The organism is Streptomyces yaizuensis (assembly GCF_034961445.1).
GTDB lineage: Bacteria > Actinomycetota > Actinomycetes > Streptomycetales > Streptomycetaceae > Streptomyces > Streptomyces yaizuensis.
On record NZ_BSBI01000010.1, the window covers coordinates 221594 to 335009 of the forward strand.

The window sequence follows — 113416 nt, forward strand, 5'->3', positions numbered from 1 at the left end:
CGACCCTGCACCCCCGCCCACACAGCAAGCGAAGCCGGACCGTACCCCCGGCGGGGGGAAAAGGTGTGCGGGACCCCGTACCGACACGGGTCCGGCAGCGCGAGGCCAGCCTCGTACCGACACGGCCCCGGACGAGCGCGTCGTACCCGCATCGACGCTGGCGGACAGCGCCAGGCCGACCTCGCGCAGACGCAGGCCACCCGTACCCCAGCCGGCAGAGGCGTTTCAGCGGCCCCCGAATCTTGGCTTCCGTCGTTCCACGAAGCTCGCCACCCCCTCCTTGGCGTCCCCCGTCCCCATGTTCAGTTCCTGCGCCGCCGCCTCCGCCGCGAAAGCCGTCCCCCGGTCGCTCTCCAGCGAGGCGTTGACCAGTTGCTTGGTGAGGGCCAGGGCCCGGGTGGGCCCCTGGGCCAGGCGGTGGGCCCACCGGCGGGCCGTCGGTGCCAGCTCGGGGCCCGGGACGACCCGGTTGACCAGGCCGAGCCGTTCGGCGTCGGTGGCGGTGAGCGCGTCGCCGAAGAACATCAGTTCCTTGGCCCGCTGGGGGCCGATCAGCCGGGGGAGCAGATAGGCCCCGCCGCCGTCGGGGACCAGGCCCCGGCGGGCGAAGACCTGGATGAAACGGGCCTCTTCCGCCGCGAGGACGAGATCGCAGGCGAGGGCGAGCTGGGCTCCGAGCCCGGCGGCTGTGCCGTTGACGGCCGCGATCACGGGTTTCTCGCAGTCGAGGACGGCGGCGACGAGCCGCTGGGCGCCTCGCCGCAGGGTGCGGGAGACATCGCCCACGGCCCGTTCCGCCGGGGCCGCCCCGGCCGGCGCCCGCAGGTCGGCGCCCGCGCAGAAGCCCCGGCCGGTGGCGGTGAGGACCACCGCGCGCACGGCGGGGTCGGCGCCGGCGGACTCCAGGAGGGTGATGAGCCGGTCGCGCTGGGCGGGGGTGATGGCGTTCAGCGCCTCGGGCCGGTCGAGGGTGAGCCACAGCACCGCGTCCTCGATCCGGTGCAGGACCCGGTCGGCGGTGTCGTCTGACGCGGTCATGCGCCGTCCTCCTGTTCCGCGGGGGCCTCGGCGTCGGGGGCCGGCTCCCGTTCCGGGTGGCAGACCGCCAGCGCGTCCAGCGCCACGGCGCCCTGCCCCCGTTCCAGGACGACCAGCGGGTTGATGTCCAGTTCCGCGAGGTCGTCGCCGAGTTCCAGGGCCATGCGCTGGACCCGCAGCACCACCTCCACCAGGGCGTCCACATCGAGCGGCGGTCCTCCGCGCACCCCGTCGAAGAGCGCCCGCCCGCGCAGCTCGTCGAGCATCGCGCGCGCCTCGCCCTCGCCGAAGGGCGGTACGCGTACGGCCGTGTCCTGGAGCACTTCCACCAGCACGCCGCCGAGCCCGATCGTCACCGTGGGCCCGAACAGGGGGTCGCCCGTGATCCCGGCCATGGTCTCCAGGCCGTGTCCGACCATCTGGCAGACGAGTACGCCATCGAGCGCGGCGTTCTCGTACCGGGCGATGTCGATCAGCTCCCGGTAGGTGTCCCGCACCTGGCTGGCGGAGGTCAGTCCGACCTTGACCAGGCCCAGTTCGGTCTTGTGCGCGAGCTGTGCCCCGGACGCCTTCATGACGACGGGGTAGCCGACCTGCGCGGCCGCCCGGACCGCCGCCGCCGCGCTCGTCACCAGTTGCTCGCGCGGCACCCGGATCCCGTACGCGCGCAGCAGCTGCTTGGCCGCGTGTTCGCTGAGCTGCTGTCCGGGCCGCATCAGGGCCTGTGCCTTGCGGAAGGAGGGGGAGGGGGTGCGGGGGGCGTCGTCGAAGGGGGAGCGGTACTCCCGTACGAAACGGTGGTGGCCGAGGTAGGCCCGTACCGCCCCCACGCAGTTCGCGAACGTGCGGAAGGTCGCCACCCGGGAGGAGCCGAGGAGGGTGTCGCGGTAGGCGGCCTCCGTTCCCACGGGGGAGCCCCACACCACGCACACCAGCTTCTCCGTGGTCTCCGCCGCCGCCACCAGGTCGTGTGCCAGCCGGTCGCTCATCGGCGGGAAGGGGCCGGTGATGGGGCAGACGAGCACGCCGACGGCGGGGTCGGCGAGCAGCGCGTCGATGATCTTCCGGCCGCGCCAGTCGCCCACGGGGTGGCCGCCGTTGTCGATGGGGTTGGCGACGTTCAGGTACTCCGGGATCCACTGGTGCAGCTCGCGCTGTTTCGCGGCGGACAGGCGCGGCAGCCGCAGGCCGGCGGTGGTGGCGAGGTCGGCGAAGTGGGCGCCCGTGCCGCCGGAGATCGAGTACACGGCGACGCCGTCGGCGACCGGCGGCCGGGCCCGTGCCAGCAGGGCGGCGGTGTCCTGGAGTTCGTCGAGGCCGTCGACGCGGATCACCCCGTACTGGCGCATCGCCGCGTCCACCACCCGGTCGGCGCCGGTCAGCTTGCCGGTGTGGGAGGCCGCCGTGCGGGCGCCCGTCTCCGTACGCCCCACTTTGACGGCGACCACCGGGACTCCGCGCCGGGCCGCCCGGTCGGCGGCGAGCAGGAAGGAGCGGCCGTCCTTCAGCCCTTCGACGTAACAGGCGATCGCGCCGACTTCCGGCCGCTGCGCGAAGTAGGAGAGGAAGTCGGCGGTCTCCAGGTCGGCCTCGTTGCCGGTGGGCGCCCAGTGGGAGAGCCGGATGCCCAGCTCCTGGAGGGCGAAGAGGGGCCGGCCCTGGTGGCCGGATTGGGTGATGAGCGCGATGGCGGGGCCTTCGAGGTCGTCCCGGAACTCCTCGAAGGCGTTGAGATTGGTGTTCGGGCCGAGCAGCCGCACGCCGGCGCGGCGGGCGGCGTCGCCCAGCCGTTCCTGCGCCAGTGCGCCGTCGGTGCCGGTCTCCGCGTACCCGGAGGCGAAGGCGACCGCGAACGGGACCTTGGCGTCCGCGAGTTCGCCGATGAGGGGGAGCGGATCGGCGACGAGCAGCACGGCGAGATCGACGGGCCCGGGGAGCGCGGCGACGGTGGGCACGCAGCGCAGGCCGAAGACGGCCGGGCGGGCCGGGTGGACGGGGTGGAGGCGGGCGCCGACCCGCTGTGACCAGGCGATGAGTTGGCGGGTGATCCCGGTGTTGGGGCGGCCCTCGCCGTCGGAAGCGCCGACGATGGCGACGGAGCGTGGCCGGAAGAAGCGGTCGAGGTCGGGGACGGGCGCGTACAGGGGGCGGCCGCTGACATCCGTGTCCCCGGGGGTGACGGAGGCCGGCGCGGTGTCGTGGACGACGGCGTCCCGGGGGGTCTCCCCGCAGGCGACGACGCGTGCGCGGAGGTCGGAGGTGAGGGTGCCGCGTGTGGATCCAAGCATCGGTGGGCCCCGTTCCCGCTCTCGCTGCCAAGTGACTGACGCGTAACTGACGCAGCATCAGGTTACTCAGCTGACTGGTTGTCAGGAAGATGGGGAACGGGGAGTGGGGTGCGGCGCTGGGTTGCGCGTGGGTGGCCGGGGGGTCAGCCGGACCGCCTCCGGGCCCGGGCCACCTCCCGGGCGATACGGTCCGCGTCGAGCGCGATCTCGCGGAGCATGCCGCTGATCGGGTTGGTGTAGCCGGTGAAGTGGAGCCCCGGCGCGCCCTTCGGGGAGCGGCCGCCCCGGGCCAGCGGCCGGCCGCCCGGGTCCAGTACTTCCAGGTGGCCGAGCATGCCCTCCAGGCCGCGCCGGTAGCCGGTCGCCGCGATCACCACGTCCGGCGCGACGCTGCCGCCGTCGGCGAGGACCACGCTCTCCCCGTCGAAGGCGGTCACCGCGGCCACCGGGCGTACCGCGCCGGACCGTACCGCCGCGATCAGCCCCATGTCCTGCACCGGGCTCGCGCCCTGGCGGACCCGCGTGTACAGGCCGGTCTCCGGGCGCGGCAGGCCGTACGGCGCGAGATCGGGGACGGCGACCCGGGTCAGCAGCGCGGCGGCCCGGTCCACCAGGGGTACGGGCAGCCGCCGGACCAGGATGCCGGTGCGCTGGGAGGGCCAGCCGAGGGTGGAGCGGCGGAGGATGTGCGGCGGCGTCCGCACGGCGAGCCGGACCCGGGCGGCGCCGCCCCGCGCGAGGTCCACGGCGATCTCGGCGCCGGTGTTGCCGACGCCGACGACCAGGACGTCGAGGTCGCGGTAGGGGGAGGGCTCGCGGTACTCGCGGGCGTGCAGCAGCTTGCCGGTGTAGCCGTCGAGACCGGGCCAGTCGGGGATCCGGGGGGTGTGGCTGTAGCCGGTCGCGACGACGACGGTACGGGCGGCCAGGCGGCGGCCGCCGGTGGCGTGCAGGAGCCAGCCGTCGCCCGCTGCCTCCGCGTTTTCGGCTTTCTCGGCTTTCTCGGCTTTCTCGATTCGGGTGACCTCGACGCCGGTGACGATGTCCAGATCGTGGTACGCGGCGTACTTCTCCAGGTAGCGGACCATGTTGTCGCGCGAGACCCAGCGGCCGAAGCGGCGGGGGATGGCGAGCCCCGGCAGCCCGGAGAGCGCGCGGGGGGTGTGCAGATGGAGCCGGTCGTAGTGGCCGCGCCAGGAGGAGCCGACGGCACCGGACCGCTCCAGCACCACGGCCCGGACGCCTCGGGCGCGAAGCGCTGCCGCGGTGGCGAGTCCGGCGGGGCCGGCGCCGATGACATAGACGGGCGTGTCGTCCGTTCGGTCCATGGGCGGTGAGCGTAGCGGCGGAGGGGGTTGATTGGTCCCGGTCAAGTCGGCAATTCCCGCGGAATCGATCACATGTGGACGGGGGGTGGCGCGATCCGTCCGTCTTCGGCGCCCTGTGCGCCCTTCGCGCCCCGATGGCCTCCGCTTCTCACGCACACCTCTTGCGTACGGGTGGGCCGGTCAGGTCAACTGACATTCCGTCAGGAGTGTGGGTGGTGGGTGTCCGCCGGGAGAACCCTTCCGGATCGCCCTTCCGGATCACTTGTCCGGATCGCTCATCCGGAAGGCCGGTCCGGAACGGGTTTCCGGGACGGGTTTTCGGGACGGACTCTCGGAACGAGTTTCGGAACGGGTTTCGGAAGGCCGGTCCGAGCAGCTTTCCGGAAACGGTTTTCCGGGTACGCCACCGGGCTCTCCGGAGCCCGACCGCCCGCCGCGCCGGAGCCCCCGGCCCGACCCCGCGATCGGAGTCCCAGCGATGGCCGCCGCCCCGACCCCGCCACCGCACGCACTGCCCGAGATCGACGACTTCACCCGCCCGTACTGGGAAGCGGCGGCAGAGGGCCGACTGCTGGTACGCCGCTGCCGGGGCTGCGCGCGGGCGCACCACTACCCGCGCGAGTTCTGCCCGTACTGCTGGAGCGCGGACGTCGTCTGGGAGACGGCGAGCGGCCGCGCGACCCTCTACACCTGGTCGGTGGTGCACCGCAACGACCTGCCGCCGTTCCGGCTGCGGCTGCCGTACGTGGCGGCGGTGGTGGACCTCGCGGAAGGGCCGCGGATGTCGACGGAGATCGTGGAATGCCCGCCGGAGGCGCTCCGCGTCTCGATGCCCTTGGAGGCGACCTTCCGGCGGGCGGCACCGGAGCTGTGCTTGCCGGTGTTCCGGCCGTCGCGGGGGGTGGGTGCGGGGAGGGGGGACGCGGCGGCCTGAGCCTGTGCGGGTCCGTCGTCGGGGACCAGTCCCCGAACCCCTGCGCCTCAAACTCCCCCAGACTCCGTCCGGGGGGACCCCCAAGGGGCTGGAATTTGTGCGGCCTGTCCCGGGCCCGGGTGGTGGTGCGGGTTGGCGGGGCCTCCGGGCTCACCTCCTCGGGGTCGGCGAGCGTACTCACGAGGTCCGGTGCGGGCGAGCCTCCGCCAATCCCCTGCGGGGGCGACCCTGCACCCCCGCCCACGCAGCAAGCGAAGGCGGACCGTACCCCCGGCGGGGGAAAGAAGGGTGCGGGACCCCGTACCGACACGGGCAAGGCAGCCGAGGCCCCGAACGGGAGGCCGAGGTACCCGTACCGACGCGGGTCGGGCAGCCGGGGCCCCGGACGAGCGCGACGTCCTCGTATCGACGCGGGCGGGCAGCGCGAGGCCGACCTCGTACAGGTGTGCCGTCCAAAGCGTTTAAGGGATTTAAGCGGCGGGTGGCGTGAGGGTCTTGACAAGGTGGTCGCTGATGGGTTCCGAGCCCGTCAGGGCACGCGCCATCGCCGACCTCCTCCAGAAAGGCCCCACCCGCCGATGACCACCGACCCCACCGACCCCACCGACCCGGCCGCCGCCGAGGCCCGACGCGCCCTCGCCCAGGCCCTCATGGACTCCGGCGACCTCACCGACTCCCGGTGGCTCCTCGCGTTCGAGGAGGTCCCCCGTCACATCTTCGTCCCGTACTTCTACGGGCCCTCCGGGGAACGCGTCTCCGGCGACGACCCGGCGACGCGCGAGCGGTGGTTGACCGCCGTCCACGAGGACCGCGGCCTGGTCACCCACCGCACCGGCGGGGCGGCGACCTCGTCCAGCTCGCAGCCGTGCCTCATGGCCACCATGCTCGAAGCGCTCGCCGTCGGGGACGGGATGAGAGTGCTGGAGATCGGCGCCGGCACCGGCTACAACGCCGCCCTGCTCGCCCACCGCCTGGGCGACGACCGTGTCACCACCGTCGACATCACTCCGGACATCACCGGGTCCGCGCGCGAACGCCTGGCCGCCGCCGGATACCGGCCGGCCGTGATAACCGGCGACGGCTCCCTCGGTGTCCCCGACCACGCCCCCTACGACCGGATCATCGTCACCTGCGGCCTGACCACCGTCCCCCCGGCCCTGCTCCGGCAGCTCACTGCCGACGGCTTCCTCCTCGCCCCCCTCGGCAACGCCCTCGCCCGCGTCCACCCCACCGGCCCCTCCACCGCCACCGGCCGCTTCCTCCCCCACGGCGCCTTCTTCACGCCCCTGCGCCACACCCCGGCCGGCGGCGTCCCGACCCGCCGCCCGCCTGTGCCCACCGGCCCCGGTCGCCCCTCCACCCTCCCCGCCGGAGCCATCGCCGACAGCCGCTTCCGCTTTCTCGCCGGCCTCGCCGTCCCCGGACTCACCTGGCAGTACGACCGGGGCGAGGACGGTGGGATCACGGGAGCCCGCGTCTGGCACCCCGACGGCTCCATCGCTGAGGCCCGCCCCGACGCCACCGTCACCGAGGCGGGACCGCGCTCCCTCTGGACCGCCCTCGAAGAGGCGCACCGGACCTACCGGAACGCGGGTCGCCCTGCCCCGGACCGTTACGGCATCACCGTCACCACCGACGAACAACGCGTCTGGCTCGACAACCCCGAGGGCCCGGGCTGGACCCTGGGCGGGCGATGACGTGAGGCGGCCGGCGGCCGGCAGCCGGGTCACTGGACACCGTCCCCGTTCGGCGGAGCCGTCCAGGTCATCGCCAGGGCGAAGCCGAGGTCGTCGAACCGGGCCCCGGGGAAGACACTCCCGTAGAGCTCGCGGAACCGGGCGCGCGACAGATAGCGGTCGCTGAGCAGGTGGGCCAGCCAGGGCCGGCTGTGCCAGAAACGCAGCTGGAACCACGCGTCGCGAAGTCCCACGCGTCGGATCTCGCCGGGGAAGCCCCACACCGCGGGCCAGGTGTACGCGCGGCGCGGCGGCGTCGGATACGGGTCGCAGACGTTGTCGATCAGTGCGACGGTGCCGCCGGGCCGCACCAGGCTCTTCAGGTGTTCCAGGCCCGCGCGGCAGTCCTCCAGGTGGTGCAGCATCGTATGGCTGTAGACCAGGTCAAAGCCGTCCTCGTCGTTCTGCTCGAACAGATCCTCGACCACATAGCGCACGTTGGGCCGTGCCCTCCTGGCCCGGGCGATCTCGATCAGGGGAGCGCTCAGGTCCAGACCGACGACTTCCTCGAAGCTGTCCGCCAGGGCCTCGGCCGCGTGCCCCGAACCGCAGCCGGCATCCAGGGCGCGCTCGCCCTTCAGGCCGAGACCGAGCAGCCAGGCGGTGTTCTGCCCCGGAAGGAGACTCACGAAGCGGTCGTAGTCGAGGGCGAAGGGGTCAAAGGACTGTGGATCGGCTGTCTGCGTCATGCCTCCTCCGTACCTGGCCCGGCCCCCGGGCGCAGCGGAACGGCCGAACCTGCGGAGCCATCGCTACGGCCACAGCAGCTCCCGCTTCCAGGAGCGGCCCTCCCGCCGGTAGCGGAGCCGGACGTGCCGGCGCCAGGCGTCGCCCTGGAAGAACTCCGCCTCGCGCGGGGCGAGGACGTACCGGGTCCAGGTCGGGACCGGGGCGTCCGGTTCCGCCTGGGCGCGGGCCCAGGCCTCCGCCGAGGCGTGGGCCAGGGTCTTGGGGTCCGGCAGGATCTCGCTCTGCCGGCCGGTGAGCGCGGCCGCCAGCGCGCCCGTGGAGCGGGCCGCGAGATCGGCGCGGCTCTCGGCGGCGGGTGCGGCGGTCACCGGGCCGCGCAGCCGGATCTGGCGGGCCTGGGCGGGCCAGTAGAAGCCGATCGCGGCCTCCGGGCGGGCCGTGAGCTGGCGGCCCTTCGCGCTGGTGGAGTGGGAGGCGAAGTGCCAGCCGGCGGCGTCCGCGTCGTGGAGCATCAGCGTCCGCACATCGGGCCGGCCCTCCTCGTCCACGGTGGCCAGGGTCATCGTGTGCGGCTCGGGCTGCCCGGCCGCGACCGCCTCCGCGAACCACCGGTGGAAGAGCGGCAGCGGATCGCCGGGCGCGTCGGCCGGGTCGAAGGAGGGCAGGTCGATGTCCCAGACCCGCTGTTCGCGCAGGAGCGCGGCGAAGGCGTCGTGGGCGTGGAACGGATCGTGCCGCGCGGGCGGGGTGTCATGGCTCATGCCGCCAGTGAACACCACTCGAACCGTAGTACTCCGCTTATAGTGGTCGGCGTGGCCGGACATCAGTCGCCGGCCGCGTGATGGCAGCAGGAGGAAGCGGAACGATGCGGCAGAACCTGGCCCGGCGGGCGGCCCTTGTCGACGCGGCGATCGAAGTGCTCGCCCGCGACGGCGCCCGGGGGCTCACCTTCCGGGCGGTGGACGCGGAGGCGGACGTCCCGAAGGGCACCGCGTCCAACTACTTCGCCAACCGCGACGACCTCCTCAACCAGGCCGGCGCCCGCGTCTACGAGCGGCTGCGCCCCGACGAGGCGGCGGCGGAGGAACTGCTGCGGGGCCGGGTCACCCGGGCGGACCTGGCGGAGCTGGTCCGGCTGGCGGTCGAGCGGGTCGCGGCCTTCCGTACGGGCTATCTCGCCCTGCTGGAACTCCGCCTGGAGGCCACCCGCCGCCCGCAGCTGCGCGCCCTGCTGACCGAACAGGTCCGCGACGACATGGCGCTCAACGTGACGAACCACCTGGCGGCGGGCCTGCCCGGGGACGCGGACGCCGTCCGGCTGATCCATCTCGCCGCGAGCTGGCTGACGGTGGAGCAGCTCACCCTGCCCGACGTCCTCCCGCCGGACGAGGCCGCCGCGCTGCTGACCACGCTGGTGGAGCGGCTGATCCCGCAGGACTGACAGGGCGGCGGCCCGAAGGACGGCTGGACACCGCCCCTCGTCCTCGGCGAACAGCACGTGGTCCGCACGGGCCCGATCCGGCGACGGCACCGACATCCTTCTCCTGGACGAGCCGACCGTCGGCATGGACCCCACCCAGCGGCCCATCACCAGCGGGGCACAGTCGCCTTCACGGGCGCCACCGGGGACTTCCTCGCCCGCACGTCGGCCGGTACGCACCCGGCCGCCTGGCCGAGGAGGCGTACGCCCGGCGCGCCCCGGCCGGCCGCGCGTATTTTTCCGGTCCGGCTCATTCCGTCCGCCGCTCTGGTGCGTGGTGTGACGGCCACAGTCTTCCCGAGGGTGCCGCGACCCGCCGCGACGCAGGCCTAGTCCGCGCCCAGGACCACCGTCCCCGACGAGCAGAACCACCCCCCCGTCCCCGACGCCACCCCCAGCCTCGGGAGGGAGCCGTCAGCGCGGTGGATCTGGTGGGCGCCCGCCTGGCCGCGGAGTTGGCGGACCGCCTCGACCAGGAGGAAGAGCCCCCGCATGCCCGGGTGGCAGGCGGAGAGGCCGCCGCCGTCGGTGTTCACCGGCAGGGGGCCGCCGGGGCCGATGCGGCCGTCCGCGACGAACGGGCCGCCCTCGCCCTTGGCGCAGAAGCCCAGGTCCTCCAGGGTCACCAGGGTCATATAGGTGAAGGCGTCGTAGATCTGCGCGAAGTCCATGTCCGCCGGGGTCAGGCCCGCGCGTTCGAAGGCGAGAGGGCCCGAGACCGCCGCCGGGGAGAGTGTGAAGTCCTCCCACCCGGACAGCGCGGAGTGGGAGACGTACTCCCCGGTCCCCAGCACCCGGACCGGCGCCTGCGCCAGGTCGGGCGCGTACTCCTCGGCGGCCAGGAGCACCGCGCAGCCGCCGTCGCTGCGGATGCAGCAGTGCAGTCTGGTGAACGGGTCGGCGATCAGCGGCCCGGACAGCACCTCGTCCACGGTGAGCGGGTCCCGGAACATCGCCTCCGGGTTGCGGGCGGCGTGCGCCCGGGTCTGGACGGCGACCTGGGCCAGGTGTTCCGCCGTCGTCCCGTACTCGTGCATATGGCGGCGGGCGGCCATCGCGTACTTGGCGATCAGGGTGTGCCCGTACGCCACCTCGAACTGCTGCGGGCCCCGGCCGCCCCAGGAGAGGTCGCCCGTGCGGCGGCCCGCCCGGATGTCGGCGCGGGCGGTGGAGCCGTAGACCAGGAGGACCGCGTTCGCCCGGCCGGCGGCGATGGCGTCGGCCGCGTGCGCGGCCATCACCTCCCAGGTCGCGCCGCCGACGGAGGTCGAGTCCACCCAGCGGGGCCGCAGCCCCAGATAGTCCGCCACCTCGACGGGCGCGAGGGTGCCGAGGCCGGCGGAGGCGAGGCCGTCGATCACCGAGCGGTCGAGTCCCGAATCGGCGAGCGCCCGCCGTGCGGCCTGGGCGTGCAGGGCGTACGGGGTGGCGTGGTCGACCCGCCCGCAGTCGGCGAGGGCGACACCGGCGACGACGACCCCGCGGGACGCGGAACCGCGGCCGGGCGGGGTGCGCGGCTTGGCGGACATGAAGCTGACGGTACATCAGACGTACGGATCCCGGACCCTCGCATCAGGTATGCGGTCCGTGACCCTCACATCAGGCGTGCGGATCCCGAACCCTCGCATCAGGCGCGCGGGTCCGTGATCTCGCATCGGCCATACGGATCCGGGGCCCTCTGGGCATCCGCCTTCCCCCGCCCTAATATGACGAGCCGTCAGTTCTGGAGGTGTCCATGGCCACCGCTCCCACCACCGAACAGGAAGCCATCCGCAGCACCCTGCGCGCCCTGCTCACGGCGGAGTGCGCGACGGACCGCGTCAGGGCCGCCGTCCTCACCCCCGACGGCCACGACCGGGACCTGTGGCAGCGCCTCTCCGCCGACATCGGGCTGCCGGGCCTCACCCTCCCCACCGCCCTCGGCGGCGCCGGCTGCGGACCCGCGGAAGCCGCCCCGGCGTACGAGGAGACCGGCCGCGCCCTGCTGCCCTCCCCGCTGCTCGCCACCGCCGGGCTCGCCGCCCCCCTGATCGACGCCCTCGGCACCCCCGCCCAGCGGACGGAACTGCTGCCCCGCGCCGCCGCCGGAACCCTTGTCTGCGCCCTCGCGCTCCCCGGCGGCAGCCTGCCCACCGCACTCGGCCTGACCTGTGACAACGCCGCGGTGGAGTGGTCGGGCGGCGGCCGCTGCGGCGGTGTCCGGGCCCGGCCGGCGCCCGATGGCGGCTGGCTGCTGTACGGGGAGGCCGAGCGCGTTCTCGCCGGGCACAGCGCCGGACTGCTGCTGGTCGCCGCCCGCGCCGGTGGCTACCCGCGCGGCCGGACCCTGCTGTTCCTGGTCCCCGGCGACGCGCCCGGACTCACCCGTACCCGGCTGACCGCCCTCGACGAGACCCGCCCCCAGGCCCGTGTCGAACTCCGCGACACCCCCGCCGCCCTCCTCGGCCCTGAGACGGGCCCGGAGACGGGCACAGACACGGACACGGGCACGGCGGATGTCCTCGGTGCCCTCACCGACGTCGGCGCGCGGGCCGCCGTCCTCGTCGCCGCCGAGTCCGCGGGGACGGCGGCGGCCGCGCTGGAGCGGACCGTCGCCCACGTACGCGTACGGGAGCAGTTCGGCCGGCCCATCGGCTCCTTCCAGGCGGTCAGGCACCGGCTCGCGGACCTGTACGTCCAGGTCCGGGCGGCCCGTTCGGCGGCCCACCACGCCGCCGGCGAACCCGCCGACGCCGGTGCCCTCGCCCTGGCCCAATGCCTCGAAGCGGTACGGGCGGTCACGGCCGAAGCGGTGCAACTGCACGGCGGCATCGGCTTCACCTGGGAACACGACGCCCATCTCTACTTCAAACGCGCCGCAGGCGACGAACTCCTCTTCGGCCCCGTCCACCGGCTGCGGGCCCACGCCGCCGAACGCTCCGGGCTGTTCACCCCCCAAGCACACGAAGAGCACGAACGAAACGACGAGACTCGACGAACGGAGGCCACCGTCCGATGACGACCCGACGCCCGCCCCTCACCGTCCGCGCCGCCCGCAGGATCTCCGCCACCCGCGCCTTCGCCCGGCTCGCCCCCCGCGTCGTCCCCGCCCTGGACCACTGGGTGCACCGGCTGACCCGCGGCCGGGTCCTGCCCAGCACCCGCATGCTGCCCGGCGCCGTCATCACCGCCAGGGGAGCCAGGACCGGCCTGCCCCGCGCCATCCCGCTCGCCTGCATGCCCGAGCAGGACGGCACCTGGGTGCTCGTCGGCTCCAACTTCGGCCGGCCCCACCACCCGGCCTGGACCGCCAATCTGCTCGCCCACCCCGACGCCGGGATGAACTGGAAGGGCGACGACTTCCCGGTCACGGCCCGGCTCCTGGAAGGCGCGGAACGGGAGGAGACCTGGGCCCGGGTGCTGGACTTCTGGCCCCCGTACGCCGCCTACCAGGCCCGGATCGACCGGCGGATCAGACTCTTCCGGCTGACCCGCCGCCCCGCCCCGCCCCCGTGAACCCCGCTCTCCCGTGCCGTCACGCCGTGCCCGGACCGGCGAAGTCCGCCCGCCCGGCGTAGTCGGCGAACTCCCGGGGCTCCCGCCCCAGCGCCTCCCGCACCCCGTCCCCCGGCTTCGCGCTGCCGTCCCGCCCGATGTGCCCGTACAGCTGGATCAGCACCTCCGTGACCTCCGCCGGGAGGCCGCGCCCGGCCATCTCCGTACGGAACTCGTCATCCGTGACCGGCGTGTACGTCACTGTCCTGCCCGAGGCCCGGGAGATCTCGGCCACCACCTCGTGGAAGGTGAGGGCCCGGGGGCCCGTGAGGTCGTACACCCGCCCCGCGTGCCCCTCCTCCGTCAGCGCGGCGACCGCCACATCCGCCAGGTCGTCCAGGTCGAGGAACGGCTCACGCCCCTCGCCCGCGGGCAGCCGCAGCTCCCCCTCGGCCAGCAGCGGGGCGAGCCACTCGGCCTCCGTGAAGTTCTGCGCGAACCACGACGGCCGCAGGATCGTCCACTCCGGGCCCGCATCCCGCACCGCCCGCTCGGTCGCCAGCAGGGTGCCGTCCGGGTCCGGCAGCTCGCTCCAGGTCCGCGCGGACAGCAGCACCAGCCGCTCCACCCCCAGTTCGGCGGCCAGCCGGCCGAAGGCGCGGACCTGCTCGGGGGCGTCCGGGCCCTCGGAGTCCACGACATAGACCGCGCGGACCCCCTTCAGGGCCGGGGCCCAGGAGGCGGGATCCGTCCAGTCGAAACGCACCCGGCCCGCCCCGGGGCGGCGGGACGCCACCGCGGCCGGGACACCGAGCGCCGCCAGTTTCGCGGCGACCCTGCGGCCCGTCTTACCGGTGCCGCCGAGCACCAGCACCGAAGGGGAGGGAGCAGAGGCAGCGGAGGGAGCAGAGGAGGCGGGAGAGGGAGCGGGAGAAGGGGCGGGGGTGGAAGAACTCGTCGTCATGGAAACCAGTGAACCCGCCCCCACCGATACGCGCGATGGCTGTTCCTCTCATTTCGATGTCCCATCGTCTCGCGCCCCCGTCCCCCGCTCCTAGAATCGACGCCATGGATGACGCCCTGTCGAACCTGCTCCACGGTGTCCGCCCCGAGGGGGCCCTGTTCGACCGGTCGGCCCTGCTGCCGCCCTGGTCGCTCCGGTTCGCCCAGGGCACCCCCCTCGCGCTGCTCACCGTCCTCTCCGGCGAGGCATGGGTGATGTCCGACGGCCACACCCCCGTCCGGCTCACCCCCTGCGACGTCGCCATCGTCACCGGCCCCGAGCCGTACACCGTCGCCGACGACCCCGGCACCCCGCCGCTGGCCCGCTACGACGGTGTGGAGTGCACGGTCCTGGGGCCCGACGGACACCCCGCCACCACGCCCGCCGAAGCGGCCCGCGCCGCCGCCATGTGCCTCGCCCCGGACACCGCCCCCGATCTCTCCGGCGCCGTCCCCGGGCCCCGGCCCCCCGGACTCGCCGATCCCGCCGACCACGCCGATCCCGCCGGCACCGGCACCGTCCTCCTCAAGGGCGTCTACCGCGTCCGCGGCAGCGTCTCCGACCGCGTCCTCTCCGCCCTTCCCCGGATCGCCCTCCTGCCCGCCGTCCCCGAGGGCTGCATGCCGCTGGAGATGATCGCCCAGGAGCTGCGCCGGAACGTCCCCGGACAGCAGGTCGTCCTCGACCGCCTGCTCGACCTGCTGCTCGTCACCAGCCTGCGCGAGTGGTTCGCCCTGCCCGGCTCCGGCGCCCCCGCCTGGTACCGCGCCCACACGGACCCCCTGGTCGGCCACGCCCTGCGGCTGATGCACGGCGACCCCGCCCACCCCTGGACCGTCGCCTCGCTCGCGGGCGCGGCCGGCGCCTCCCGCGCCCGCTTCGCCCACCGCTTCACCGAACTCGTCGGCCGGTCCCCGATGGCGTACCTGACCGAGTGGCGCATCTGCTGGGCCGCCGACCTGCTCGCCCGGACCGACTCCACCGTCGACGCCGTCTCCCGCCAGGTGGGCTACTCCAACGCGTACGCCCTCAGCGTCGCATTCAAACGGATCCGAGGCGTCCGACCGAGTGAACACCGCGCTCTCGCGCGCACGGGAGCCTGATGGACGGGTATTCCCTACCCGAGGTCCTTCCCGAGGTCCTTCCCGGGGTTCTCCCCGAGGTCCCCGGCGGCCCCCGCCCGCTCCGGGCCCGGAAATGAGCGCAAGAGAGCGGAAAGGGAGCGGAAATCGAGCGGGCGGGTGATTGTCCGTTCTTTATTCCATTTGTACGGGAGTGTCGACTACGCCCTCTATCTCCTGCTGATGAGCCTGTCAACCAGAGAATTGCCGGACAGACCTCACAGGAGAAGTCGACGCATGAGATCACTCGTCGCGCGGTTGCGACAACGGTCCTGGATGGCCTGCGCCGTCCTGGCCGCGACCGCGCCCGCGCTGGCCTTCGGGCCGGGCCTGCCATCGGCCGGTGCCGCACCGGGCGCGGAGAAAGTCACCACCGCGAAGGTGCGAGCCGCCGCGCCGTTGCCGGGCGGACTCGGGCCGTGCATCCCGGGCGACTGCCCGGACCCGTACCCCGGGATCAACAACGGGCCCATCGCGGGCCGGGACGCCAACATCAACGTCTTCGCGGGCGGCAACTTCCTCGTCCGTGAGCGGGCCGCCGAGGCCGAGGGCAAAGTCGTCGTCCTCGGCAACTACGACCAGGACAAGGTCGCCGGCGGCAGCGCCATCTACAACCTCGGTGAGGTGGGCGTCGGCTCACGCGTGCCCCCGCCGCTCGGCTCGGACTGGCTCACCACCGGCGGCAACGTCGTCGTCGCGGCCGGGGAGTCCCTGCTCGCCGAGGGCGGGGTGGTCCGCCACGCGGGCACCCTGACCGGCAATGTCGAGGCCACCACCGTCCAGGACCCGAACGCCGCCGCCCCGTACACGGCCCTGCGCGACGAGCTGACCACGGCCAGCCAGTGCTACGCCCGGGACGCCCAGGGCACCCGGCCCGCCACCGGCACCGCGGTCAACAACAACTTCGAGACCACCTTCACCGGTGACGGGACCTCGGCGCTCCAGGTCTTCAACGTCGACTTCAACCTGGCCAACCCCAACACCGGCGGCCAGCAGGGGATCACGTTCAACAACATCCCCGCAGGCGCCACGGTGCTGGTGAACATGCTCGGCGCCAACCCGGAGATCAACACCTTCAGCGGCAGCTTCAGTGAGACCGACCCGCTGAACGTGCTCCGGCCCCGGCTGCTGTGGAACTTCCCCGACGCCACCACCGCACGGCTGGTCGGCACCGGCCAGTTCCAGGGCAGTGTCCTGGTCGGCAACCCGGCGTCGATGACGACCGTCACCCTCCCCGGTGTCAACGGCCGCTTCTTCTCCACCGGCTCCATCACCCACACCAGTGTCGTGGGAGCGGGCGGTGGGCAGGAGTTCCACGCCTACCCCTTCCTCGGCGACCTGCCCGACTGCGCGGTGGTCGTGCCGACCGCCCCGGTCCGGGTGCTGAAGCGGGACGCGGAGTCGCAGGCCCCGCTCGCGGGCGCGACCTTCGAGCTGTGGGAGGAGACCAACGGCGTCGCCGGTCTCCAGACCACCGGAGCCGACCCCGACACCCTGATGAACGGGCCCTGCACCACCGGCATCGACGGGATCTGCTCCCGCACGGTCGAGCTGGGCACGTACTACTGGCGGGAGACCGCGCCACCACCCGGGTACGACCTACCGGTCAATCCGGTCTTCGGACCGATCGTCCTCGGGCCCGGCGATGTGCCCGCCGGCGTCACCGTGACCGCCGACAACAGTCCGACCCCGGTCACCGGTGAGGTCTTCGTCGAGAAGACCGACGCGGCCACGGGCGCCGCGCTCGCGGGCGCGGTGTTCGAGCTGTGGGAGGAGACCAACGGGATCCCCGGTCTCCAGACCACCGGCGCCACCCCGGACACCCAGGTCAACGGCCCCTGTACGACGGACGCGGCCGGTGAGTGCGCGCGGATCGTCGAGACCGGGACGTACTACTGGCGGGAGACCGCCGCGCCGCCCGGCTACGACCTGCCGGCGGACCCGGTCTTCGGACCCGTGGTCCTGACCCCGGAGAACGCGCCGATCGGCGTCGGTGTCACCGTCCAGAACACCGCGACCGCGCCCGTCACCGGCGCCGTCACCGTGATCAAGACGGACGCGGCGACGGACGCCCGGCTTGCCGGTGCCACCTTCCAGCTGTGGGAGGAGACCAACGGCGTCCCCGGCCTCCAGACCTCCGGGACCGACCCCGACACCCAGATCGGCGGCCCGTGCCTGACCGGCGCCGACGGCGTCTGCACCAGCACGGTCGAGGTCGGGACGTACTACTGGCAGGAGACGGCGGCACCGCCGGGCTACGACCTGCCGGCGAACCCGGTCTTCGGTCCGCTGGTCCTGACCGCGGAGAACGCGGCGCAGGGCGTCACCGTCACCGCGCCGAACATCCAGACCGCCCCGGTCACCGGGAACGTCACCGTCGTCAAGACGGACGCCTCCACGGGCGCGTTCCTCGCGGGCGCGGTCTTCGAGCTGTGGGAGGAGACCAACGGTCTGCCCGGTCTCCAGACCACCGGCACCACCCCGGACTCGTTGATCAACGGTCCGTGCACCACCGGCGTCAACGGCCAGTGCTCGCAGACCGTCGCCGTCGGGACGTACTACTGGCGGGAGACCGCCGCGCCGCCCGGCTATCAGCTCCCCGCCGACCCGGTCTTCGGTCCGCTGGTGCTGACCCCGGAGAACGCGGCGCAGGGCGTCACCGTCACCGCGCAGAACACGGAGACGGCCCCGGTCACGGGCAATGTCACCGTGGTCAAGACCGACGCGGAGACGGGTGACCCGCTCGCGGGCGCGGAGTTCGAGCTGTGGGAGGAGACCAACGGCGTCGCCGGTCTCCAGACCACCGGAGCGGACCCCGACACCCTTCTGAACGGGCCCTGCATCACGGCCGCCAACGGCCAGTGCACCCGTACCGTGCCGATCGGTACGTACTACTGGCTGGAGACGGCGGCCCCGAACGGCTACGACCTGCCGGCCAACCCGGTCTTCGGCCCGCTCGTCCTCACGGCGGCGAACGCCGGGGCCGGTGTGTCGGTGACGGCGCCGAACACGCCGACCGCCCCCGTCACCGGCGAGGTGTCCGTCCTCAAGCGGGACGCCGGTACGGCCGACCCGCTCGCGGGCGCCACCTTCGAGCTGTGGGAGGAGACCAACGGCCTGCCCGGTCTCCAGACCACCGGCGGCAACCCCGACACCCAGGTCGGAGCCTCCTGCGTCACCGGTGCCGACGGCCTGTGCTCGCGCACGGTCGAGGAGGGCACGTACTACTGGCGGGAGACCGCCGCGCCGCCCGGGTACGACCTGCCCGGCGACCCGGTCTTCGGCCCGCTGGTGCTCACCCCGGAGAACGCCCAGCAGGGCGTGAGGATCGTCGCGCAGAACACGGCCACCGTCCCGGTCATGGGCAATGTGACCGTGGTCAAGACGGACGCCGGTACGGGCGCGTTCCTCGCGGGCGCGGTGTTCGAGCTGTGGGAGGAGACCAACGGCATCGCCGGTCTCCAGACCGGTGGCGTGAACCCCGACACGATGCTGCCCGGCACCTGCACCACCGGCGCCAACGGCCAGTGCACCCGGAACGTACCCGTGGGCACGTACTACTGGTACGAGGAGACCGCACCGCCGGGCTACGACCTGCCGGCCAACCAGGTCTTCGGCCCGCTGGTGCTCACCAACGAGAACGCCTCGCAGGGCGTCACCGTGACGGCGGCGGACACGCCGACCGCCCCGGAGACCGGCGATGTGACGGTCGTCAAGACCGACGCGACCACCGGTGACCCGCTCGCGGGCGCGGTGTTCGAGTTCTGGGAGGAGACCAACGGTGTTCCCGGTCTCCAGACCACCGGCGCCAACCCCGACACCCAGCTGAACGGGACCTGCACCACGGGCGGCAACGGCCAGTGCACCCGTACCGTGCCGATCGGCACGTACTACTGGCTGGAGACGGAAGCACCCTCCGGGTACGACCTGCCGGCGGACCCGGTCTTCGGACCGCTCGTCCTGACCGCGCAGAACGTCTCCCTGGGTGTGTCCGTGACGGCGCCGAACACGCCGACCGCCCCGGTCACCGGGAACGTCACCGTGGTCAAGAAGGACGCCGGTACGGGCGCGCTGCTCGCGGGCGCGGTGTTCGAGCTGTGGGAGGAGACCAACGGCGTTCCCGGTCTCCAGACCGGTGGCGCGAACCCCGACACGGTACTGAACGGCCCCTGCACCACCAGCGCCAACGGTGAGTGCACCCGGACCGTCCCGGCCGGTACGTACTACTGGCGCGAGACGGCGGCACCGAACGGCTACGACCTGCCGGCGGACCCGGTCTTCGGCCCGCTGCGGCTGACGGCCGAGAACGCCTCCGCCGGAGTCTCGGTCGACGCCCTGAACACGCCGACCGCCCCGGTCACGGGCTCCGTGACCGTGGTCAAGAAGGACGCCGAGACGGGCGCACTGCTCGCGGGCGCGGTGTTCGAGCTGTGGGAGGAGACCAACGGGCTGCCCGGCCTCCAGACCGGCGGCGCGAACCCGGACACCCAGCTGAACGGGCCCTGCACCACGGGCGCGAACGGCCAGTGCACCCGGACGGTGCCGATCGGTACGTACTACTGGCGGGAGACGGCCGCTCCGGCGGGCTACGACCTCCCGGCGGACCCGGTCTTCGGGCCGCTGGTGCTCACCCCGGCGAACGCTTCCACCGGCGTCTCGGTCGATGCCCAGAACACGGAGACGGCCCCGGTCACGGGCGCTGTGACCGTGGTCAAGACCGACGCGGAGACGGGTGACCCGCTCGCGGGCGCGGTGTTCGAGCTGTGGGAGGAGACCAACGGTGTTCCCGGTCTCCAGACCAGCGGTACGGACCCGGACACGCTGCTGAACGGCCCCTGCACCACGGGAGCCAACGGCCAGTGCACCCGGACGGTGCCGATCGGTACGTACTACTGGCGCGAGACCGCCGCCCCCGGAGGCTACGACCTCCCGGCGAACCCGGTCTTCGGGCCGCTGGTCCTCACGGCGGCGAACGCCGGGGCCGGTGTGTCGGTGACGGCGCCGAACAAGCCGACCGCCCCCGTCACCGGCAATGTGACGGTCGTCAAGACCGACGCCACCACCGGAGCGACCCTCGCGGGCGCGGTGTTCGAGCTGTGGCAGGAGACCAACGGCGCACCCGGTCTCCAGACCGGCGGCGCGGACCCCGACACCCAGCTCAACGGGCCCTGCACCACCGGTGCCGACGGCCGCTGCACCCGGACCGTCGGGATCGGCTCGTACTACTGGCGGGAGACGGCCGCTCCGGCGGGCTACGACCTGCCGGCGGACCCGGTCTTCGGACCGCTGACGCTGACGGCCCAGAACGCCGGGGCCGGTGTGTCGGTGACGGCACAGAACGCGCCGACGGCCCCGGTCACCGGCAGGGTGACGGTCGTCAAGACCGACGCCGCCACCGGTGACCCGCTCGCGGGCGCGGAGTTCGAGCTGTGGGAGGAGACCAACGGTGTTCCCGGTCTCCAGACCGACGGCGCGGACCCGGACACGCTGCTGAACGGCCCCTGCACCACGGGAGCCGACGGCCAGTGCACCCGGACCGTCCCGCTCGGTACGTACTACTGGCTGGAGACGGCGGCGCCGAACGGCTACGACCTGCCGGCCAATCCGGTCTTCGGACCGCTGGTCCTCACGGCGGCGAACGCCGAGGAGGGCGTGTCGGTGACGGCACAGAACACGCCGACCGCCCCGGTCACCGGGAACGTCACCGTGGTCAAGAAGGACGCCGGCACGGGAGCGACCCTCGCGGGCGCGGTGTTCCAGCTGTGGGAGGAGACCAACGGCATCCCCGGTCTCCAGACCATCGGCATCAACCCGGACACCACCGTGGGCACCCCCTGCACCACGGGCGCGGACGGCCGCTGCACCCGCACGGTCGAGGTCGGGACGTACTACTGGCAGGAGACCCAGGCCCCGCCCGGGTACGACCTGCCGGCCGACCCGGTCTTCGGTCCGCTGGTGCTGACCGCGGCGAACGCCGAAGAGGGCGTCTCGGTCACGGCCGACAACACCCCCACCCCCGTGGTGAAGGGGAAGATCACCCTCCACAAGACCGACGCCAAGAACGGCCGTGACCTGGCCGGCGCGGTGTTCGAGCTGTGGCGGGAGACCAACGGGGTCCCGGGTCTCCAGACCTCGGCCTCGGGCGGCACCCCGTCCGACACCCCCGTCGGCAACGGCTGCTCCACCGATGTCCAGGGCATCTGCGAGTTCGACGGCCTGGAGCTGGGCGAGTACTACCTCCTGGAGACCGCGGTCCCCGAGGGGTACGTCCTTCCCGAGGACCCGGTCACCGGCCCGCTGGAGATCACCGCGGAGAACGCCTCCGAGGGCATCTCCGTGGATGTCGCCAACAAGCGCGGGGAGCCCGGCAAGCCGGGTAAGCCGGGCAAGGGCGGCAAGCCCGGCAAGTCGGTCAAGTCGCTGAAGAGCTCCCTGGCCCGCGCCGCCTGACCCGGCGGACCGCGCTGACCACGGAGAACAACTGAAAAACAACAGAACGGACCGAGGACGCGGGTGGCCACGAGGCCCCCGCGTCCTCGCTCGTTCGGCCCAATGACCGGGCCGGGTCCCGGCAACCGCTGATACCTCTGGGGTGGGGGACATCGGCGTCGGCGTCGTACGCGAACGGGAACGGGATCGGGGACCCGGAACGGTGCGTACGGGACGTACGGGAACGGAGTTCCGGGTGAGCAGACGATTCACACGACCCAGGGCAGGCAGAGCAGGCGGAGCGGACGGGGCAGGCAGGGTACGAGGAGCGGGCAGGGTGCGAGGGGCAGGCGGGGCAGGCAGGGAGCGGCCCGGCGGACGGTCCGGTGAACCTTCCGGCGTTCCGGTGGCCGCGGGAGCGCCGAGGGCCCTCCTCGCCACCGCCACGGCGGCCCTCGCCCTGGCCCTCGGCGCACCGGCCGCCCCGGCCCACGCCGCCCCCCGGCCGGCGGCCGCCGCCGAGCGCTGCATCGCGGGCACGGGCCCGTACCAGCGCCCCCTGGAGGAGTACCTCGGCCGGCCCGTCGACGGGGTCCAGTCCCTGGCGGACTGCGAGGCCATCCGCGCCTTCCAGACCGAAGAGGGCCTCACGCAGGCCGAGGGCTACGCCGATCTCGCCACCTACCGCTGGATGGTCGCCGTCCAGGCCCGCGACAACCCCAACGCGGCCGGTGACTGCCCGGTCCGCGGCTACCGCGTCACCTGTGTGGATCTGGACCGGCAGCTGCTGTGGGTGCAGCGGGGCAGCGGCGTCCTCCTCGGCCCCGTACCGATCCGCAGCGGCCGGGACACCGAGGAGACCCGGCTCGGCTGGCACTCCATCTACTGGCGCAGCCGGGACCACGTCTCCACCATCTACGACAACGCCCCCATGCCGTACTCCCAGTTCTTCGACGGGGGGCAGGCCCTGCACGGCCGGCTGGACGACCTCTACGACGGCGGGGGCTCGGCCGGGTGCGTCAATCTGACGCTGGAGGACGCCCGCGCGCTGTGGGATCTCCTGGACATCGACGACCAGGTCTACATCTGGGGCACCAAGCCGGGCACGGACGGCTGAGAGCGGCGCCGGGCCCCCTCGCGGAAAGCGCGAGAGGCGCGCGAGGAAGAGGAGGGGGACCCGCCCGGCGGGGCGCGGCGGGTCCCTACTTCGTCGGCTTGCGGCCCGTGATGCCGAGGTGGACCAGGAGCGCCAGGTTCGGCCGCAGCTCGGCCTGCTTCACGCCCCAGGTGGTGAAGCCCTTCTGGTGCGAGGCGACCGCCGCCAGCATCGCGACCAGGGAGCCGGCCATCGCGGCGGGGCTGACGTCCTTGTCGACCCGGCCCTTGGCCTGGAGTTCCCGCACCGCCTCCGTGAGGGAGTTGGTGACCGAGTTGAGGATCTTCATACGGATCTTGTAGAAGCGCTTGTCGCCCTCGGCGGCCCCGAGGTCCACGACCCGCAGGATCGCGTCATGGCGGCGCCAGAAGTCGAGGAAGCCCTCCACCAGCTCCTCCGAGCTGGCCCAGGCCGCCTTGCCGACCCAGCTGCGCCCGGAGACCAGTCCGGTGAGGGATGCGCCCTCTTTGGCCATTTCCTCGGCGATTTCAAGGACAGCGCCCTCGACATCCGGGAAATACTGATAGAACGTCGCCGGGGACGTGCCCGCCTTCCGCGCCACGTCGATGACTTTGACGTCCCGGTACGGCGACGAGCTGAGCATCTCGCTGAGGCAGTCGAGCAGCTTCTGCCGCGTCGCCTGGCCACGTCGACCGGCCACTCGGCCGTCGACAGTGCGTACTTGTCCGGTCATGCCGTCAGCTTACCGAGGGGTGATCGGCGCGCGATTCGGCCGACTGCAAATGGGGTGCTCCCCCGTGCCCGCCCCGCCACCGGCCGCTGTTCCCGCCCGGTGTGTCGCCGCCGCCGGGGGCGGGCCGGGCGGTGACGGCAGGGTCCGGGCCCCGTGCCCGAATACGGATGACACACGCCGATCCGCCCCCGGGTTCGCAACCGGGGCCCCGGACAGGAAGAATCAGGGTGGGTACCGCTGCCGGAGGTCGTTGAGCCCGGCGGCGAGGCAGGGGCCCATACGGGGAGGTGGCAGGCAGGTATGGAGCAGCTGACGCAGCACGATCCGAGACGGATCGGCCCGTTCGAAGTGCTGGGCCGGCTCGGAGCAGGCGGCATGGGGCTGGTCTATCTCGCCCGGTCGGCGTCCGGCCGCCGGGTGGCGATCAAGACCGTACGCACCGAACTCGCCGAGGACCAGCTGTTCCGTGTCCGCTTCACACGCGAGGTGGAGGCCGCCCGCGCGGTCAGCGGCTTCTACACGGCCGCCGTGGTGGACGCCGACCCCCGGGCCGCCGTGCCCTGGCTGGCGACCGCCTATGTGCCGGCGCCCTCGCTGGAGGAGATAGTGAACGAGTGCGGGCCGCTGCCCGCGCAGGCCGTGCGCTGGCTCGCCGCGGGGATCGCCGAGGCGCTCCAGTCGATCCACGGCGCCGGCCTGGTCCACCGGGATCTGAAGCCGTCGAACGTGCTCGTCGTCGAGGACGGCCCACGGGTGATCGACTTCGGGATCGCGTCCGGCGTGTCCAACACCCGGCTGACGATGACCAACGTCGCCGTGGGCACCCCCGCGTACATGTCACCGGAGCAGGCGCGGGACTCGCGGAGCGTGACCGGGGCGAGCGATGTCTTCTCGCTCGGCTCCACGCTGGTCTTCGCGGCGACCGGACACGCGCCCTTCCACGGCGCCAACCCGGTCGAGACGGTCTTCATGCTGCTGCGCGACGGGCCGGACCTGAGCGGGCTGCCGGACGAGCTGCGGCCCCTCATCGAGGCGTGCATGCGGTCCGACAAGACGCTGCGGCCCACGCCGGAGGATCTTCAGGCGCAGCTCGCCCCGCATCTGTTCGCGGCGGAGGACGACAGCGGCACGGCGTCGGCGTGGCTGCCGGGCCGGGCGACCGCGATGATCGAGGCGCGCCGGGGCGGCGGGCGGACGGCCGCCCCCGCCCTGCCGGTGGCGCCGCGGGCGCCCGCGCTGCCCCCGGCGCCGCCGCCCATGCCGGCGGTGCCGCCGCGCCCCGTGCCCGACTGGGGCGCCGGTGATCCCCGCACGGGCGGGGCTCCCGTGCCGGCGGCCCCGGCGGGCACCGGCCGGGGCGCGCACGCGGCCCCCGCGCCGGGTGCCTCGGTGGTGCTGCCGGGGGTCCAGGTCCCGATCGGGCCCGGCCCCCGGGCCGGAGGCGCGGCCCGTGCGGGCGCCGGAGAGGCGGGCCCGGCCACCGGCTGGATCCGGCCGCCGGCCGGGCTGACCGGGGGCGTCGCCCCCGCCCCGCCCGCTCCCGCGCGCCCGCCCGTGCCGCCGCCCGCGTCTCCGCCCGACAGCCCCGCCCACTGGCGGCCGTGGCGCTTTCGGATGTCGAACGACGTCTGGGGCACGCCGGCGGTCGCGGGCGAGCTGCTGTACGTGACCTCCTTCGAGGTGCACGCGCTGGACGTGGCGACCGGCCGGCGCCAGTTCAAGACCAAGGACGTGGCCTGGACGATGGCCGTCGACGGCGGCCGGATCCACGCCTCCGACGGGCCCACGCTGTACGCGCTGGACGCGGCGGGCGGCCAGGAGCGCTGGCGGCTCCAGGCGGACGCCTGGGTGTACTCCCTCAAGGCGCGGCGCGGCACCGTGATCACCGCGACCCGGGGCGGCGGCGTCCAGGGCTGGGAGGCGTCCAACGGCGAGAAGCTGTGGGAGATCTCCGGCGCCCAGACCGACTTCGAGACCCCCGAGTCCGGCCCGGTGATCCACGACGACACGGTGTTCGTGTGGAAGGACGCCCGGCTGCGGGCGCTGGAGGCCCGTACGGGCGTGGAGCGCTGGTCCTACCCGGTGGGCGACGCGGCGTCCTGCGGCGGCGTACCGGTACGGGTGCACTGCGCCCCGGACGGCCATGTCTACGTCGCGGCGGGCACCCGGGTCCTGGCCGTCGACAACGCGAGCGGCATGGTCCGCTGGCACTTCGAGGCCCCGGCGGTCTTCCTCTCCCCGCCGGCCTTCGCCCCGGGCCCGGCCGTCACCGGCGGCGGCGTGTATCTCGCGGACTACCTCGGCACCGTGTACGCGCTGGACGCGGCCACCGGCAAGGACCGCTGGCGGATCGCGACGGAGTCACGGCAGTCCATCGAACCGGTCCTGGTCACCGGCGGCCATGTCCATGTGGGCAGCGGCAGCGCGCTCTACACGCTGGACGCGGTCACCGGCACCCCGCTGTGGCGGTTCGCGGCGGGCGGCGAGGTGATGGGCTCGCCCGTCGTCGCCGACGGCCGGGTGCACTTCGGCTCCGCCGACCACGTCCTCTACACGCTGGACGCGGCCGGGGGGCAGCTGCGGTGGAAGCTGGCCACGGGCGGCGAGATCACCGGTTCGCCGGTGGTCCGGGGCGGTGTGGTGTACGCGTGCAGCAAGGACCGCTGCGTGTACGCCCTGGACGCGCGCAAGGGCACGGCCACCGGCCGGGGCCGCTGACGGCGGAGCGCGGCCGGGAGAGCCGGGGAGGAGTCGGGGAGGAACCGGGGTCAGCCCGGGGTGCGGCCTGGTCGGGCCGCACCCCGGGCTCTCCCCCGTTTCCCCCGTTTCCCCCGTGGTTCCCCCGTTCCCCCGTTGAGCCCGATCCCGTGGGCCGGGCACAACCACAGGCTGGCAGCGGCTTGCTGTGGGCAAGCTGAAGCATCCTGAGGATTCCTCAGCAACGTTCCGTAAACCCGTTGATCACCACTCCTCAGCTTCCTCTCAGCTCGGCACCGGGATACTGCGATCATGCGGATTCTGGTGGCGGAGGACGATCCCCGACTGGTCGAGCTGCTGCGGCGGGGCCTGACCGGCGAGGGCTTCGCGGTGGACGTGGCCGACAACGGGATCCGGGGTCTCGAACTGGCCCTGGAGAACGACTACGACGTCGTGGTCCTCGACATCATGCTCCCGGGCATGAACGGGCTGCGCGTCTGCGCCCGGATGCGGGAGGCCCGGATCTGGACGCCGGTGCTGATGCTCACCGCCCGGGACGGCGAGTACGACGAGGCCGAGGGGCTGGACACCGGCGCCGACGACTACGTCACCAAGCCCTTCTCGTACGTGGCCCTCGTGGCGCGGCTGCGGGCACTGGTCCGCCGGGGCCGCCGGGAGCGGCCCCCGGTCTTCGTCCTGGGCGATCTGCGGGTGGACCCGGCGACCCGCCGCTGCGAGCGGGCCGGGGCACCCGTGCCGCTGACCGCGCGGGAGTTCGCGGTGCTCTGGTACCTCGCCTCCCGCCACGGCGAGGTCGTCGCCAAGACCGAGATCCTGGAACACGTCTGGGGCGACTTCGAGGGCGACGTCAATGTCGTGGAGGTGTACGTCAGCGCCCTGCGCCGGAAGATAGACGCCCCCTTCCGGCGGCAGACCATCCACACGGTCAGAGGCGCGGGCTACCGGCTGGAAGACCTGCGGACCCTGCCGTGAGCCGCCCCCGGCTCCGGCGGCCGTTCCGCTTCTCCCTGAGCATGCGCGCCAAGGCCGGGCTGCTGGCCGCGCTGATGGTGTCGCTGCCGCTCGCCTTCGGGGCCGTCCTGGTGGTCAGCTACTGGCGGGAGACCCTCCTGGAGACCGCCATGGTCCGTTCCGACGTGGGCATCTCGGGGCTCCAGATCGGCGGCGGGGCCACCCTGGAGTCCTGCGCCGAGAGCGTCGCCCGGGGCAGTGCGTTGCTGCCCCCGCACACCCGGCAGTACTGTCTCGCCGGCCTGGCGGACGCCCGGCCCGAGGGAGAGTCGCACCCCGGCACCCTGAAGCTCGCGCTGTGGCCGGACTTCCTGGAGGGGCCTGTCCAGAGACCGCTGCGGATCGTCACCCCCGGTGTGGAGGACATGGCGCCGCTGCGGCTCCTCACCGTCAACACCCTGGACGCGGAACAGGCCGAACTGGCGGCCATGGAGCGGTGGACGGTGGGGATCGCCGTGGGCCTGACCCTGCTGGCCGGCTTCTGCACCTGGTACGCCGCCGGGCGGGCCCTGCGCCCCATGGAGGCCATCCGGCTGCGCTTCACCGAACTGAGCGCCCACCGGCTCGACCAGCGGGTCCCCGTACCCGCGGGCGACAACGAGATCAGCAGACTGGCCCGGACCATGAACGACTCGCTCGCCCGCCTGGAGGACTCCGTGGAACGCCAGCGGCGGTTCTCCTCCGACGCCTCCCACGAGCTGCGGACCCCGCTGGCGGCCCTCCGCGCCGAACTGGAGATCGCGCTGGCGCAGCCGCAGAACGCGGACTGGCCCCGGGTGGTGGAACGGGCGCTGGGCGACACGATGCGGCTCCAGCGGCTCACCGAGGATCTGCTGATGCTGACCCGGCTCGGCGCCCAGGAGACGCTGGTCGACTCCGGCGAGCCGCTGGACCTGGTCGTCCTGGCCCGGGAGGAGTGCGGCCGGCGCCGCCCGCCGGAACGGCTGCGGCTGACGGTGTCCGGCTCCGCCGGCCCGGCGCCGGTCCGGGGCCACACCCAGCTCCTCGGGCGGGTCCTGGGCAACCTCCTCGACAACGCCGAGCGGTACGCGGACGCCCGCATCGCGGTCGTCGTCCACGGCGACCCGGGAGCGGGCACGGTCCTCCTGGAGGTCGCCGACGACGGCCCCGGCATCCCGCCCGCGGACCGGACCCGTGTCTTCCACTGCTTCACCCGGCTGGACGACGCCCGCAGCTACGACACCGGCGGCACCGGCCTGGGCCTGGCCATCGCCCACCACATCACGACCCTCCACCACGGCACGCTCACCGTCGGGGACAGCGCCCGGGGCGCCCGTTTCGTCGTCACGCTGCCACGGCTGGACACGGCGGAGGAGGAGCCGGGGTAGCCGCCCCGCCGGCCCCCCGCCCGATGGCGCGGCCGCCCCGGCCGGCGTACCGTCGGGCCCGGCGGCCGCCGTCCCGGCACCCTTCCGTGAGCGGAACGACGGCCGTCCCCGCGGACGCGGGGAGCACTCTTCGCCTCCGCCTTGAACCGGTGGGCCGAGGGGACCATCCCCGCACGCGCGGGGAGCGCCTCCAGTGAGTCGGCCGGTCGTCAGATCCTTCGGAGCCCGAGCGCGATCTCCCGGATGAATTCCCGCGACTGCTCCGGGGGCAGGCTACGCTCCTCCGCCGCCCCCAGCAGCTCCCGGTACACGTCCAACTCCGCCTCGGTGTGCAGGAACTGCGCTCCGTGCGCGGAGTCCAGATGGACGGTGTCCAGCCAGGGCACGGGGCCGCCCGCGAGGAGGACCGACTGGCCGGAGCCCGCGAAACCGTCCGCCTCGAAGGTGAGCACCCGCAGCGTGCAGTTCGGCCGCTCCGACAGCTCCAGCAGATGTCCGAGCTGCCCGCGGACCGTGTCCATGCCTCCGAAGCGCATCCGCAGGGCCGCCTCGTGGATCACCGCGCTGAAGTCCGGGCCGTCCACGCGGTCGAGGACCCGGGCCCGCCGCAGACGGTGGGCGATCCGCACTTCGGCGTCCTCGGGCGACAGGCGGGGGAACCCGAACCGGAAGACGGCGCGGGCGTACTCCTCCGTCTGTGTCAGCCCCGGCAGATGCGCGATCTGGTACGTCCGCAGAGAGGTCGCCCTGCGCTCCAGGTCCGTGAGGTCCAGGAAGCCCGCCGGGAGCACGCCCCGGTACTCCTCGTCCCAGCCCTTGGTGCGGTCCGTCGCCATCTCCACCAGCGCGTCCACGTAAGTCCGGTCCGTGCAGCCGTAGATGTCCGCCAGCGCGCGCAGCCGGCGGGCGCTGATCCCGAAGCGGGCGGTCTCCACATGGCTGACCTTGGTGTGGTCGACGCCCAGGAGCGCCGCTGCCTCCCGGGCGTTGATGCCCGTCGCCTCGCGCATCTTGCGGAGTTCCGCGCCGACGCGGCGCTGGCGGGCGGTGGTGGTCGTGCGGGGCGGCATGCGTGGTTCTCTCCCTCGTACGGGGACGAGCGGACGGGGTCGACCCTACAAGGGCGGCCGCCTCCGTCGCCCCCGCCCGTGGGGGGACCACTCGGCCGGGTGTTCCCCTGCACCGGGGGCCGGCTAGCGCATTCCGTACGACCGTGACCGCCCCGCGAACAACTCCCGCTGCTCCCGTGCCGGCAGGTTCCCCAGCGCGATCAGGTGCGGGGCCAGTGCGGTGGCCGCCGCCAGGGCCGGGGCGCGGGTGGACCACAGGGCGCGGACGGTGCCCTGGAGGGCGCCGGTGGGCAGGGCGGCCAGCGTGGCGGCGGTGGTGCGGGCGGCGGGCAGGGCGGCGCCCGGGGCGGTGAGTTCGGTGACCAGGCCCAGGGTGTGGGCGCGGGGTGCCGAGAGGCGTTCGGCCGTGCCCATCAGGGCGACCCGGGCGGCCTCGCCGTAGGGGAGGAGCTGCGCCAGATACGCCGCCTCGTAGGCGCTGACCATCCCGTACGACGTGTGCGGGTCAAAGAAGGCGGCCTCCTCGGAGGCCACCACGAACTCGCACTCGCCCAGCAGGTAGAACGCGCCCCCGCAGGCCATCCCCTCCACCGCCGCGATCACCGGTTTCCACAGGTCGTTCGCCTTGGGCCCGATCGTCAGCAGCGGATCGTCCAGGGAGTACGGGGACGAGGGCTGGGCCACCTCCACCGCGCGGTCGATGCCCGTGCAGAAGGCGCGTGTGCCCGCGCCCGTCAGCACCACCGCCCGGACGGAGGCGTCGGAGCGGAAGCCGCGCCAGATGTCCGCGAGGCGGGCCGCCGCCTCCAGGTCGATCGCGTTCAGCCGGCCGGGGCGGTCCAGGGTGACGGTCGCGACGCCGTCCTGGACGTCGACGCGGACGCTCATCCGCGTTCCAGCAGCCAGCGCGGTACGGGGGTGCCGCCGGGCGCTGCGGGCGCGAAGACGGCCCGGACCGCCGCCCCGATCCGCAGCCGGGCCGGGTCGACCGAGTTCGCGGCGGCGCCGGGGGTGGCGACCACATTGCCGGCGAGCCGGATCCGGGGGGCGTCGGCCAGTTCCACCAGGACGGCGTTGTACGGGGCGACCTCGGCGTATCCGGGCAGCAGCGGCGGGTGCGGCACCACGAAGGACCAGATCCGGCCCCGGCCGCTCATCCGCCGCCATTCGCCGCTGAAGGAGTGGCAGTGCGGGCAGCAGGGGCGCGGCGGGAACCGCGGCTCCCCGCAGTCCGCGCACGCCTGCACCCGCAGCTCGCCCCGGGCCGCGTACGCCCAGAACGGGGCCCCGTCCTCGTCGGGCACGGGGTCGAGGAAGCCCGGCGACGGCTCGGTGGTCATGTCAGCTCCTCAGCAGCAGTGCGGATGTCGGAACGCCCTCGCCCGCCGTGACCAGGCAGGTCGCGGCCCCCGCCACCTGCGCGGTCGAGTCGCCGCGCAGCTGCCGTACCCCCTCGGTGATCAGGTTGAAGCCGTGGACGTACGCCTCGCTCAGCCCGCCGCCGGACGTGTTCAGCGGCAGCCGGCCGCCGATCTCCAGGGCCCCGCCCTCGGTGAAGGCGGCGCCCTCGCCGCGCCCGCAGAAGCCGTATCCCTCCAGGGAGAGCGGGATCAGCGGGGTGAAGGCGTCGTAGATCTGGGCGACGGCCACGTCCTCGGGGCCGAAGTCGGCGTGCTTCCACAGCTGCCGGGCGGCCGTCCACGCGGGTCCGGTGAGGGGGTCGTCGTTCCAGTAGTTGACCATGCCGTGGTGCTGGGCGGGCAGCCCCTGGGCGACGGCGTGGACGTAGACGGGCCGGTGCCGGGCGTCCCTGGCGCGTTCGGCGGAGACGACGACGCAGGCGAGCGCGCCGTCGGTCTCCAGGCAGTTGTCGAAGAGGCAGAGGGGTTCGCTGATCCAGCGCGCGTTCATGTACATGTCCCGGGTGAGGGGCCGTTCGTACATCACGGCCGCCGGGTTCTGGTTGGCGCGGTTGCGGCAGGCCAGCGCCACCTGGAAGAAGTGCTCGCGGGTGGCGCCGTAGGTGTGCATGTAGCGGCGGGCGAGCATCCCGATCTCGTCGGCGGGCCGCAGCAGCCCGAACGGGCGGGTCCACTGCGCTGGTGTCGGCAGCTGTGCGGCCGTGTTGGTCCAGGGACGGGGGCCGCTGCCGCGTTTGCGGGAGCGCCAGGCGACGCCCACGCTCGCCTGCCCGGTCGCGATGGCGGCGGCCAGATGGCCGACGGTGGCGCAGGAGCCCCCGCCGCCGTACCCGACCTTCGAGAAGAAGGTCACGTCACCGGCGCCGACGGCCTTGGCGACCTCGACCTCGTCGGTCTCCTCCATGGTGTACGAGGCGAAGGCGTCCACCTCGGAGGCGTCGACGCCCGCGTCGTCGAGGGCGGCCACGATCGCCCGGCAGGCGAGCGTCTTCTCGGATTCGGGCAGCCGCCTGGCGAACGCGGTCTGTCCGATTCCGGCGATCGCCGCCGCGTCCTTGAGACCGGCCACGGGCACCTCCGCCGTCCGTTCCCGACTGCTGACAGCGCGTCAGGCTACCGCTAATCTGACGGATAGTCAGTAAAAGGGGGGCGGTCATGGACGACGACCCGGCAGACCGGACGGACGGGCCGGCAGGCATCCGGGGTGGTGCGGCCCCGCAGCAGGACGAGGACCCCCGGGGCGACCTCCGCTGGGGCACCATCGGCGCCCTCGTCCGCGACGCCGCCCACCGGTACGCGCGCCGCGAGGCCGTCGCCGACGGCCCGGTCCGCATCTCCTACGCCGAGCTGGGCGCCCGGGTCGAACGGGCCGCCGCCGCCACGATCGCCGCCGGGATCCACCCCGGCGACCGGGTCGCGATCTGGGCCCCCAACACCCCCGACTGGATCACCGCCGCCCTCGGCGCCGTCACGGCGGGCGCCGTCCTCGTCCCCCTCAACACCCGCTTCAAGGGCCCCGAGGCCGCCGACGTCCTCGCCCGCAGCCGGGCCAGGCTCCTCTTCGTCACCGGCACCTTCCTCGGCACCTCCTACGTCGCCGCCCTGCGCGCCGCCGGCGCCGAACTCCCCGCGCTGGAGAAGATCGTCGTCCTCGCCGACACCGCCCCCGCGGACGACCGCCACCGCACCTGGGCCCGCTTCCTCGCCGCCGGCGCCGCCATCACCGCCGACGGAGTCCGCGCCCGCGCCGACGCCGTCGACCCCGCGTCCCCTTCCGACATCGTCTACACCTCGGGCACCACCGGCCGCCCCAAGGGCGCCGTCATCACCCACGCCCAGACCCTGCGCTGCTACACCCTCTGGAGCGAGCTGGCCGGACTGCGCGAGGGCGACCGCTATCTGATCGTGAACCCCTTCTTCCACACCTTCGGCTACAAGGCCGGGATCATCGCCTGCCTCACCCGGGGCGCCACGATGATCCCCCAGCCCGTCTTCGACGCCGGTACGGCCCTCGCCCGGATCGCCGCCGAACGCGTCACCGTGCTCCCCGGGCCGCCGACGCTGCACCAGTCCCTGCTGGACCACCCCGCCCGGGACCGGCACGACCTGAGCGCGCTGCGTCTCGTCGTCACCGGCGCCGCCGTCGTCCCGCTGCGGCTCGTCGAACGGCTCCGGGGCGAGCTGCGGATCGCCACCGTCCTCACCGCGTACGGACTCTCCGAGGCCGGCGGCATCGTCACCATGTGCCGCCGCGACGACCCGCCGGAGACCGTCGCCGCCACCAGCGGCCGCGCGATCCCCGGCACCGAGATACGGGTCCTCGCCCCGAGCGGCGGACCACCCGGCGGACCCGGCGAGATCCTCGTCCGGGGCCACCAGGTGATGCGCGGCTACTTCGAGGACCCCGGGGCCACCGCCGCCGCCGTCGACGCGGACGGCTGGCTGCGCACCGGCGACATCGGCGTCCTCGACCCGGCCGGCAACCTCAGGATCACCGACCGCGTCACCGACATGTTCACCGTCGGCGGCTTCAACGCCTACCCGGCCGAGATCGAACGCCTCCTCGGCCTCCACCCCGACATCGCCGACGTCGCCGTGGTCGGGATCCCCGACGGCCGCCTCGGCGAAGTCGCCAAGGCGTACGCGGTCCGCCGCCGGGGCGCCACCCTCACCGCCGGCGAACTGATCGCCTGGGCCCGCCGGGAGATGGCCAACTACAAGGTCCCCCGCGAGGTCGCCTTCGTCCCCGAACTGCCCCGCAACGCCGGCGGCAAGGTCCTCAAGGCCGAGCTGCGCGCCCGCTCGGCCCGCTGACTCAGAGCGCCGCCCCCTCTCCCCCCGACTGGTCCGGCGTCCGCGGCGTGAACCGCACCGGGAACTCCGTCAGCGACCGGTGGAACGGACCCGGCCGCCAGGTCAGCCGGTCCCGGGCGAGCACCGGCGAGAGATCCGGCAGCCACTGCGTCAGCCGCTCGATCGCCTCCGTCGCGATCAGCAGCGTGTGCTGCTTCACCGGACAGGTGTGCGGCCCCGCCGACCAGGACAGATGGGACGCGTCGCTGGGATGGCGCTCCCCGCCCGACTCCTTCTCCGCGAAGTACGCCAGCGCCCCGTACGAGATGACGACCGGCACGGCGGTCTGTATCCACACCCCGTGCAGGCTCGTGGGCTGGCGCGCGTAGTGGATGCCGTAGTTGGCGAGCGGCGTCTCGTACCGCAGCACCTCCACCACCGCGTCCAGGACCGGCCGGGAACCGCTGGTGAGGGTGGTGTAGTACGCCGGGTTCCCGAGGATCCGGGAGAGCGCGTTGGAGACCAGGTTCGCCGTCGGCTCGTGCCCGGCGCCCAGCGTGTAGAAGACCTGCCAGGTCACCTCCTCCGGGGTCAGCCCCAGCGGATGGTCCAGCAGCCAGCTGGTGAGGTCGTTGCCCCGGCGGGCCATCTTGGTCGCGATCAGCTCCAGGACATAGGCCCCGTACTCGGCCTCCGCCTGCGCCGAACTCTCCGCGATCTCCACGATCTGCGCCATCGAGTCGGTGAGCCGGTCGCTCTCGCTGTCCGGCAGACCGAAGAGATTGTTGAAGATCAGACCCATCAGCGGCCGGCAGAACTCGGCCACCAGATCGGCGCTGCCGCGCGGCCCGAACCGGGAGACCAGGATGTCGACCGCCCGGTGCACCCGCTCCCGCAGGTCGTGCGGCTCGATCCGGCTGAACGCGTCCACCAGGGTGCGGCGGTAGCGGACATGGGTGTCCCCGTCCGCGAACAGGGTGTTGGGCCGCCACCGCATCATCCCCAGGATGGGCGAGTCCTCGGTGACCGTCGCCTCCCAGGCGCGCGGATCGTGCGACCAGGTCTCCGAGTCGTGCAGCAGATCGAGGGCGGCCCGCCGGTCCACGACGATGTACGCCGGGATCCCCGGCGCCAGCTCCGCCCAGCCGATCGGGCCCTGGGCACGCAGCAGTTCGTAGTACCGGTGCGGGTCGACGGCGAAACCGTCCTCCCAGAGCCGGATGGGCCGGTGCCCGGCGGGCACCCGGCCGACGGGGGCGTGGGGGGCGTTCACCGGAACCACGCCCCCGCACCCGTGTCCGTACCCGTACCAGGGACCGGTCCCGCGTCCGGATACGGTCCCGGACCCTTGCCCGGTCCCTTCGCGGGAGCCCACTCCGCCGCCGGATCCGGCAGCGGCCCCGGCGGCGGAGCGGGCAGCGGCCGCGGCACCTGGTGCGGCACCTGATCCGGTACGGGGTCACCGGCGTCGGGCACGGCCCCGCCCTGCTCGGGCAGCCGGGTCATCCGGGTCAGCATGTGCTGCACCAGCGCGATCAGCGCGTCGATCGAGGCGTGCGCGTCCCGCGCGTCACAGACGACCATCGGGGTGTCGGGCTCCAGGTCCAGGGAGGCCCGCAGCTGCTCCTCGGTGTACTGGCGGGCGTCCGGGAAGGTGTTCAGGGCCACCGCGTACGGCAGCCCCGCGTCCTCCACCAGGCTCAGCACCTCGAAGGAGTCGTCGATCCTGCGGGTGTCGACGAGCACCAGCGCGCCCAGCGCCCCGTAGGCGATGTCCGACCACAGCGAGCGGAACCGCTCCTGGCCGGGCGTGCCGAACAGATACAGCACGATCCCCCCGGTGAGGGAGATCCGGCCGAAGTCGATGGCGACGGTGGTGGTGGTCTTGTCCCGTACCCCGGCGAGGCTGTCCACCGCGACGGACGCCTCCGAGAGCTGCTCCTCGGTGTGGAGCGGCCGGATCTCGGACACGGAGTCGATCAGGGTGGTCTTGCCGACCCCGAAGGGGCCTGCGATCAGGATCTTCACCAGTTCGCGGGCGCTGTCCGGCAGGTGCAGGCCGCTAGAGCTTGAGGGCGCGGAGGCCATCGGCGACTCTCTCCAACAGATCTGGGTCGGGCTGGGCGGCATGGGGGATGGGCGGCCGGGCGTTCACCAGTCCCAGGTCGATGAGATGCGCGGCGAGCACCCGTACGGCGGACACGGGCAGTTCCAGCAGGGCGGCCGTCTCCACGACGGTGAGGGAGCCGCCGTCGAGGGTGCCCAGCAGCGACCGCTGGGCGGCGGGAAGGTCGGGCGGTACGTCGGGCGGGTGGGCGTGGGCGGGCGGACGGGGGCGGGCCGGGGGAGCGGCGGCCGGGGCCGTGGTGGCCAGGGCCGCCGCGGGGGCCGGTAAGGGCGGCGGCCCGGCACCGCAGAGGGACGCGGAGCCGGGAGCCGGGTCCTCGGGGCAGGTGGTCAGCCCGGTGAGCACCGAGAGGCGTTCCAGGCTGTTGCGGCTCGGCCGGGTCCTGCCTCCGGTGGACACATAGGCGGGGACCAGGGGCCGGCCACCCCGGCGGCCGGTCATGCCGGGGTGTGGCCACTGGCTCCGCGGGGCGCGGCTGCCATGGCCTTCTCACCGAGCCGGGCCACTTGGGAGTGGACGCGGTGGGCGAGGAGGTCGAGCCGCACCTCGGGATCGCCATAGGCGGCCACACAGGTGCCATGGGTGGTGGGGGCCACGAGGATGTAGCCGTGGTCCGACTCGACGACCACCTGGCGCACCTCCGCGCCGCTCTGGTCGGCGAAGGCCGCCGCCGCGGTGCGGCAGGCCCCCTGCACGGTGCTGGTGATCGCGGCGACCCGTTCGGCGGACGCCTGGGAGAGACAGTCCGAGTAGCCGGAGACGAGGCCGTCCCGGGTGAGCAGGACGGCTGCCCGGACGTGGGGGATTTCCAGGATCGGGTCGAGCACCCACGCGGTGTCACCGGTGTCGCGGGAGGTGCGGCTGGTCATCGGGGGTCGTTCCCTTCGGGGTCGGCGGCGTTGCGGGCGGCCGCGGTCCCGGCCTGGAGCGCCCCGAGGGCCGCTGCGGCCTCCTCGGGGGTGCGTGTGGGGGGCTGGGGCGGCCGGGTCTGGGGCTGGACCTGCGCGGTGTACGGGGCGGGGCGGAGCCGGCGGCGGCGCTTGGGCAGGCCGTCGTCGTCGCCGGACACGGGGTCGTGGGTGATGGCGTCATGAACGGAGGGTGCGGGGGAGAGGTGGGGGATGGGGGAGGCGGGGGGGAGCAGCACCCCGGCGGGCGGTGTGCCCGGTACCGGGACGCCGGCCGGCGGGGTGCCGTAGGGGAGGGGGGTCCCGCCGGGGGGGCCGGGGTAGTCGGGGGGTCCGGGGTAGAGCGGCGGTCCGGTGGGGGCCGGCAGGCTCCGGGGCTCCGGTGGGGCCTGCGGGGCGGCGTAGGGGTCGGGGGGCGGTGCCGTGGGCCTGGTGGAGTGGGGCGCGCTCGCCGACGGCGGGCGCTCGGCCGGGTCGATGTGGCTCAGCAAGTGATTTCTGACCAGCAGTACGGCCCGTACCCCGCCGAAGGGGGAGGGCGAGGAGAGGTCCACGGACAGGTCGAACTGGCGGGTCAGCTGGCCGATCGCGGCGAGTCCCATCCGGGGCGGGTCGCCGAGTTCGGACAGGAGGATCGGGTCGCTGCCCGCCACCATGCGCTGGGCGTAGTCGCGTTCGTCGGTGGCCATGCCCACCCCGGCGTCGTCCACGGTGACGGTGACCCCGTGGTGGGCGCGCTCCAGGTTCACCGTGACGGTCGTGTCCGGCGAGGAGTGCCGCAGGGCGTTGTCGAGCAGCTCGGCGACGATGATCGCCACGGGCTCGACGGCGTGCGAGACGAGCGCGGTCCCGGGCTCCAGGTGGTTGCTGATGTGCACCCGCTGGTAGCCGATGAGCCGGGACTGCCCGCCGGTGACGGCGTCGACCAGGTGGGAGTCCTGGCGGGCCAGTCCGACCCAGGCGCCGCAGACGACGGCGGCCACCTGGGCGCGGCGCAGGGACTGTTCGTTCTCGTGGTCGAGGGAGTAGAGGGTCTGCGACAGGTCGGGGTCGTCGTAGCGCTGCTGGAGCCCGCGCAGCACGTCCTGGAGCCGGTAGAGCCCGGCCTGGATCTCCCGGGTGGCGCCGCGCATGCCCGCGCGGGCCGCGGCGTCGACGCGCTTGCGCTCCTGGAACATCGCGGTGGCGACGCCGTGGAGCGCGGCCTCCATCCCGGCGCCGAACTGGCTGTGGACGAATCCGGGGTCGAGTGGTCCGGGCACGGGGACATGGGGGTGCGCGGCGCGGGTGGCGGCGGCCGGGATCCGTTCATGGGCCAGATGGACGATCTCGGCGGTGTGCGCCCGTGCCGCACGGTCCCGTTCGGTACGGGAGTCCGTGAGACGGGTGCGGAGTTCCTCGACCTCCGCGCGCAGCCGCTGCCCGCGGTGGCGGGAGAGCAGCAGGGCGCATCCGAGCAGCAGCGCCGTCGCCGCCAGGGCTCCGGCGGCGACGATGGCCAGATCCGGTATCTCGATCATCGAATAGACCTCGGAGAGGACGGTGGTCGGGTTCGTCAGGAAAACGACCCGGCCAAGTACACACCGTCATCGCGTGGTCGCGGGAGGGTTTTCCGCAACTGATTGTGAGGGACCGGGTTCGACCGGTAACCGCCCCCCGGTGGTGCTGATTGGGCGTCAGATGGCTTCCGGGGCAGAGCTGGCATGGTGAGAGCCCCCGTACGGGGCGGCCGGGACCACAGGGAACGGCCGCGACGGCTCCCCTCCGGGCCGTCGCGGCCGTACACCTACGGGTGAAGTCCCGCTCAGTTCTTCGCTTCTGTATCCCTTACGCAGGGTCACTATTCGGCCGGTGGACGGGGGTCCTGGACCGGACCTGCCGTTCGGATTGTCGGCCCGGGTCCGTGCGGGTCCCGCCGGCCGCCGGTGTCAGGGGCGCGGCGGGTTCGGGGTGTGCCGGTCCCGGGTCCCGGCGAGCCGGTCGCGGATGAGCCGCGGCGGCGCCGGGGTGTGCCGGTCCTGGAGGCGGATCGACTCCCCGTCGGGGCCGGAGCCCACGGGGATCGACGGAGTGTGGCGGTCCATCAGCCGGATCACGTCACCGGCGGTTCCGGTGGCCGTGGCGTCGGACTCGCCCTCCGCCGCCCGGGCGGCGGAGCCGGCGGGCTCGGCCGGCTCGGCGGGAGCGGCCGGCACGGTGGGTCCGGTCGGCGGGAGGACCGGCGTATGGCGGTCCGGTGGCAGGATCGTCTCCCCGGCGCCGCCGTCCGAGACCGGGACGGTGGTGGGGTTCTGGAGCGCGCTCTCGGTGAGGCTGTCGTTCCGGATGGTGCCGTCGCCGGCGATGTCGGTGTCGGTGTCGGTGTCGTTCATGGTTGTCCCCCATGGTTGTGCGTTGTGGTGCTGGTGTGAGATTCAAACAGCAAGGGCCTCCCGCCCGGAGACTCCCCCGAGGGTCGCCGGACGGAAGGCCGTGGGACCCTCACCCGCCCCCCGGTGTGGTGAAGTCCCGAGCTGATCCGTGTGCCCCCCGACGCGACGGATCGACTGCGCATGAGCATCCCCGAGCGCCATAAACATTCGATGAACGTCCTGGCAGAAGGCTGTTACAACCCCCGGGCGAGCGGAATCGTCCGCTCTGCCCCCGTCCGCCGCCCGGAGGGTGCGCCTCCGGACGGGGCGAGCTGGAGGAACGTCCCCCGGGCCCGTGACCGGCCCCGTTCGCCCGAGGTTACGGTTTCGTCTCGGTCGCCCGGCGGTGCGGGCGATGGGGCGGGACGGCTCCCGCGCACCTCCGCCACGCCTCTCGCACGCCGCCGGTATGCCGCCGCCACGCCTCACGCACGCCGCCGGTACGCCGCCGCCACGCCTCACGTGCGCCTGTGGCACGGTTCCGGTACGCCTGTGGCACGGCGTCGCCCTCCGCCCGCCCCAGGGCCCCGGGGCGGGCGCCTGCCGCCCCGCGGCCCGTCCGGCGCCCCGGGGTCCTCCCGGTGCCTCCCGGGCCCTCTCCGTGCCGTCGGCGGCCCCGCACGGCCCCGTGTGGCGGGCCGTCAGGCCGCCGTCAGCGGCGCCAGCAGGCCGCGCACCTCCTCGGCCTCGGCGGCTCCCGACGCCTCGTGCAGGGCCAGCGCCTCCTGCCAGCAGGCGCGCGCCCGGTCCACCTGGCCCAGCGCGGTGAGCGCCCGGCCCAGGGTGATCAGCACGCCCGCGCGGATGTGGTCGCCGCCCATGCAGCCGATGGCGAGGGCCTGTTCCGCGTGCTGGGCGGCGCGGGCCGGCCGGCGGGCCGCCAGATGGACCTGGGCGATCCGGAACTGGGTCGCCCCCTCCCACAGCCGCTGGCGGTTGGCCTCGAAGCCGTCCTGGGCGTCGAGCAGCTGTTCCAGCGCCTCGGTGAGCCGCCCCGCCTGGGTCAGCACCACCCCCAGCGCGTACCGGGCGTTCGCCACCCGCAGGGTGTGCCCCTGCCGGACGTAGATCTCCAGCCCGTGCCGGGCCAGGACGATCGCCTGCTCGATCCGGCCCAGCCGCAGCTGGAGCCGGGCGTTGTTGCACAGGGCGCTCGCCTCGCAGTGGGCGTTGCCCTCCCGCCGGAAGTCCTCGATGGCCTGCCGCAGGAAGCCCTCCGCCTCCTGGTACCGGTCCATGTTGAGCGCGGCGATGCCCCGGTTGTTGTTGGCCCAGAAGACCGGCGCGGGGTCGCCCGCCCGCTCGGCGAGGAGCGTGGCCTGCCGGGCGTGCTCCTCCGCCTCCTGGTACCGGCCCACGATCAGATGGACGTCGGTGAGGACGGTGTGGGCGCGGCCCTGGGCGTGCGCGTCCCCGGCGGCCCGCGCGGCCTGGCAGGCGGCGACGGCGGCGGCCTCGTACTGCTTGGAGTTGGCCCCCGACTCGGCGAGGTCCCCGGCCGCCCACAGCAGATCGACGGCGCGGCGCAGCCCCGGGCCCGAGGTCGCCTGGTGGGCGCAGGTCAGCAGCGTGTGGGCCTCGGTGTAGAGCCAGTCCAGGGCGGTCTGGCGGTCGGAGAAGGAGAGCCCGGTGTCCCCGGTGGGCGCGAGATGGCCCGGGAGGGTGTCGCCGGGGCGTTCGATGGCGTACACCCGTGCGGCGGTGGCGAGGTAGAAGTCGAGCAGCCGGGAGAGGGCGGCCCGGCAGTCGTCGGAGGTCTCGTCGCGTTCGGCGCAGGAACGCGCGTAGAGGCGGATGAGGTCGTGGCTGCGGTAGCGGCCGGGCGCCGCGGATTCCAGGAGGGAGGTGTCGACGAGGTCTTCGAGGAGGTCCTCGGTGCGGTGGACCGGCAGGTCGAGGAGGGCGGCGGCGGCGTCGAGGGAGATGTCGGGGCCGTCGGTGAGGCCGAGGAGGCGGAAGGCGCGGGCCTGCCCGGGTTCGAGCTGCTTGTAGCCGAGTTCGAAGGTGGCCTTGACGGCGAGGTCGCCGGCCTGGAGTTCGTCCAGGCGGCGGCGCTCGTCGGCCAGCTTGGCGGCGAGGACGGAGACGGTCCAGGTGCGGCGGGCGGCCAGCCGGGAGGCGGCGACCCGGATGGCCAGCGGCAGGAAGCCGCAGGCGGCGACCACGTCGAGGGCGGCCTCGCGCTCGGCCCGCACCCGCTCCTCGCCGACGATCCGGGTGAAGAGCTGGAGGGCTTCCTCCGGGGACATCACATCGAGGTCGATGAGGTGCGCCCCGGCGAGGTCGACCAGCCGGGCGCGGCTGGTGATGAGGGTGGCGCAGCCGGCGGCGCCGGGCAGCAGCGGCCGGATCTGGGCGGCGTCGCGGGCGTTGTCCAGCAGCACCAGCAGCCGCCGGCCGGCGAGGGTGGAGCGGTAGAGGGCGGCCCGCTCGTCGAGGGAGTCGGGGATCTGGGCGTCCGGGGTGCCGAGCGCGCGCAGGAAGGCGCCGAGGACGGCGACGGGTTCGGTGGCGCGGGCCCCGGCGCCCTGGAGGTCGATGTAGAGCTGGCCGTCGGGGAAGTGCGGCCGGGCCGCGTGGGCGACATGGACGGCGAGGGTCGTCTTGCCGACGCCGCCGATGCCCGCGAGCGCCGACACCGCCATGACCGGGCCGTCGACGGCGCTCAGCTGGACGCTCAGCTTGCGGACGAAGGAGGAGCGGCCGGTGAAGTCGGGCACGGTGGCGGGCAGCTGTGCGGGCTGGGCGATCCTGGGCGCCGGGGCGTCCCGCCCGCCGGGCCGGTTCAGCTCCTCGTCGGCGCGGAGGATCCGCTGCTGGAGCTGGGCGAGTTCGGGGCAGGGGTCGACGCCCAGCTCCTCGGCGAGGAGCCGGCGGGTGTCCGCGTACACCGCGAGCGCCTCCGCCTGCCGGCCGCCGCGGTAGAGCGCCACCATGAGCAGTTCGCGCAGCCGCTCGCGCAGCGGGTGGGCGGCGGTCAGCGCGGTCAGCTCGGAGACGGCCTCGGCGTGGCAGCCGGACTCCAGGTCGAGGTCGAGGCGGGTCTCCAGGAGCTGGAGCCGCCATTCGTCCAGCCGGGTGCGCTGGCGTTCCGCGAACGGGCCGGGGACGTGCGCCAGCGCCTCCCCGTCCCACAGCCCCAGCGACTTGGCGATGAGGGTGCGGGCCTGCTCCCGGTCCGTGGAGCGGGTCTTCTCCGCCTCGGCGGCCAGCTCCTGGGCGACGAAGAGGTCGACGCTGTCCCGCCGGACCCGGATGGCATAGCCCCCGGCCTCGCTGACCAGGGTGCCCGCGCCGAGGATCTTGCGCAGCCTGGAGGCGTAGGTGCGCAGCGCGGCGAGCGCCTGGGAGGGCGGATCGTCCTCCCAGATGGCGTCGATCAGCTCCGATGCCGTCGCGGTCCGGCCGTCGCGCAACAGCAGCGCGCACAGCAGGGCTCGTTGCTGGGGGGAGCCGGACGGCAACGGCTCCCCATCACGCCAGGCACGTACCGGCCCGAGCACGCTGAAGCGCAGGTCGACGCCGACCCTGGGCGCTGGGCTTCGTTGCTCCGGTACGCGTGGCCCGTTGTCACGGTCCATTGCTGCTCCCTGCCCCGAACTGCCGATTCGCATCCGACAGTCTGCCTTGTGCATGGCGGCCCCGTCAGCAGCGAGGCGCGTCCTCGTCGCCGCGTGGCCGGAGCCCGCTGTACGATAACCCCCTCTTTGGGATCTTCATTACCTTTTCACCGTGTTGCCGCGCCGTCTTTACCTCGGGGGCGGCAGCGGCGTTCCGGGGCGATGGTGGAGGTGCTGTTCGTGCGGGTTTGACCTGCGGGATATTTCATCCGATCGGGCAGATCGTGGCATTCCGGGCGGGAGGGGCCTCAGGGGCGGTAGATCTCCCCGGGGTTGGCCTGCGCGGGGGCCAGCAGCTGGGAAACCGTGACAAATGTGTAACCGCGCTCTTTGAGCCGTTCGATGATCCCGGGGACGGCGGGCACGGTTCCGTCGTATATGTCGTGCAGCAGGATGACGCCGTCGCGGGACGCCTGCTTCAGTATGCGCTTCTCGATCAGCTTCGAGTCGTTGGTGGAGTAGTCCTTGGCGGTGGCGCTCCACAGGATCTGGGCGAGCCCCAGCTCCTTGGAGACGGCGGTGACGTCGTCGTTGATCCGGCCCTGCGGCGGCCGCATCAGGGTGGGCCGCTCCCCGGTCAGCTTCTCCAGGGCGACCTGGACGCGCTCCAGCTCCGTGCGTATCTCGTCCCGCTTCAGGGTGTCGAGACGGCGGTGGTTCCAGGTGTGGTTGGCGACCTCGTGGCCCTCCGCGTACAGCCGCTTGACGACCTTCGGGTAGCGGACGATGTGGTTGCGGCCCATCAGGAAGAAGGTGGCGGGCACCCGCTCCCGCTCCAGGGTGTCCAGCAGCTCGGGGGTGTCCTTGCCGGGGCCAGCGTCGAAGGTCAGCGCGATGCACTTGGCCCGCTCGCAGTCGACGGGCTCGGTGGGGCCGCTGGGGGAGATCGTGCGGCCGTCGGCGAGCGCCTTGGCGCGGGCGTCGGCGGGCGCGGTGGTCTCCATGGAGCAGGCGCCGAGGCCGAGGGCGAGGGCGACGGCGGCGGCTGTCGCGGCGGCTCCCCGGCGGACGCGGGTCCTCCTGCGGGCGGCGGCGGCCGGGGCGGGTGCGGCGCCGGCGGGGTTCCTGGGGTGGGCGGACATGGAAGGGAATCCCCCTGGCTGTGCGGACGGTTCTGGGCTCCCGCCCTTCGCCGGGGGCGGGGGCTCGCACTATACACAGGGTGTATACGCGTTTCGGACAGCTGTCCGGTAAGAGGGATGGGGGCGGTCCGGGGTTCCCCTTCGCGGGCTTTTTGTCGTGGACGGCCCGGTCCGGGACGGCCCGCCGATGAGCTGACGACTCGTCAGATCAGCGCTACCGTGAACGCATGGCGACCTTCCCCAGGATCATCTCGGTGGACGACCACACGGTGGAACCCCCTCATGTCTGGCGGGACCGGCTCCCGTCGAAGTACCGGGACACGGCACCCCGGATCGTCCGCGCGCCCCTGAAGGAGCTGTCCTTCCTCGGCGGCCGCTTCGCCCCCGTCATGGGCGCCCCCGGCGACGAAGGACCCGTCGGCGACTGGTGGGTGTACGAGGACCTGCGCCGCCCCCTGACCCGCCTGGACACCGCCGTCGGCTGCACCCGCGACGAGATCAGGCTGGAGGTCATCACGTACGAGCAGATGCGGCCCGGCTCCTACAGCGTCCCCGAGCGCCTCGCCGACATGGACCTCAACCACGTCCAGTCGGCGCTCTGCTTCCCGACCTTCCCCCGCTTCTGCGGCCAGACCTTCACCGAGGCCAAGGACCGCGAGCTGGGGCTGCTCGGCGTCCGCGCCTACAACGACTGGATGGTCGAGGAGTGGTGCGGCCCCGACGCGCACGGCCGGCTGATCCCGCTCACCCTCGTCCCCCTCTGGGACGCGGAACTGGCCGCCGCCGAGGTCCGCCGCAACGCCGCCCGGGGCGTGCGCGCGGTCGCGTTCTCCGAGATACCGCCCCACCTCGGCCTGCCCTCCGTCCACGGCGACGGCTGGGACCCCTTCCTGCGCGCCTGCGACGAGACCGGCACCGTGATCGCCATGCACATCGGCTCGTCCTCCCGGATGCCGTCCACCTCGGCGGACGCGCCCCCGGCCGTCGGCTCCACGATCACCTTCGCCAACTGCTGCTTCTCGATGGTCGACTGGCTGATGAGCGGAAAGTTCGAACGCTTCCCCGGGCTGCGGATCATGTACGCGGAAGGCCAGATCGGCTGGATCCCGTACATCCTGGAACGCGCCGACACCGTCTGGGAGGAGAACCGCGCCTGGGGCGGTGTCGCCGACAAGGTGACCCGCCCGCCGTCGGAGCTGTTCGCCGGGCATGTGTACGGGTGCTTCTTCGACGACGCCTTCGGGCTGCGCAACCTGGACGCCATCGGGGCGGGGAACGTGCTGTACGAGACCGACTACCCGCACTCCGACTCCACCTGGCCGCGCTCGCGCGAGGTGGGGGAGGAGCAGATGGCGCACCTCCCGGACGACGTGGTGGAGCGGATCGTCCGGGGGAACGCCATCGAACTGCTCGGGCTGACGCGGGACGGGCTGTGGGCGGGGGCGGCCCCTGCCTGACCCCGCAGGTGCGGCCGCTGACCCCGCAGGTGCGGCCGCCGGGCTCAGATGACCGGCGGCCGCCCCAGCCGGGTCATCCGCCAGACCGTGGACCAGCGCATCGGCTTCCGCTCGCCGCAGGGCTGCCGCACCCCCTCCGCGAAGCCGCCGAACCACGCCTTCAGGCCCTCGCCGGAGCGGGTGCGCAGCAGCGTCATCGCCGTCCAGCTGCCCAGGTAGAGCGGTACGAGCGGGGCGGGAAGATTCCGCTTGGCCAGCCAGACCCGGTTGCGCGCGGTCATCCGGTAGTAGACGGCGTGCCGCGCCGGGCTGGTCCTGGGGTGCTGGAGCAGCAGCGCCGGCTCGTAGAGGATCTTCCAGCCGTCGTCCAGGGCCCGCCAGGCGAGGTCGGTCTCCTCGTGGGTGAAGAAGAACTCCTCCGGCCAGCCGCCGACGCGCTCCAGCATCTCCATGGACAGGGAGTGCCCGCCGCCGAGGAAGGTGGTGACCAGACCCCGCCGCATGGGGTCCTTCGCCCGCAGCCGGGGCACGTGCCGCCGCTGGGTGACGCCCTCCTCGTCGGCGATCCGGAACGAGACGATGCCCAGCTTCGGGTCGGCCTCGTGCAGATCGGCGAGCCGGGACAGGACATCGGTTTCCACCAGGAGTCCGTCGTCGTCCAGGTCGACGAGGACATCCACGTCGCCGAAGGCGCGCAGCCGCTCCATGGCCACGTTCCGGCCGCCGGAGACGCCCCGGTTCTCGGGCAGCTCGACGCCGGTCACCCCCTCGGGCAGCTCGGGCAGCGGCGCCCCGTTGCCGACGACGACGATCCGGGTCGCCTTCTCGTCCTGTGCCGCCACGGAGTCCAGGAGCGCCCTCAGCTCGGCAGGCCTGTTCCCCATGGTCAGTACGGCCACACCCATACGCGGTCGCGTCACGCCTCGACTCCACTCCAGCAGTTCCTGTTCCCGAGGCGCGATGCTACCCAGTCGTCATCCGGGCGTGCTCCGGCGGCAACCGCCCGGCCACGGCGGCGTGCCCCCCATCCGTCGGCCACGGCCCCGGCGCGCTCTTGTCTGATGGTGTGTCAGGCGTGACGATGGGGCTCGCCCGCCGCCCGCCCGGCGACGCGGCTCGCAGCCCGCCGACTCACCGCTCACCGCCCCGCCGCCTGCCGACTCACCGCCCGCCACCCCGCCGCCCGCCGACTCACCGCCCGCCGACTCACCGACCCGGCGAGGAGCGCCCGTGTCCCCTGTCGCACAGCCGCCGCCCGCACCCCCGGCCTCGCACCCGGCCTCCGCCCGGCTCGCCTGCGGAATCCAGCTCCCGGTCCAGTCCCAGAGCACGATCTACGCCGAGCCCTGGGAGGCGGCCGCAGGCCCCGCCGACCTCGCCGAGGTGGCGCGGGCCGCCGACCGGACCGGCTTCGCCTACATCGCCGTCTGCGACCACGTCGCGATCCCCCGGCGGCTCGCCGGGGCGATGTCCACGGTCTGGTACGACCCGGTGGCGACCCTGTCCTTCCTCGCCGCCGTCACCGAGCGGGTACGGCTGCTCAGCCATGTCGCCGTCGTCGGGCTGCGCCATCCGCTGATCACCGCCAAGCAGTACGCCACCCTGGACCACCTCTCCGGCGGCCGGCTGATCCTCGGGGTCGGCGCCGGCCATGTGCCGGAGGAGTTCGCGGCCCTCGGCGCGGACTTCGCCGGCCGGGGCCGGATCCTCGACGAGTGCCTGGACGCGCTGCGGGCGGCCCTCGGCCCCGAGGAGTTCCCCGCGTTCACAGGGGACCGCTTCGCCTTCCGCGACCTGGGCCAGCGGCCCCGGCCCGCGCAGGAGCGGGTGCCGATCTGGGTGGGCGGCTCCTCGCCGGCCGCGCTGCGCCGGGCGGCCGAGCGCGGCGACGGCTGGCTCCCGCAGGGCGACCCGCGCCCGGTGCTGCCGGGGCGGATCGCCCGGCTGCGGGCGCTGCGCGAGGCCGCCGGGATCGCGGAGCCGCTGGTCGTCGGCGCCATCGCCGAACCCCTCCACCTCGGCACCCCGTCCTGGGACGTCGGCCGGCGGACCCTGACCGGCGCGCCCGGCGCGGTGGCCGAGTCCCTGCGGGAGTACGCCGCCCTGGGCGTGGACCGGCTCCAGGTCCGCTTCCGCAGCCGCTCGCGCACCGAACTCATCGACCAGATGGAGACGTTCTCCGTGGAGGTCGCTCCATTCCTGCGTACCGACAGCTGAAGGAGTCCCCATGAGCAGCAGCACCGACGGCGCCGGGAACAGCGGTACCGAAGGCGCCGGGAACAGTGGCCCGGGCCGGCTCGACGGGCGGGTCGTCCTGATCACCGGGGCGGCGCGCGGCCAGGGCGAGCACGAGGCCCGGCTCTTCGCCGCCGAGGGCGCCCGGGTGGTCCTCACCGACGTCCTCCACGACCGGGGCCGGGCCCTCGCCGAGGAGCTGGGCGGGGAGAACGCCCTGTACGTACCGCTGGACGTGCGCCGGGAGGAGGAGTGGGCCGCCGCCGTCGCCGCCGCGAAGGAACGGTTCGGCAGGCTCGACGGACTGGTCAACAACGCCGGTGTGGTGCGGATGGGCGCCCTGGTGGACATTCCGCTGGAGGACTACCACTTCGTCATCGGGGTCAACCAGACCGGGACGCTCCTCGGGATCCGGGCCCTCGCCCCCGAGATCGAGGCGGCGGGCGGCGGCACCATCGTCAACATCGCCTCCGTCGCGTCCCTGATCGGCATGACCACGGTGGGGGCCTATGTCGCCAGCAAGCACGCCGTCCTCGGCCTCACCCGGGTCGCCGCCCTGGAGCTGGCCGCCAAGGGCATCCGGGTCAACGCGATCTGCCCCGGCGGCATCGACACCCCCATGGCCGATCCCGTCGTGCTCCACCCGGAGCTGGACCCGGAGCAGGCCCGCCAGGCTTCGGCCGCGCTGTACAAGCGGATGATGCCGCTCGGCCGGATCGGCCGGCCCGAGGAGATCGCGCGCCTGGCGCTCTTCCTGACCAGCGCGGACTCCTCGTACATCACCGGACAGCCCTTCGTCGCGGACGGCGGCTGGCTGGCGGGCGCACCGATGCAGTGACCCCCGGCACCCCCCCCGTACGGCCCGGCGGGCCCGTCCTTCGGCGGGCCCGCCGCCCTGTGCCGGGTGGACGGAGTCCCCTTGACGCCGTCCACCCCCGGTGGAAAAGTCGTGGCATCACTATCTGACGATGCGTCAGAAAACGAGGACGGTGACCCCCTTGGAATTCGGGATCTTTGTGCAGGGATACGTCGGCCGGCGGGCCGAGACCGACCCGCTCGCCGAGCACAAGGCGCTCATGGAGGAGACCGAGTACGTCATCCAGGCGGACCGGTCCGGCTTCAAGTACGCCTGGGCCACCGAACACCACTTCCTGGAGCAGTACTCGCACCTCTCCGCGAGCGACGTCTACCTCGGCTATCTCGCGCACGCCACCGAACGCATCCACCTCGGCGCCGGGATCTTCAACCCGCTCGCCCCGGTGAACCACCCCGTGAAGCTCGCGGAGAAGGCCGCCATGCTCGACCATCTCTCCGGCGGCCGCTTCGAGTTCGGCACCGGCCGGGGCGCGGGCAGCCACGAGATCCTGGGCTTCCTGCCGGGCATCACCGACATGGACCACACCCGGGAGCTGTGGGAGGAGACCATCGCCGAGTTCCCGAAGATGTGGCTCCAGGACGAGTACGAGGGCTTCCAGGGCAAGCACTGGTCCCTGCCGCCGCGCAAGGTCCTGCCGAAGCCGTACGGGAAGTCCCACCCGGCGATGTGGTACGCGGCGGGCTCGCCCAGCTCGTACGCCATGGCCGGGCGCAAGGGCCTCGGCGTCCTCGGCTTCAGCGTGCAGAAGGTGTCCGACATGGCGTGGGCGCTGGAGTCGTACCGGACGGCGGTGCGCGACGCGGAGCCCGTCGGCGGCTACGTCAACGACAACGTCATGGTCACCACCACGGCGATCTGTGCCGAGACCCATGACGAGGCCGTCCGGGTGGCGGCCACGGGCGGGCTCAACTACCTCCAGTCGCTGGTCTTCCGCTACCACGACACCTTCCCCCGGCCCGAGGGGATCCCCGCGTGGCCCGAGCTGATCCCCGAGTACACCCCCGAGGTCATCGAGCTGCTGATCGCCGAGGAGCTGCTGATCTGCGGCGACCCCGACGAGGTGCTGACGCAGTGCCGGCGGTGGGAGGACGCCGGGGCGGACCAGCTGGTCTTCGGGCTGCCGGCGGGGATCCCGTACGAGGCCACCATGAACACGGTCAAGCTGATCGGGGAGCGGGTGATCCCGGCGATCGACACGGACCCGGTGCACCGGACGACCCGTTTCCGGAACGCGGCGGACGGCTGAGAGAGCGGACGGCTGAGAGAGCGCGCGGACGGGCCCGGTCCGGCACAGGGGCCCGGTCCGCACCCGCGCCGCCCCGACCCCCTGTGAGCCCGGAACCGGAAGGGACGCACCCATGCTCGACCACCTGATCCGCTCGGCGACCCTCGTGGACGGCACGGGCGCCCCCGCGCGCACCGCCGATGTCGGCGTCCGCGCCGGCCGGATCGCCGTGATCGCCCCGCCCGGCGCCGTCACCGACCCCGCCGCGAGCACCGAGGACGCCTCCGGGCTCGTCCTCGCGCCCGGCTTCGTCGACCCCCACACCCACTACGACGCCCAGCTCTTCTGGGACCCCTACGCCACCCCCTCCCTGCACCACGGCGTGACCACCGTCGCCGGCGGCAACTGCGGCTTCACCCTCGCCCCCCTCAACCCCGACCGGCCCGGCGACGCCGACTACACCCGCCGGATGATGGCCCGCGTCGAGGGCATGTCCCTGGTCGCGCTGGAGCGGGGCGCACCCTGGACCTGGCACACCTTCGGCGAGTACCTGGACGCCCTGGAGGGCCGGATCGCCGTCAACGCGGGCTTCATGGCCGGCCACTGCGCGCTGCGCCGCCATGTCATGGGCCCGGACGCGATCGGCGGCCGCGCCACCGACGCGCAGCTGCGGGCCATGACCGCGCTGCTGCACGACGCCATGGACGCGGGCGCCTGGGGCCTGTCCACGACCCAGTCCACCACCCACTCCGACGGCGACGGGGCCCCGGTCGCCTCCCGCCACGCCGCCCCGGACGAACTCGTCGCCCTCTCCCGCGCGGTGGGGGAGCACGAGGGCACCCAGCTGGAGGCGATCGTCGCGGGCTGTCTCGACCGGTTCGCCGACGACGAGATCGACCTGCTCACCGCGATGACCGCCGCCGCCGGCCGGCCCCTCAACTGGAACGTCCTCACCATCGACGCCGCCGTCCCCGAGCGCGTCCCCCGCCAGCTCCTCGCGAGCGAGCGCGCCCGCGCGGCCGGCGGCCGGATCGTCGCCCTCACCCTGCCGATCCTCGCCCCGATGAACATGTCCCTGGGCACGTTCTGCGCGCTCAACCTCATCCCCGGCTGGGGGGAGGTCCTGGCGCTGCCGGTCCCCGAGCGGATCCGCCGGCTGCGGGATCCGGACGTACGGGAACGGATGCTGGCGCACGCCCGCTCCCCCGAGGCGGGGGTGTTCCGGCGGCTCGCCGACTTCGCCCGCTATGTCATCGGGGACACGTACACCCCGCAGAACGCGGGGCTCACCGGCCGGACGGTGCGGGACATCGCCGCCGAAAGGGGCCAGGACCCCTTCCACTGCCTGGTGGAGATCTGCGCCCGCGACGACCTGCGCACCGTGCTGTGGCCGATGCCCACCGACAACGACCCCGCCTCCTGGGAGCTGCGGCGCACCACCTGGGAGCACGAGGACGTCCTGCTCGGCGGCTCCGACGCGGGCGCGCACCTGGACCGGATGTGCGGAGCGCCGTACACGACCCGGTTCATCGGCGACTGTCTGCGCGGGCGCCGGCTGGTCCCGCTGGAGCGGGCGGTACGGATGCTCAGCGACGATCCGGCCCGCCTCCTCGGGCTGCGCGGACGCGGCCGGATCACCGAGGGCCACCATGCCGACCTGGTGCTCTTCGACCCGGAGCGGATCGACGCCGGTCCCGCCACCCTCGTCCACGACCTGCCCGGCGACAGCCCCCGGCTGGACGCGGCGGCGCGGGGCGTCGTCTCCGTGCGCGTGAACGGGGTCGAGACGGTCCGCGACGGCCGCGTCACCGGCGCCGTCCCGGGCACGGTGCTCCGCTCCGGCCGGGACACGAGAACGGTGTCGACCCGGTGACCGGCGGCCCCCGTACCCAGCGGCTCTTCATCGGCGGCCAGTGGGTCGAGCCCCAGGGCGGCCACTACCCGGTGGTCGACCCGGCGACCGAGGACACCGTGGGCCTCGCCCCCGAGGCGAGCCCGGCGCAGGCGCGCGCGGCGGTCGCGGCCGCGCAGGAGGCGTTCGGCCCCTGGTCGCGCACCCGGCCCGAGGAGCGCGCCCGGATCCTGGACGCGGCCGCCACGATCGTCCACCGCCGCACGGAGCCGTACGCGGAACTGGCCCGCGCCGAGTCCGGCGCGACCACCGCCACCGCGCGCGGGATGCAGGTCGCGGTCGCGGCGGCCCGTTTCAAGCGGTACGCGCGCGGGGCGCTGGAGCCGGTCGAGGAGCCGCTGCCGCCGCAGGTCAGTGACGCCGGGCCGATGGGCGGCCCCGGCGTCGTCGGCGCGCTGGCGGTGCGCCGCCCGGTGGGCGTGGTCGCCTGTATCACCTCGTACAACAATCCCTGGGCCAACCCGGCGGGCAAGATCGCTCCCGCGCTGGCCCTGGGCAACACGGTGGTGGTGAAGCCGGCGCCGCAGGATCCGCTCTCCGTCTACCGGATGGCCGAGGCCCTGGCGGAGGCGGGTGTGCCGCCGGGGGTGGTCAACGTGGTGACCGGCGCCGGGCCCGCCGTGGGGGAGGCCGTCGTCGCGGACGGCGGGGTCGACATGGTCAGCTTCACCGGTTCCACGGCGGTCGGCACCCGGATCGCGGAGGTCTGCGGGCGCGGGATGAAGCGCCAGCTGATGGAGCTGGGCGGCAAGGGCGCGGCGCTGGTCTTCGACGACGCCGACCTGCCGGCGGCGCTCGCGGGCATCGGGACGACGTTCACGTTCTACAGCGGCCAGATCTGCACGGCGCCGACCCGGGTGATCGCGCAGCGCGGGATCCACGACCGGCTGGTCGACGGGCTCGCGGCGCTGGCGGCCCGGCTGAGGGTGGGCCATCCGGCCGGGCGGGGGACGGTCGTCGGGCCGGTGATCTCGGCGGCCCACCGGGACCGGGTCGAGTCGTATCTGGCGCTGGGCCGCGCGGAGGGGGCCCGGCTGGTGGCGGGCGGCGAGCGGCCCGCGTTCGACCGGGGTTTCTGGGTGGCTCCGGCGGTCTTCGCCGACTGCTCGGCGGGGATGCGGATCGTCCGCGAGGAGATCTTCGGCCCGGTGGTGGTGGTCCTCCCCTTCGACACGGAGGAGGAGGCGGTGGCACTGGCCGGCGACAGCGACTACGGGCTGGTCGACTACGTCTGGTCCGGCGATGTGGCGCGGGCCTTCCGGGTCGCGGGCCGGCTGCGCTCGGGCGGGGTGGGCGTGAACACCGTCGCGCGGAACATGGAGGCGCCGTTCGGGGGCTTCCGCAGGAGCGGTGTGGGCCGGGACGTGGGTTCGTACGCGCTGCGGGCCTACAGCGAGACGCAGGCGATCGTGTGGTCCGGCTGATGCGCCCGGGCCGGGATCGGATCCGTTCGATGCCCGTGTGATGCCCGGCTGATCCCGCCCGCTCGGGCGGCCGGGATCAGCCGGGGTCGGTGGGCGCGCTCCGCCGGCCGGTGCGGGGCGGGGCGCGCGGTGTGCGGACCGGGCGGGGCTCCGTGGCTCAGGTGCCGTCCGGGGCCGTCAGCGCTGGTCCGTCGTTCCGGGCCCGGTCACCCGGGGTCCCAGGAGTCCCCTTCGCCGGACAGGCGCGGAACGCGCGGAACCGGTGGAAGCGCTGGAACCGGTGTGGTGACTGCCGGTGTGGTGGCTGCCGGAGTGCCGCTCATCAGTGATCTCCCCCCGTCGATCCCTCTGACTTTCCGCTTCGATGATCACTCCCGTCACAGGAGTGGACACCTTCAGCGTGGACCTCACTTTCCCCTGTGGTCTCGCCGGGTGGTAGACACAGACGGTAGTGATCGCCTGCACCCTCCGTGAGATAGATCACGGTTGCCCTCGGATGCCGGGAAATCGACCACTAACCCCGGCTGTCGGCGGGGGGAAATTTTGAAACCGGTCAAAACGGACAGGGCTGCGGTTATCGCACATAGGGAATCCCGCCTTCGTCCTGCCAACGCATGACACGGCCCGCCGCTTCGTCTTCCAAGCGCAGGTCGTGCCCATCAAAGACCGTCAAATCCAAGGTGAATGATCGGGATCTCTCCCTACCGGATGTGGAAACCGCAGCCTTTAACGTCCTGTTCATGACTCAGCTGGACGCGCGGCCACCGGCCGCAGAGCGAGCGGGGGGCACCACCGGCCCGGCGGACGGGAGAGGGGGCGTGCGCACCAAGGGCCTGGGCGGCAACTCCGTCGGGCTCACCGGCAGCGCGGTCATCGGCATCTCGACCGTCGCCCCCGTCTACTGCCTGACCTCCACGCTCGGCTCCACCGCCGGCGAGGTCGGGCTCCAGATGCCCGCCGTCTTCCTGGCCGGCTTCCTGCCGATGCTGCTGGTGGCCTTCGCCTACCGGGAGCTGAACCGCGCCATGCCGGACTGCGGCACCTCCTTCACCTGGACGGTGAAGGCGTTCGGCCCCCGCGTCGGCTGGATGTGCGGCTGGGGCCTGGTGATCGCCACGATCATCGTGCTCTCCAACCTCGCGGGCGTGGCGACGTCCTTCCTGTGGCTGCTGGCGGGCGAGGTCACGGGCAGCGAGTCGATCGCCGCCCTGGACGACAACAAGGCCGTCCACATCGTCACCGTGCTGGTCTTCATCGCGGCGGCCACCGCCATCAGCTACCGGGGCATGACCGCGACCAAGGGTGTGCAGTACGCCCTGGTCGGCCTCCAGCTCCTGGTGCTGGGCCTCTTCGTCGCGCTCGCCCTCGGCAAGGCCGGCGACTTCGAGACCTCGCTCTCCTTCTCGGCCGAGTGGCTGAACCCGTTCGCCGTGCAGTCCTTTGCCGCCTTCACCGCCGGGCTCTCCCTCTCGATCTTCATGTACTGGGGCTGGGACGCCTGCCTCACCGCCAACGAGGAGACCACCGGCAGCGACCGCACCCCCGGCCGGGCCGCCCTGATCGCCATGGTCGTCCTGGTCGGCTCCTACCTCGCCACCGGCGTCGCCGCCCAGATGGCCGTCGGCTCCGGCGACAGCGGCCTCGGCCTGGCCAACCCCGAGACCTCGGACAACGTCTTCGCCGCCCTGGCCGGCCCGGTCATGGGCCCAGGCCTCGGCATCCTCCTCTTCGTCGCGGTCCTCGCCTCCGCCGCCGCGAGCCTCCAGACCACCTTCATCCCGGTCGCCCGCACGGTCCTGGCGATGTCCGCGTACGAGGCCCTGCCGCCCGCGTACGCGAAGGTCCACCCGCGCTTCCGCACCCCCGGCCGGGCCACCGTCGTCGCGGGCATCGCCACCGGCGCCTTCTACACCGTGATGACCCTCGTCAGCGAGAACGTCCTGATCGACACGATCTACGCGCTCGGCCTGATGATCTGCTTCTACTACTCCCTCACCGCCTTCGCCTGCGCCTGGTACTTCCGCCGCGAACTGCTGCGCTCCGGCCGCGACCTGCTCTTCAAGGGCCTCTTCCCGGTCCTCGGCGGCGCCCTCCTCGCGGCGGTCTTCGGCAAGACGCTGTTCGACATGTGGGACCCGGCGTACGGCAGCGGCTCGGCGGTCCTGGGCGTCGGCTCGGTCTTCGTCATCGGCGTCGGACTGCTGCTCATCGGCTTCGTGATCATGCTGGTGATGGGCCGCCGCAGCCCGGCCTTCTTCCGGGGCGAGGTCCTGACGCGGGAGACGCCGGCGATGATCGTGCGCGACTGACCCCCCAAGCCCCCGGGGCCGCCCGCCCCGCTCAGGCGTCGCCCAGCACCCCTTCCCCGTACCCCAGGAACACCGGATTCGTGAACGCCGCCATCCGCCCCGGCACCCCCGGCACGGTCACCGGATGGCGGACCTCCGCACGGACATAGGTCGCGTACCGGGGTGTCGTGTGCCACCGGACCTCCGTGGCGCCGTCCGCGCCCACCGGGCCCGCCGTGTGCAGCACCCCCTGGTCCGTGACCAGCCGCACCGAGCAGCCCGGCACGCCCGTCGCCGTCAGCCGCACGGTCACGGGCGTGTCCCCGGGCACCCGCAGGCGCTCGCCGATGCCGGCCGTGACGCCCCGGCCGCCCGTGGCCGAGAAGGAGAGCGCGACCGCCGACGACTCCGCGACATAGCTGTGGCCCCGGCGCAGCCCCGCCAGGATCTCCCGGCGGCTCAGGCCGTCCGCGAGGACGACGGTCTGCGGGGTGCCCACCGGGTCCGGGTGGCGGTGGGCGTCGCTGCTGCCCATCGCGGGGGTCCAGCGGCCCCGGGCCAGGGCCGCGTCCCACGCCTGGAGCGCCACCTCGTCCTCCGTCGCGTACGAGCCGTTCCACACCTCCACCGCGTCCGCCTCGCCCAGGCCGAACTTCCAGTTGCACCCGACGCAGGTGGCGTGCGGATGCGCCGGGACGACCAGGCCGCCCGCCCGCCGGATCTCCCGGGCGAAGCGGCCGAAACGGTTCTCGCGCGCCCGGTAGCGCCAGTCCACGAAGGTCCCCGGGTCGCAGCCCAGCGCCAGGACATGGCCGTTGCGGGTGGTGACCTCCTCGCCGGTGAGGATCAGCAGATCGTCGCCCGCGTGCTGCGCCCAGTGCCCGTGGCCCGCGTGCGTGTTGTGCTCGGAGGTGTTGACGAAGTCCAGGCCCGCCGCCCGCGCGAGGGCCGCGATCTCCGCCGGGGTGCGCCGCCCGTCCGAGAACCACGAGTGCAGATGGCAGTCGCCCCGGTACCAGGCCCGGCCCCGGCCGCGCGCCCGCTCCGGCGGATAGGAGACGGCCGGCGCCGGGGCGTCGGGCCCGTACCGCACCGTCACGGTCACCTCGTACGACAGGCCCTGCGGCGCCACCGTGTACGGCCCCAGCACCACATGCCAGGTCCCCGGCCGCACCGGGCCCCGCACATACCCGGGGGTCGCGTCGTCCGCCCGGAGGAAGAACTCCGTCCGCGCACCACCCGACCAGCCCCGGAACCCCTTCCCGCCGAGTGCCGTCCCCCGCTCGTCGAAGATCCCGACGTCGAGCGCGTTGCCCGGCGTCCCGGCCGGGGTCGCGGGCCGCTCGTACCGGTAGGCGACATGCAGCTCCCGCACCCCCGGCCCCACCTCGACCGGGAGATAGACGTAGTCGGGCGCGCCGGGCGGCAGCACCCCGCGCACCACCTCGCTGCGGTCCGGGGGGTCCTCCGGCCCGGGCGGGGACCCGGGAAACCTCACACCCTTCAACGTAAACGCCGCGCCCGCGCCCGTCGCGAGCAGCCGCCGCCGCCCGAACGCGCCCGACTCCGTGAATCCCGGTCCCTCGCGCATACCGCTCAGCTCCTCGGGCTGTTCTCCGGTAGTGAGACTCAGGTACTGAGATGCTGGTACTGAGATTCTGGTACGTGAGTCATGAACAGCGGCGCAAGGGCAGGCCGCCGCCGGACGGCGGGAACGAGACGTCCGGCGGCCGGCGGGAAGCCCGCCCGGGCGGCCACCGGGCGGGCCCGACCAGGAGGGCACGTACGGCATGCGCATCTCGACCACGATCTTCCTCACGGACGAGACCATCACCCCCGTCCGCCTCGCCCGGGAGCTGGAGTCCCGCGGCTTCGCCGGGCTCTACCTCCCCGAACACAGCCACATCCCGGTGGAACGGCTGACACCGGCCCCCATGGGCGATGGTGAACTGCCCCGCGAGTACGGCCGGCTCCTCGACCCCTTCGTCGCCCTCGCCCAGGCCGCCGCCGTCACCGACCGCCTCACCCTGGGCACCGGTGTCACCCTCCTCGCCCAGCACGACCCCGTCGACCTCGCCAAGCGGATCGCCACCCTCGACCACCTCTCCGGCGGCCGCCTCACCCTCGGCATCGGATACGGCTGGAACCGGGAGGAGGCCGAGGACCACGGCGTCGCCTGGTCCACCCGGCGGGCCCTCGCCCACGAAGGACTCGACCTGATGCGGGCCCTGTGGGCGCCCGAACCGACCGCCTACGAGGGGGAGTTCCGCTCGGTGCGGGCCTCGTGGGCGTACCCCAAGCCGGTCCGGGGCGCCCCCCGGATCCTGCTGGGCGGGGCGGCGGGCCCCAAGCTCTTCGCCCGGATCGCGAGCGGCGCCGACGGCTGGTACCCGATCGGCGGCACCGGCCTCACCGAGGCGATCCCGCTGCTGCGGGCCGTCTGGGAGGAGGCGGGCCGGGACCCCGCAGCGCTCCACGTCGTGCCGTCGGCGGTGCTGCCCACCCCCGGCAAGCTGGCGCACTACGCCGATCTGGGGATCGGGGAGGTGGCCCTCCAGCTCCCGCCGGGCGGCGAGGCCGAGGTGCTGCGCGCGCTCGACGAGTACGCCCGGTACCTGTAGCCGGGGGCTGGGGGCCGGGCGGGCTCAGCTTCCCACCAGCGACTCCCCGACGCTGGTGCGCGCGTACAGCACCACCCGCCCGGTCCGGTGCGCGCTCACCAGACCCGCCGCCCGAAGCGCCGTCAGATGCTGGGACACACCCCCGGCGGACAGCTCGATCCGGCGGGCGAGATCGGTCGTGGACGCCGGGTGCGCCAGCTCCGACAGCAGCCGCGCCCGGGTCCGTCCGAGCACCCCCGCCAGGGCGTCCGAACACGGCTGCGGCCCCCGCTCCCACAGCGTGCCGATGCCGCGCGGCGGATAACGCAGCGTCGGCTGCCAGTCCTCGCTGGTCAGATTGGAGAAGATCCGGGGCCAGGCGAACGCGGAGGGCACCAGCAGCAGCCCCCGCCCGTCGAGCCGCCGCACCCCGAGCCCGGACCTGCGGATCACCTGGAGCGTCCCCGAGTCCCAGGTGATCTGCGGCCCGAAGTCGTCGAAGAGCCGCCGCGCACCGCCCTCGGCGAGATGGATGGCCCGGTTCAGGATGTCCCCCTCGAACAGGGCCTGCATCCGGGGCCAGAACGGCGCGATCGCGACCTCCCAGTACGCGGCGATCACCTCGGTCAGCCGGTCCAGCTCGCCCGCCGGGTCCGCCCGCAGCCGCTCCATCGACGCGTCGACCCCGGGCGTCCGCGTCCGCAGCAGCTCCGGCGGGGTGGCCCTCAGCGTGGCCAGCTCCACCTCCAGCGACGGCTGCGGGGTCGTCGGCGGGGGTACGAGGAACGAGGGGACGCACTCGGCGGGCACCGCTATCAGCCGCGAGAGCGGGGCGAGATCCAGCCGGGCCGCGTCGAGCAACGGCCGTACCCGCTCGGCCCACTGTCGGTGCACACCCCCGTCGTCACCGCTCTTGAGGACCCGCACGCTGGCCACCACCTCCCACAGCGGAGAGACGGCGAACCGCGTCCTGGCCACGTCCTCGGCCGTGAACTCGATATCGACGGTGCCACCTTGGGCACGTCCCACTTGCACCATTCAGCCGACACTAAATCATTGGCGCCGGGTTTGGGGCCCCCGGAGGGTAAGGAGCATGTCCCTGGAGAGCCCCTGGCGGGCGCCCGACTTCCGTGTCCTCTTCTCCGCCGTCGTCCTGACCAACCTCGGGACGAACGCCGCCTATGTGACCGTGCCCCTGATCGCCGTCGAAGCCCTGGACGCCGGACCCGGCGTGGTCGGCGCCCTGCTCACCCTGATGAGCGCGGCCTTCCTGCTCATCGGGCTCCCCGCCGGGGCCTGGGTCGACCGGACGCGCCACCGCCGGGTCCTCGTCGCGGCGGAGGCGGTCCGGGCCCTCCTCTTCCTCTCCGTCCCCCTCGCCTGGTGGCTGGACGCCCTCACCCTCTGGCAGCTCGGCGCCGTCGTCACGCTCGCCGGGGCCGCCGCCGTCTTCTTCGACGTCACCACCCACAGCGCGCTGCCGCGCCTGGTGGGACGGGACGCGCTGGTGCGCGCCAACTCCTCCTTCGTCGTCGTCCAGGCCGTGGGCCAGATGGCCGGCCGGGGCGCGGGCGGCGGCCTCGTCCAGCTGCTCACCGCACCCGTCGCCGCCGTCGCCCTCGGCCTCTTCCACCTCGCGTCCGCGCTCCGGCTCACCGCGCTCGGCCCGTCCCCGAAGCCCGCGCCGCCGGCGCCCGGGGTCCGGCTGGCCGCACAGATACGGGAGGGCCTGCGCCATGTCCTCGCCGACGGCCGGCTGCGCGCCCTCGTCCTCGCCGGGGCGATCAGCAATCTCGGCCTCCAGATCGTCAACACCCTGATACCGGTGCTCTTCGTCGGCGAACTGGGCCTGTCGGCGGGGACGCTGGGGCTCTACTGGGCGGTCGGCGGCATCGGCGCCCTGATCGGCGCCCGCTGCGCCCGCACCCTGGCCGCCCGCAGCCGCGACCATGTCCGCACCCTCGCCCTCACCGGCCTCTGCCTCTCCCCGGCGCCGCTCGCCCTGCCGCTGGTCGACCGGGGCGGCTGGCTGGCGCTCGCGGCGTTCGGCTGGGCGGTGGTCACGTTCAAGATCGGCATCGACAACGTCCTGGCGGTGACGGTCCGCCAGCGGCTCACCCCGGACACCATGCTCGGCCGGATGAACGCGACCTTCCGCTTCCTGCTGTTCGGGGCGATCTCGCTGGGGTCGGCGGTGGCGGGGATCCTCGGGGAGCTGGTGGGGGTGCGGGAGGCGATGTGGGCGGGGGCGGCGCTGATGACGGTGGCGTGGGTGCCGCTGCTGCTGGTCCGCCGCCGGGCGGGGGCGGCGGGGGAGCCGGGCCCGGCGGCGGCCGGGGCGGCGGATGCGGGGCTGGCTGGTCCGGCGGCGCCGGGAGGACCCACCGGTCCGGTGGCCGGGGAGCGGGGCCCGGCCGTGCCCGGGGCGGCGGTTGTGGAGCTGACGGGTCCGGCGGCGCCCGGGGCGGCGGTCGTGGAGCCTGCCGGTCCGGCGGCCGGGGCGGCCGTGGACCCGACCCTTCCGGTGGATGCGGCGGCCGTGGACCCGGCGGTTCCGGCGGCGGGGGACGGGTCTGTCCCGTCGCCCCCGCCGGAGCCGGTGGATCCGATGCCCGCCGCCGGGCACGCGGACCGCGCCCGGCGATCCTGAGCGGGGCCCGGGCTGCCGGCCTTGTGGCGGTCGCTCCGTTGCTCTGGCCGGTGCGGTGGCGGTGGACGGGTCCGTCCCGGTGCTCCCGGCGGAGTCGGCCCTGCGGCCTTGAGCAGGTTCCGGGCCCCTGGCCCTGCGGCGGTCGGCACCCGTCGCCCCGGCCGGTGCGGTGGCGGTGGACGGGTCCGTCCCGGTGCTCCCGGCGGAGTCGGCCCTGCGGCCTTGAGCAGGTTCCGGGCGGTCGCCTCGTTGCTCTGGCCGGTGCGGTGGTCGTGGACGGGTTCGTTCCGCTGCTCCCGGCGGGTCCGGTGGATCCGGCGCCCGCCCCCGGCGCGCGCGGACCCGGCCCGGCGGCCGTGAGCGGGGCCCTTTGGCGACCGCCCGGCGGCGGTCACCCCCGGAGCACCCCCGAAGCACCCCCGGACTTCGCCCGTGGTCATCCCCCGAGTGCCCCGGGGCTTCGCCTCACTGCGGGAACGAGGGCCTCAGCCGCAGCTCGCCCGCGCCCTCGGTCCCGATCCCCTTCTTCCCGCCGCGCAGCACGAGCCCCGGCGGGTAGTCACCGCCGGCCAGCAGGTCCAGGTGTCCGTCCCGGTCCGCGTCCCGCAGCCGCACGAACTGCCCCAGGGCATCGCCCCGGGACGCCGTGCCCGGCACCCCGGCGGTCTCCCGCGTGAACCACTGCGAACCCGCCCCGGTGAGTCCCGTGCGGGAGCCGCGCAGCAGATGCACCCCACCCGCGTTCTCGACCGCGCCGACCTTCTCCTGCGGTACGCCGACGGCGAGATCGGGATACCCGTCCCGGTCGACGTCCCCGGCGGAGATCGAGGTCGCGAAGGCGTCGCCCGGGGTGAGTCCGGTGGCCACGCCGGGGCTGCCCTGGTTGACGCGGTACGTGGAGACGGGGCCGTTCGCGCCGCCGCGCAGCACCGCCAGCGCGCCCGCGCCGTCCTCGCGGCCCTCCCCGAGGGCGAGGTCGCCGTACCCGTTGCGGTCGAAGTCCGCGACGACCGGGTCCGTCGGATGGTGGAAGGCCCGGTTGTAGGTGGTCAGCTTCCCCCGCTTGAGCGAGGAGCCGCCCTTGAAGAGCAGCGCTGCCGAGGTGGGCCCGGCGTTGGCCTGGCCCTGGCCGACGGCGTACAGATCGGTGATCCCGTCCTTGTCGACGCGGCCGGCCGCCAGCCCGAGGACCCCGTGCAGCCCGGCCTCGTACGGCTTGTACTCGCTGACCGTGCCGCCCTTCCCGGCCTTGGTGAAACCGCCCCGGTAGAGGTGGAGGACCCACGTGTCCATGACGGCGAGGTCGACCCTGCCGTCCCCGGTGAAGTCGCCCGCCGCGAGCACCCCGCCGAACCCGGTCCGGACCTTGGTGTCGGGCAGCGGGATCCGGGCGGCCCCGGTGCCGGTGAGCCCCGCTTTCGACCCCCAGATGAGGGTGACGGCGCCCCGGGCGGGGCGGCCCGCCTTCTCGGTGGGGTCGCCCGCGGCGACGTCGGCGTAGCCGTCCCGGTTGAAGTCGCCGGTGGCGAGCTGCGAGCCGAAGGCGTCCCCGTACCCGCCGGCCGACCCGGCGGTGCCCGGAATGCCGGGGGTGCTCTGCGTGAACGTCGTGGTCTTCGTGCCGATGCCCCGGGCGGCACCGTAGGTGACCTGGAAGCGGCCGTCCCCGGGCACCACGTAGTCGCGGATGCCGTCGCCGTTGAAGTCGTCGGCGAACTTCGCGGGCTTGGCGGCCCGGGGTGCCCCGGCGGCGGCCCCGGGCCCGGCGGACAGCCCGACCGCGCCCCCGGCGAGCGCCAGGGAGAGGGATGTCGCCAGTCCGGTACGGAGGGTCCTGCTCATGGTCATGCTCGGTCTCCTGTTGGGCCAACTCCCCTGACCCCGAGGTGAATTACGTGACGGACGGGAGTACACCGAAGACCTCCGGGACCCGTGGAGGGTTGTACGCGGGAGTACGCGGGAGTGCGCGGGAGTGCGCGGGAGACCGCCGACCGGCCGGCGCCCTCACCCGTCCCTCTTCCTCCCGTTCCCCTCCCTCTTCCCTTCTCCCACCAGGAACGCGGCCACCACCGGCCCCAGCACCGCCCCCAGGTCCTCGGCCGTCAGGATCGTGGACGACAGCGGTACGGGGGAGAGCCGCCCCCGGGGCAGCGCATCCGCCAGCCGTGCGGCGAGGTCCGCCGGGTGCCGGGCGTCGGAGCCGGGGACGACGAGGACCGGGGCACCGATCACCGCGAGGTCGGCGACCGACCGGAAGGCGCGGTCCCGCCCGATCGCGCAGAACGCGGCCAGGCTCGCCGCGTCGGCGCGGGGCATCGCCTCCCGTACCAGATTGCCGATCAGAGGGGCGAGATCCGTCAGCACCGGATCCCAGCCGGCCGCGACCCCGTCCGCCCGCACCCGGGCAGCGAACCGTTCGAAGAAGACCCGTTCCGCCTCCTTCGCCGCGTCGTCCTCGATGTCCTCGGCGCTGATGACGACCACGGCCCGGACCCGCCCGGGGTGTTCCACGGCCATCCGCAGCGCGACCGTGCCGCCGAGTCCGGTGCCGCCGACCACCGCCGCCCCGAGCCCCAGCAGATCGAGGAGGGCGACCACGTCGGCGGCGTACCGCGACCAGGTGTGGTGTTCCTCATGCGGACAGGCCGACCGGCCGAAGCCGCGCCCGTCGGGCAGGACCACCGTGTGCCGGCCGGACAACCGTGCCGCCAGCGGCAGCAGACCGCGATGGTCGGGGCCGCCGCCGTGCAACAGCACGACCGGCGGCCCGCTGCCGGTCGTCCACGCGTGCAGGGGGCAGCCGTCGCCGCCCCGGAAGGTCACAGCGGTGAGCACGGGCCCGCGCCCCACCCCGCCGGTCGAGTTTTCCACAGGCTGATCCTGCCCCGTCCCGGCGTTTCCAGCGGATACGTATGCTCAGCTCCATGACGGACCAGACACCCGCCCCCCCGACCGCGAACGCCCTGCGCCGCGCCCTGCGTCGTGCCAGGGACGGGGTCGCCCTCGACGTCACCGAAGCGGCGGTCCTGCTCCAGGCGCGCGGAAGCGACCTGGAGGACCTGTGTCGTTCGGCGGCGCGGGTGCGGGACGCCGGTCTCGAAGCGGCGGGCCGCCCCGGGGTCATCACGTACTCGAAGAGCGTCTTCATCCCGCTCACCCGGCTCTGCCGGGACAAGTGCCACTACTGCACCTTCGCCACCGTCCCCGGCAAGCTCCGCCGCGCAGGCCACGGGATGTTCATGTCGCCGGACGAGGTGCTGGCCATCGCCCGCCGGGGCGCCGAGATGGGCTGCAAGGAAGCCCTGATCACCCTCGGCGACAAGCCCGAGGACCGCTGGCCCGAGGCCCGGGAGTGGCTGGAGGCCGAGGGGTACGACGACACCATCGCGTATGTGCGGGCCATGTCGATCCGGATCCTGGAGGAGACCGGGCTGCTGCCCCATCTCAACCCGGGCGTCATGACGTGGACGGACTTCCAGCGCCTCAAGCCGGTCGCCCCCTCGATGGGGATGATGCTGGAGACCACCGCCACCCGGCTGTGGAGCGAGCCCGGCGGCCCCCACCACGGATCGCCCGACAAGGAGCCCGCCGTCCGCCTGCGGGTCCTGGAGGACGCGGGCCGCAGCTCCGTACCGTTCACGAGCGGTCTGCTCATCGGCATCGGCGAGAGTTACGAGGAGCGCGCCGATTCGCTGTTCGCGCTCCGCCGGATCTCCCGCGCCTACCACGGCATCCAGGAACTGATCCTTCAGAACTTCCGCGCCAAGCCCGACACGGCCATGCGCGGCATGCCCGACGCCGAGCTGGACGAGCTGGTCGCCACCGTCGCCGTCGCCCGGCACATCCTGGGCCCGTCCGCCTGCCTCCAGGCCCCGCCGAACCTGGTGGACGCCGAGTTCGCGCGGCTCATCGCGGCCGGCGTGGACGACTGGGGCGGGGTCTCCCCGCTCACCCCTGACCATGTGAACCCGGAGCGGCCGTGGCCGCGGATCGAGGAGCTGGCCGAGCACTCGGCCGCCGCGGGCTTCCGCCTCGCGGAACGGCTCTGCGTCTACCCCGAGTTCGTCCAGCGCGGCGAGCCGTGGCTCGACCCCCGCCTCCTGCCGCACGTCCGCGCCCTCGCCGACCCGGCCACCGGCCTCGCCGACCCGGACGCCCGGCCCACCGGGCTGCCCTGGCAGGAGCCCGACGAGGGCTTCACCTCCGCCGGCCGCACCGACCTGCACCGCACCATCGACACCGAGGGCCGCACCCACGACCGGCGCGAGGACTTCGACGCCGTCTACGGCGACTGGGAGGCGCTGCGCGAGGCCGCCGCCCCCGGCATGGTCCCCCAGCGCATCGACACCGACGTCCGCCAGGCCCTGGCCACCGCCGCCGACGACCCGACCCGCCTCACCGACGACGAGGCCCTGGCCCTGCTGCACGCCGAGGGGCCCGCCCTGGACGCGCTCACCCGCATCGCGGACGAGCTGCGCCGGGACGTCGTCGGCGACGACGTCACCTACATCGTCACGCGGAACATCAACTTCACCAACGTCTGCTACACCGGCTGCCGCTTCTGCGCCTTCGCCCAGCGCCGCACCGACGCCGACGCGTACACCCTCTCCCTGGACCAGGTCGCCGACCGGGCCGCGCAGGCGTGGGACGTGGGCGCGGTGGAGGTCTGCATGCAGGGCGGCATCCACCCCGACCTGCCCGGCACGGCGTACTTCGACATCGCCCGCGCGGTCAAGGAGCGCGTCCCCGGCATCCATGTGCACGCCTTCTCGCCGATGGAAGTCGTCAACGGGGCCTCCCGCACCGGTCTTTCCATCGAGGAGTGGCTGACGGCGGCGAAGGAGGCCGGGCTCGACTCCATCCCCGGCACGGCCGCCGAGATCCTGGACGACGAGGTCCGCTGGATCCTCACCAAGGGCAAGCTGCCCGCCGCGACCTGGATCGAGGTCGTCAGCACGGCGCACCGGCTGGGCATCCGCTCCTCGTCCACGATGATGTACGGGCATGTGGACCAGCCCCGGCACTGGCTCGGGCATCTGCGCACGCTCGCCCGGATCCAGCAGGAGACGGGCGGGTTCACCGAGTTCGTCACCCTGCCCTTCATCCACACCAACGCGCCCGTCTACCTCGCGGGCATCGCCCGCCCGGGCCCGACGGACCGGGACAACCGCGCGGTCACGGCGATGGCCCGGCTGCTGCTCCACCCGCACATCACCAATATCCAGACAAGCTGGGTCAAGCTGGGTGCGGAGGGTGCGGCCGAGATGCTCCGGTCCGGCGCGAACGACGTCGGCGGGACGCTGATGGAGGAGACCATCTCCCGGATGGCGGGGTCGCGCTACGGCTCGTACCGCTCGATCAAGGATCTGATCGCGATCGCCGATCTGGCGGGGCGGCCGGCGAAGCCGAGGACGACGCTGTACGGGGAGGTCCCCGAGGAGCGGGTACGGACGGCGGGAGGGTCGGACGGGCAGCTGCCGGAGCTGCTGCCGCTGGTGGAGTAGGCGCGGCGGGGCCCTGCGGGCTTGTGAGCCGGTCGGGGTCCCGGTGGCCCGGGGGCTTGTGGGTCCGGGGCGGACGGGTCCGGGATGGACGGGTCCGGGGCGGACGGGTCCGGAGGTGGGCGAGGCGCGGGGCCCGGTGCGCGGGGCGGCGGACGGGTCCGGGAGGCACCGACCGCCGCCGGGATCCCTGCCCGCCCGCCCCGGCCATCCCGCCCCGGACGCATCAGCCGATAAGCTGCCTGCCGTGACGGCCCCCGCCCGGGGGCGGGAGAGCGCGCTGAGGAGACACACCCGCGATGGCCCGTCAGATCTCGTCCGCGGCGCTGGTGACCGGGCTCACCTCGGCAGCGCTCGTCGGAGTCCTGCTGCTCGCGGTCCAGGCCGGCCAGTCCGCCCCGGAGAACGCGGCGGCCCGCAAGCCCGCCCCGAACAGCAGCGCCGACAGCGCCAAGGGCAAGGACAAACGCCCGGCCGGGCCCCCCGCCGTCCCCAAGGACTCCGGCACCGGCAAGCGCATCGTCTACTCCCTCAGCGCGGACCGCGTCTGGCTCGTGGACCACACCGACAAGCAGCTCAGCACCTTCACCGTGTGGCCCGGCAACGTCGAACCGGCCCTCGGCACCCACAAGGTCACCAACCGCCTCGCCTCCATCACCGGCAACGACGGCGTCTCCGTCGAGAACATCGTCTACTTCTCCGGCTCCGCCGAGGGCCCGCCCATCGCCTTCTCGGCGGCGGTCGACGGCTCGTCCCCGAAGCCCGTCCCCGGCGGCAAGACCGGCGCGATACGCACCCGTACCGCCGACGGCGACCGGATCTGGGCCTTCACCGTCGTGGGCAGCGAGGTCGTCGTCGTGCGCTGAGCCGGGACCGCCCGCCCCCGGACCGGTCCACCGCTGCCCGACGACAGTGCTGTCCCGGTACGAGCCGGCACGAGCCGGTACCGGCCGGCAGAGGTTCGACACAGGCTCGACACAGGCCCGCACCAGCTACCACGTCCAGGGAGGGGCGCGCGGTGAACGCAGCAGCCACAGCCGTCTGGGGGCGAACCGAACAGCAGGACTTCCGGGCCCGGGTCCGCGGCGCCCTGCTCGGCGCGGCCCTCGGTGACGCCCTCGGCGCGGGCGTCGACCCGCTGCCGCTCACGGAGATCCACCGGCGGCACGGCCCCGGCGGGCTCACCGACCCCGTCCCCGCCCACGGCCGCCGGGGTGCCGTCACCGCCGTCACCCAGCTCATCCTCTTCACCGTCGACGGCCTGATCCGCGCCCAGGTCCGCCGGGACACCGGCGCCTGGCACCCGCCCACCGACGTCCACCGCGCCTACCTGCGCTGGGCCGCCACCCAGTACGACTGGGGCCCGGACGAACGCCGCGAGGACAACGGCTGGCTCGCCCACGAGGAATGGCTCTACACCCGGCGCGACGCCCCCCGCGCCAGCCTCCTCGGCCTCGGCGACGACATCATGGGCACGCTGCACACCCCCAAGAACCCCACCGCCCGCGACGGCGGCGCCCTCGCCCGGTCCGCACCCTTCGGCCTCCTCGTCGGCTGGGAACCCCAGCTGGTCTGCCAGCTCGCCCTGGAGTGCGCCGCCCAGACCCACGGCCACCCCGCCGCGACCCTCGCCTCCGGCGCGTTCGCCGTCGTCGTCCACGGCCTCGCCCGGGGCACGACGCTGGAGGCGGCCGTCCGCACCGCCCTGGAACTGGTCACCGCCCACCCCGGCCACCAGCCGGTCACCGACGGCCTGACCGCCGCCCTCGCCGCCGTCCGCGAAGGGGTCCCCGGACCCGACCGCGTCGAGGCCCTGCGCCGCTCCGGCGGCGACGGCCGGCATGCCGAGGACGACCTCGCCGTCGCCGTCTACGCGGCCCTGGTCAGCGAGGACGTCCGCCACGGCCTCCGCCTCGCGGTCAACCACGACGGCCCGTCCGCGACCACCGGCGCCCTCACCGGAGCCCTGCTCGGAGCCCTGCACGGGGAGACGGCGCTCCCCCCGGCCTGGCTCTGCGAACTGGAGGGCCGTCCCACGCTGCTCGCCCTCGCCGACGACTTCGCGATGGAGATGACGCAGGGCCCGGCGCTGCACAGCGCGACGGGGGCGGCTCCGGGGTGGCTGGCGCGCTACCCGAGAGCCTGAGCCGCTACCGGCGAGGACGGGAACGGGCGAGCCCGGGGGCTCCCCGCCGGTCGACCCGGCGGGGAGCCCTTCACTCAGGGAACGCGGCGCGTCCCGGGGCGGTCGGATCAGCCGCGCCCGTCGCACGCCTTGCAGTCGCCGCTTCCCCGGCAGCTGTCGCACTTCCACACACCTCGGTAGCCGGAGCCATCACAGGTGGTGCACTTTCCGTCGCCCTTGCAGCGCTGGCACTTGTTCCACATGGCGAGTCCTCGTTCCGTTGTCCTGGGCAGTTGGATGTCTTGGGCCGGAAGGCGCGGGGTCACAGGTTGACGGTGCCGCTCCACCCGGCCTTGGGCAGCAGCTTGTTGTAGTAGTGATTGGGGGTCAGGGAGATGACGAAGGGCTTGGGGTTGGGCAGGCGCCGGGTGTTGTTCAGCCAGGGGCTGTAGGCACGGAAGATGTCCACGCTCTTGGTCAGGCAGTTGTTGCGGGTCAGGCTGTAGCCGTTGTGCTTGCTCGTGCGGGCCGCCCGCTGCGCCTTGGTCACATCGGCGGAGGGTGTGCTGAGGCACCGGTACTTCACGTAGCGCTTGTTGCCGGTGTACCGGGTCTTGAAGTTGTGGATCATCCGGTTCCAGGAACCGCTCCGGATGAAGGTGTCCTCGGGCCGGCCGGTGTTGCCCTCGGTGGCGCCGTACGTCCAGGTCCTGCTGCTGTTGCGGAAGGCCCAGCCGATGTGCCCGAAGGGCCGGAGCCCGCCGGGTCCGTCGATGTCGACGGTGTTGGGCGCGAGGAAGAGACACACCCGGCCACCCGGGGCGGCCTCGGCGGGCGTGGACGCGGTGGTCAGTGCTCCTGCCGCGAGTGCCGTCGCGACCGTCGCGGCCGCGAAGGCGTTCTTGATCTTGACCATGTGGTGGTTCTCCTGTTTGTCGTCAGCCCCGGCGAGGGGCTGCGGCCGGGCTTCCCGTGCCGCTGCGAACGAAGGTGCCGCAGAGCGAAAGGGAGATCACCAGTGCAAGTGGAATGAGGATTTGCGGCGCAACTCGCACCTCCGTAGCCTGCGGCTTCTCGTTTGCACCGCAACGGAACACCCTTTGAGAGAGGAGTAGTTGGTGGATGACCAGGACAAGGAGTTCGCCGAGTTGGCGCACCGCCTGGCCCACGCCCTGGACGCGTGGGAGGCGTGTGTGGGAGGGCCCACCGAGCGGGGAGAGCCGCAGCGCAAGGTCCTGGTGAAGGCTCTGGAGGACGAGCGGAAGACACCCGCCTGGCAGTCCCGCAAGAGGATCGACGCGCCACTACTGGCGTACTGGCTGAAGGGCCGCGACCAACTCCAGCCGCATCTCAAGCACAATCGGCTCCCGAGTGAGGAGGACTGCGCCGCCATCGCACGGGCGCTGAAGCCTTATGCGCCCGAGGAGGCTCAGCGGCTGCCGAGGATCGGCTGGCAGATCGCCGACTTGGCGCGCTGCCTTCTCGCCGTGGGCGGACCGCGCTGGAGGAAACGGGTCCTGGCGAGCATCGACGAGCATCCCGCTGGGCCTGCTGAGCCCGCTGACAGTGCCGAACGGTCCGAGGCGGCGCGGTCAGCCGAACCGACCGAGCCGGTGGAGCCGACCGACAACACCGGACCGTCCGAGGTCACGCCGTTCGCTGAACCGGCCCACCCGGCCGCACCTGTTCAAGCTGCTGGCGCGGCCGAGTCTGCCGGAGCCATGGAGCAGACGGCTGGACGACGGCGCTGGGCGACCGGGACCACCTGGGCGACAGCGGCCACCGTCGCGGGACTGGCCGGGACGGTCGCGCTGTTCATATGGCTGGGCGGCGATGGAGAGTCCTCCTCGGCCGGTAAGAAGCCGAGCGCATCGGCCGGGCCGAGCACACGGGGGGCGGACACGGCCCAGCCAGGCCCTGCCGCCGCCGGCGAGTCCGGCGGCATCGAGGGAAACCACCGGTGCGGAAAGGCCCGGAGCGCGGGCGCGGTGTCCTGGTCGCCCTGCACGCTCGTCGCCGAGGAGGGGACGATGTCCTTCCTGGTGCAGCTCACGAACACCTCGGGCGAGCCGGTCACGGTGAGAGCGAAGCTCGCCTTCGTCCAGGCAGCCGTGGAACAGACGTGTCCCGAACCATGGGGGACATCGGTGCGGATCACGGTTCCCGCCAAAGCGACGAGGACCAGCTCGGTGAAGGCATGCACCGCCTCGCCGGCACCGGCCCGGGCCTTCCAGGCCAGGGGCTGGGTGGTGCCCGATGACACAGTGCCGTGGGGGTACCGGGAGCACTCTCCGACGCTGCACGTGCAGAACGACGGCACTCCGCTGTGGGCCGACCAAGCGGGATGACCCGGCCGGGCGGTCCGGACCCCGGCCCCGCACCGCCCGAAGCCTTACGATCTCGGCCATGGAGCCCACCACCGCCGTCGCCGCCCGTCTCGCGTCGGCCGCCGTCGCCCCGCTGATACGGCGGCTCTTCGCGCCCCAACCCGAGGGCGCCCGACTCGTGGACCGCCCCATACGCATATCAGGCCTGGTGTCCTTCAAGGGCGAGCAGCAGACCCTCGGCGAGAAGGACCTGCACAGACTGGCGACGGAACTGGTCGACCGCGCGGCCGCCGCGTACGGCCCCCACGAAGCGCCCTCCGCCGAGACCCGCCGCGAACTCGCCGACGCGCTCGCCCTCGCCCTGCACAGCCTCGGCGACCTCGACATGGACGACGTCCAGGCCGTCCGCCTCGGCCCCGAGGACTTCGCCGCCCGCCTGGCCCGGCCCCGCCACCTCTCCGCTGCGGCGGAGCCGTACTACGACCCCCTGCTCCACGCCGCGAGCCTGCACGTCCTCAACTTCTTCAGCCGGCGGTCGTCCTTCGTGCCCCGTGCCCTGACCGAGCAGACCCGCACCCTGGAACGGCTCGTCGCCCTCACGGACCTCCTCCTCGAACGCGTCCCGTCCCGCCTGGCGGAGGACGCCCGTTTCGAGGAGCGGTACGTCCGGCACATCGCCGCCAAGCACTGCGACATCACCATCTACGGCCTCGATCTCGACCAGGCCCGCGAATGGCACCTGGACGCGGCCTATGTCTCCCTGGCCGCCACCGATGCCACCTCCATGCCGCTCCCGGCCGATCGCGCACTCTCCGGCCGTGACCGCGTCCTGTTGCGCGGCGGCGCGGGCTCCGGGAAGACCACGCTGGTGCAGTGGCTGGCGGTGACGACGGCCCGCCAGAAGTACGAGGAGTTCGGCGACCACCTCCACCATCTCGTCGGCCGGATCCCGTTCGTCCTGCCCCTGCGCCGGGTCGTCCGCGACGGCGCCCCGCCCACCCCGGACGAGTTCTTGCGTGCCGTCCGCAGCAGTGTCGCCGGAGCCGAGCCACCCGGCTGGACGGACCGGGTGCTGAGCGCGGGCCGGGCGCTCGTCCTGGTCGACGGCATGGACGAGATCCCGCAGCGCGACCGCGAGACCACCCGCCGCTGGCTGCGCGAGCTGATGACCGACTTCCCCGGCAACCTGTGGCTGGTCACGGCCCGCCCCTCCGCCGTCGCCGAGGACTGGCTCGCCGCCGAGGGCTTCACCGAGCTGACCCTCTCCACCATGTCCCACGACGACGTCACCGACTTCGTCCGCCGCTGGCACACGGCCGCCGCAGCCCCACCGGACCTGGCGGACGCCCTCCTCACCGCCGTCCGCACGACCACCGCCCTCGGCCACCTCGCGGTCAACCCGCTGATGTGCGGCATGCTCTGCGCCCTCCACCGCGAACGCAACGGCTTCCTGCCCCACAGCCGCAAGGAGCTGTACGAGGCGGGCCTGCGCATGCTCCTGGAACGCCGGGATTTGGAACGCGGTGTCCAGGACGAGCTGCGGCTCTCCTCGGAGACGCAGATCCTGCTGCTCCAGAAGCTGGCCCACTGGATGATCCGCAACGACACGGCCGAGATGGAACGCGCGGACGCGGTGGCTCAGCTGTCGCGTGCGCTGGAGTACATGCCGCACGTCCAGGCCCCCGCCGAACGGGTCCTCGCCCACCTCCTGGAACGCTCCGGCCTGCTGCGGGAGCCCGCCCACGACCGGCTCGACTTCGTCCACCGGACCTTCCAGGACTACCTGGGCGCGAAGGCCCTGGTGGAGGAGGGGGATTTCCCACTGCTGCTGGCGAACGCCGACCGGGACCAGTGGGAGGACGTGGTCCGGATGGCGGTGGCGCTGGGGCGGCCGGCGGAGCGGGAGCGGATCCTGCGGGGGCTGGTGGCGGATATCAAGAGGGATGCTCTCTCCGACATCTCCCGACCCACCCTGGCCTGGGCACTGGAATTCCGACGGGCGCTGCTGGCCCTCGCCTGTCTGGAACACGCCACCGAGGTCGCTCCGGCCACTCGTGATCACATCCTCGGCCTGACCGGCAGGCTGCTCCCGCCGCGCGATGCGGAGACTGCCCGGATCTTCATGGCGCTGGGCGGCCCACTGGTGCTGGGACTGCTCCCCGGACCGGAAGGGTTGACAGACGACGCGGCCTGGGCCACGGTGATCGCCGCCGCCGACGACGGAACGGAAGTCGGCCTCTCCGTCATCGCCCGCTTCCGTGGCCATCCCGCGCTCAAGGTCCGCCGGCAACTGGTCTGGTCCTGGAAACGCTTCGACTGCCGGCGGTACGCGGAGGAGGTGGTCGCCCGGGTCGACCCGACGGACCTCTACTTCCCCTGCTGGGACCCCGAGCATGTGGAGGCGTTGCGGGCCATGGGCGGCCGGGAGCGGATCCAGCTGCGCGGGCGTCTGCGTCCCTCGGACATGACCGAGTACCTCGACACCGACCGGATCACCCACCTCTGGCTGGCACGTTGGACGTACCGGAATTCCCGGGACTGGCTCCCGGCCTTTCCCCGGCTGCGCACCGTGGTCCTGGAGGATGCCGAGGAGCGGTCGGCGGCGGCAGCCGAACTGCCGCCGCACATCACCCTTCTCGCGGACCCCGACCAGGAGTGAGCCTCAGCGTTCCTTCCTCCGCTCCACCCGCTTCCGCCTCCGCTGCTTCGGCACCGTGGCGGTGGCTCCCGTACCCGATCCGGCGCCTCCGCTCCCGTCCCCGTCGCCGTTGATCCGATCGAGCAGGGCGTCCCGCTCCGGGGTGTCCTCCGGCTTGATGAAGCCGATGAGGATGTACAGCACCAGGGAGATCGCGAGCGGTACGGAGACCTGGTACTGGAGGGCGACCGTGGTTCGCTGGCTGCCGTCCAGTTCGTAGTTGATCAGGAAGAAGGCGATCAGCCCGGCCGCCCAGCTGGTGAGCGCGGCCGTCGGCCCGGAGCGGCGGAAGGTGCGCAGCAGGCCCAGCATGAACGGGATGGCGATCGGTCCCATCAGCCCGGCGACCCACTTGATCACGACGGTGATGATGTCCTTGAAGGTGGGGGAGTTGACCTGGGTGGCCACCGCCATGGAGAGGGCGAGGAAGGCGACGGTCGACCAGCGGGCGGCGATCAGGCCGGCTCGTTCGGACCAGGTGCGGGCCTGCTTCGTGAGGACGGGGGCGATGTCCCGGGTGAAGACGGCGGCGATCGCGTTGGCGTCGGACGAGCACATGGCCATGGTGTGGGAGAAGAAGCCGACGATGACGAGGCCGAGCAGCCCGTGGGGCAGCAGCTGTTCGGTCATGAGGGCGTAGCTGTCGGAGGCGTCGGGCTTCTGGGCGTCCACGAGCAGCGGGGCGCACCACATCGGGAAGAAGAGGACGAGCGGCCACACGAACCAGAGGATGGCCGAGAGCCGGGCGGAGCGGGTGGCTTCGCGGGCGTTGGCGGTGGCCATGTACCGCTGGGCCTGGTTCCACATGCCGCCGTTGTACTCGAAGGTCTTGATGAAGAGGAACGCGAGCAGGAAGGTGACGGTGTACGGGCCGGCGGTGGGTTCGGCGTGGCCCTGGAGCTGGGGTTCGTCCCAGACGGTCCACAGGGTGCTGAAGCCGTCGAGTTCGTTCATGACGGCGAAGAGCATGGCGAGTCCGGCGAAGAGCTGGATGACGAACTGGCCGAGTTCGGTGAGGGCGTCGGCCCAGAGTCCGCCGATGGTGCAGTAGACGCCGGTGATGACGCCGGTGATGAGGATGCCCTCGTTGAGGGAGATGCCGGTGAAGACGGAGAGCAGGGTGGCGATGGCGGCCCACTTGGCGCCGACGTCCACGATCTTCAGCAGGACGCCGGACCAGGCCAGGGCCTGTTGGGTGGGGAGGTTGTACCGGTTCTTCAGATACTCCAGCGGGGAGGCCACGTGGAGCCGGGAGCGGAGCCGGTTGAGCCGGGGTGCGAACAGTTTGGCGCCGATGAAGATGCCGATGGCGATGGGGAGGGACCAGGTGACGAAGGAGGTGACGCCGTAGGTGTAGGCGATGCCCGCGTACCCGGTGAACATCACGGCGCTGTAGCCGGACATGTGGTGGGAGATGCCCGACAGCCACCAGGGCATTTTGCCGCCGGCGGTGAAGAAGTCGCTGACGTTGTCGACCTGTTTGTGCGACCAGAGCCCGATCGCGACCATCACACCGAAGTAGCCGATGAGCACGGTCCAGTCGAGACTGTTCATCTGCCCCCTCCTGGGGTCCGCCTTGTGAACGACCGGCAGTGCACTCCGTCAGACGTCAGCTCAGCGGAGCCCCCGTGCGGGATGGGGACCTGCGGGGATTGAACTCCTCCTGGAGGGGTCGATCAAGAGAAAAATGTTCAGGTACATGAACGTCAGTCAGAAAAGGGAACCTTTTTGCCTCTTCTTGACCTGCGGGGTCGTTGTCCGGTCCCGGCCGGGGCCCGCAGGATGAGCGGGCACTTCGTCAGGCGGTACCAGCGGACGACCAGTGGACGGCCAGCGGGCGAAAGAGGTCGGAGCAGCGGTCCGGCGGTCGCTCAGCGCATGACTTCGCCCGCGTTGACCAGCAGCGACTGCCCGGTGATCGCCCGTGCCCGGTCGGACGCGAGAAAGACCACGGCCTCCGCCACGTCCGCGTCCGTGGCCAGCTCCGGCAGCGCCATCCGTCCGCTCAGCCGGGCCAGCACCTCGCTCTCCGGCACGCCTTCCCGCTCCGCCGCGATCCTGACGTACGCCTGGACCGGCGGCCCCCACATCCATCCAGGCTGCACGGTGTTCACCCGGATCCGATCCCGGCCCAGCTCCTCGGCCAGCGCGTACATCGCCGAGGTCAGCGCGCCTTTGGAGGCGGCGTACGCGGTCTGCCGTACCTGCGAGGGCGCCACCATCGACGACTGCGTCCCGATGATCACGACCGCCCCACCGCGCCGCCGCAGCTCCGGCAGACAGGCCCGGGTCATCCGCAAGGTGCCCAGCAGATTCACATCGAGTACCTGCCGCCACTCCGCGAACTCCGGCTCCGCATCGGCCAGCCCACCGAACACCCGGTCCTGCGCGGCCACATGCACGACCGCGTCGAGTCGCCCGAATCGCTCGACCGCGAGGGCGACGAGGGCGTCGCAGCGGGTGGTGTCCGTGACGTCGACGGAGAGGTGGGCGGTCCGCGTCCCGCCGGGGTCGACGGCGGCGGCGGTCCGTTCGAGCCGTGCGGCGTCGCGGGCACCCAGGACCGCGTTGCCGCCGTCCCGTACCACGGCGGCGGCGATCTGCTGGCCCAGGCCGGGGCCGGCGCCGGATACGACGACGGTGCGATTCCGTAGGGGTGTCATCGGGGTCCCTCCACTCTCTGACGGGCCGTCAGGGTATGGGGGTGGCTGCCGGACGGGAAGAGAACGGGCCGCGCGCCGTCCGGGCCTCCGGAGTGGACTTGCCCACCCTGTTCAGAAGATGGGCGGTCGGCCCGCTCGGGTCAGCCGGGCGACCGTGCGCCAGCTCATCGGCGATCGCTCGCCGTACCCGCCGCGCAGCCCCTCCCTGAAGCCGGCGAGGGAGACCTTGAGTGCGGATCGGTCGCGGATTCTCCACAGAGTGAGGACGAGCCACGTGGCGAGGTTGAGGGGCACCAGCGGGAAGGGGAGGTTGCGGCGGGCGAGCCAGACCCGGTTGCGGGCGCTCAGGCGGTAGAAGGTGGCGTGCCTCGCCGGGTCGGTCGCCGGATGGTGGACGATGATTTCGGGCAGGTAGCGGCCGGTGCCTCCGTGGTTCCAGAGCCGCCAGGCCAGGTCGATGCCCTCGTGGAAGAGGAAGAAGTGGCCGGGCCACCCCCCGGCTGCGTCATAGGCCGAACGGCGGATCATGACGACGCCCTCTGCCATCACGGTGACGATGCCGGGCCGGTCGGGGTCAGAGGTGCGGAGACGGGGCACCCAGCGGCGCAAGGTGACGCCGGTGTCGGGGTCGGTGATGCGGGGCTGCGCGTACGCCAGGCCGGGGTCGCGGCGGAGTTCGGCGGTGAGCCGGGCCAGTACGTCGGTGGTCGGCAGAATCGCGTCGTTGTCGAAGAAGAACAGGTACTCGCCGGTGACGTTCGCGGCCCCGATGTTGCGCCCCTCGGGGATGCCGGCGTTCTCGGCCAGGGCGACGGTCCGTACGCCGGGCGGTACCTGCTCGGGTGTGCAGCCGTTGCCGACGACGACGACGTCCAGGTCGATGCCTTCCTGGGCGAGGAGCGACGCCATGGCCCGGGGGAACTCCTCGGGCCGGTCGTTCATCGTCAGGACCACGGCGCCGACGGTGGGCCGGGGTGCGCCAGTGCTCACGAAGGTGGGTCCTTTGCTGATCGGGCGAGGGCGCGCGGGCCTGTCATCGCCGCGTCACCGTGCGGAGGGCCCCCACCTTAGCCCTGCTGCGGGGTGCTACGAGGCGGTGCAGAAGGCACCCAGAGCGGCTTCCAATGCCGTGTGCAGGGCGTTTCGGGTTCCGGGATGGTCCAGACGGGGTCGGCGGCCGATAAGTGCATCAGCGACGGCGAAGACGGCCGCTGCTTCAATGCCTCGGTACTCCGCGACCGCGAAGACCCCGGCCGCTTCCATGTCGGCGGTCAGTACACCGAGACTGCCGTATCCGGCGATCTCGGCGGCGGTCTCCCGATAAGGGGCATCGGTGGTCCACCCGGGGCCCCGCCGCACCGGCACGTCCAGGGCGCGGAGGCTTTCGACGAGACGGTCGGTGAGATCCGGCGAGGGCCTGATGCGTGCTTGGGGCGGCAGGTAGTGGTGGGAGACTCCCTCATCCCGCAGGGCGCTGTCGCACACGACGAGATCGCCGGGGTACAGATCCGTGCGGAGGGAGGCGGCGGTGCCGACGGTGATGACGCGACGTGTGCCCAGGGCGATGAGCTGTTCCAGCACCAGGGCGGCGGCCGGGGCCCCTGGGCCGAAACCTCCGCAGATGCCCACCTTGCTGCCTTGGTGCTCAAGGACGTGCAGGTCCGCGCGGACCCAGTCCAGTCGGCGGGCGACCTGGTGGGAGACGGCGTGTTCGACCATGTGTCGCTGGTAGACCATGATCACCCCGTCAAGATCTTCCAGCGTTGCTGCCGGCTCCCGCTCGCGGATGTAGGCGGCGTGTTCGGCCGGGTCGGGCACAGCGGGCAGAGTTTGTTTGCCCGGATGCAGTGGCAGCCGTCCTTTCACTCCTGGGCCTCCCGGGCGGTGAGAGCGGCGGCGAACTCCTGCTCGGCGGCCGGATTGACGCGGTTGACCGTGTGCCATGGCAGTACGGGATCGTCCATGTGCCGCAGGTGGCGGTCGTAATTCAGGTCCCGTTCGGCCAGTGCTTTCAGCAGGTGCTCCTTGGTGAGAGTGCCTGGATCGGTACCGGCGTCGTAGAGGTCCTCCAAGATGTGGCCGATGCGCCGGTCCCCGCGTGAGCAGACCACTTCGAGGTGCATCCGGCTCGTCTCGCCGTGGAGTACGCGGTAGTACCGCTCGTAATCGGTGTCACCGACCAGCTCGCGCAGCCGCTCGCCGACCTGGTCGCCGTAGACGCGGACCACGTCCGGGTCGGCCATGCGCAGGCGCTGGCTCAGGGTGCCGGGCTTGGGCATGAACTGTTGGAGCTTGACGATGACCGTGCCGTCCGGATGGCCGAGCCGGTCGCGGACATCGCGGGCGTAGTCAGCGATGGCGAGCCTGTCGGCAGGGCGCTCGCCAGGGGCTCCGACGATGAAGTAGAGCATGATCGTGTTGATGTGTCCGCTCTGACGACACAAGTCGATTGCCTTGTCCACGCGCTCACGCTGCTGGGTCTTGCCGTACAGGGCGACGAGGTCGGGGGTGGCCCATTCGGGGGCGATGGTGATGATCTTTCGGGCCTGGGTCAGGTTCAGCTCGGTGAACAAGTGGCCGAAGTCGCCGAGCTCGATCACGGATTCGAGGTAGTCGGCGCTGATCTCATCCGCGCGGATGGAGCCGATGATCGTGGTGACCTTTTCTCCTTCGGCCGCCGCCCGGCCCGCGTAGGCGCGGATGTGCTCCAGCAAGGGCCGGCGGTGCTTGTACTGGGTGAACGTCGGCGCGCTGATGATGATCTTCCGGACTTTGTGGTGTTCGAGCCGGTCGATGTAGTCGGTGAGGAGGCTGAGGGGGGTCTGGCGGAAGTCAGGGACGCCGAGGTTGCAGAAGCCACAGGCGTGCCGGCAGCCGAGGACGGGGTGAATTCCGGCGGCAGTGCCGTCGGTAATGGGGTAGCAGAAGTGGGCGGGGTGCAGATCGGAGACGCTGAGGTACTGGGCCTGGACTGTTGCTGGGACGGTTGGCTTGCAGGGCTGGACCGTACTCACCCCGCCGCCGGGTAGGAAGTCGCACACGTACATCGAGGGCACGTACAGGCCGGGGACGCGGGCGATCCGCTCATGGAGCGAGATGTCTGTGTCGAACAGGGTGCGGTGTTCGTGGAGGATGCGGAGCAGTTCGGGGAGGGACTGTTCAGCTTCGCCGATGGCCACGACATCGAGGTAGTCGGCCATGGGCTCCGGGTTGGCCAAGCCGCTGTTCCCGCCAACGACCAGGGGGTGGATTCCGGGGGTCCGGTCGGCGGTGCGGCGGGGGATGCCGGCGAGATCCAGAAGGCGGAGCACGCTGTGGAGGTCGCCGGCGTTGACGACGGAGATCCCGATAATGTCGGCCTCGCGGACCGGGTCGGCCGATTCGATGCTGCGGTAGGGCTCGCCGTCGGGGGTGGTGAGCCGGTTCCCGTCGTGGATCAGGCAGTCGTACTGGATGGCACGTTCGGCGACCGCAGGGATGTCGGGCGTGCGGTTGACAAGGTCGTACAGACTCATCGGGCCGTTGCACATCAGGCTGTAGGCGTGCCCGAAGGGCATCAGGAACACCATGCGCAATAGTCCGGTGGGGTCCTTGGGCGGATAGGGGTCGGCGACGAGGATCTCCCTCGCCCGGATGGCATCGGTTTCCTGCTGGAGCTGGGACACAGGGGTACGTCCTCTCACTCGCCGGTGCCATAGGTTCGGGCGATGTGCGCAGTGGCCTGCTGGATCGCATCGCAGATCGCGGTCTCGTCCTCGGGCGTCATGCGCGGGTGGAGGCAGGGGCACAGCAGGCGGGCCGCCAACTGTTCGGCTCGGGGGCAGCGCTGGCCGGTGGTGTGGTGGCGGATCAGGCGGTGGCCGAGGTAGGTCACCGGGTCGCTGACGATGCTGCCGACGCCATGCCGCTCGGCGAGCAGGTTCATCAACTTGTCCCGGCCGTCACCGGTCCAGGAAGCCGGCACGAGGAGGTTGTGCCGGTAGTACAGGTGCTTCCGCCCGTGCCGGGTAGGGGGAAGAGTCAGCTCGGCGACGCGGGCCAGGCGCCGGGTGCGGTGATGGGCCCGGTCGATACGTGCTGCGTTCATCTCGTCCAGCCGGGCGAGCTGAACCAGGCCCACTGCGGCCTGTGCCTTCGTCATCATCTGATTGGTGCCCCAGCGGTCCAGGCCGCCATAGGTGCGCAGGGTGCGCAGTCGGTCGGCGAGGGACTGATCACTGGTGGTGACCATGCCGCCCTGGCCGAAGGTGGTCATGAGCTTCTTCGACTCGAAGCTGAAGATCGTGGCCCAGCCCTCGGACCCGACCACCCGGCCGGTCGGCGTGCGCCCGCCGCAGCACCGAGCGGCGTCCACGATGACCGGTGGCGGGCCGTGCACGGGGTGGGGGTGACGTTCGGCGAGAGCGAGGAAGGGCCGTAGGTCGACTGCGGCACCGTTCCAGTGGGTGATCAGGATCGCCCTGGTACGGGCGGTGAGCACCCGCTCTGTATCGACAGGATCCAGGTTGAGAGTGAGCGGGTCGGGTTCGGCGAGGATCAGGTTGCCCCCCTGGCCGATGACCGCGAGGTGAGGGCCGACGAAGTTGATCGCGCAGGAGACCACCTCGTCCCCGGGCGTGAGCTGGAGGTAGCGCATCACCATCTCCAGCGCCGTGCCGCCCGAGTTGAACGCCACCGCGTGGGCGGCTCCGGTGTAAGCGGCGAAGGCGTCCTCGAAGACATCGGTGGTCGTGGCGGACTTCCAGCCGGTCCGCCAGTCGTCGGACTCGGCAAGAACCTGGCGGACGGCCTCGTGCTCGGCCTCGGTGTACCAGCCGCCTTGAGCTGGTTCCACCGGCCAGCGCAGGTGTGCCGTTGAACGCGGCACCGTAGCGGGATTCGTGGGCATCGACGGGTCCTCCCTTGTGGGGAGCGTGAAGGTCTGTGGTTCAGCGGGGCTGATCCGGGGTGGTAGCGGCGGGAAAACGCTGGTCTTCGAAGGCGTGGATCGCCTCGATCTTCACAGCGGCCGAGGACGTGGCCTCGAAGCGGTAGGTGAGCCACTCCGCCGCCAGTCGCCGGGCCAGTGCGAGTCCGATGATCCCTTGGCCGAAGGCGAGTACCTGGGCGTTGTTGGAGAGCACCGAGACCCGGACGGACAGCGAGTCGTGGGCGGTGACGGCCCGGATGCCTTGGACCTTGTTGGCCGCGATGGCCATGCCGAGGCCCGTGTGGCACACCAGCAGAGCGCGGTCCACCTGGCCCCCGGCGATGAGCTGTCCGGCAGCGAAGGCGACCTCCGGATACGGGCGGCGGGCCCGGTCATCGGATCCGATGTCGACAACGGTGGCGACCAGAGGATTCGCACGCAGGTCAGAAGCAAGGGCGTTCCTGTACTCGCGACCTGCCGCATCGGATCCGACGACCAGACGGAGCTGGTTCCCCTGCGGGCGCATGCGCGTCCTCCTTGGGCAGTAAGGGGATCACAGGGCAGATCGCTGCGAGGGTGGGGCGAGAGCGGCCACGAGTAGAGAGACCAGCTGGATGCCCTCCCTGCTCGGGCAGAATCCCTGACGGGACGTCAGGGTAGGGGGAGGTGATGACGGAGGGGAAGGGAGCGGGTCGCTCTTGCGAGCGGTTGCCGCGTTTGAGGCGCAGGGGGTCGGGGGCTGGCGGCAGGCAGGCCCGGGTCAGAGGATGGGTGTGCCGTGGTGGAGGAGGGGGAGGGATTCGCGGCGTTGTTGGGCGTGGAGGGCGGCTCGGATGCGGCGTTCCTGGTAGGGGCGGGCGTATTCGCCGAGTTGGCCGAGGGGGATCCAGTGGAGGTCTTCGAGTTCGGTGCGGGCGGGTTCGGGGATGGTGGCGGTGTCCGCGTGGGAGCGGGTGAGGGTGCCGCCGTCGCAGACGATGTTGAAGCCTTCGGCGGTGCCGGTGGTGGGGTTGGCGGGGATCTGGTCGAGGGCGAGGAAGTGGCTGATCCTCAGCCGCAGGCTCGTTTCCTGGGCGAGTTCGCGTTCGGCGGCCTCGGCGACCGGTTCGCCGGCGTGGGCTCCGCCCCCGGGGAGCTGCCAGCCGGGCTTGTACGTGGGCTTCACGAGCAGGATCCGGCCGGCCGGGTCCTGGACGAGGACCACGGCTCCGATCCGGCGGCGGGGCGGTGCGGTGGGGTCGATGTCGGCGTGTGCCATGGGTGTCTCCTTCGGACACAAGGGGGATGAGGGGGTGGGGTCCCGGCCGGCCCCGGTGCGGGGGAGGGACGGCCGGGGCCCCGGGGCCGCTCACACGCGGGGCGGGCGCGTGAGCGGCGTCTGAGGGGGTGGGGTCACAGGGCGGGCGGCCTCAGGACCGGGAGTGCCGCCGTGAGCAGCAGGCCGACCGTGCCCAGGTAGAGCGTCACGGCGACCGCCACCCGTACGCGGCGGGATATGAGCCGCCGCAAACGCCGGGCCACCGTCACACCAGCTGCCGGTCGCGCACCGACGCCGGGCGGATCTCCTCCCGCGACGCCTCCCACTCCCGCCCGCCATTCACCGGCCGCAGGAAGTACACCGACCCGTACACCGCCATAACCCTTCCCAACATCTTCGCCACGATGTCGAACGCGAGATCGCCGACCGTCAGTTCACCCTTGAGCACAGCCATTCCTCTCCGTAGCCTCGCCACCACCAAGCGAAATCAGCGTCGCCGAGAGTTGGGAGTGCATCAACGTGGCTGGCAGGCTAGGAAGGTTGGTGCTCGTGTGGTGAACCGAAAGGAACTGGACCCGGAATCGTCGCCGGAGGCCGCCTTCGGGGCCCGGCTTCGCAGCTCGCGCGAGATGCGGGGTTGGAAGCAGGAGGACCTGGCCGTTCAGATGGAATTTTCGAGCGGTCACATCTCGGCTGTCGAAACTGGTCGGAAACTAGCTAGCTTGCGCTTTGCGCGCAGCGCTGATGCTGCCTTTGGGCTCGACGGAATAGTGAACACATTCGAGCGGCAGTGGCGCGAGATCCGCCACGGCGCACTGCTGGAAGGCTTCCCGGAGTACGTTGGGTACGAGGGCCGAGCGGCAGAGATCAGGCTCTACGAGGTGGGTGTCATCCCAGGGCTGCTCCAGACGCCGGAGTACGCAGCGGCAGTCGAGACAAGCAGCGTTGATCGAGGGGCCCTCACGGCTGAGCAGGCGCGCGAGCGAATCACGGTGGTCGCGGAGCGCCAGGCGGCCCTCGACCGGACGCCCCCACCGCTGATCCACGCAGTGCTGGACGAGAGTTGCATCCGCAGGACTGTCGGGGGACCTGCCCTGATGGAAGCGCAGCTGGCGCGATTGGTTGAGTTTGCCAGCCACCCGAATCACTTGCTGCAAATCGCTCCCTTCACCATGGGGGAGCGCCGCCCGTTCAACCTGCCGGTAACGGTGCTAACGATGTCGGACCGGTCGATCATGTTCTACGCGGAGGCCGCCTACGGGGCTATCTGGAGCGCGATGGACGCTTCGTGGTACCTGCGTTGACGGACTACCATCACCTTCAGAAGCACGCACTCTCGCAGGCTGAGTCTTTGGCCGTGATCAATCAGGTACGAAAGGGCACCTCGTGACGACCGAACCTTTCAACTGGATCAAGTCTTCCTACAGTGGCAATGGTGGTCAGTGTGTCGAGTGGGCCCCGGGCCATGCGTCCGCCACCGGTGTCGTCCCCGTCCGGGACAGCAAGCGTCCCGGCGGCCCGGCCCTGATGGTCTCCGCCGACGCCTTCGCCGGACTGGTCACGCTCGCCCAGTCCGTCGAGCTGTAGTTCCGGAACCGCGCCCCCGAGCCCCGTACCTCCCACCCCGAGGTGCGGGGCTCGATCGCGTCGCCACCCTGGCAAAGTAGCTGACGAATCGTCAGAATGGAGGGACGCGGACGAGAGGTGGCGGGACAGCATGACCGAGGAGACCCCGACCGCCACCCCGAGCAACCCCTACGGGGACCTCGCCGCGCGCGGCCCGTACGGGACGAACCCCGGGCACGCCCTGATCACCCTGGTCGAGCCCCACCCGGGCCACGAGTACGCGTACAACCGCTGGTACGAGGACGACCACTACTACGCGGGCGCGATGGCGATGCCCTGGATCTTCGCCGGCCGGCGCTGGGTGGCGACCCGGGAGCTGCGGGAGTTACGGCAGCCGGAGGAGTCGGCGGTGGCGCGGCCGGTCACCGGTGGGTGCTATCTGTCCGTGTACTGGATCACGGCGGGGCGCTACGAGGACCACATGCGCTGGACGGTGGCCATCAACAAGCGGCTGAACCGGGACGGCCGGGTGCACCGGGCGCGGACGCATGTCTTCACAGCCTTCCAGGACCACGAGGCCACGATCTACCGGGACGGGGCGGCCGGGCCGCGTGACCGGCATGCGCTGGATCATCCGTACCGGGGGCTGGTGCTCCAGGTCATCGACGCCGACGGGCCGGAGGAGCGGGCCGCGCTGCTGGAGTGGCTGCGGGCAAGGCTGCTGCCGAAGCGGCTCGCCGGGCCGGCGAAGGGAACCGGGCTTGTGGCCGTGTTCCGGCCGACGCCGCTGCCGCTGGACCGGATGAGCTATGTGCCGCAGGTGGCCGGGGTCGACACCCGGCTGACGCTGCTCTGGTTCCTGGAGGAGGACCCGAGGGAACGGTGGGAGCAGGCATTCGGGGGGATCGACGAGGAGATCGCGGCGTCGGGCCTCGGGCGGATGGAGCTGCTGGCGCCGTTCGTGCCCACGGTGCCGGGGACCGACCGGTACGTGGACGAGCTGCGCTGACGGGGGCAGCGACCCGGAGAAGGGCATGGCCGAGCCCCCTCGGCCAGGACGGCGGACCGGTCGAGAGGGCTCTGTGTCAGGTGTGCGCCACAGGCGCGGACGACTCGGTGTGGCTCAGCCGAGGTCGAACGCGCCCTGCGACACCTCGCTCACGAACGCGTTCCACGAGCCGGGGACGAAGGTGATCTCCGGACCCGTCGTGACCTTGGAGTCCCGTACGGAAATCGCCCGGGTGACCGGGGACTTGACTTCCACGCAAGCCCCGTTGCCCCCGGAGTACGAGGACTTCGTCCAGGACTCCGTGGCTCCTTCGATGATTGCCATTTCCGCTCCGCTTCGGCGAGTGATGTGAGTGCACCAACGATTTTGCCGGTGCTTGACGGGCTGGACGCTACTCGTCGCAACTGCCCGGCGAGGCATGGTTTCACTCGGTCGGATGGCATATTCCAGGCGACTCTTCCGCCCGCAGGTGGTGGGGGTGTACCTTGCGCTCCCGCACCCACCCCCACCCACTCGGTCCGCGTTTCTCCGCCTTAAGGGGTCATCGTGTACTGCTTGGCGATGTTCTCGATGAAGGACCGCGATTGGTCCGCGTTGAGGGCCTGGGCGCGCAGATGCTCGTACATGACGGTGTACTTGTGCACATCGTTGGCCTTCTCCAGATAGAGGTCACTGGTGACGCCCTCGATATAAACCACGCTCGAATCGGTCGCGTCCGGGAATTCGAGGATCGCGTACTGACCGTTGATGCCCGGATGGGCACCCATCTCGAACGGGAGTACCTGCACGGTGACATGCGGCAGCCGGGACAGCTCGATCAGGTATTCCAGCTGTTCGCGCATGAGCGCCTTGCCGCCGACGATCCGGTGCAGCGCGGCCTCGTCCACCACCGCCCACAGGCGCAGCGGCAGCTCCTCCGCGTGCACCCGGTCCTGGCGGCGCATCCGCACATTGACGCGCTTCTCGATGTCCGCCGAACCGCTCTCCGGGAGGGCGCCCGCGATCAGCGACTCGGCGTACGGACGGGTCTGCAACAGACCCGGGACCACCTGCGGTTCGTAGACCCGCAGGCTCGCCGCGTCCGTCTCCAGGCCGATGTAGACGCTGTACGGGATATCGCCGAAGGCGTGCCACCAGCCCTGCTGGCGTGAGTCCTTGGCCATTTGCATCAGCGAGTCGACGATACGGTGGTCGTCGACCTCGTAGACTCCGCACAGATCGCGGACATCGCGCTGACTGATCGAGCGACGGCCGTTCTCCAGGCGACTGATCTTCGACTGCGACACCAGCAGGCGTTCGGCGACCTCTTCGGCGGTCATGCCTTTCAGCTCACGGAGCCGGCGCAGCTCCAGGCCCAATCGGCGTCTCCTGACGGTGGGATTGACGTTGGACGCCACGGAAACTGCACCTCCGGCTTGATTCGCTGAGCGTATGTACTGCTCAGCAGACTGCCACCAAACCGCTCGACCGCGCTGAGGAATCGCCATACGGCGGCATTCATGACATCATCCGCCGCGCTCGGCAGGGGAATTCTCGTACGGGCGCTCGCATCACCGCCCGGCCGTACGGGCGGCGGTGCCGCGATCCCGTACGTCCGGGCGGTTCGTGTCATGGCGCGACCGTCGCACGGAGCGGTCGGTCGGTCGGTCCCGGCACCGGAGCCCGAGGCATCACGGTACGGGGTCGGTGCGAAAAGGAGATGTGAGAATCCGGGTGGGACGTGTGCGATTCAATGCGCGGCGACGCGGGCCATGCCGCCACGGCGGGCCTGCATCGAGACGGCCGGTTGTCGGCCGGCTGGCGCGGGGGCGCGGCGTGGCTGCGCGGCCACACCGTTCTGGACATCCATGACGGCGTGCGCCACCAGTCCGCCCATCGGGTCGTGCCGGATGAGATCCCGCAGCCGGGATCGCGAGGAACGGCCCTCATTGCCCGGGTACAGATGCTTGCCGAGCCCGACCGCGTGGGCCAGGGCGGCCAGCGCCGCGGTCCTCGGGTCCGGCGGCACACCGGTCCGGATCGCACTGTCCAGCCGTGAGCGGATGTCGCGGCTGATCGCCGTGTCCGTCGCCTGATAGCGAGTCGTCGGCAGCACCCCGCACATCTGGCCCGCCACGGCATGGACCATGCCGCACCTCTCCAGGTGCAGCAGGTAGATCTGACGCAGCCCCAGCCGGGGCCCGCCGATCCAGTGGACCGCCCGAACCGGACTGCCGCGTCTGCGCAGCAGCTCCAGTGCGGAGTCCAGAGTTGGATCTCCGGTCGGCCGTGGCATCACCACGGCGATACGATCCCCGTCTGGGGCTATCCGCCCTGCCAGAGCCAGCTCCACTAGCTGTGCTCCGGCAAGGCCGAGGTCGAGCGACTGCGGCTGCGCTGTGGTACCCGTGGTCGGGTCCAGAGCGAGCAGCAGAAGCTCTTCCGGAAGTGTTCTGCGGCTCCTGCCCATCCATGCCTCCCCGCGTGGATGAATGACAGGGTGACGCCTCTCACATTGGTCTGTCGAGAGCGCCTGTGCGCTTTGTATGGGAACCGATAGGTATGTCGTTCTCGTCTAGGCAGAGGGGCCGGGTTCCCACACAGGACACTGAGAGATGGTTCGGACAACACGGGCTGTCGCTTCCGGCGCCCGACGGTGCGCACGTAGGGCAGCGGCGCATGACTGATGGAGGAGGCACGGTGGCGGGCGAGTCCCCCGACAGGTCGGAGCAGCGGAAGTCGCCGGGGGAGACGGCTCCGGTCGAACGGGACCCGAGACTCGCCATGGCCGGCCGGTCGGACACGCCGCGGAAGCCGGACGCTCCCGAGGAGCGGGACGAGGCCCCGGCGCGGGAGACCGATCAGCCGACGGCCGTCTTCAAGCTGCCGGGCCGGCAGGCCGCCGGGGGCGGCTCCGCGAAGGGGAGCGGCAAGACGGTCGCGCTGGTGCGGGAGCCGGGCACGGAGACGGGCTCGGTGGAGACCGATCAGGCGCTGCGGTCGGCCGTGGCGGCGTGGGTGGCTTCGGCGGACGACGAGCCGAAGCGCGAAGACGACAGCGACGGTGACGGAGACGGCGACGGAGACGGCGACAGCGGCAGCGGCAGCGGGAAGGCAGCGGCCGGACCGGAAGGTTCCGCCGACGAGACCGCCGTGCTGCCCGAGGTGACCGCCGACTCCTCCGACTCCTCCGATTCTTCCGACTCCTCCGTGGATCCCGCCGAGGAGACGGCACTGCTGCCCGAGGTACGGGTGGCGGGCGACGACCCGGACTCCGAGGACGAGACCGAGGACGAGACCGAGGACGAGACCGGGGACGAGGACGAGAGCGCCGGTACGGACGCGGAGGAGTCGGACGAGCCGGTTCGGGCTTCCGATGCCGATGACGCCGACGATGCCCCGAAGGAGCCAAAGGAGCCAAAGGAGCCGAAGGGGAAGGCGGAGCCCGAGCCCGCCACCGATCACCCCACCACCCTGCTCAAGGCCCCCGGCAAGCCGGCCGTCGACCAGCCCACCACCGCGCTCCGCAAGCCCCCCGCCCCGCGTGCCGAGGCGGCCAAGGCCAAGGACGCGACCGCCGACGCCGGGAAGGGCGCCGGGAAGGGTGCCGAGAAGGACGCGGAGAAGGACACCGAGCGGACGAGTACCTTCGTACCCCTGCGCACGGACGACGACATCCGGCGGCCGTCCTGGAGCCGGGGCGAGAGCACCACCGACACCACCGACAGCAAGGCCGGCAAGGGCGTCAAGGGCGTCAAGGACGGCAAGGACAGCAAGGACGGCAGCAGGAACGACACGGCTGCCGCGGCCAAGGTCCCGGCCGCCGTGCCCGCCCAGGGCAAGCCCGGGCCCGCCGAGGCCGAGCGGACCCGTCAGCAGCCGCTCCCCTCACCGGATCAGCAGGCATCGCAGGGTCCGCAGGGGCAGAAGGATCCGCACGGCCTGCACGGCCCGCAGGACTTCCCGCCCCCGCTCGATCTGCTCGCCCAGCTGACGAACACCCCGCCGACCCCCCTGCGCTCCCTGGCCCGCCGGATCAAGATCTGGACGCCACTGGTGGTGCTGCTGCTGATCGCCTTCGGCGTCGTCCAGGTGATGCGCCCGCTCCCCGCCCCCGAGCTGCGGCTGACGGCGGACCCCGCCTTCACCTTCAAGGGCGGCAAGCTCGACCTGCCCCTCCCCGAGGGCGACGGCCGGGGCGCGGTCGCGGTCGACGGCGTCGGCACGGTCGCCGCGTACGGCTCCCGCAAGCCCGCGCCGATCGCGAGCGTCGCCAAGACGATGACCGCGTACGTCATCCTCAAGGAGCACCCCCTCAAGGGCGAGCAGACGGGCCCGAAGATCAAGATCGAGCAGCGGACGGCCGACGAGTACGGGCGGCTCAAGAACGACGAGTCCGTCGAGCCCGTCCCGGCGGGCATGGAGTACACCCAGCGCCAGCTGCTCGAACTCGTGATGGTCCGCTCCGCGAACAACGTGGCGCGGCAGCTCGCGCGCTGGGACGCCGGCTCCGAGAAGGCGTTCGTGGCGAAGATGAACGCCGCCGCGAAGGAGCTGGGGATGAACGACACGGTCTACACCGACCCGAGCGGTCTGAAGAAGACGACCGTCTCCACCCCGCTCGACCAGATCAAGCTGGCCGCCGCCGCCATGGAGAACGATGTCTTCCGGGCCATCGTCAACAGCACCCAGATCAACCCGCCCGGCTTCCCCGGCACCCTCTACAACACCGCCGACGGCATCCTGATGCGGGACGACGTCGGGGGGATCAAGACCGGCTCGTCGACCCCGGCCGGCGGCAACTTCCTCTGGTCGGCGACCACCGAGGTCGACGGCAGGCTGCACCGGCTGTACGGGGCGACGTTCGGCGTGCAGACCGGCAAGCAGCTCAAGGAGAAGCTGAACCTCTCCATGGAGCACAGCGGCCGGGTGATCGACGCGACGCAGGACGCCGTGACCTCGGACACGATCATCAAGAAGGGCGCCGTCGTCGGCGAGATCCACAACGGTCTCGGCAGCAGCGTCCCGGTGGTCGCCACCAAGGATCTGAAGGCGATCGGCTGGGCGGGCCACAAGGTCGAGATATCGATCGACGACGCGGGCGAGGGCGTGCCGCGCACCGGCTCCCCGGGCGACATCGTCGGCCGGATCACGGTCGGCACCGGCGCCGGCCGGCTGACCGCGCCGGTCGCGCTCCAGACGGATCTCATGGAGGCCGGGATCATGGACAGGCTCACCCGGGTCGGCTGAGCCGCCCCGGAAGGCACCCGAATTACCTGGTGTATCCAGCCGTATCACCGAGGGCGTCCCGGCTTGCCGGGGCGCCCTCGTGTTAGCGTCCGGGCAACCCCCGCGTGCCGGAGGCGCGTCCTTCACCGAAGGGCCGGTGCCGCCCGGTGCGGGAGGACGCACGACAACCGGAGCACCGGCGGAAGTGCCGGGAGGGCGCCGGAAGCGTCGTACCGCACCCTGCCGGAGCGCCCCGGGAGGCCGGCGGCCGGCGGGACACCGCGGGCCGCACGACCGAGATCCGCCGAGATCCACCGACAGACGCAAGCACAGACGCAGACAGGGGCGCATCCGTGAACGGACACACGGACGCGCACGGACGTACCCGGACGGCCACGGCACCGCCGGACCGGGAGACGGGGAGAGAACCGCAGTGAGCACTGCTGAGCCGGTCCGGACGGGAGGCCCCGGCACCCGGCCAGGACCCGACGGGCCGGCGGACGGCGGACCGTCGGACAGCGGACCGTCGGACAGCGGACCGGCAGGCCGAATACAGGAACCGGTGGGCGGCCCCGGCGGGAGCGCCCCGGACGCGTTCGCCGATCTCCGGGACCGGCTGTCGCGCAGGCCCGTCCTGGTGACGACCGCCGTCGCGGCCGTCGCCCACGTGCTCTGGTTCTTCTTCTTCGCCAACAGCGGCGGCGATCTGGCGGCCCAGGACGCCTGGGCCGAGTTCGTCGGCCGGCACCCGGGCTCGGCGTACAACCTGGCCTGGTACGGCGGGATGCACCCGGTCTCGTACAGCTTCGTCTCGCCGTATCTGATGTCGCTCGTCGGGGTGCGGCCGACCATGATGGTCGTCGGCACCCTCTCCTCGGCCCTGACCGCGCTGATCCTGGTCCGGGTGCGGGCCGTGCGCAATCCGCTGCTGTGCTCGCTCGCCGGGGCCTTCGCCTTCCTCTGCAACGCGCTGTCGGGCCGGACCACCTTCGGCCTCGGCATGATGTTCGCGGTCGGCGCCGTCGCCGCCGTCTTCTGCTGGCCGCGCCGCTGGCGGGACAAGCGGTGGGCGAAGGGCGCGGTCGCGGCCCCGCTCGCGGCGCTCGCCACCGCCTCCAGCCCGGTCGCCGGGCTCTTCCTCGGGCTGATCGCCGCCGCGCTCTTCCTCAACGGGCGCAGGCCCGGTTCGTACACGATCGGTCTGCCGCCGGTCGCGGTGGTGGGGATCTCGGCCTGGCTGTTCCCGTTCTCGGGGACGCAGCCGATGTCGATCGCCTCGTCCGTGCTGCCGTTCCTCTACGGCGTGCTGGTCTTCCTCCTCGTACCGAAGGAGTGGCGCACGGTCCGGGTCAGCTCGGCCGTCTACGCGCTCGGGGTCTTCCTGGCCTGGGCCATCGACTCGCAGATCGGGACGAACATCTCCCGGCTGCCGATGCTCTTCGCCGGGGTCGCGCTGCTCGCGGCCCTCCCGTACACTGTGCCGCGCACCCGGAAGTGGTACGCGGTGGTCGTCGCCTTCATCGGCATGAACGTCTGGGTCGGCTTCAAGGGCGTGGACGACATCCGCCGGACCGCTCCCACCACCTCCTGGAACTTCGAGCTGGCGCCGCTGGTGAACAAGCTCAAGCAGGTCGACGCGGAGAAGGGCCGGGTCGAGGTCGTCCCCGCCAGCAGCCACCGGGAGGCGTCCGCGCTCTCCCCGTACGTCCATCTGGCCCGGGGCTGGAACCGGCAGGCCGACATGAAGCGGAACCCGATCTTCTATGACGAGGAGAACCCGCTGACCTCGGTGGAGTACCGCGCCTGGCTGGAGCGGTGGGCCGTCCGTTACGTCGTGCTGCCCAAGGGCTCCCCCGATGTCGGGGCCGAGCAGGAGGCCGAGCTGGTCAAGGGCGGGCTGCCCTATCTGGAACGGATCTGGGGCGACCACAACTGGCAGCTCTTCCGGGTGCGCAACCCCGTACCGATGGCCGACCCGCCGGCCACCGTGGAGCAGGCGACCGCCGGCGAGGTCCGCATCCAGGTCAAGGAGAAGGGCCGGGTCCGGATCCGGATCCCGTACTCGCCCTGGCTGGGCCTCGTGGACGAGCGCGGCGACAAGGTGGAGAGCCCGGAGGAGACCGAGGAGTCGAAGCAGCGGCCCGAGGACTCGCCGAAGAGCTTCACCAACCCCGCCGGCTGTCTGATCAAGCTGCCGGAGGACGCCGAGGGCGACGAGTGGACCGAACTGGTCGCACCCCGGGCGGGCACCTACCGGCTGGCGGCCCCGTACGACATACAGCGCGGCACACCGTGTCCGGAGGAGTTCCACGCGGAACAGCCCTAGGTGTGTTGTCCCGGGGCTTACCGCCGTTAACCCCTGTCGGCTCACAGACTCCTCATGCATAGTGGACACGTTTTCCAAGGCATACCGAACAGTCGGTCTACGTGGTTCAGGTGTGAGATGGCGTGCGAACGATGCGGCGGGCCCGGCAGCGGCGCGCTGCCCGGAATGCGATGCCCCGTCTGCGGGGCCCCGGCGGGCCCCGCGGGGAGTGGCTGGGTGGCCCGGGAGACCATGCTCGGACGGTTCTCCCTGCTCTCCCGTACGGGGAAGATCCTGCTGGTCGGCGGGGTGGTCCTGACGGCGCTCGCGCTCGCCGCGTCCGTGGTGACGCTGCGCGGCGGCGATCCCGCGCGGTCGAAGTCCACCGGGTCGGCGGGGGAGCCGGGGCTGCTCCCCGACGGCCTCGGGGACCTCGGCGGTCTCGGCGGGGTCCCGCAGCGGATCGAACCGTCGCCGCCGACCGGGCGCACGGCCGGCGGGTCCTCCCCCGGCGACCGGGCCGGTGACGCGGGCGGCGGCACGGGCAGCGGCGCGGCCCCCGGAGCGGAACGCGGGGAGCGGCAGCGGCCCCCGCGCCCGACCGCGTCCACGGCGCCGGGCCCACCGCCGGCCCAGCGGTCGTCTTCCGCGACCCTGCCCGGGGACGGCGGTGCCCCCACCCCTCAGGCGTCCGCGCGGCGGTCCGCGCACCCGCTGAGGCCGGCGTACTCGGCCTGGGCGGGCCCCGGCTGCTCCGGCGGCGGGCAGTACCGGGAGCACGGCCGCTACCTCGACGGCGACGAGGGCTGGTACTCGCGCCCGGGGGGCGGCCACCAGGGCAACGGCTGCGACGGCCGCTTCAGCGCGGTGCCGATGTCCGGCCATGACGACCGGGACGGCGGCGGCTCGGCCACCTGGTCCTGGGACGTCGGCACGGGGTACCGGGAGTGCTCGCTGACGGTGGTCGTCCCCGAGGGCGAGCACGACCGGGACGTGGCGGGCGCCCCGTCCGTCTACCAGGTGTCGGCGGGCGGCGGCGGCACCCTCCAGACGTTCCGCGTGGACCAGAGGGCGCTGCGCGGCACGCGGGCGCAGGTGCACGGGCTGCGGGTGAGCGAGGGGACGCTGACGGTGCGGCTGCTGGACCGGGGCCGGGACTGGGGCGGGGGACGCGAGGGCGCGCACCACGCGGCGGCCCAGATGCGGGCGGACTGCCGGCCGGCGGCGTGACCGACGCGGGGCCGTGACCGGCTCGCGGACCGTGATCGGCTCGCAGGCCGCGCGGTGCCGTACCGGACGACCGGCCTTCGCCCCTTTACGGTGCCCCCTGTCGCGAGTGAGCCGAAGGGGCGCCGCGGGTGTCGAAAGGGAGAACGCGCGGAGGCCGTGAGGAACGAGCGGTCGAGCACGATCGACCGTCGGCACTCGCTCCAGCGCCCCGGAGGCGAACCGAGCCTGCAAAGAAAGCAGGACCCGCGCCGCCCTGAGGAGAGGTGGCGCGGGTCCTGGTGCGGGAGCCCGTTTGGGGCCGGGCTCCCGGGTGGTTCTCGGCCGGCCCGTTGGCCGGGGCAACGGCCCGTGGGGGCGGGCGGTTACTGCCAGCTCATGTCGGCCGGCTTGGCGACGACGGAGCTGTCGGCGGTGCTGCTCTCCACGGCCGTGACGGCGGCCGGTATCCGGTCGGGGGTGCCGTCGACGGAGGCGGAGGCGGCGGCCGGGGTGCCGAGAACGAGGACGAGGGCGGCGGCCGCAGCGACCTTGGTGAGGCGGGTGGTGCTCATGGGGGAAGTCCTTTCAGATGTTCCGTACGTCAGGGGTGACGACTCTGCCGTACGGACGGTTCGCACCCTGCGGCTGGTGCCCTGCCCGGTGAGGTCTAGCTAAGCCGCGCCGCGGCGGGGTGAGAAGAGCATTCGGGTGGACCGAAGAGGCCGTGGACGGTTGCGGCCAGGTCGTCCGTTTCCGGCCAGTTACGGTGGGTGAGGGCTGCGGGACGGGTCGGTCACGCGCAGCCGAAACCGAGGAGTTCGGCGGGCATCAGCGGGGCCTCGGCCTCCAGCAGCCGCGCGGGTGGCAGCCGGCCGGTGGCGAGCAGCCGCCGGCTCACCCGTTCCGCCCGCGCCTCGGCCTCGGCCAGCGCGTCGGCCAGCAGGTAGAAGCCGAACACGAAGTGCCGAGGCGGCCGCCGGTGCACGGACAGGTGCTCCACCCGGTCGCCGGGGGCGAGCAGGGCCTGGCTCACCACGTCCAGCTCCAGGGGGATTTCGGTCGCGGTCTCGAAGCGAGCGTGCACGAGATACATGCCCCCAGGGTCGGGCCCCGCCGCCACCCGGGTCCGCCCGCCGCGCTGGCCGCTTCGGGCCACGGCCGGAAGCGGCCCTACACGTTTCGTTCCCCGGCGGAATTCAGTGCATTTTCTGTGCAGATATGGGCTAATTTCTGCGATGATCGTCCATGCTTGACCATCGTCCATGCTGTGACCTGCCGACCACGAGGGGGACCCATGCTCACGGGCCTTGGGCTGAGCACTGCGGCTGAATCCGTCTACCGTGCCATGCTGCTGCATCCGGACGCCGGGGTGGCGGCTCTCGTGGACGTGACCGGCGACTGCGAGGAGACCGTCCGTCGCGCGCTGGACGAGCTGAGCGAACTGGCCCTGGTCCGGGGCTCGCTGGAGGACTCCGGCGGGGTGCGCGTGGTCTCGCCCGACATCGGCATGGAGATCCTGATGGCCCGCCGCCAGGCCGAGCTGGCGGCCGAGCAGCAGCGCCTGGAGGCGTCCCGCGCGGCGGCGGCCCAGCTGATATCGGAGTACGCGGAGCTGCGCCCGGCCTCCTCCCACCCGGGCGTGGAGCAGCTCGTCGGGCTCGACGAGGTACGGGACCGGCTGATCACGCTCACCCGGGACCTGGAGCACGAGCTGATGGCCTTCTCCCCGGACTCCTCGCTGACGGAGTCCGCGATCGCCGCGTCCCGGCCGCTGAACGAGCAGTTGCTGAACCGGGGGGTGCGGATGCGTACGGTCTATCTCGACAGCGTCCGCAACAGCCGGCCCTCGATCGAGCACGCGAACTGGCTGGCCGGCCTCGGCGGACAGGTCCGTACGGTCGCGGCCCTGCCGACCCGGATGCTGATAGCGGACCGCAGGACGGCGGTCATCCCGGTCAGCAGCGACGACACGGCGGCGGGCGCGGTCGTCCTCACCGGGCAGGGCATGCTGACCGCGCTCTGCGCCCTCTTCGAGGCGACGTGGGCCACCGCCCAGCCCCTGGCGGAGGCGAACGTCCGCGACCCGCACGGACTCACCGCGCAGCAGTCGGCCGTGCTCCACCTCCTGGCCGACGGCCACACCGACGAGTCGGTCGCCAAGCGCCTCGGGGTCTCCCCGCGCACGGCCCGCCGGATCGCGGGCGACCTGATGGAACGCCTGGAGGCCCGCAGCCGTTTCGAGGCGGGCGTCCGCGCGGTCCGGCGCGGCTGGCTCTCGGTCCGGCCCTGAGAGCAGGTACTGAGCGCAGGTACTGAGAGCAGGCGCGCTGAGAGCCCGCGGCGGTCCGGCCCGGCTCGGGACCTGGCTCAGGGCCTCGCGTACGTGGTGGCGAGCAGGGGATGGCGGGTCACCCCGTCGCTGTGCACGAGGCCGCGCACGGCCGACGGGATGAGCCCTCCGAACAGGGACCCGACGAGCCCCGCCGCCTGGCACCGCAGATGGAAGTCGTAGGTCGCCATCGCGGCCCGTACCGCGCAGACGCGGTAGCCGTGCGACCCGGCCCAGGTGTCGGCCCGGTCCAGGTTCGCGTACACCGCCACGATCCCCGCCGCCGCCGCGAACTCGCGCTGGAGCACCAGGTTCTCCGGTGGGCCGACCTCGTCGGGCCCGGCCAGGTGGGAGCAGTCCCCGGCGGTCACCCGGTACACCCCGGGCGGGGCGCCCTCGCCGCGGAACGCGAAGACGAAGGCCTCCAGTTCGCCCGCCTCGGCGTCCATACCCCAGTCGGCACGGTCCTGCTCCAGTGCCTCCCGCAGATGCGAGAGGACCACGTCGGTGCGGACCGGCCCGTCCCCGTAGTGCATGGTCGAACGCCGTCGCAGCAGCGTGTCCCGCAGGTCGTGGACGGGCCGCAGCTCCTCCGCGAGCGGTTCGGCAGGTTCGGCAGGTACGGCGTTCGCGAAGGGCACCGGCCCGCGTTCCGCGGCCCGCCCGTCCGACGTGCTCGTCCGGGAGGAGAAGCCCTCCAGGACGGGCATCAGGGCCGCCAGGTCGTTCCTCATGCCGTACCTCCCAGGGACGCGACGGCGACGACGGGTTCCTCGGTCGGTGACACATCGAGGATCCGGGTCAGCGCGTCGTCGTCCCAGTCCGTTCGCGGGGCGAAGTCCAGCCCCAGATGGCGTGCGACGTGCCGGGCGCTGGTGAGGGCGCAGCCGGAGTCGAGGAGTGCCAGCCGGAAGCCGAACGTGCCGTACTTGCTCATGACCTTCTTCAGATCGCCGGTGACGACGATGTCGCACGGTGAGTCCCCCGGGGGGACCGTGCGGGAGACGGACGCGAGGGTGTGGCTCCCCTCGGCGTACGCGTAGACACCCGGCGGCAGCACGGACGCGTCGCGTACGACGACGTAGGCCGTGGTGCATCCGATGTTCCCGGAGGCGGCGGTCCACCGTTTGACGCGTTCCGGTGTGGTCTCGTCGTCCTTGAGCCCAAAGGCGATCTTGAGCACGAGGCCGAGGTGGTGCGGGGTGAGCGGGGTGCCGCCCCGGTGGCCGGGGCCGGCCAGCGCGGAGAGGTCGGCGGCGGGCAGCGGGGTCCGGACGCGGCTGGGCCACTGCCGGAACTGCGACTGGAGCCGGATGTTCGCCGTGTAGTAGTGCGCCTGGTGGCCCTTGGGGTCGAGGAACGCGCGCGGCGGGATCGCGACGGCGGCCTCGTAGACCGCGCTGGCCGGGGCCTCGGGCGCGACCGGCCCACGGGCGTGGGAGCACTCGGGGCACCCGGGGCGGGTGGTCGCCGGGCGGTAGGACGTGGCGAGCGTCGCCGTGTCGATCACGCTGGAGTCGATCGGCAGATGGGTGACGGTGGCCCGGGCGAGTACCGCGGTGATGTGGTGGGCGGCCACTCCGGCGACCAGGTCCAGCTGGTGTGCGGCCGGTTCACCGGCGAGTTCCGCCTCGCCGTGGCGACCGCACTCCAGACAGGGCGTGATCGCGGGATCGACGTACGGGCCGACGACGATCGTCGCCGCGTCGGCGCGCACCCGCAGCAGCGGGCGCCCGTCCCGCCGGCAGGCCTTCTCCGCGTCGGCGAGCAGCGGTGCCGACGCGACCGTCTCGAAGAACACGGTGAACGCGGGCGGGTGTTCCGCCGGGTCCGTCGCAGGGTCTTTCGGCGGGTCCGTCGCCGGGTGCTCCGCCGGGTGTTCCGTCGGGTGGCCGCCGCCGGCCGGGTCCGTGTCCCCGGTGACCACGGGGCACACCCCCCGCAGGGCCCGCCGGGCGGCGCCGACGAGCGCCGGGTCCCCTTCGAGGGCCACGGGCCGGCGGGCGAGGCGCGCCGCGGCGTCCGCCCAGGTCGCGTTCACCCCGGTCGAGTTGCCCAGCCGGGACAGGAAGCAGGCCAGTTCGGGCGCTACGGGCGGCTCCTCGTCCGGGGTGGCCTCCTCGACCGCGCCGGCCGTCCACAGCAGGGCCAGGCAGGTGTGGACGGCGCTCTCGGGGAGCCCGAGTCCGTCCGCCAGCGCCGCGTGGTCGCGGGTGCCGTCGCACGCCTCGGCCAGCGGCACCAGCCACTCGCGCGCGAACTCCCCGGAGAACGCCTGCATCCGGTCGGCCCCGTCGAGTACGACGGAGTCCCCGGACCGCCGCAGCCGCACACCGCGCCGCAGGGCGGGCCGGCGTGGGACCGTCAGCTGGAGGTCCGTCAGCGCGGCCTGGCCGATCAGCTCGGCCTTCATCTCGGCAGCCATGTCCGATCCCCCTCTATCGCAGTTCCGGAACCGGCAGCGCGCCGGCCGCGCGCTCCTCGGCGAACCGGTCCCCGCAGCGGGGACACCGGTTCACCGACACCGTCGCCGACGCGGACACGGCGCCAGAGACGAGGCTGAAGGTGCGCACGGTGCCCCCGATGCCCGGGGCGCCCGCGGTGATCTCGGTCAGGGCCAGCTCCAGCAGCCCGGAGGCGATCGCCACGTGCTGCGGCCCGAAGCCCTCGTCCAGCCCGGACAGGGCCGCGTCCACGTCGTAGGGGCGGGCGGTCCCCGCGTGCTGGGCGGTGCGCCGCCGGTAGCAGGCGTGGCAGGCGGTCCTGCCCGGGACCACCACGGGCCCGCAGACCATCCTGGTCGGCAGGAGCTGGATCCCGACGGACGGGGTGCCCCGCCGCGCGCACAGGTCGTCGACCATGTCGCGGAGTCCGGCGTCGCTGCCGGAGTGGACGGGGACGACGACATCGGCGGGCGGTGCCGCGCCTCCTTGGAAGTCCTCGAAGGACATCCGCAGCTCCGCGGGGACACGGCGGTGGTCCGCGAGCCTTCGGCCGAAGGTGCCCCGTACGACGTACAGGCACTGGGGGCGCGGGTCGTGCGGCATGGTGCTCTGCTCCTCTGTCGCGCTCACGCGAATGGCTGGTGCTCGGGGTTGACCGCGTCCTCGGCGTGCGACGGGTGGCCCATGGCGCGGGGCGCGTCGTAGAGGCGCGGTGTGCCGAGGAAGCGCTCGGCGTGCACGAACGACACCGGCATCGCCTCAGGCACCAGCACCTTGACCGCCCGCATGCCGACCTGGCGCGCCTCGTCCGTGGTGATGTCGGCGACGAGGACCTCGGCGCCGCGCGCCGCGAGCCGGGAGACGACCGTGTCCAGGGGGTCCGCCCCGGCCGGCAGGCCCGGCATGCCGTCGATGCCGTACGTGGGGCGCTCGCCGTCGAGCAGGAAGTCGAACACGCCGCGCCGGGCCGGGGCGGCGTTGTGGACCGCGCCGCCGACCACGCTCACCTTCGCCGGGTCGGGCTCCCGGTCGGCGAACGCCGCCACGTATCCGCGCAGCGCCACCCGCAGGGACGCCAGCTCGCGGTAGACCTTGGCCAGCGCCTGTTCCGGGCGTACCTCGCAGGTGGCGGCGACGATCTGGGCGAGGGTGGGGTCGGCGTCGGCGAGCTGCACCGCGTAGATCACGGGGACGCCGAGATCGGTGGTCGCGTCGAACAGCCGCACCCGCAGGTCCGTCGAGGTCCCGGCCCGGTGGTACGCCCTCGTCGCGGGGTCGAGCCGGTCCGGGTCCACGATCAGCTCGGGCAGGCGCAGCCGCTGGAGCCAGACCAGGGCGATGGCGTCCCGTTCGACGACTTCCAGCAGCCCGTTGAGCACGGCGGCCCGTACGTCGGAGTGGACGGCCGCGCCGGTGGTGATGCCGCGCGTGAAGCGTTCGGACCGGGAGTGGTAGGGCATGTGCAGATAGACGGAGATGGCGGGTACGAGCACGGGGACGCGCCGGGTGAGCGACCACGCGCGCACCCAGCGGATCGGGACGGACGGGTCGTAGGGGGCCATGCTGCACTCGTCGCGGGCCAGTTCGGCCGGTGAGCACCGGGGCCAGCGGGAGGGGGAGACGTACTCCTCGGTGAGGTCGTTCTCGGCGGCGACCACCATCTCGTCGTCGTCCCACGCGCAGGTGGAGTAGCGCTCCAGGGCTTCCGCCACGGAGATCAGCCGGGCGCGGTCGGCGGTGAGCGCGCTGCCCGCGCCGTCGACGTTGCCCATGTCGTCGTCGTGGGCCCAGACCCGCAGATTGGCGAGGGCGCGGGAGGGGTCGCCGAGGTGCGCCAGATGGACCGCGAAGGACGGTTCGCCCTCACGCACCGGCAGCGGGGCCGTGTGCGAGACGAGCCCGTAGGGCGACACGAGCCCTTCGAGACCGCGCAGCTCCGGCGAGATGTGCTCCTGCTCCTGGTATGTGCTCAGATACACGTCGTTCTTCTTCCTGCGGTCCTGTGTTCCCGCTCCCCGTGGTGCCGCCGTATCACCCGGTGATGGCCGCACCGGCCGCCGCGAAGCGCCTGGCCAGTTCGTCGAGATCGTCCTGGAGTTCTTTCATGGATTTTCCGGCGATTTCTTCGTTGGCGCGGGCGACGACATAACAGAAGACATATCTCTCCGCCAGACTGAAACCGAGGGTGTACAGGCAGCTGTACAGAACGCTGGTTTGCAGCCTGAATGTCAGGAAGTCGATATCGCGGTGGAGCAGCTGATCCAGTTCGGGGATCGGCGGTATATGGAATCGTGTCGGCTCGACGGGACCGCCGCGTTCGCGTTCCAGATCCTCAAGCGTCCGGCCGGCGTCCCGGACGGTGCCGTTCTGGAAATGCTTTCCCACGGCCTGCGAGCTGGAAACAATGAAATCGGTCCATTCCTGGGCCGGTGTACGGTCCGCGGGTCCGGTGTCCGGGTCGCCGTAGGCGAGGACGGCATTCCGGGCGGTTTCCCCTGCTTGTGCGTAGAAGCGGGCGCAAGCCGCCTCAAAGGCGGCGGGGTCCTTGCTACGGGCATAGATCGCCTCGAAGTGGGACCGGTAGCTGAGCAGCCGCAGGGTCAGGAGGTCGCGGAAGCCGTACTCCGCGAGGTCCCGCTGGGGGGAGCCCAGCAGGGTCGCCCGGGTGTGCGCCGTCATCAGGTGGATCGCGTCGAGCGCCGCCCCCAGCGGGCCCCGCTCCTCGCCCGCCGCCCCGGCCAGGAACCGGCCGAGGATGGGCGCGGCCTCCTGGTAGAGGCGTTTCGAGAGGGCGGGGAAGCCGGTTCCGTCGAAGCCCGCGTTCCAGAGCGGGGACGGGGCCGCCTCCGGCGGGGTCTCCTCGATGTGGGCCTCGCAGCCGTACCGGCGGGCGGTCCGGCGCAGTTCGTCGCCGGTGGCGCCGGGGTCCACGACCCCGTCGAGGCTGATCCGCAGCAGCTCCGTGCCGGCCCGGTCGTCCCAGGTGCGGACGAAGTAGTAGGGGCCGTGCTGTCGCGCGCGGTCGGGCGGGAAGAAATCGCCGATAAGCGGGGCGAGTATTTCTTTAAACGTTGAACCATCCGGCCGAGGGATGGTGGCAAGCAAATGCACGATGGACCCCCCGGTTTGGTCAAAGACTGTTCGGGGGCGACAGTACCCACGATGTGGATCTTGCTAATCCTCTCTTCCGTGTGACCTACACCACAGTAAATGCACCTTGCATCTAGTCAGTGTCTGAAACTAGCTTCGGAGCCGTCGAAAGGGGGTGTATGCAAATGGAGCAGAAGCAGGAGATCGACCTCAACGTTCTTGAGATCTCGGACCTGATTGCGGGTGCGGGCGAGAACGACGACCTGGCGCAGGTGATGGCCGCGTCGTGCACCACGACCAGCGTTTCGACGAGTTCTTCTTCCTCGTCCTGACCCTGGGGCAGTGAAAAAGCCACCGTCGAGGTGCACCTCGGCGGTGGCTTTCTGCGGTCCCGAAAGCCCGGCTGTCCCGACAGTCCCTGCGTTTCCCGCAGACAAGAACGAAGAAATATCGAAGGGCCGGGAACTCCCCGGGAAAAGGTACGCGTGGGCCCCGCTCCGTGGCCCGGTCCGATCCGCACGCCGGGGCGGCCCAGGCCCGCGTGACGAAGTGGGGGATTCTCCTATGCGTGTGAGCGTCAGTCCGTATGTCGTCTACCGGCGGAGCAGACTCCCCCTGGGCGAGCTGGAACAAGGCATGTCCTTCACCGCCGCCTGGTCGCGCGTCGACGAACTGCGCGCCCTGCGGGAGGAGATCGACACCACCGCCGCCGCGCTGAGCGACCGAATCGGCGAGAGCGTGCCCGCCGGCGACGAGCGGGTCCGCGCCGGCCTCCTCCGGCTCCGCCGCGATGTGCACAACCGGCGGCACGAACGGGTCGCGGCACAGCTGGCACCCCTCCGCCCGCACCTCGATCCCGAACTGCTCGGCGCGGTCGAGCGCTGGTGCGCCCTGTGCGCCAGGGCCGAGGAGTGCGCACGCGAGGGAGCGCGGGAACTGGAGGACGGCAGGACGGCCGCCGCCCGGGGCTTTCGCGCGCTCTTCGAGCACGACGCGATGGAACGGAGCCTCCAGCTCTCCGGGGACCAGCTCTACCGGGGCCTGCGCGACTTCGTCCTCGGCGGCAGCGGAGCCCGTAAACCGAGCAAGGCCAGGGTCCGCGAGTCCTCCCTCGTCAACTTCGCGTACCGGGCGAGCCTGAAGCCGTCGCCCTTCGGCCGGTTCACCGAGATCGGAGCCTTCCCGCCGGACGCCCCCGGCACCGCCGCCCCCGGCCGCCCCACCGGACCGGACCCATCCGACGCATCCGACACGTTCGGTCTGTCCGACACCTCCGACGACTCGGTCACCACCCTCAACCGCCTCCTCGTCAACTGGGTCCTCGCCGCCCTCCCCCGGATCCCCGGCGGACTGGAATCCGGCCTGCTGGTCCTCAACTCGACCCTCCGGCGCGGCGCCGACACCGTCGAGTTCGCCGGTGTCGCCCCCGGCACCCGCGACGAGGGACACATCGCCACCGAGACCGTGCTCGGCATGCGCCGGGAACCGCTCATCGACGCGCTGCTCGCGGCGATGCCCGACGGATCGGCCCCGGCCGTCCCGGTGCTGCGCGCCCTCACCGAGGTCACCGGGGACGAGGAGCTGAGCCGCAAGGTCGTGCACGGGCTGATCCGCGCCGGCGTCCTCTTCTTCCGGCCGGAGGTCGACGACCACGACCCCGACTACGCCGCCAAGCTGGCCGCCATGCTCGCCGCGGGCGGCACACCGCAGACCCGGGAACTCTCCGGGCACTTCGCCCGGCTCCGGCGCCTGGAGACGGACTTCGCCCGCGCGCCGGCCGGGGAGCGCCGGAACCTGCTCGACTCCGCCCACGAGGCGATCACCAACATCGCCGGTCTGTGCCAGGTGTCACCGCCTCCCGAGGCGGTCCTGAAGTCACCGGTCTTCGAGGACACCCCCACCTCCGTCCCACCACAGGCATGGGACCTCGCCACCGTGCGGCGGAGCCTGCCCGCCCTGACCGGCCTGTGGCGCCTGGCCTCGCTGATGGACAACGGCCAGATCCGCAGGCTCGGCCTCCACGCCTTCGCGACCCGGGTGCTCGGGGACCGCCGCAGCATGCCCTTCCTCGACTTCTTCCGGGCGTTCTCCGCGCTCGGCGACCAGGAACAGGTCGACGTGCTCATGGGCCGGGGCGTGCCGGCGGCCGCCACGTACGCCGCCCAGCGGGCCGAGGCCCTGCGCACCGTCCGCGAGGGTCTCGTGCCCGGCGACGGAACCGTGCACCTGGACCCCGCGGCCGTCGAAGCCGCCTGCGCGGGCGTGGACGACCTCCGGCACACCGAGTCCGTGACCTTCCGGACCCAGTTCGCCCACGGCGCCCTCCCCGGGCAGGACCGCACCCTGGTCGTCAACGGCGTACTCACCGGCTACGGCGTCTACTTCTCCCGGTTCGGCTCGTTCATCGGCGGGGACGGCGACTGGTCCCTGCGGGACGCCCAGCGCGAGCACCTGGACCGCCGGTTCCCCGGCCAGACCGACCTCAACTCCGTCCTCGGATTCAACTTCAACCTGCACCCCCCGCTGACCCGGAAGGTCGTGGACTACCCCGGCGGAGTGACGCTCGGCGCCGGCCGCACCCCGTACACCCTGGACCGGCTGGAGGTCCGCGCCGACCCCGCCACCCGGTCGCTGTCCCTCTGGGACCCGGAGGCGGGCGAGGCCCTCGACCTCGTCCCCATGAACTTCCTGACCCCCATCGGGGTCCCGCTGCTCTACCGCCTGCTGGAGGCGCTGACCCCGTCCAACCGCTATCTGTGGAAGCCGCTGGACGACATCCTGGACGCCGGAGGACCCGCCGCGCACACCGGCGGCGCCCCGCGCCTGGTCGTCGGCGATGTCGTGGCCGACCGCAGGTCGTGGACGGTTCCCGCCGCCGACATCGCCATGCTGGAGGAGCTGAGCCGGGACTCGTTCGAAGCCCTCGTGGACTTCGACACCTGGCGCCTGGCCCGGGGCCTGCCCCGGCACGCCTTCGTGCTGTGCCAGACACCCGAGGAACGCGACGTGATGGCCGGCCGCAGCCGGAAGGTGTCCCGCCGCTGGTCGGACTACGAGCATCTGCGCCGGGCCAGCGTCCACAAGCCGATGTACGTCGACTTCCGCAACCCCTACCTGGTGCGGAGCTTCGCCAAGTCAGCGCTGTCACGGGGCGATGTGCTCGTGTCGGTCCGCGAATGCCTTCCCTCCGTGGACGACTACGGGCCGGACACGGGCCGGACCGCAGCAGAGGAGTTCTTCGTTGAACTGTGCACCGACAAGTGAACCGACAGGTCGTGAGCCCGCGGGGACCCGCGAGTGGCGGGTGGCGCACCTCCACCTTCCGCCCTCGCTGCACACCGCGTTCCTGAACGACACGGTCGCGCCCCTGCTCCGGGCCGAGGGCCTGTGGGACCACTTCTTCTTCCTGCGGTACTGGCAGGGCGGCCCCCATCTGCGGCTGCGGATGCTCTGCGGCCCGGGAGCGGGATCGGCCGCCGCCGCCGAACGGGTCGTGGCCGCGCTGGCCCGCTCCCTGCCGGAGTTCGACTCCGGAGCCCGGGAGGAGTACGCGTACGGGCTCACCCTCCAGGCCGAACTCGCCCGCCTGGAACAGGAGGAGGAGACGGCGGGGCTGCCCCTCGGCAGCGTCGACCGGGCACCCTACGCGCCGGAGTACCGCAAGTACGGCGGTCCGCAGGGGGTGGCGATCGCCGAGACCGTCTTCCGGGAGACGTCCGTGGCGGTCCTCGGACTCCTGGCGGAACAGGCGGCACGGGGCGGCACCGGCCAGGCGCCGATCGGGGAGGCCGCCCGGATCATGGCGATGTTCCTGCGCGGCGCGGGCCTCGGCCCCGAGGCCGCCATCGTGTTCCTGCGCGAGTACGAGGAGTGGTGGCGCAGATACGCGCCCGACACGGTGCGGGCGGCCTGGCCGCAGCTGTACCGCGGGGTCTCGCCCCAGCTCACGAACTTGTGCGCGGCGGTCTGGGCGGACAGCCCTCCGGACGATGCCTTCCTCGCCACCAGCGCCGGTGCCACGGAGCGCGCCCGCGCGGCGGCCGGTACGGCACCCGGCGGCGACGTCCACGATCTGCGGCTCGCGGGCACGCCGTACCTGGGCTGCCTCTCGAACTACATCCACACGGCCAACAACCGCCTGGGACTGGTCCCCGCCCACGAGGGACTGGTCGCCCACCTCGTCCGGCGGGCGCTGGAGGAGCGGGCCGGCTGAGATCCCCGGGCGGGCGGGACCACCCCGCCCGCCCGGGGACCCCGGCTCACCAGGTCACCGGCAGGCTGTGCAGGCCGTACACCCCGGAGCTGTCCTTGAAGGGCAGCTCCGCCACCGGGACGGTCAGCCGCAGACCGGGGATCCGGGCGAAGAGGGTGGTGAACACGGTCTCCAGCTCCACCTTGGCCAGGTTCTGGCCGACGCACTGATGGATGCCGTGCCCGAAGGCCAGGTGGTGCCGCCCGCCCCGGTCGATGTCCAGCCGCTCCGGGTCGGGGAACACCGCCTCGTCGTGGTTGCCCGAGGCGTTGAGCCCGATGACGCCCTCGCCCGCGCGGAGCAGCACCCCGCCGATCTCGATGTCGGCCAGCAGCACCCGGGAGGTCACCTGGTCGGCGATGCTGAAGTAGCGCATCAGCTCGTCGACCGCCTGCGGCGCCAGCCCCGGGTCGGCCGTCAGCCGGGCCAGCTGTCCGGGGTTCTCCAGCAGGGCGACCGTACCGAGGGAGATCATGTTCGCGGTCGTCTCGTACCCGCCGATCAGCAGGACGGACGCCATCTTGACCAGGTCCTCCCGGCTGAGGGCCCCGGTCTCGCGGTTCTTCAGGACGAGCCGGCCGAGGAGATCGTCACCGGGGTCCTTCTCCTTGGCGGCGACGAGCGTGGCGAAGTACTCGTTCAGCTCCTGGTTCGCCCGGTTCCGCTCCTCGGGATCGACGGATATCGAGACCAGCTTCCTGGTGCGGTCCCCGAAGAACGCGCGGTCGGCGTAGGGCACCCCGAGCAGTTCGCAGATCACCAGCGACGGCACGGGCAGCGCCAGCTCCTCCACCAGATCGACGGGCCCCCCGCCGGCGAGCATGGCGGAGATCCGCTCGTCCACGATCTCCTGGATCCGGGGCCGCAGCAGATTCACCCGCCGGGCGGTGAACTCCGACACCACCAGCTTCCGTTGCGCGGTGTGGTCCGGCGGATCCATGGAGACGAGGATCGGCCGGTACTGCTCCAGGATCTCCGGGGGCGCCTCGAAGGAGAGCGGGAAACCGGGGAGGGCCAGATTCGAGCTGACGTCGGGACTGGCGAGCAACTGCCTGATGTGCTCGTGCCGGGTGAGCAGCCAGGCGGTCCGCCCGGACGCGAGGGTGACCCGGGAGACAGGCCGCTCGGCGCGGAGCGACGCGTACTCCGCCGGAGGCCGGAGCGGACAGGTCCGCGGGTGGGGAAAGGCGGTGGACTGAGGGTCCGTCATGGTCTACTCCGCTGCTGTCGCAAGGGAATGGGCTGCCGCACTCCATCGGAGCCGGACAGACGCATGCCTGATGAAACCTTATGGTCGTGGGTAAGAAGAGACCGAATGCGCGCGAGGTGGTACGAGAATGGCTGCCAGCTGACTTACCGAGAGCTTGCGCGGCCCGTGTCCGGGGCGCTGTTCCGGTCTGATCACACCCTATGCGCGAGATATAGCCGAAGGCTGTGACCAGTCACATGTTTCCGCTCCCGGCCACGGGGGAAGCGGCGGTCCCGGCCTGCTCCCGGGGCCATCCCACCCCTCTGACCAGGTTGTTGACGCCTGATCGACCCTCGTGCGAAGGGGCACTGGACGGTACGCTCAAGGCTGCTGGATGGACCTTTTCGGTAAGGGGTGGCCCGGGTATGTACGTCAAAATTGTCATGTGGGACCTGAAGAACTCCGAGGCCACTGTGGAGAGCCTTCGGGAGTATCTGCGCGACTATGCCGTCGATGCCTACTCGACCCTGGACGGCATGCGTTTCAAGGCGTGGTTCTCCAATTCCGAACGCCAGCTGTGGGGCGCTTTCTATCTCTGGGACAGCCCGGACCAGCAGGGCGGTATGTTCCAGGTGAGCCGGGCGATCGACATCATCGGCTATCCGCCGACCTCGGTCGGCGGCTTCGCACTGGAGGCGATCGCCGAGGGGAAGAGCGTCCACGACGAACTGGCCGGCCTGGGCGTCGCCCTGGAGCCTGCTTCCGGCACGCGGTAGCGGCACAGGGTCGCTCAGGTGAACGGCCGGAGCGAGGAATGGGGTGGCGTGTCGTCAGACCTTCTCGACACGCACGGAGTGGCCCTCAAGGAGCTGATGCATGTCGTCGGCGCCGGAGGTGAAGACGGTCGCCTGAGCCCCCTGCACCGCTTCCCGCCCGGCCACAGCCGCCAGAACGGCGTCGATGGCGTACGTGTGCCCATGCAGGCCGGCTGTCCTCAGCATGTCGCGCGCCATGGCGATCACTTGGTCGTCGGTGTGCACGACACGGATCCGGGACAGGGTCCAGTTCCAGAGTGCCTGCCTCGACGTCTCCCGGGGATCCCATGCCTCCAGGATCGTGAGCGCCGAGGTGACGATCGGGATGTCCAGCCGGGGAGCTGTCTTGATCAGCGCGGTCATCTCCCGGTCGCCTTGAACCGCCTTGGAGAGAGCCTCGGAGTCGAAGACGAAGACGCGCTGTCGCGGCCGGTGAAGCTTGGCTCGGGCGGTGGGGCTCACGCGGCAACGTCCGGACTCGATCGCTGTTCGTCATGCCAGCCGTCGATGGCGGCGATGCGGTCCAGCGCCGCCTGCTGCTCCTCGTCCGTCACGTCGCCGTGTTCTTCCTCAAGACGCTCGGCCAACTCGCGCAGCCGGTCCATGGCGTCCTGGTGAGCAGCGGCGGCTGCGATGTAGCCGGACACCCCGCGCGCGTCCACGCGCTCCTTGATCGATTCCACCAGCTCTTCCGGCACGGTGATGGTGATCTTCCGTGTTGCCATACTTCAAGTATGACAGATCTTGCCCGGTGACGGCTGCCGGTCCACCCCGGTCGCTCGCCGGCATTCATGGCCAAAGGGCTGTCGGCGCAAGCCGCAGGCGTGGCGTAGCACTCGGTAGCACCCGGCGCTACCGTGGTTGATGTGAGTGTTCAGCCTGAAATCACCCAGCGGGATTTGCGCAATCGGTCCCGAGAGATCATGGACGCGATACAGGGTGGTCAGTCGTTCACGGTCACTCGCGACGGACACCCGGTCGGTCAACTCGTCCCCCTGCGGCGACGCCGACGGTTCGCCTCCCGCCAGGAGTTCGCCGCAATGTCTCGGGCCGCTTCCGATATCCACCTCGACACGTTCCGCGCCGACCAGGACGCCACGGCTGACACGTACCTGGACGACCCCTGTGCTCACTGAACGTTCGACGTACGAGCAGAGACTCCTCGACACCAACATCATGTACGGCCGCATCTGCGCCTCCGTGATCAGTGCGGGCCGCAAGCCGCGCCGCCGGGTGGCCGACCTGATGATCGCCGCCATCGCCGTGGCCGAGGACCTTCCCCTCTTCACCACCAATCCCGACGACTTCAAAGGGCTGGACGACCTGCTCACCGTCGTACCGGTCACCCGCCCGAAGGCGCCCCACGAAGGCTGACGCCAGAGCCGGGGCCTGGGTGGGGCCATCTCATGGGCCGCACCGTGCGCGTGTGGCGTGCATGCGAGCGATACTCGCGAGATCAACTCCCCGTCTGCTTGCGCAAACGGCCCCGGACGAGGAGTCCGAGGCCGGGCGGAGCGCCTTCCTGGGGGAGGAACCCCAGGTCGGAGCGGTAATGCGGTGTGCCCCCGGCAGGATTCGAACCTGCGACACCCGCTTTAGGAGAGCGGTGCTCTATCCCCTGAGCTACGAAGGCCGGAGCCCGCTGCCGAAGTGGGCGGGCGGGTCCGTTGGTCAGGAGGGTGGGCGGCTGGTCGATCAAGATCGGGGCCGCCGGGGAAAAGTCCCACTGACCTCTGACAGGGTAGCGGATGTGCCCGCCGGTGAGGTGCTGGGATGTGCTGTTGTTCGAGAGATCGCGGGGGATCGGGCGGGCCCGGGAAAACGGTTGTCCGGGCCGGGGGGTGGCTGGGAGGCTCCCGGGATGGACAATGCGCGGGTCGATCTTCTGGTGGGGCAGTTGGACATGGTGTGGGCGCTCTTCGAGCACCACGCCGGTGCGATCGATGACGAGGCGTGTCTCTGGGAGCCCGCGCCCGGGGCCTGGAGTGTGCGGCCCGGGGTGGACGGGCGGTGGGTGGCCGACTGGGAGGTGCCCGGGCCCGAGCCCGTGCCGGTGACCACCGTGGGGTGGCTGACCTGGCACATCGGGTACTGGTGGACCACCACGCTCGGGCACTGCTTCGGGGACGGCGCCCCCGCCCGGGAGGACATCGCGTGGCCCGGGGATGCCGGTGCCGCAGTCCGGTGGATCGGGGCGCTGAAGGAGGAGTGGCGTACGGCGCTGCTGGGGCTGGCCGACGGTGAGCTGGACTCCACGGAGCGGACCCGGGGGCTGCCCTGGGGCGAAGGGCTGCCCCTTTCCGCCGTCGCCGCCTGGCTCAACTTCGAGCTGGCCAAGAACGTCGCCGAGATCGGGTCCGTCCTCCATCTGCGCGGCGCCCTCGCCGCCGGGGGAGGGCGGCCGACCCCGCGCGGAGGGCCCGCGGGCGGGGCGTAGCGTAGGGGGCATGAGTGCCTATGGATCCTTCCCCGGGGCCCGGCCCCGCCGGCTGCGGACCACGCCCGCGTTGCGCCGCATGGTGGCCGAGACCCGGCTGCACCCCGCCGACCTGGTGCTGCCCGCCTTCGTCCGGGAGGGTGTGAGCGAGCCCGTGCCGATCTCGGCGATGCCCGGCGTGGTGCAGCACACCCGGGACACGCTGCGGAAGGCGGCCGTCGAGGCCCGTGCGGCGGGGGTCGCCGGGATCATGCTCTTCGGGGTGCCGGAGGAGTCCAAGAAGGACGGGCTCGGTACGGCGGGGACGGACCCGGACGGGATTCTCCAGGTCGCCATCCGGGATGTCCGCTCCGAGGTCGGCGACGATCTGGTGATCATGTCCGATCTCTGTCTGGACGAGTACACGGACCACGGCCACTGCGGGGTCCTGGACGCCGAAGGCCGCGTCGACAACGACGCCACTCTGGAGCGGTACGCGGAGATGGCGCAGGTCCAGGCCGACGCGGGGGTCCATATGGTCGGGCCCAGCGGGATGATGGACGGCCAGGTCGGGGTGGTCCGGGACGCCCTGGACACCATCGGCAAGGAGGACGTGTCGATCCTGGCCTACACGGCGAAGTACTCCTCGGCCTTCTACGGGCCGTTCCGGGAGGCCGTGGGCTCGTCGCTGAAGGGCGACCGGAAGACGTACCAGCAGGATCCGGCCAATGTCCGCGAGTCCCTGCGCGAGCTGGCGCTCGACCTGGAGGAGGGCGCCGACATCGTCATGGTGAAGCCGGCCGGGCCGTATCTGGACGTCCTCGCGAAGATCGCCGAGTCGGTTTCGGTGCCGGTGGCCGCGTACCAGATCAGTGGCGAGTACGCGATGATCGAGGCCGCCGCCGAGAAGGGCTGGATCGACCGGGAGAAGGCGATCCTGGAGACCCTCACCGGGATCAAGCGGGCCGGCGCCGACATGATCCTCACCTACTGGGCCACCGAGGTCGCCCAGGGGCTCTGACCTGCAAGGGAGGGGCCGGGAGACATCTCCCGGCCCCTCCTTGTGTGTCAGCTGTACGGGATCAGCAGTACAGCGCCGGCCCGGTGGGCACGCCCAGGATCCTGGTGAAGCGCTCGTAGCGGGTCACCCGGCTCTGCACGTACTGCGGGCCCTTGCCGTCGCACTCCAGAGCACCGTTGATGGAGCGGACCGACTGGCCGAAACCAGCGCCGCTGACCATCGCGTCATGGCCGGTGATCGGGCCCGGGCCGTCCTGGGTGTTCCAGTACCAGAGGCCGGTCATCATGGCGATCTCCGGGTCCTCCTCGACCAGCCAGGGGTCGTTCAGCAGGTCCTTGCCGAGGTAGTCGCCCACGGTCTTGTAGTTGAAGTTCCAGCTGAGCTGGATGGGGCCGCGGCCGTAGTACGCCGCCTGGCCGGCCGGGCAGCCGTACGGCTGGTCGCGGTCGCAGTAGAGCGGGTAGTTGGCCTCGTTGATCTCCTTGATGTAGTAGAGGCCTCCCGTCTCGTGCCCGACGTTGGCGAGGAAGGCCGCCGCCTCCTGCTTCCGCATGGTGTCCGTACCGGTGTTGGCGAACTTCGGGAACGCCCGCATGGCGTCCACCATGCCCTGGTACGTGTAGAACGGGTTCCGGCGCGGGAACATCTCGTTGAACTGGGCCTCGGTCACCACGAAGCTGTTGTGCTTCGGGTTGCCGGTGCCGGTGCCGCAGACGTACTTGTCCCAGTAGTACGTGCTCACCACCGGGTTGTACCCCGGGTTGTCGCGCTCGGCGATGTAGACGGACCCGTCCGTGTACTTGACGATGTCCTTGGCCCTGTAGTTGGCGCCGGCCGACCAGCTCGGCGCCTGGGCGCACTCGTCGGCGGGGGTGGTGGCGTTCGCCGTCGCGGTCGGCATCAGCACCGAGGCCGCGAGCGATCCGGCGGCGACGACGCCGACCATGAGCGCCCTCATACGTTCTTTCAGCACGGACTTTCCCTTTCGCACATCAACAGGCGTGCCGCATCGACCCAGGGAGACCGGGCTCACTCTCTGGGCACGCCGTGGCGGGGTGTACGCACACCCAAGCGCTCCGGCGGGGGTGCAGTCAAGGTATAGACCAATGCCTTTTTCTCAGTAACCCGCAGTAATCCAGGGGTGGTTGGCCTCGGAGAATGGGAAACGGGCCGGGGGAGGTACCCCCGGCCCGCGGGTGGACGCGCTGGTTCCGTGCGGCTCAGCAGTACAGATTGGCCCCGGTCGGTACGCCCAGGATCTGGGCGAAGCGGGTGTAGTTGTTCACCCGGCTCTGGACCTGTGCCGGGTTGCCCCCGTTGCACTCCAGGGAGCCGTTGATGGAACGGATCGACTGGCCGAAGCCCCCGCCGTTCACCATCGCGCTGTGGCCCGTCATCGTGCCCGGACCGCTCTGCGTGTTCCAGTACCACAGGCCGGTCTGCCAGGCGACCGCCGGCTCGTTCTGCACCCGCGAGGGGTTGCGCAGCAGGTCGATGCCGAGATGGTCGCCCGCCGCCTTGTAGTTGAAGTTCCAGCTGAGCTGGATGGGGCCGCGGCCGTAGTACGCCGCCTGGCCCGCCGGGCAGCCGTACGGCTGGGTGCGGTCGCAGTAGTGCGGGTAGTTGGCGGTGTTCTGCTCCACCACGTGGTACAGGCCGCCGGTCTCATGCCCGACGTTGGCGAGGAAGGCCGCTGCCTCCTGCTTCCGTACGGTGTCGCTGCCCGTCTTCGCGAAGGCGGGGAACGAGCTGAGCGCGGTGGTCAGACCCTGATACGTGTAGAACGAACTCCGGCCAGGGAACATCTGGTTGAACTGGGCCTGGGTCACCACGAAGCCGGAGGGGTCCGGGGTCCCGGGTCCGCCGGGGTTGCCGCCGCTACAGGTGTGCGGGTTCCAGAACCAGGTGCTGATCGTGGGGTCGTACCCGGGGTTGGCGTGCTCGGCGATGTAGAAGTTGCCGTCGGTGAACCGGACGATGTTGCCCGGTACGTAGTTGGTCCCGGCGCGCCAGGAGGGGGCGGTGGTGCACTCGTCCGCCGCCGCCGGCGTCGCCGTGGGGAGCAGGCTCGCCGCCGCGAGCCCGGCCGCCGCCAGGAATCCGGTCAGGGCGGACATCAGTCGACTCTTCTGTCGACTCTTCTTTGGCACGATGGACTCCTTCGTGCATCAACGGCCGTACGCAGGCGCCCGGTTGGGGGCCGGGAGGGGATGCCGGGTGTGCCGTGGTGGTGGGGGGAACACCACTGAAACGCGCCGACGGAGTCCCGTCAAGGTCCAGACCAATATCAACAGGGGTCTATAACACGCCAACTTTCGGAGCGGGTTGAACCACGGGCGGTTGGCCGAAAAAGATCACTTGGTGATGACGTCGACCAGCCGGGAGAGCCCGTCGGCGCCATGACCCCGGTCGACCGCGCGGTCCAGCATCGACTGGAGCTGTTCAAAGAAGGCCGTGTCCAGACCCCTGGCCCGGTAGGTCGCGGTGAAGTTGGTCAGCGCGGCCTGGTTGACCAGCAGGTTCGAGACGTCC

At 72.4% G+C, this 113416-nt stretch carries 90 protein-coding genes, 1 tRNA gene and 3 pseudogenes (1 of these 94 only partly in view); 41 read left to right on the forward strand and 53 right to left on the reverse strand.

Translation table 11 applies throughout. The annotated features are described in order from the left end of the window. Nucleotides 1-225: 225 nt before the first annotated feature. The 3 genes from SYYSPA8_RS23775 to SYYSPA8_RS23785 form a co-directional block, all read right to left on the reverse strand. Nucleotides 226-1038, reverse strand: coding sequence for an enoyl-CoA hydratase/isomerase family protein (locus SYYSPA8_RS23775; RefSeq protein WP_323449319.1), 813 nt, complete (start codon nucleotides 1036-1038; stop codon nucleotides 226-228). Then, nucleotides 1035-3326, reverse strand: coding sequence for an acetate--CoA ligase family protein (locus SYYSPA8_RS23780; RefSeq protein WP_323449320.1), 2292 nt, complete (start codon nucleotides 3324-3326; stop codon nucleotides 1035-1037). Before SYYSPA8_RS23780 ends, SYYSPA8_RS23775 begins: the two co-directional genes overlap by 4 nt. Before the next feature lie 143 nt (nucleotides 3327-3469). Further along, nucleotides 3470-4654 carry a flavin-containing monooxygenase gene (locus SYYSPA8_RS23785; RefSeq protein WP_323449321.1) on the reverse strand — a complete coding sequence of 395 codons (1185 nt, stop codon included), beginning with the start codon at nucleotides 4652-4654 and terminating at the stop codon, nucleotides 3470-3472. Between the two features lie 478 nt (nucleotides 4655-5132). Between SYYSPA8_RS23785 and SYYSPA8_RS23790 the strand changes: the two genes are divergently transcribed. Both SYYSPA8_RS23790 and SYYSPA8_RS23795 read left to right on the forward strand, forming a co-directional pair. After that, entirely contained in the window at nucleotides 5133-5588 is a 456-nt protein-coding gene (locus SYYSPA8_RS23790; RefSeq protein ID WP_323449322.1) for a Zn-ribbon domain-containing OB-fold protein, read from the forward strand. Between the two features lie 578 nt (nucleotides 5589-6166). Beyond that, the gene (locus SYYSPA8_RS23795) at nucleotides 6167-7285 is read left to right on the forward strand and encodes a methyltransferase domain-containing protein (protein ID WP_323449323.1); all 1119 of its coding nucleotides are present in this window, start codon (nucleotides 6167-6169) and stop codon (nucleotides 7283-7285) included. 29 nt (nucleotides 7286-7314) lie between these two features. Here the strand turns inward: SYYSPA8_RS23795 and SYYSPA8_RS23800 are convergent, their stop codons facing one another. Further along, nucleotides 7315-8013: a class I SAM-dependent methyltransferase gene (locus SYYSPA8_RS23800; RefSeq protein WP_323449324.1), complete on the reverse strand. Its 699-nt coding sequence runs from the start codon at nucleotides 8011-8013 to the stop codon at nucleotides 7315-7317. A gap of 63 nt (nucleotides 8014-8076) precedes the next feature. Beyond that, nucleotides 8077-8775 (reverse strand): pyridoxine/pyridoxamine 5'-phosphate oxidase, encoded by a 699-nt coding sequence (locus tag SYYSPA8_RS23805; protein WP_323449325.1) that lies wholly within the window; start codon nucleotides 8773-8775, stop codon nucleotides 8077-8079. A gap of 104 nt (nucleotides 8776-8879) precedes the next feature. Here SYYSPA8_RS23805 and SYYSPA8_RS23810 point away from each other — a divergent pair, with 104 nt between their 5' ends. Beyond that, complete coding sequence (locus tag SYYSPA8_RS23810; RefSeq protein WP_323449326.1) at nucleotides 8880-9455, forward strand: TetR/AcrR family transcriptional regulator; 576 nt, start codon at nucleotides 8880-8882, stop codon at nucleotides 9453-9455. A 368-nt stretch (nucleotides 9456-9823) separates the two neighbouring features. Here the strand turns inward: SYYSPA8_RS23810 and SYYSPA8_RS23815 are convergent, their stop codons facing one another. Beyond that, on the reverse strand, nucleotides 9824-11023 hold the full coding sequence (locus SYYSPA8_RS23815; protein WP_323449327.1) for a thiolase C-terminal domain-containing protein: 1200 nt from the start codon (nucleotides 11021-11023) through the stop codon (nucleotides 9824-9826). Between the two features lie 206 nt (nucleotides 11024-11229). On the opposite strand from SYYSPA8_RS23815, the gene SYYSPA8_RS23820 reads away from it, so the two are divergent. Both SYYSPA8_RS23820 and SYYSPA8_RS23825 read left to right on the forward strand, forming a co-directional pair. After that, nucleotides 11230-12492 (forward strand): acyl-CoA dehydrogenase family protein, encoded by a 1263-nt coding sequence (locus tag SYYSPA8_RS23820; RefSeq protein WP_323449328.1) that lies wholly within the window; start codon nucleotides 11230-11232, stop codon nucleotides 12490-12492. After that, nucleotides 12489-12989, forward strand: a complete 501-nt coding sequence (locus tag SYYSPA8_RS23825; RefSeq protein WP_323449329.1) for a nitroreductase family deazaflavin-dependent oxidoreductase — start codon at nucleotides 12489-12491, stop codon at nucleotides 12987-12989. The genes SYYSPA8_RS23820 and SYYSPA8_RS23825 overlap by 4 nt, the downstream gene beginning before the upstream one ends. A 19-nt stretch (nucleotides 12990-13008) precedes the next feature. On the opposite strand, the gene SYYSPA8_RS23830 is transcribed toward SYYSPA8_RS23825, so the two are convergent. Continuing rightward, nucleotides 13009-13932: an NAD(P)H-binding protein gene (locus tag SYYSPA8_RS23830; RefSeq protein WP_323449330.1), complete on the reverse strand. Its 924-nt coding sequence runs from the start codon at nucleotides 13930-13932 to the stop codon at nucleotides 13009-13011. A 104-nt stretch (nucleotides 13933-14036) separates the two neighbouring features. Here SYYSPA8_RS23830 and SYYSPA8_RS23835 point away from each other — a divergent pair, with 104 nt between their 5' ends. From SYYSPA8_RS23835 to SYYSPA8_RS23845, 3 genes are all read left to right on the forward strand, one after another. Next, nucleotides 14037-15074 (forward strand): AraC family transcriptional regulator, encoded by a 1038-nt coding sequence (locus SYYSPA8_RS23835; RefSeq protein WP_323449331.1) that lies wholly within the window; start codon nucleotides 14037-14039, stop codon nucleotides 15072-15074. Between the two features lie 255 nt (nucleotides 15075-15329). Continuing rightward, the gene (locus SYYSPA8_RS23840; protein WP_323449332.1) at nucleotides 15330-21542 is read left to right on the forward strand and encodes a SpaA isopeptide-forming pilin-related protein; all 6213 of its coding nucleotides are present in this window, start codon (nucleotides 15330-15332) and stop codon (nucleotides 21540-21542) included. A 385-nt stretch (nucleotides 21543-21927) separates the two neighbouring features. Next, the gene (locus SYYSPA8_RS23845) at nucleotides 21928-22638 is read left to right on the forward strand and encodes a L,D-transpeptidase (RefSeq protein WP_323449333.1); all 711 of its coding nucleotides are present in this window, start codon (nucleotides 21928-21930) and stop codon (nucleotides 22636-22638) included. A gap of 85 nt (nucleotides 22639-22723) precedes the next feature. On the opposite strand, the gene SYYSPA8_RS23850 is transcribed toward SYYSPA8_RS23845, so the two are convergent. Then, a complete protein-coding gene (locus SYYSPA8_RS23850; protein WP_323449334.1) occupies nucleotides 22724-23371 on the reverse strand; it encodes a TetR family transcriptional regulator in 648 nt (215 codons plus the stop codon). A gap of 300 nt (nucleotides 23372-23671) precedes the next feature. Between SYYSPA8_RS23850 and SYYSPA8_RS23855 the strand changes: the two genes are divergently transcribed. From SYYSPA8_RS23855 to SYYSPA8_RS23865, 3 genes are all read left to right on the forward strand, one after another. Then, nucleotides 23672-26089, forward strand: coding sequence for an outer membrane protein assembly factor BamB family protein (locus SYYSPA8_RS23855; protein WP_323449335.1), 2418 nt, complete (start codon nucleotides 23672-23674; stop codon nucleotides 26087-26089). Nucleotides 26090-26380: 291 nt separating this feature from the next. Beyond that, the gene (locus tag SYYSPA8_RS23860) at nucleotides 26381-27061 is read left to right on the forward strand and encodes a response regulator transcription factor (protein ID WP_323449336.1); all 681 of its coding nucleotides are present in this window, start codon (nucleotides 26381-26383) and stop codon (nucleotides 27059-27061) included. After that, nucleotides 27058-28449, forward strand: a complete 1392-nt coding sequence (locus SYYSPA8_RS23865; RefSeq protein WP_323449337.1) for a sensor histidine kinase — start codon at nucleotides 27058-27060, stop codon at nucleotides 28447-28449. Before SYYSPA8_RS23860 ends, SYYSPA8_RS23865 begins: the two co-directional genes overlap by 4 nt. A 209-nt stretch (nucleotides 28450-28658) precedes the next feature. Here the strand turns inward: SYYSPA8_RS23865 and SYYSPA8_RS23870 are convergent, their stop codons facing one another. The 4 genes from SYYSPA8_RS23870 to SYYSPA8_RS23885 all read right to left on the reverse strand — a co-directional run bounded on the left by SYYSPA8_RS23870 (nucleotide 28659) and on the right by SYYSPA8_RS23885 (nucleotide 32009). Next, the gene (locus tag SYYSPA8_RS23870) at nucleotides 28659-29519 is read right to left on the reverse strand and encodes a helix-turn-helix domain-containing protein (protein ID WP_323449338.1); all 861 of its coding nucleotides are present in this window, start codon (nucleotides 29517-29519) and stop codon (nucleotides 28659-28661) included. A gap of 123 nt (nucleotides 29520-29642) precedes the next feature. Continuing rightward, on the reverse strand, nucleotides 29643-30407 hold the full coding sequence (locus SYYSPA8_RS23875) for an enoyl-CoA hydratase/isomerase family protein (RefSeq protein ID WP_323449339.1): 765 nt from the start codon (nucleotides 30405-30407) through the stop codon (nucleotides 29643-29645). Next, nucleotides 30404-30859 carry a Zn-ribbon domain-containing OB-fold protein gene (locus SYYSPA8_RS23880; RefSeq protein ID WP_323449340.1) on the reverse strand — a complete coding sequence of 152 codons (456 nt, stop codon included), beginning with the start codon at nucleotides 30857-30859 and terminating at the stop codon, nucleotides 30404-30406. Before SYYSPA8_RS23880 ends, SYYSPA8_RS23875 begins: the two co-directional genes overlap by 4 nt. 1 nt (nucleotide 30860) lies before the next feature. Then, the gene (locus SYYSPA8_RS23885) at nucleotides 30861-32009 is read right to left on the reverse strand and encodes a lipid-transfer protein (RefSeq protein WP_323449341.1); all 1149 of its coding nucleotides are present in this window, start codon (nucleotides 32007-32009) and stop codon (nucleotides 30861-30863) included. Nucleotides 32010-32095: 86 nt separating this feature from the next. On the opposite strand from SYYSPA8_RS23885, the gene SYYSPA8_RS23890 reads away from it, so the two are divergent. Next, complete coding sequence (locus SYYSPA8_RS23890) at nucleotides 32096-33754, forward strand: FadD3 family acyl-CoA ligase (protein ID WP_323449342.1); 1659 nt, start codon at nucleotides 32096-32098, stop codon at nucleotides 33752-33754. Between the two features lies 1 nt (nucleotide 33755). Here the strand turns inward: SYYSPA8_RS23890 and SYYSPA8_RS23895 are convergent, their stop codons facing one another. The 8 genes and pseudogenes from SYYSPA8_RS23895 to SYYSPA8_RS23930 form a co-directional block, all read right to left on the reverse strand. Beyond that, nucleotides 33756-35015, reverse strand: a complete 1260-nt coding sequence (locus SYYSPA8_RS23895) for a cytochrome P450 family protein (RefSeq protein WP_323449343.1) — start codon at nucleotides 35013-35015, stop codon at nucleotides 33756-33758. Nucleotides 35016-35239: 224 nt separating this feature from the next. Beyond that, nucleotides 35240-35821, reverse strand: a pseudogene (locus SYYSPA8_RS23900) (GTP-binding protein); the annotation flags it as partial. Continuing rightward, nucleotides 35796-36302, reverse strand: a complete 507-nt coding sequence (locus SYYSPA8_RS38415; RefSeq protein ID WP_407706069.1) for a DUF742 domain-containing protein — start codon at nucleotides 36300-36302, stop codon at nucleotides 35796-35798. The pseudogene SYYSPA8_RS23900 and the gene SYYSPA8_RS38415, both read right to left, overlap by 26 nt. Continuing rightward, nucleotides 36299-36730, reverse strand: coding sequence for a roadblock/LC7 domain-containing protein (locus tag SYYSPA8_RS23910; RefSeq protein ID WP_323449344.1), 432 nt, complete (start codon nucleotides 36728-36730; stop codon nucleotides 36299-36301). Before SYYSPA8_RS23910 ends, SYYSPA8_RS38415 begins: the two co-directional genes overlap by 4 nt. Further along, nucleotides 36727-38289 carry an ATP-binding protein gene (locus tag SYYSPA8_RS23915; protein ID WP_323449345.1) on the reverse strand — a complete coding sequence of 521 codons (1563 nt, stop codon included), beginning with the start codon at nucleotides 38287-38289 and terminating at the stop codon, nucleotides 36727-36729. Before SYYSPA8_RS23915 ends, SYYSPA8_RS23910 begins: the two co-directional genes overlap by 4 nt. A 408-nt stretch (nucleotides 38290-38697) precedes the next feature. Then, nucleotides 38698-39141: a hypothetical protein gene (locus SYYSPA8_RS23920; RefSeq protein WP_323449346.1), complete on the reverse strand. Its 444-nt coding sequence runs from the start codon at nucleotides 39139-39141 to the stop codon at nucleotides 38698-38700. Nucleotides 39142-39821: 680 nt separating this feature from the next. Next, complete coding sequence (locus tag SYYSPA8_RS23925; protein ID WP_323449347.1) at nucleotides 39822-42761, reverse strand: AfsR/SARP family transcriptional regulator; 2940 nt, start codon at nucleotides 42759-42761, stop codon at nucleotides 39822-39824. Nucleotides 42762-43048: 287 nt separating this feature from the next. Beyond that, the gene (locus tag SYYSPA8_RS23930) at nucleotides 43049-43882 is read right to left on the reverse strand and encodes a polysaccharide deacetylase family protein (protein WP_407706070.1); all 834 of its coding nucleotides are present in this window, start codon (nucleotides 43880-43882) and stop codon (nucleotides 43049-43051) included. A 227-nt stretch (nucleotides 43883-44109) separates the two neighbouring features. Here SYYSPA8_RS23930 and SYYSPA8_RS23935 point away from each other — a divergent pair, with 227 nt between their 5' ends. After that, nucleotides 44110-45339 carry an amidohydrolase family protein gene (locus tag SYYSPA8_RS23935; RefSeq protein WP_323449348.1) on the forward strand — a complete coding sequence of 410 codons (1230 nt, stop codon included), beginning with the start codon at nucleotides 44110-44112 and terminating at the stop codon, nucleotides 45337-45339. Nucleotides 45340-45383: 44 nt separating this feature from the next. Here SYYSPA8_RS23935 and SYYSPA8_RS23940 read toward each other — a convergent pair whose 3' ends face one another. Next, nucleotides 45384-46244 carry a glycosyltransferase family 2 protein gene (locus tag SYYSPA8_RS23940; RefSeq protein WP_323449425.1) on the reverse strand — a complete coding sequence of 287 codons (861 nt, stop codon included), beginning with the start codon at nucleotides 46242-46244 and terminating at the stop codon, nucleotides 45384-45386. A 397-nt stretch (nucleotides 46245-46641) separates the two neighbouring features. Between SYYSPA8_RS23940 and SYYSPA8_RS23945 the strand changes: the two genes are divergently transcribed. From SYYSPA8_RS23945 to SYYSPA8_RS23970, 6 genes are all read left to right on the forward strand, one after another. Next, entirely contained in the window at nucleotides 46642-47556 is a 915-nt protein-coding gene (locus SYYSPA8_RS23945; protein WP_323449426.1) for an LLM class F420-dependent oxidoreductase, read from the forward strand. Between the two features lie 10 nt (nucleotides 47557-47566). Further along, nucleotides 47567-48412: an SDR family NAD(P)-dependent oxidoreductase gene (locus SYYSPA8_RS23950; RefSeq protein ID WP_323449349.1), complete on the forward strand. Its 846-nt coding sequence runs from the start codon at nucleotides 47567-47569 to the stop codon at nucleotides 48410-48412. 160 nt (nucleotides 48413-48572) lie between these two features. Then, nucleotides 48573-49697, forward strand: a complete 1125-nt coding sequence (locus tag SYYSPA8_RS23955; RefSeq protein WP_323449427.1) for an LLM class flavin-dependent oxidoreductase — start codon at nucleotides 48573-48575, stop codon at nucleotides 49695-49697. 112 nt (nucleotides 49698-49809) lie between these two features. Further along, on the forward strand, nucleotides 49810-51549 hold the full coding sequence (locus SYYSPA8_RS23960) for an N-acyl-D-amino-acid deacylase family protein (RefSeq protein ID WP_323449350.1): 1740 nt from the start codon (nucleotides 49810-49812) through the stop codon (nucleotides 51547-51549). Beyond that, nucleotides 51546-53012 (forward strand): aldehyde dehydrogenase family protein, encoded by a 1467-nt coding sequence (locus SYYSPA8_RS23965; RefSeq protein WP_323449351.1) that lies wholly within the window; start codon nucleotides 51546-51548, stop codon nucleotides 53010-53012. Before SYYSPA8_RS23960 ends, SYYSPA8_RS23965 begins: the two co-directional genes overlap by 4 nt. A 740-nt stretch (nucleotides 53013-53752) precedes the next feature. Beyond that, complete coding sequence (locus SYYSPA8_RS23970; protein ID WP_323449352.1) at nucleotides 53753-55321, forward strand: APC family permease; 1569 nt, start codon at nucleotides 53753-53755, stop codon at nucleotides 55319-55321. A gap of 31 nt (nucleotides 55322-55352) precedes the next feature. On the opposite strand, the gene SYYSPA8_RS23975 is transcribed toward SYYSPA8_RS23970, so the two are convergent. Beyond that, the gene (locus tag SYYSPA8_RS23975) at nucleotides 55353-56891 is read right to left on the reverse strand and encodes a CehA/McbA family metallohydrolase (protein WP_323449353.1); all 1539 of its coding nucleotides are present in this window, start codon (nucleotides 56889-56891) and stop codon (nucleotides 55353-55355) included. Nucleotides 56892-57090: 199 nt separating this feature from the next. On the opposite strand from SYYSPA8_RS23975, the gene SYYSPA8_RS23980 reads away from it, so the two are divergent. Next, a complete protein-coding gene (locus SYYSPA8_RS23980; RefSeq protein WP_323449354.1) occupies nucleotides 57091-57921 on the forward strand; it encodes an LLM class F420-dependent oxidoreductase in 831 nt (276 codons plus the stop codon). A 24-nt stretch (nucleotides 57922-57945) separates the two neighbouring features. Here the strand turns inward: SYYSPA8_RS23980 and SYYSPA8_RS23985 are convergent, their stop codons facing one another. Continuing rightward, nucleotides 57946-58938 carry an ArsR/SmtB family transcription factor gene (locus SYYSPA8_RS23985; RefSeq protein WP_323449355.1) on the reverse strand — a complete coding sequence of 331 codons (993 nt, stop codon included), beginning with the start codon at nucleotides 58936-58938 and terminating at the stop codon, nucleotides 57946-57948. A 55-nt stretch (nucleotides 58939-58993) separates the two neighbouring features. On the opposite strand from SYYSPA8_RS23985, the gene SYYSPA8_RS23990 reads away from it, so the two are divergent. Further along, on the forward strand, nucleotides 58994-60550 hold the full coding sequence (locus SYYSPA8_RS23990; protein ID WP_323449356.1) for an MFS transporter: 1557 nt from the start codon (nucleotides 58994-58996) through the stop codon (nucleotides 60548-60550). A gap of 465 nt (nucleotides 60551-61015) precedes the next feature. Here SYYSPA8_RS23990 and SYYSPA8_RS23995 read toward each other — a convergent pair whose 3' ends face one another. Then, nucleotides 61016-62398, reverse strand: a complete 1383-nt coding sequence (locus SYYSPA8_RS23995; RefSeq protein ID WP_323449357.1) for an FG-GAP and VCBS repeat-containing protein — start codon at nucleotides 62396-62398, stop codon at nucleotides 61016-61018. A 156-nt stretch (nucleotides 62399-62554) separates the two neighbouring features. Continuing rightward, on the reverse strand, nucleotides 62555-63421 hold the full coding sequence (locus SYYSPA8_RS24000; RefSeq protein WP_323449358.1) for an alpha/beta fold hydrolase: 867 nt from the start codon (nucleotides 63419-63421) through the stop codon (nucleotides 62555-62557). A gap of 53 nt (nucleotides 63422-63474) precedes the next feature. Between SYYSPA8_RS24000 and SYYSPA8_RS24005 the strand changes: the two genes are divergently transcribed. The 3 genes from SYYSPA8_RS24005 to SYYSPA8_RS24015 all read left to right on the forward strand — a co-directional run bounded on the left by SYYSPA8_RS24005 (nucleotide 63475) and on the right by SYYSPA8_RS24015 (nucleotide 68197). Further along, nucleotides 63475-66054: a bifunctional FO biosynthesis protein CofGH gene (locus SYYSPA8_RS24005; protein ID WP_323449359.1), complete on the forward strand. Its 2580-nt coding sequence runs from the start codon at nucleotides 63475-63477 to the stop codon at nucleotides 66052-66054. Nucleotides 66055-66350: 296 nt separating this feature from the next. Further along, nucleotides 66351-66917, forward strand: a complete 567-nt coding sequence (locus SYYSPA8_RS24010; RefSeq protein ID WP_323449360.1) for a hypothetical protein — start codon at nucleotides 66351-66353, stop codon at nucleotides 66915-66917. Nucleotides 66918-67069: 152 nt separating this feature from the next. Then, entirely contained in the window at nucleotides 67070-68197 is a 1128-nt protein-coding gene (locus tag SYYSPA8_RS24015) for an ADP-ribosylglycohydrolase family protein (protein ID WP_323449361.1), read from the forward strand. 301 nt (nucleotides 68198-68498) lie between these two features. On the opposite strand, the gene SYYSPA8_RS24020 is transcribed toward SYYSPA8_RS24015, so the two are convergent. Then, complete coding sequence (locus tag SYYSPA8_RS24020; protein ID WP_323449362.1) at nucleotides 68499-69092, reverse strand: hypothetical protein; 594 nt, start codon at nucleotides 69090-69092, stop codon at nucleotides 68499-68501. A gap of 202 nt (nucleotides 69093-69294) precedes the next feature. Here SYYSPA8_RS24020 and SYYSPA8_RS24025 point away from each other — a divergent pair, with 202 nt between their 5' ends. Together SYYSPA8_RS24025 and SYYSPA8_RS24030 are read left to right on the forward strand one after the other, a co-directional pair. After that, nucleotides 69295-70524 (forward strand): hypothetical protein, encoded by a 1230-nt coding sequence (locus SYYSPA8_RS24025; protein ID WP_323449363.1) that lies wholly within the window; start codon nucleotides 69295-69297, stop codon nucleotides 70522-70524. Between the two features lie 58 nt (nucleotides 70525-70582). Beyond that, complete coding sequence (locus SYYSPA8_RS24030) at nucleotides 70583-73162, forward strand: NACHT domain-containing protein (RefSeq protein ID WP_323449364.1); 2580 nt, start codon at nucleotides 70583-70585, stop codon at nucleotides 73160-73162. A 3-nt stretch (nucleotides 73163-73165) separates the two neighbouring features. Here the strand turns inward: SYYSPA8_RS24030 and SYYSPA8_RS24035 are convergent, their stop codons facing one another. The 10 genes from SYYSPA8_RS24035 to SYYSPA8_RS24080 all read right to left on the reverse strand — a co-directional run bounded on the left by SYYSPA8_RS24035 (nucleotide 73166) and on the right by SYYSPA8_RS24080 (nucleotide 82485). After that, complete coding sequence (locus SYYSPA8_RS24035) at nucleotides 73166-74755, reverse strand: sodium:solute symporter family protein (RefSeq protein ID WP_323449365.1); 1590 nt, start codon at nucleotides 74753-74755, stop codon at nucleotides 73166-73168. A 317-nt stretch (nucleotides 74756-75072) separates the two neighbouring features. Then, a complete protein-coding gene (locus tag SYYSPA8_RS24040) occupies nucleotides 75073-75864 on the reverse strand; it encodes an SDR family oxidoreductase (RefSeq protein WP_323449366.1) in 792 nt (263 codons plus the stop codon). A gap of 111 nt (nucleotides 75865-75975) precedes the next feature. Further along, nucleotides 75976-76854, reverse strand: coding sequence for a glycosyltransferase family 2 protein (locus SYYSPA8_RS24045; RefSeq protein ID WP_323449367.1), 879 nt, complete (start codon nucleotides 76852-76854; stop codon nucleotides 75976-75978). Between the two features lie 96 nt (nucleotides 76855-76950). Next, nucleotides 76951-77682, reverse strand: a complete 732-nt coding sequence (locus tag SYYSPA8_RS24050) for a nucleoside phosphorylase (protein ID WP_323449368.1) — start codon at nucleotides 77680-77682, stop codon at nucleotides 76951-76953. A gap of 44 nt (nucleotides 77683-77726) precedes the next feature. Then, on the reverse strand, nucleotides 77727-79529 hold the full coding sequence (locus SYYSPA8_RS24055) for a B12-binding domain-containing radical SAM protein (protein ID WP_323449369.1): 1803 nt from the start codon (nucleotides 79527-79529) through the stop codon (nucleotides 77727-77729). Between the two features lie 14 nt (nucleotides 79530-79543). Continuing rightward, the gene (locus SYYSPA8_RS24060; protein WP_323449370.1) at nucleotides 79544-80752 is read right to left on the reverse strand and encodes a DegT/DnrJ/EryC1/StrS family aminotransferase; all 1209 of its coding nucleotides are present in this window, start codon (nucleotides 80750-80752) and stop codon (nucleotides 79544-79546) included. A 40-nt stretch (nucleotides 80753-80792) separates the two neighbouring features. Beyond that, a complete protein-coding gene (locus SYYSPA8_RS24065; protein ID WP_323449371.1) occupies nucleotides 80793-81299 on the reverse strand; it encodes an RpiB/LacA/LacB family sugar-phosphate isomerase in 507 nt (168 codons plus the stop codon). Between the two features lie 234 nt (nucleotides 81300-81533). Next, nucleotides 81534-82031, reverse strand: a complete 498-nt coding sequence (locus tag SYYSPA8_RS24070) for an NUDIX domain-containing protein (RefSeq protein ID WP_323449372.1) — start codon at nucleotides 82029-82031, stop codon at nucleotides 81534-81536. A 134-nt stretch (nucleotides 82032-82165) separates the two neighbouring features. Then, nucleotides 82166-82294, reverse strand: coding sequence for a hypothetical protein (locus SYYSPA8_RS24075; RefSeq protein WP_323449373.1), 129 nt, complete (start codon nucleotides 82292-82294; stop codon nucleotides 82166-82168). A 2-nt stretch (nucleotides 82295-82296) separates the two neighbouring features. Beyond that, nucleotides 82297-82485 (reverse strand): hypothetical protein, encoded by a 189-nt coding sequence (locus SYYSPA8_RS24080; RefSeq protein ID WP_323449374.1) that lies wholly within the window; start codon nucleotides 82483-82485, stop codon nucleotides 82297-82299. A gap of 100 nt (nucleotides 82486-82585) precedes the next feature. On the opposite strand from SYYSPA8_RS24080, the pseudogene SYYSPA8_RS24085 reads away from it, so the two are divergent. The 3 genes and pseudogenes from SYYSPA8_RS24085 to SYYSPA8_RS24095 all read left to right on the forward strand — a co-directional run bounded on the left by SYYSPA8_RS24085 (nucleotide 82586) and on the right by SYYSPA8_RS24095 (nucleotide 84606). Then, a pseudogene (locus tag SYYSPA8_RS24085) lies at nucleotides 82586-83421 on the forward strand (helix-turn-helix domain-containing protein). Beyond that, nucleotides 83418-83618 (forward strand): DUF397 domain-containing protein, encoded by a 201-nt coding sequence (locus SYYSPA8_RS24090; protein ID WP_323449375.1) that lies wholly within the window; start codon nucleotides 83418-83420, stop codon nucleotides 83616-83618. Before SYYSPA8_RS24085 ends, SYYSPA8_RS24090 begins: the two are co-directional and overlap by 4 nt. A 130-nt stretch (nucleotides 83619-83748) precedes the next feature. Beyond that, nucleotides 83749-84606, forward strand: a complete 858-nt coding sequence (locus tag SYYSPA8_RS24095; protein ID WP_323449376.1) for a hypothetical protein — start codon at nucleotides 83749-83751, stop codon at nucleotides 84604-84606. A gap of 114 nt (nucleotides 84607-84720) precedes the next feature. Here SYYSPA8_RS24095 and SYYSPA8_RS24100 read toward each other — a convergent pair whose 3' ends face one another. The 3 genes from SYYSPA8_RS24100 to SYYSPA8_RS24110 form a co-directional block, all read right to left on the reverse strand. Further along, nucleotides 84721-84930, reverse strand: a complete 210-nt coding sequence (locus SYYSPA8_RS24100) for a DUF397 domain-containing protein (protein WP_323449377.1) — start codon at nucleotides 84928-84930, stop codon at nucleotides 84721-84723. Between the two features lie 209 nt (nucleotides 84931-85139). Beyond that, nucleotides 85140-86003, reverse strand: a complete 864-nt coding sequence (locus SYYSPA8_RS24105) for a helix-turn-helix domain-containing protein (protein WP_323449378.1) — start codon at nucleotides 86001-86003, stop codon at nucleotides 85140-85142. A gap of 332 nt (nucleotides 86004-86335) precedes the next feature. Continuing rightward, nucleotides 86336-87055, reverse strand: coding sequence for a GOLPH3/VPS74 family protein (locus SYYSPA8_RS24110; RefSeq protein ID WP_323449379.1), 720 nt, complete (start codon nucleotides 87053-87055; stop codon nucleotides 86336-86338). Between the two features lie 209 nt (nucleotides 87056-87264). On the opposite strand from SYYSPA8_RS24110, the gene SYYSPA8_RS24115 reads away from it, so the two are divergent. From SYYSPA8_RS24115 to SYYSPA8_RS24125, 3 genes are all read left to right on the forward strand, one after another. Beyond that, nucleotides 87265-89835: a D-alanyl-D-alanine carboxypeptidase family protein gene (locus tag SYYSPA8_RS24115; RefSeq protein ID WP_323449380.1), complete on the forward strand. Its 2571-nt coding sequence runs from the start codon at nucleotides 87265-87267 to the stop codon at nucleotides 89833-89835. A 412-nt stretch (nucleotides 89836-90247) separates the two neighbouring features. Next, complete coding sequence (locus SYYSPA8_RS24120) at nucleotides 90248-92140, forward strand: MFS transporter (RefSeq protein WP_323449381.1); 1893 nt, start codon at nucleotides 90248-90250, stop codon at nucleotides 92138-92140. A gap of 216 nt (nucleotides 92141-92356) precedes the next feature. Beyond that, on the forward strand, nucleotides 92357-93349 hold the full coding sequence (locus SYYSPA8_RS24125) for an adhesin (RefSeq protein ID WP_323449382.1): 993 nt from the start codon (nucleotides 92357-92359) through the stop codon (nucleotides 93347-93349). 362 nt (nucleotides 93350-93711) lie between these two features. Here the strand turns inward: SYYSPA8_RS24125 and SYYSPA8_RS24130 are convergent, their stop codons facing one another. Together SYYSPA8_RS24130 and SYYSPA8_RS24135 are read right to left on the reverse strand one after the other, a co-directional pair. Next, entirely contained in the window at nucleotides 93712-93900 is a 189-nt protein-coding gene (locus SYYSPA8_RS24130) for a hypothetical protein (protein WP_323449383.1), read from the reverse strand. A 221-nt stretch (nucleotides 93901-94121) separates the two neighbouring features. After that, nucleotides 94122-94421 (reverse strand): hypothetical protein, encoded by a 300-nt coding sequence (locus tag SYYSPA8_RS24135; RefSeq protein WP_323449384.1) that lies wholly within the window; start codon nucleotides 94419-94421, stop codon nucleotides 94122-94124. A gap of 201 nt (nucleotides 94422-94622) precedes the next feature. On the opposite strand from SYYSPA8_RS24135, the gene SYYSPA8_RS24140 reads away from it, so the two are divergent. Further along, nucleotides 94623-95618 (forward strand): LuxR C-terminal-related transcriptional regulator, encoded by a 996-nt coding sequence (locus tag SYYSPA8_RS24140; protein WP_323449385.1) that lies wholly within the window; start codon nucleotides 94623-94625, stop codon nucleotides 95616-95618. 77 nt (nucleotides 95619-95695) lie between these two features. Here the strand turns inward: SYYSPA8_RS24140 and SYYSPA8_RS24145 are convergent, their stop codons facing one another. From SYYSPA8_RS24145 to SYYSPA8_RS24165, 5 genes are read right to left on the reverse strand one after another with little or no spacing between them, the layout of a single operon-like run. Continuing rightward, nucleotides 95696-96391 carry a nitroreductase family protein gene (locus SYYSPA8_RS24145; protein WP_323449386.1) on the reverse strand — a complete coding sequence of 232 codons (696 nt, stop codon included), beginning with the start codon at nucleotides 96389-96391 and terminating at the stop codon, nucleotides 95696-95698. Then, nucleotides 96388-98082 carry a nitroreductase family protein gene (locus tag SYYSPA8_RS24150; RefSeq protein ID WP_323449387.1) on the reverse strand — a complete coding sequence of 565 codons (1695 nt, stop codon included), beginning with the start codon at nucleotides 98080-98082 and terminating at the stop codon, nucleotides 96388-96390. Before SYYSPA8_RS24150 ends, SYYSPA8_RS24145 begins: the two co-directional genes overlap by 4 nt. Nucleotides 98083-98095: 13 nt before the next feature. Further along, complete coding sequence (locus tag SYYSPA8_RS24155; protein WP_323449388.1) at nucleotides 98096-98731, reverse strand: TOMM precursor leader peptide-binding protein; 636 nt, start codon at nucleotides 98729-98731, stop codon at nucleotides 98096-98098. Then, nucleotides 98728-100080, reverse strand: a complete 1353-nt coding sequence (locus SYYSPA8_RS24160) for a YcaO-like family protein (protein ID WP_323449389.1) — start codon at nucleotides 100078-100080, stop codon at nucleotides 98728-98730. The genes SYYSPA8_RS24155 and SYYSPA8_RS24160 overlap by 4 nt, the downstream gene beginning before the upstream one ends. Before the next feature lie 52 nt (nucleotides 100081-100132). After that, nucleotides 100133-101212, reverse strand: coding sequence for a hypothetical protein (locus SYYSPA8_RS24165; RefSeq protein ID WP_323449390.1), 1080 nt, complete (start codon nucleotides 101210-101212; stop codon nucleotides 100133-100135). Between the two features lie 164 nt (nucleotides 101213-101376). Between SYYSPA8_RS24165 and SYYSPA8_RS24170 the strand changes: the two genes are divergently transcribed. From SYYSPA8_RS24170 to SYYSPA8_RS24180, 3 genes are all read left to right on the forward strand, one after another. After that, nucleotides 101377-101523: a thiocillin/thiostrepton family thiazolyl peptide gene (locus tag SYYSPA8_RS24170; protein ID WP_323449391.1), complete on the forward strand. Its 147-nt coding sequence runs from the start codon at nucleotides 101377-101379 to the stop codon at nucleotides 101521-101523. Between the two features lie 238 nt (nucleotides 101524-101761). Then, nucleotides 101762-104455 carry a lantibiotic dehydratase gene (locus SYYSPA8_RS24175; protein ID WP_323449392.1) on the forward strand — a complete coding sequence of 898 codons (2694 nt, stop codon included), beginning with the start codon at nucleotides 101762-101764 and terminating at the stop codon, nucleotides 104453-104455. Between the two features lie 40 nt (nucleotides 104456-104495). Then, nucleotides 104496-105404: a lantibiotic dehydratase C-terminal domain-containing protein gene (locus SYYSPA8_RS24180; protein WP_323449393.1), complete on the forward strand. Its 909-nt coding sequence runs from the start codon at nucleotides 104496-104498 to the stop codon at nucleotides 105402-105404. A gap of 46 nt (nucleotides 105405-105450) precedes the next feature. Here the strand turns inward: SYYSPA8_RS24180 and SYYSPA8_RS24185 are convergent, their stop codons facing one another. After that, nucleotides 105451-106653: a cytochrome P450 gene (locus tag SYYSPA8_RS24185; RefSeq protein ID WP_323449394.1), complete on the reverse strand. Its 1203-nt coding sequence runs from the start codon at nucleotides 106651-106653 to the stop codon at nucleotides 105451-105453. 404 nt (nucleotides 106654-107057) lie between these two features. Between SYYSPA8_RS24185 and SYYSPA8_RS24190 the strand changes: the two genes are divergently transcribed. Then, nucleotides 107058-107408 (forward strand): hypothetical protein, encoded by a 351-nt coding sequence (locus SYYSPA8_RS24190; protein ID WP_323449395.1) that lies wholly within the window; start codon nucleotides 107058-107060, stop codon nucleotides 107406-107408. Nucleotides 107409-107462: 54 nt separating this feature from the next. Here SYYSPA8_RS24190 and SYYSPA8_RS24195 read toward each other — a convergent pair whose 3' ends face one another. Next, nucleotides 107463-107909 (reverse strand): hypothetical protein, encoded by a 447-nt coding sequence (locus SYYSPA8_RS24195; protein WP_323449396.1) that lies wholly within the window; start codon nucleotides 107907-107909, stop codon nucleotides 107463-107465. Next, entirely contained in the window at nucleotides 107906-108172 is a 267-nt protein-coding gene (locus tag SYYSPA8_RS24200) for a hypothetical protein (protein ID WP_323449397.1), read from the reverse strand. The genes SYYSPA8_RS24195 and SYYSPA8_RS24200 overlap by 4 nt, the downstream gene beginning before the upstream one ends. Nucleotides 108173-108313: 141 nt before the next feature. Between SYYSPA8_RS24200 and SYYSPA8_RS24205 the strand changes: the two genes are divergently transcribed. Further along, the gene (locus SYYSPA8_RS24205; protein WP_323449398.1) at nucleotides 108314-108583 is read left to right on the forward strand and encodes a type II toxin-antitoxin system Phd/YefM family antitoxin; all 270 of its coding nucleotides are present in this window, start codon (nucleotides 108314-108316) and stop codon (nucleotides 108581-108583) included. 40 nt (nucleotides 108584-108623) lie between these two features. Next, nucleotides 108624-108821: pseudogene (locus SYYSPA8_RS24210) on the forward strand (VapC toxin family PIN domain ribonuclease); the annotation flags it as partial. 186 nt (nucleotides 108822-109007) lie between these two features. On the opposite strand, the gene SYYSPA8_RS24215 reads toward SYYSPA8_RS24210, so the two are convergent. Beyond that, nucleotides 109008-109080, reverse strand: a tRNA-Arg gene (locus SYYSPA8_RS24215). A gap of 228 nt (nucleotides 109081-109308) precedes the next feature. Here SYYSPA8_RS24215 and SYYSPA8_RS24220 point away from each other — a divergent pair. Together SYYSPA8_RS24220 and hemB are read left to right on the forward strand one after the other, a co-directional pair. Then, nucleotides 109309-109884 (forward strand): DinB family protein, encoded by a 576-nt coding sequence (locus tag SYYSPA8_RS24220; protein ID WP_323449399.1) that lies wholly within the window; start codon nucleotides 109309-109311, stop codon nucleotides 109882-109884. Nucleotides 109885-109894: 10 nt separating this feature from the next. Continuing rightward, nucleotides 109895-110884 carry a porphobilinogen synthase gene (gene hemB / locus SYYSPA8_RS24225; protein WP_323449400.1) on the forward strand — a complete coding sequence of 330 codons (990 nt, stop codon included), beginning with the start codon at nucleotides 109895-109897 and terminating at the stop codon, nucleotides 110882-110884. A gap of 61 nt (nucleotides 110885-110945) precedes the next feature. Here the strand turns inward: hemB and SYYSPA8_RS24230 are convergent, their stop codons facing one another. The 3 genes from SYYSPA8_RS24230 to SYYSPA8_RS24240 all read right to left on the reverse strand — a co-directional run. Beyond that, complete coding sequence (locus SYYSPA8_RS24230) at nucleotides 110946-111857, reverse strand: glycoside hydrolase family 19 protein (protein ID WP_323449401.1); 912 nt, start codon at nucleotides 111855-111857, stop codon at nucleotides 110946-110948. A gap of 247 nt (nucleotides 111858-112104) precedes the next feature. After that, a complete protein-coding gene (locus SYYSPA8_RS24235; protein ID WP_323449402.1) occupies nucleotides 112105-113001 on the reverse strand; it encodes a glycoside hydrolase family 19 protein in 897 nt (298 codons plus the stop codon). Nucleotides 113002-113238: 237 nt separating this feature from the next. Further along, nucleotides 113239-113416 carry the 3' end of an NAD(P)-dependent oxidoreductase gene (locus SYYSPA8_RS24240; RefSeq protein ID WP_323449403.1) on the reverse strand. Its footprint extends 755 nt past the window's final position, so only the last 178 of its 933 coding nucleotides appear in the window; its start codon lies off the right edge, out of view; it ends in the stop codon at nucleotides 113239-113241.

What these genes read in the sequence shown, in the direction of transcription:
- SYYSPA8_RS23930 (WP_407706070.1), bottom strand. Translation starts at nt 43,882, where the DNA reads ATGTCCGCCCACCCCAGGAACCCCGCCGGCGCCGCACCCGCCCCGGCC.
- SYYSPA8_RS24170 (WP_323449391.1), top strand. Translation starts at nt 101,377, where the DNA reads ATGGAGCAGAAGCAGGAGATCGACCTCAACGTTCTTGAGATCTCGGAC.
- SYYSPA8_RS24095 (WP_323449376.1), top strand. Translation starts at nt 83,749, where the DNA reads ATGACCGAGGAGACCCCGACCGCCACCCCGAGCAACCCCTACGGGGAC.
- SYYSPA8_RS23860 (WP_323449336.1), top strand. Translation starts at nt 26,381, where the DNA reads ATGCGGATTCTGGTGGCGGAGGACGATCCCCGACTGGTCGAGCTGCTG.
- SYYSPA8_RS24100 (WP_323449377.1), bottom strand. Translation starts at nt 84,930, where the DNA reads ATGGCAATCATCGAAGGAGCCACGGAGTCCTGGACGAAGTCCTCGTAC.
- SYYSPA8_RS24060 (WP_323449370.1), bottom strand. Translation starts at nt 80,752, where the DNA reads ATGCCCACGAATCCCGCTACGGTGCCGCGTTCAACGGCACACCTGCGC.
- SYYSPA8_RS23870 (WP_323449338.1), bottom strand. Translation starts at nt 29,519, where the DNA reads ATGCCGCCCCGCACGACCACCACCGCCCGCCAGCGCCGCGTCGGCGCG.
- SYYSPA8_RS23935 (WP_323449348.1), top strand. Translation starts at nt 44,110, where the DNA reads ATGGCGACCTTCCCCAGGATCATCTCGGTGGACGACCACACGGTGGAA.
- SYYSPA8_RS23805 (WP_323449325.1), bottom strand. Translation starts at nt 8,775, where the DNA reads ATGAGCCATGACACCCCGCCCGCGCGGCACGATCCGTTCCACGCCCAC.
- SYYSPA8_RS23920 (WP_323449346.1), bottom strand. Translation starts at nt 39,141, where the DNA reads ATGAACGACACCGACACCGACACCGACATCGCCGGCGACGGCACCATC.
- SYYSPA8_RS23950 (WP_323449349.1), top strand. Translation starts at nt 47,567, where the DNA reads ATGAGCAGCAGCACCGACGGCGCCGGGAACAGCGGTACCGAAGGCGCC.
- SYYSPA8_RS24110 (WP_323449379.1), bottom strand. Translation starts at nt 87,055, where the DNA reads ATGGGCAGGAGCCGCAGAACACTTCCGGAAGAGCTTCTGCTGCTCGCT.
- SYYSPA8_RS23825 (WP_323449329.1), top strand. Translation starts at nt 12,489, where the DNA reads ATGACGACCCGACGCCCGCCCCTCACCGTCCGCGCCGCCCGCAGGATC.
- SYYSPA8_RS23780 (WP_323449320.1), bottom strand. Translation starts at nt 3,326, where the DNA reads ATGCTTGGATCCACACGCGGCACCCTCACCTCCGACCTCCGCGCACGC.
- SYYSPA8_RS24190 (WP_323449395.1), top strand. Translation starts at nt 107,058, where the DNA reads ATGTACGTCAAAATTGTCATGTGGGACCTGAAGAACTCCGAGGCCACT.
- SYYSPA8_RS24035 (WP_323449365.1), bottom strand. Translation starts at nt 74,755, where the DNA reads ATGAACAGTCTCGACTGGACCGTGCTCATCGGCTACTTCGGTGTGATG.
- SYYSPA8_RS23815 (WP_323449327.1), bottom strand. Translation starts at nt 11,023, where the DNA reads ATGTCCGCCAAGCCGCGCACCCCGCCCGGCCGCGGTTCCGCGTCCCGC.
- SYYSPA8_RS23850 (WP_323449334.1), bottom strand. Translation starts at nt 23,371, where the DNA reads ATGACCGGACAAGTACGCACTGTCGACGGCCGAGTGGCCGGTCGACGT.
- SYYSPA8_RS23855 (WP_323449335.1), top strand. Translation starts at nt 23,672, where the DNA reads ATGGAGCAGCTGACGCAGCACGATCCGAGACGGATCGGCCCGTTCGAA.
- SYYSPA8_RS23915 (WP_323449345.1), bottom strand. Translation starts at nt 38,289, where the DNA reads ATGATCGAGATACCGGATCTGGCCATCGTCGCCGCCGGAGCCCTGGCG.
- SYYSPA8_RS24135 (WP_323449384.1), bottom strand. Translation starts at nt 94,421, where the DNA reads ATGTATCTCGTGCACGCTCGCTTCGAGACCGCGACCGAAATCCCCCTG.
- SYYSPA8_RS24040 (WP_323449366.1), bottom strand. Translation starts at nt 75,864, where the DNA reads ATGACACCCCTACGGAATCGCACCGTCGTCGTATCCGGCGCCGGCCCC.
- SYYSPA8_RS38415 (WP_407706069.1), bottom strand. Translation starts at nt 36,302, where the DNA reads ATGACCGGCCGCCGGGGTGGCCGGCCCCTGGTCCCCGCCTATGTGTCC.
- SYYSPA8_RS23785 (WP_323449321.1), bottom strand. Translation starts at nt 4,654, where the DNA reads ATGGACCGAACGGACGACACGCCCGTCTATGTCATCGGCGCCGGCCCC.
- SYYSPA8_RS23830 (WP_323449330.1), bottom strand. Translation starts at nt 13,932, where the DNA reads ATGACGACGAGTTCTTCCACCCCCGCCCCTTCTCCCGCTCCCTCTCCC.
- SYYSPA8_RS23795 (WP_323449323.1), top strand. Translation starts at nt 6,167, where the DNA reads ATGACCACCGACCCCACCGACCCCACCGACCCGGCCGCCGCCGAGGCC.
- SYYSPA8_RS24005 (WP_323449359.1), top strand. Translation starts at nt 63,475, where the DNA reads ATGACGGACCAGACACCCGCCCCCCCGACCGCGAACGCCCTGCGCCGC.
- SYYSPA8_RS23820 (WP_323449328.1), top strand. Translation starts at nt 11,230, where the DNA reads ATGGCCACCGCTCCCACCACCGAACAGGAAGCCATCCGCAGCACCCTG.
- SYYSPA8_RS24010 (WP_323449360.1), top strand. Translation starts at nt 66,351, where the DNA reads ATGGCCCGTCAGATCTCGTCCGCGGCGCTGGTGACCGGGCTCACCTCG.
- SYYSPA8_RS23995 (WP_323449357.1), bottom strand. Translation starts at nt 62,398, where the DNA reads ATGACCATGAGCAGGACCCTCCGTACCGGACTGGCGACATCCCTCTCC.
- SYYSPA8_RS24030 (WP_323449364.1), top strand. Translation starts at nt 70,583, where the DNA reads ATGGAGCCCACCACCGCCGTCGCCGCCCGTCTCGCGTCGGCCGCCGTC.
- SYYSPA8_RS23985 (WP_323449355.1), bottom strand. Translation starts at nt 58,938, where the DNA reads ATGGTGCAAGTGGGACGTGCCCAAGGTGGCACCGTCGATATCGAGTTC.
- SYYSPA8_RS24150 (WP_323449387.1), bottom strand. Translation starts at nt 98,082, where the DNA reads ATGGCTGCCGAGATGAAGGCCGAGCTGATCGGCCAGGCCGCGCTGACG.
- SYYSPA8_RS24140 (WP_323449385.1), top strand. Translation starts at nt 94,623, where the DNA reads ATGCTCACGGGCCTTGGGCTGAGCACTGCGGCTGAATCCGTCTACCGT.
- SYYSPA8_RS23835 (WP_323449331.1), top strand. Translation starts at nt 14,037, where the DNA reads ATGGATGACGCCCTGTCGAACCTGCTCCACGGTGTCCGCCCCGAGGGG.
- SYYSPA8_RS23960 (WP_323449350.1), top strand. Translation starts at nt 49,810, where the DNA reads ATGCTCGACCACCTGATCCGCTCGGCGACCCTCGTGGACGGCACGGGC.
- SYYSPA8_RS24065 (WP_323449371.1), bottom strand. Translation starts at nt 81,299, where the DNA reads ATGCGCCCGCAGGGGAACCAGCTCCGTCTGGTCGTCGGATCCGATGCG.
- SYYSPA8_RS24235 (WP_323449402.1), bottom strand. Translation starts at nt 113,001, where the DNA reads ATGTCCGCCCTGACCGGATTCCTGGCGGCGGCCGGGCTCGCGGCGGCG.
- SYYSPA8_RS24145 (WP_323449386.1), bottom strand. Translation starts at nt 96,391, where the DNA reads ATGAGGAACGACCTGGCGGCCCTGATGCCCGTCCTGGAGGGCTTCTCC.
- SYYSPA8_RS24130 (WP_323449383.1), bottom strand. Translation starts at nt 93,900, where the DNA reads ATGAGCACCACCCGCCTCACCAAGGTCGCTGCGGCCGCCGCCCTCGTC.
- SYYSPA8_RS23790 (WP_323449322.1), top strand. Translation starts at nt 5,133, where the DNA reads ATGGCCGCCGCCCCGACCCCGCCACCGCACGCACTGCCCGAGATCGAC.
- SYYSPA8_RS23800 (WP_323449324.1), bottom strand. Translation starts at nt 8,013, where the DNA reads ATGACGCAGACAGCCGATCCACAGTCCTTTGACCCCTTCGCCCTCGAC.
- SYYSPA8_RS23990 (WP_323449356.1), top strand. Translation starts at nt 58,994, where the DNA reads ATGTCCCTGGAGAGCCCCTGGCGGGCGCCCGACTTCCGTGTCCTCTTC.
- SYYSPA8_RS23890 (WP_323449342.1), top strand. Translation starts at nt 32,096, where the DNA reads ATGGACGACGACCCGGCAGACCGGACGGACGGGCCGGCAGGCATCCGG.
- SYYSPA8_RS23980 (WP_323449354.1), top strand. Translation starts at nt 57,091, where the DNA reads ATGCGCATCTCGACCACGATCTTCCTCACGGACGAGACCATCACCCCC.
- SYYSPA8_RS23975 (WP_323449353.1), bottom strand. Translation starts at nt 56,891, where the DNA reads ATGCGCGAGGGACCGGGATTCACGGAGTCGGGCGCGTTCGGGCGGCGG.
- SYYSPA8_RS23775 (WP_323449319.1), bottom strand. Translation starts at nt 1,038, where the DNA reads ATGACCGCGTCAGACGACACCGCCGACCGGGTCCTGCACCGGATCGAG.
- SYYSPA8_RS23910 (WP_323449344.1), bottom strand. Translation starts at nt 36,730, where the DNA reads ATGACCAGCCGCACCTCCCGCGACACCGGTGACACCGCGTGGGTGCTC.
- SYYSPA8_RS24220 (WP_323449399.1), top strand. Translation starts at nt 109,309, where the DNA reads ATGGACAATGCGCGGGTCGATCTTCTGGTGGGGCAGTTGGACATGGTG.
- SYYSPA8_RS24185 (WP_323449394.1), bottom strand. Translation starts at nt 106,653, where the DNA reads ATGACGGACCCTCAGTCCACCGCCTTTCCCCACCCGCGGACCTGTCCG.
- SYYSPA8_RS23880 (WP_323449340.1), bottom strand. Translation starts at nt 30,859, where the DNA reads ATGACCACCGAGCCGTCGCCGGGCTTCCTCGACCCCGTGCCCGACGAG.
- SYYSPA8_RS24070 (WP_323449372.1), bottom strand. Translation starts at nt 82,031, where the DNA reads ATGGCACACGCCGACATCGACCCCACCGCACCGCCCCGCCGCCGGATC.
- SYYSPA8_RS23970 (WP_323449352.1), top strand. Translation starts at nt 53,753, where the DNA reads ATGACTCAGCTGGACGCGCGGCCACCGGCCGCAGAGCGAGCGGGGGGC.
- SYYSPA8_RS23810 (WP_323449326.1), top strand. Translation starts at nt 8,880, where the DNA reads ATGCGGCAGAACCTGGCCCGGCGGGCGGCCCTTGTCGACGCGGCGATC.
- SYYSPA8_RS24020 (WP_323449362.1), bottom strand. Translation starts at nt 69,092, where the DNA reads ATGGTCAAGATCAAGAACGCCTTCGCGGCCGCGACGGTCGCGACGGCA.
- SYYSPA8_RS23940 (WP_323449425.1), bottom strand. Translation starts at nt 46,244, where the DNA reads ATGGGTGTGGCCGTACTGACCATGGGGAACAGGCCTGCCGAGCTGAGG.
- SYYSPA8_RS23925 (WP_323449347.1), bottom strand. Translation starts at nt 42,761, where the DNA reads ATGGACCGTGACAACGGGCCACGCGTACCGGAGCAACGAAGCCCAGCG.
- SYYSPA8_RS24200 (WP_323449397.1), bottom strand. Translation starts at nt 108,172, where the DNA reads ATGGCAACACGGAAGATCACCATCACCGTGCCGGAAGAGCTGGTGGAA.
- SYYSPA8_RS24115 (WP_323449380.1), top strand. Translation starts at nt 87,265, where the DNA reads ATGACTGATGGAGGAGGCACGGTGGCGGGCGAGTCCCCCGACAGGTCG.
- SYYSPA8_RS23875 (WP_323449339.1), bottom strand. Translation starts at nt 30,407, where the DNA reads ATGAGCGTCCGCGTCGACGTCCAGGACGGCGTCGCGACCGTCACCCTG.
- hemB (WP_323449400.1), top strand. Translation starts at nt 109,895, where the DNA reads ATGAGTGCCTATGGATCCTTCCCCGGGGCCCGGCCCCGCCGGCTGCGG.
- SYYSPA8_RS24080 (WP_323449374.1), bottom strand. Translation starts at nt 82,485, where the DNA reads ATGGCTGTGCTCAAGGGTGAACTGACGGTCGGCGATCTCGCGTTCGAC.
- SYYSPA8_RS23840 (WP_323449332.1), top strand. Translation starts at nt 15,330, where the DNA reads ATGAGATCACTCGTCGCGCGGTTGCGACAACGGTCCTGGATGGCCTGC.